Annotated in this window: 98 protein-coding genes, 2 tRNA genes, 3 rRNA genes and 3 pseudogenes (1 of these 106 running past the window's edge); 51 read left to right on the forward strand and 55 right to left on the reverse strand. The window is 66.6% G+C overall.

Going from position 1 to position 115343, the window contains the following annotated elements:
• Window positions 1-680, forward strand: partial view of an RNA-guided endonuclease InsQ/TnpB family protein gene (locus ACQP1O_RS31615; protein WP_433562043.1) — the 3' portion only. The gene continues 463 nt to the left of window position 1, outside the view; the window shows 680 of its 1143 coding nt (coding positions 464-1143); its start codon lies beyond the left edge, outside the window; it ends in the stop codon at window positions 678-680.
• 139 nt (window positions 681-819) lie between these two features.
• On the forward strand, window positions 820-1239 hold the full coding sequence (locus tag ACQP1O_RS31620; RefSeq protein WP_433562044.1) for an SRPBCC family protein: 420 nt from the start codon (window positions 820-822) through the stop codon (window positions 1237-1239).
• Here the strand turns inward: ACQP1O_RS31620 and ACQP1O_RS31625 are convergent.
• The 3 genes from ACQP1O_RS31625 to ACQP1O_RS31635 all read right to left on the reverse strand — a co-directional run bounded on the left by ACQP1O_RS31625 (window position 1236) and on the right by ACQP1O_RS31635 (window position 3628).
• Window positions 1236-1772 (reverse strand): NUDIX domain-containing protein, encoded by a 537-nt coding sequence (locus tag ACQP1O_RS31625; protein WP_433562045.1) that lies wholly within the window; start codon window positions 1770-1772, stop codon window positions 1236-1238. The two genes, ACQP1O_RS31620 and ACQP1O_RS31625, sit on opposite strands and share 4 nt — an antisense overlap.
• 29 nt (window positions 1773-1801) lie before the next feature.
• The gene (locus ACQP1O_RS31630; RefSeq protein WP_433562046.1) at window positions 1802-2356 is read right to left on the reverse strand and encodes an NADAR family protein; all 555 of its coding nucleotides are present in this window, start codon (window positions 2354-2356) and stop codon (window positions 1802-1804) included.
• Window positions 2357-2425: 69 nt separating this feature from the next.
• Window positions 2426-3628: a hypothetical protein gene (locus tag ACQP1O_RS31635; RefSeq protein ID WP_433562047.1), complete on the reverse strand. Its 1203-nt coding sequence runs from the start codon at window positions 3626-3628 to the stop codon at window positions 2426-2428.
• A gap of 167 nt (window positions 3629-3795) precedes the next feature.
• On the opposite strand from ACQP1O_RS31635, the gene ACQP1O_RS31640 reads away from it, so the two are divergent.
• Both ACQP1O_RS31640 and ACQP1O_RS31645 read left to right on the forward strand, forming a co-directional pair.
• Window positions 3796-5055 carry an FAD-binding oxidoreductase gene (locus ACQP1O_RS31640; RefSeq protein ID WP_433562048.1) on the forward strand — a complete coding sequence of 420 codons (1260 nt, stop codon included), beginning with the start codon at window positions 3796-3798 and terminating at the stop codon, window positions 5053-5055.
• A gap of 122 nt (window positions 5056-5177) precedes the next feature.
• Window positions 5178-5996 carry an SDR family NAD(P)-dependent oxidoreductase gene (locus ACQP1O_RS31645; RefSeq protein ID WP_433562049.1) on the forward strand — a complete coding sequence of 273 codons (819 nt, stop codon included), beginning with the start codon at window positions 5178-5180 and terminating at the stop codon, window positions 5994-5996.
• 60 nt (window positions 5997-6056) lie between these two features.
• Here the strand turns inward: ACQP1O_RS31645 and ACQP1O_RS31650 are convergent, their stop codons facing one another.
• Window positions 6057-6473 (reverse strand): cytochrome c oxidase subunit 4, encoded by a 417-nt coding sequence (locus tag ACQP1O_RS31650; RefSeq protein ID WP_433562050.1) that lies wholly within the window; start codon window positions 6471-6473, stop codon window positions 6057-6059.
• 12 nt (window positions 6474-6485) lie between these two features.
• Window positions 6486-7616, reverse strand: coding sequence for an aa3-type cytochrome oxidase subunit II (gene ctaC, locus ACQP1O_RS31655; RefSeq protein ID WP_379430669.1), 1131 nt, complete (start codon window positions 7614-7616; stop codon window positions 6486-6488).
• A gap of 469 nt (window positions 7617-8085) precedes the next feature.
• Between ctaC and asnB the strand changes: the two genes are divergently transcribed.
• On the forward strand, window positions 8086-10053 hold the full coding sequence (asnB, locus tag ACQP1O_RS31660) for an asparagine synthase (glutamine-hydrolyzing) (protein ID WP_433562051.1): 1968 nt from the start codon (window positions 8086-8088) through the stop codon (window positions 10051-10053).
• An 88-nt stretch (window positions 10054-10141) separates the two neighbouring features.
• Here the strand turns inward: asnB and ACQP1O_RS31665 are convergent, their stop codons facing one another.
• Both ACQP1O_RS31665 and ACQP1O_RS31670 read right to left on the reverse strand, forming a co-directional pair.
• Entirely contained in the window at window positions 10142-11575 is a 1434-nt protein-coding gene (locus ACQP1O_RS31665; protein WP_433562052.1) for an ATP-binding protein, read from the reverse strand.
• A gap of 250 nt (window positions 11576-11825) precedes the next feature.
• On the reverse strand, window positions 11826-12164 hold the full coding sequence (locus ACQP1O_RS31670) for an amidohydrolase family protein (protein ID WP_433562053.1): 339 nt from the start codon (window positions 12162-12164) through the stop codon (window positions 11826-11828).
• A 138-nt stretch (window positions 12165-12302) separates the two neighbouring features.
• Between ACQP1O_RS31670 and ACQP1O_RS31675 the strand changes: the two genes are divergently transcribed.
• Complete coding sequence (locus tag ACQP1O_RS31675; protein ID WP_433562054.1) at window positions 12303-13721, forward strand: DUF1254 domain-containing protein; 1419 nt, start codon at window positions 12303-12305, stop codon at window positions 13719-13721.
• A gap of 28 nt (window positions 13722-13749) precedes the next feature.
• Here the strand turns inward: ACQP1O_RS31675 and ACQP1O_RS31680 are convergent, their stop codons facing one another.
• The 3 genes and pseudogenes from ACQP1O_RS31680 to ACQP1O_RS31690 form a co-directional block, all read right to left on the reverse strand.
• The gene (locus ACQP1O_RS31680; protein ID WP_433567862.1) at window positions 13750-14412 is read right to left on the reverse strand and encodes a methionine ABC transporter permease; all 663 of its coding nucleotides are present in this window, start codon (window positions 14410-14412) and stop codon (window positions 13750-13752) included.
• Window positions 14413-14765: 353 nt separating this feature from the next.
• Window positions 14766-15818 (reverse strand): annotated as a pseudogene (locus ACQP1O_RS31685) (methionine ABC transporter ATP-binding protein); the annotation flags it as partial.
• Window positions 15815-16690, reverse strand: coding sequence for a MetQ/NlpA family ABC transporter substrate-binding protein (locus ACQP1O_RS31690; RefSeq protein ID WP_433562055.1), 876 nt, complete (start codon window positions 16688-16690; stop codon window positions 15815-15817). The gene ACQP1O_RS31690 and the pseudogene ACQP1O_RS31685, both read right to left, overlap by 4 nt.
• A 147-nt stretch (window positions 16691-16837) precedes the next feature.
• Between ACQP1O_RS31690 and ACQP1O_RS31695 the strand changes: the two genes are divergently transcribed.
• Window positions 16838-17701: a MetQ/NlpA family ABC transporter substrate-binding protein gene (locus tag ACQP1O_RS31695; RefSeq protein ID WP_433562056.1), complete on the forward strand. Its 864-nt coding sequence runs from the start codon at window positions 16838-16840 to the stop codon at window positions 17699-17701.
• A 25-nt stretch (window positions 17702-17726) separates the two neighbouring features.
• On the opposite strand, the gene ACQP1O_RS31700 is transcribed toward ACQP1O_RS31695, so the two are convergent.
• The 6 genes from ACQP1O_RS31700 to ACQP1O_RS31725 form a co-directional block, all read right to left on the reverse strand.
• Window positions 17727-18692: a hypothetical protein gene (locus ACQP1O_RS31700; RefSeq protein ID WP_433562057.1), complete on the reverse strand. Its 966-nt coding sequence runs from the start codon at window positions 18690-18692 to the stop codon at window positions 17727-17729.
• 42 nt (window positions 18693-18734) lie between these two features.
• Window positions 18735-19541 (reverse strand): DUF4239 domain-containing protein, encoded by an 807-nt coding sequence (locus ACQP1O_RS31705; protein WP_433562058.1) that lies wholly within the window; start codon window positions 19539-19541, stop codon window positions 18735-18737.
• Window positions 19542-19699: 158 nt separating this feature from the next.
• Window positions 19700-20446 carry an adenosylcobinamide-GDP ribazoletransferase gene (locus ACQP1O_RS31710; protein WP_433562059.1) on the reverse strand — a complete coding sequence of 249 codons (747 nt, stop codon included), beginning with the start codon at window positions 20444-20446 and terminating at the stop codon, window positions 19700-19702.
• Between the two features lie 186 nt (window positions 20447-20632).
• Window positions 20633-22576 carry a nicotinate-nucleotide--dimethylbenzimidazole phosphoribosyltransferase gene (gene cobT / locus ACQP1O_RS31715; RefSeq protein WP_433562060.1) on the reverse strand — a complete coding sequence of 648 codons (1944 nt, stop codon included), beginning with the start codon at window positions 22574-22576 and terminating at the stop codon, window positions 20633-20635.
• A gap of 97 nt (window positions 22577-22673) precedes the next feature.
• The gene (locus ACQP1O_RS31720; protein WP_433562061.1) at window positions 22674-22946 is read right to left on the reverse strand and encodes an LppU/SCO3897 family protein; all 273 of its coding nucleotides are present in this window, start codon (window positions 22944-22946) and stop codon (window positions 22674-22676) included.
• Window positions 22947-23026: 80 nt separating this feature from the next.
• Window positions 23027-23992: a helix-turn-helix domain-containing protein gene (locus tag ACQP1O_RS31725; RefSeq protein WP_433562062.1), complete on the reverse strand. Its 966-nt coding sequence runs from the start codon at window positions 23990-23992 to the stop codon at window positions 23027-23029.
• Window positions 23993-24078: 86 nt separating this feature from the next.
• Here ACQP1O_RS31725 and ACQP1O_RS31730 point away from each other — a divergent pair, with 86 nt between their 5' ends.
• Both ACQP1O_RS31730 and ACQP1O_RS31735 read left to right on the forward strand, forming a co-directional pair.
• On the forward strand, window positions 24079-24201 hold the full coding sequence (locus ACQP1O_RS31730; protein WP_433562063.1) for a hypothetical protein: 123 nt from the start codon (window positions 24079-24081) through the stop codon (window positions 24199-24201).
• Window positions 24198-24422: a hypothetical protein gene (locus ACQP1O_RS31735; RefSeq protein ID WP_433562064.1), complete on the forward strand. Its 225-nt coding sequence runs from the start codon at window positions 24198-24200 to the stop codon at window positions 24420-24422. The genes ACQP1O_RS31730 and ACQP1O_RS31735 overlap by 4 nt, the downstream gene beginning before the upstream one ends.
• 62 nt (window positions 24423-24484) lie before the next feature.
• On the opposite strand, the gene ACQP1O_RS31740 is transcribed toward ACQP1O_RS31735, so the two are convergent.
• Complete coding sequence (locus tag ACQP1O_RS31740) at window positions 24485-25132, reverse strand: DUF3043 domain-containing protein (RefSeq protein WP_364616577.1); 648 nt, start codon at window positions 25130-25132, stop codon at window positions 24485-24487.
• A gap of 218 nt (window positions 25133-25350) precedes the next feature.
• On the opposite strand from ACQP1O_RS31740, the gene ACQP1O_RS31745 reads away from it, so the two are divergent.
• Complete coding sequence (locus tag ACQP1O_RS31745; RefSeq protein ID WP_433562065.1) at window positions 25351-25701, forward strand: HesB/IscA family protein; 351 nt, start codon at window positions 25351-25353, stop codon at window positions 25699-25701.
• Between the two features lie 205 nt (window positions 25702-25906).
• Window positions 25907-26872 carry a carbohydrate kinase family protein gene (locus ACQP1O_RS31750; protein ID WP_433562066.1) on the forward strand — a complete coding sequence of 322 codons (966 nt, stop codon included), beginning with the start codon at window positions 25907-25909 and terminating at the stop codon, window positions 26870-26872.
• Between the two features lie 138 nt (window positions 26873-27010).
• On the opposite strand, the gene ACQP1O_RS31755 is transcribed toward ACQP1O_RS31750, so the two are convergent.
• Window positions 27011-27886 carry a hypothetical protein gene (locus ACQP1O_RS31755; RefSeq protein WP_433562067.1) on the reverse strand — a complete coding sequence of 292 codons (876 nt, stop codon included), beginning with the start codon at window positions 27884-27886 and terminating at the stop codon, window positions 27011-27013.
• 115 nt (window positions 27887-28001) lie between these two features.
• Here ACQP1O_RS31755 and ACQP1O_RS31760 point away from each other — a divergent pair, with 115 nt between their 5' ends.
• Complete coding sequence (locus tag ACQP1O_RS31760) at window positions 28002-28715, forward strand: MBL fold metallo-hydrolase (RefSeq protein ID WP_433562068.1); 714 nt, start codon at window positions 28002-28004, stop codon at window positions 28713-28715.
• A gap of 92 nt (window positions 28716-28807) precedes the next feature.
• Here the strand turns inward: ACQP1O_RS31760 and ACQP1O_RS31765 are convergent, their stop codons facing one another.
• The gene (locus ACQP1O_RS31765) at window positions 28808-29908 is read right to left on the reverse strand and encodes a branched-chain amino acid aminotransferase (RefSeq protein ID WP_379389608.1); all 1101 of its coding nucleotides are present in this window, start codon (window positions 29906-29908) and stop codon (window positions 28808-28810) included.
• 113 nt (window positions 29909-30021) lie between these two features.
• Between ACQP1O_RS31765 and ACQP1O_RS31770 the strand changes: the two genes are divergently transcribed.
• Complete coding sequence (locus ACQP1O_RS31770) at window positions 30022-30858, forward strand: hypothetical protein (protein WP_433562069.1); 837 nt, start codon at window positions 30022-30024, stop codon at window positions 30856-30858.
• A gap of 209 nt (window positions 30859-31067) precedes the next feature.
• On the opposite strand, the gene gcvT is transcribed toward ACQP1O_RS31770, so the two are convergent.
• The 6 genes from gcvT to ACQP1O_RS31800 form a co-directional block, all read right to left on the reverse strand.
• Complete coding sequence (gcvT, locus tag ACQP1O_RS31775; protein ID WP_433562070.1) at window positions 31068-32168, reverse strand: glycine cleavage system aminomethyltransferase GcvT; 1101 nt, start codon at window positions 32166-32168, stop codon at window positions 31068-31070.
• Window positions 32169-32246: 78 nt separating this feature from the next.
• A complete protein-coding gene (locus ACQP1O_RS31780) occupies window positions 32247-33263 on the reverse strand; it encodes an alpha/beta hydrolase (RefSeq protein ID WP_433562071.1) in 1017 nt (338 codons plus the stop codon).
• A 52-nt stretch (window positions 33264-33315) separates the two neighbouring features.
• Window positions 33316-34344: an exonuclease domain-containing protein gene (locus ACQP1O_RS31785; RefSeq protein ID WP_433562072.1), complete on the reverse strand. Its 1029-nt coding sequence runs from the start codon at window positions 34342-34344 to the stop codon at window positions 33316-33318.
• 2 nt (window positions 34345-34346) lie between these two features.
• Window positions 34347-35030 (reverse strand): hypothetical protein, encoded by a 684-nt coding sequence (locus ACQP1O_RS31790; protein ID WP_433562073.1) that lies wholly within the window; start codon window positions 35028-35030, stop codon window positions 34347-34349.
• Between the two features lie 347 nt (window positions 35031-35377).
• Window positions 35378-36001, reverse strand: a complete 624-nt coding sequence (locus ACQP1O_RS31795; protein ID WP_433567863.1) for an antibiotic biosynthesis monooxygenase family protein — start codon at window positions 35999-36001, stop codon at window positions 35378-35380.
• Window positions 36002-36146: 145 nt separating this feature from the next.
• Window positions 36147-37139 (reverse strand): alpha/beta hydrolase family esterase, encoded by a 993-nt coding sequence (locus ACQP1O_RS31800; protein WP_433562074.1) that lies wholly within the window; start codon window positions 37137-37139, stop codon window positions 36147-36149.
• Window positions 37140-37302: 163 nt separating this feature from the next.
• Between ACQP1O_RS31800 and ACQP1O_RS31805 the strand changes: the two are divergent.
• A pseudogene (locus ACQP1O_RS31805) lies at window positions 37303-37482 on the forward strand (IS1380 family transposase); the annotation flags it as partial.
• 181 nt (window positions 37483-37663) lie between these two features.
• On the opposite strand, the gene ACQP1O_RS31810 reads toward ACQP1O_RS31805, so the two are convergent.
• Window positions 37664-39331 carry a DUF262 domain-containing protein gene (locus ACQP1O_RS31810; RefSeq protein WP_433562075.1) on the reverse strand — a complete coding sequence of 556 codons (1668 nt, stop codon included), beginning with the start codon at window positions 39329-39331 and terminating at the stop codon, window positions 37664-37666.
• Window positions 39332-39522: 191 nt separating this feature from the next.
• Between ACQP1O_RS31810 and ACQP1O_RS31815 the strand changes: the two genes are divergently transcribed.
• On the forward strand, window positions 39523-39819 hold the full coding sequence (locus ACQP1O_RS31815; protein ID WP_433562076.1) for a hypothetical protein: 297 nt from the start codon (window positions 39523-39525) through the stop codon (window positions 39817-39819).
• Between the two features lie 83 nt (window positions 39820-39902).
• On the opposite strand, the gene ACQP1O_RS31820 is transcribed toward ACQP1O_RS31815, so the two are convergent.
• Entirely contained in the window at window positions 39903-40109 is a 207-nt protein-coding gene (locus ACQP1O_RS31820; protein WP_433562077.1) for a DUF397 domain-containing protein, read from the reverse strand.
• On the reverse strand, window positions 40106-41005 hold the full coding sequence (locus tag ACQP1O_RS31825; RefSeq protein ID WP_433562078.1) for a helix-turn-helix domain-containing protein: 900 nt from the start codon (window positions 41003-41005) through the stop codon (window positions 40106-40108). Before ACQP1O_RS31825 ends, ACQP1O_RS31820 begins: the two co-directional genes overlap by 4 nt.
• A gap of 903 nt (window positions 41006-41908) precedes the next feature.
• Between ACQP1O_RS31825 and ACQP1O_RS31830 the strand changes: the two genes are divergently transcribed.
• Window positions 41909-42205 carry a hypothetical protein gene (locus tag ACQP1O_RS31830; RefSeq protein ID WP_433562079.1) on the forward strand — a complete coding sequence of 99 codons (297 nt, stop codon included), beginning with the start codon at window positions 41909-41911 and terminating at the stop codon, window positions 42203-42205.
• A gap of 94 nt (window positions 42206-42299) precedes the next feature.
• On the opposite strand, the gene ACQP1O_RS31835 is transcribed toward ACQP1O_RS31830, so the two are convergent.
• The 3 genes from ACQP1O_RS31835 to ACQP1O_RS31845 are packed head-to-tail and all read right to left on the reverse strand — an operon-like array spanning window position 42300 to window position 44829.
• Window positions 42300-42689, reverse strand: coding sequence for a hypothetical protein (locus tag ACQP1O_RS31835; RefSeq protein WP_433562080.1), 390 nt, complete (start codon window positions 42687-42689; stop codon window positions 42300-42302).
• A gap of 48 nt (window positions 42690-42737) precedes the next feature.
• Window positions 42738-43211: a hypothetical protein gene (locus ACQP1O_RS31840; protein ID WP_433562081.1), complete on the reverse strand. Its 474-nt coding sequence runs from the start codon at window positions 43209-43211 to the stop codon at window positions 42738-42740.
• On the reverse strand, window positions 43204-44829 hold the full coding sequence (locus ACQP1O_RS31845; protein ID WP_433562082.1) for a hypothetical protein: 1626 nt from the start codon (window positions 44827-44829) through the stop codon (window positions 43204-43206). The genes ACQP1O_RS31840 and ACQP1O_RS31845 overlap by 8 nt, the downstream gene beginning before the upstream one ends.
• A gap of 516 nt (window positions 44830-45345) precedes the next feature.
• Here ACQP1O_RS31845 and ACQP1O_RS31850 point away from each other — a divergent pair.
• From ACQP1O_RS31850 to ACQP1O_RS31860, 3 genes are all read left to right on the forward strand, one after another.
• A complete protein-coding gene (locus ACQP1O_RS31850; protein WP_433562083.1) occupies window positions 45346-45633 on the forward strand; it encodes a hypothetical protein in 288 nt (95 codons plus the stop codon).
• A complete protein-coding gene (locus tag ACQP1O_RS31855; protein ID WP_433562084.1) occupies window positions 45630-45956 on the forward strand; it encodes a hypothetical protein in 327 nt (108 codons plus the stop codon). Before ACQP1O_RS31850 ends, ACQP1O_RS31855 begins: the two co-directional genes overlap by 4 nt.
• Before the next feature lie 456 nt (window positions 45957-46412).
• Complete coding sequence (locus tag ACQP1O_RS31860) at window positions 46413-47831, forward strand: DUF3375 domain-containing protein (protein ID WP_433562085.1); 1419 nt, start codon at window positions 46413-46415, stop codon at window positions 47829-47831.
• Between the two features lies 1 nt (window position 47832).
• On the opposite strand, the gene ACQP1O_RS31865 is transcribed toward ACQP1O_RS31860, so the two are convergent.
• The 3 genes from ACQP1O_RS31865 to ACQP1O_RS31875 form a co-directional block, all read right to left on the reverse strand.
• Window positions 47833-48138, reverse strand: coding sequence for a hypothetical protein (locus ACQP1O_RS31865; protein WP_433562086.1), 306 nt, complete (start codon window positions 48136-48138; stop codon window positions 47833-47835).
• 92 nt (window positions 48139-48230) lie between these two features.
• Window positions 48231-48839 carry a hypothetical protein gene (locus ACQP1O_RS31870; protein ID WP_433562087.1) on the reverse strand — a complete coding sequence of 203 codons (609 nt, stop codon included), beginning with the start codon at window positions 48837-48839 and terminating at the stop codon, window positions 48231-48233.
• 22 nt (window positions 48840-48861) lie between these two features.
• Window positions 48862-49713: a hypothetical protein gene (locus ACQP1O_RS31875; protein ID WP_433562088.1), complete on the reverse strand. Its 852-nt coding sequence runs from the start codon at window positions 49711-49713 to the stop codon at window positions 48862-48864.
• On the opposite strand from ACQP1O_RS31875, the gene ACQP1O_RS31880 reads away from it, so the two are divergent.
• The 4 genes and pseudogenes from ACQP1O_RS31880 (at window position 49712) to ACQP1O_RS31895 (ending at window position 55588) form a co-directional block, all read left to right on the forward strand.
• Window positions 49712-50074, forward strand: coding sequence for a hypothetical protein (locus ACQP1O_RS31880; RefSeq protein WP_433562089.1), 363 nt, complete (start codon window positions 49712-49714; stop codon window positions 50072-50074). The two genes, ACQP1O_RS31875 and ACQP1O_RS31880, sit on opposite strands and share 2 nt — an antisense overlap.
• A gap of 647 nt (window positions 50075-50721) precedes the next feature.
• Window positions 50722-51479 (forward strand): annotated as a pseudogene (locus ACQP1O_RS31885) (transposase); the annotation flags it as partial.
• A 477-nt stretch (window positions 51480-51956) separates the two neighbouring features.
• A complete protein-coding gene (locus tag ACQP1O_RS31890; RefSeq protein ID WP_433562090.1) occupies window positions 51957-53291 on the forward strand; it encodes a plasmid pRiA4b ORF-3 family protein in 1335 nt (444 codons plus the stop codon).
• 23 nt (window positions 53292-53314) lie between these two features.
• Window positions 53315-55588: a 2OG-Fe(II) oxygenase gene (locus ACQP1O_RS31895; protein ID WP_433562091.1), complete on the forward strand. Its 2274-nt coding sequence runs from the start codon at window positions 53315-53317 to the stop codon at window positions 55586-55588.
• A 184-nt stretch (window positions 55589-55772) separates the two neighbouring features.
• On the opposite strand, the gene ACQP1O_RS31900 is transcribed toward ACQP1O_RS31895, so the two are convergent.
• From ACQP1O_RS31900 to ACQP1O_RS31915, 4 genes are read right to left on the reverse strand one after another with little or no spacing between them, the layout of a single operon-like run.
• Window positions 55773-56936, reverse strand: a complete 1164-nt coding sequence (locus ACQP1O_RS31900; RefSeq protein WP_433562092.1) for a Wadjet anti-phage system protein JetD domain-containing protein — start codon at window positions 56934-56936, stop codon at window positions 55773-55775.
• Window positions 56933-60283: an ATP-binding protein gene (locus tag ACQP1O_RS31905; RefSeq protein WP_433562093.1), complete on the reverse strand. Its 3351-nt coding sequence runs from the start codon at window positions 60281-60283 to the stop codon at window positions 56933-56935. Before ACQP1O_RS31905 ends, ACQP1O_RS31900 begins: the two co-directional genes overlap by 4 nt.
• A complete protein-coding gene (locus ACQP1O_RS31910; protein WP_433562094.1) occupies window positions 60280-60885 on the reverse strand; it encodes a DUF4194 domain-containing protein in 606 nt (201 codons plus the stop codon). Before ACQP1O_RS31910 ends, ACQP1O_RS31905 begins: the two co-directional genes overlap by 4 nt.
• Entirely contained in the window at window positions 60882-62357 is a 1476-nt protein-coding gene (locus ACQP1O_RS31915) for a DUF3375 domain-containing protein (RefSeq protein ID WP_433562095.1), read from the reverse strand. The genes ACQP1O_RS31910 and ACQP1O_RS31915 overlap by 4 nt, the downstream gene beginning before the upstream one ends.
• A gap of 454 nt (window positions 62358-62811) precedes the next feature.
• Between ACQP1O_RS31915 and ACQP1O_RS31920 the strand changes: the two genes are divergently transcribed.
• Window positions 62812-63807: an SEC-C metal-binding domain-containing protein gene (locus ACQP1O_RS31920; protein WP_433562096.1), complete on the forward strand. Its 996-nt coding sequence runs from the start codon at window positions 62812-62814 to the stop codon at window positions 63805-63807.
• Window positions 63808-63913: 106 nt separating this feature from the next.
• Here the strand turns inward: ACQP1O_RS31920 and ACQP1O_RS31925 are convergent, their stop codons facing one another.
• The 4 genes from ACQP1O_RS31925 to ACQP1O_RS31940 all read right to left on the reverse strand — a co-directional run bounded on the left by ACQP1O_RS31925 (window position 63914) and on the right by ACQP1O_RS31940 (window position 69703).
• The gene (locus ACQP1O_RS31925) at window positions 63914-64414 is read right to left on the reverse strand and encodes an SUKH-3 domain-containing protein (RefSeq protein WP_433562097.1); all 501 of its coding nucleotides are present in this window, start codon (window positions 64412-64414) and stop codon (window positions 63914-63916) included.
• Window positions 64415-64521: 107 nt separating this feature from the next.
• Window positions 64522-64638, reverse strand: a 5S ribosomal RNA gene (rrf, locus tag ACQP1O_RS31930).
• Between the two features lie 121 nt (window positions 64639-64759).
• Window positions 64760-67865: ribosomal RNA gene (locus ACQP1O_RS31935) — 23S ribosomal RNA — on the reverse strand.
• Window positions 67866-68186: 321 nt separating this feature from the next.
• Window positions 68187-69703: ribosomal RNA gene (locus tag ACQP1O_RS31940) — 16S ribosomal RNA — on the reverse strand.
• Together the 16S, 23S and 5S rRNA genes form the textbook arrangement of a ribosomal RNA operon.
• Window positions 69704-70559: 856 nt before the next feature.
• Between ACQP1O_RS31940 and ACQP1O_RS31945 the strand changes: the two genes are divergently transcribed.
• On the forward strand, window positions 70560-71987 hold the full coding sequence (locus ACQP1O_RS31945) for a sugar porter family MFS transporter (protein ID WP_433562098.1): 1428 nt from the start codon (window positions 70560-70562) through the stop codon (window positions 71985-71987).
• 69 nt (window positions 71988-72056) lie between these two features.
• Here ACQP1O_RS31945 and tuf read toward each other — a convergent pair whose 3' ends face one another.
• Window positions 72057-73253: an elongation factor Tu gene (gene tuf, locus ACQP1O_RS31950; RefSeq protein WP_433562099.1), complete on the reverse strand. Its 1197-nt coding sequence runs from the start codon at window positions 73251-73253 to the stop codon at window positions 72057-72059.
• 234 nt (window positions 73254-73487) lie between these two features.
• Here tuf and ACQP1O_RS31955 point away from each other — a divergent pair, with 234 nt between their 5' ends.
• Window positions 73488-74993 carry a leucyl aminopeptidase gene (locus tag ACQP1O_RS31955; RefSeq protein ID WP_433562100.1) on the forward strand — a complete coding sequence of 502 codons (1506 nt, stop codon included), beginning with the start codon at window positions 73488-73490 and terminating at the stop codon, window positions 74991-74993.
• A 102-nt stretch (window positions 74994-75095) separates the two neighbouring features.
• On the opposite strand, the gene ACQP1O_RS31960 is transcribed toward ACQP1O_RS31955, so the two are convergent.
• Window positions 75096-75431 (reverse strand): oxidoreductase, encoded by a 336-nt coding sequence (locus ACQP1O_RS31960; RefSeq protein WP_433562101.1) that lies wholly within the window; start codon window positions 75429-75431, stop codon window positions 75096-75098.
• 791 nt (window positions 75432-76222) lie between these two features.
• On the opposite strand from ACQP1O_RS31960, the gene sucB reads away from it, so the two are divergent.
• From sucB to ACQP1O_RS31995, 7 genes are all read left to right on the forward strand, one after another.
• A complete protein-coding gene (gene sucB / locus ACQP1O_RS31965) occupies window positions 76223-77968 on the forward strand; it encodes a 2-oxoglutarate dehydrogenase, E2 component, dihydrolipoamide succinyltransferase (RefSeq protein ID WP_433562102.1) in 1746 nt (581 codons plus the stop codon).
• Window positions 77969-77997: 29 nt separating this feature from the next.
• Window positions 77998-78897, forward strand: coding sequence for a TIGR01777 family oxidoreductase (locus tag ACQP1O_RS31970; RefSeq protein ID WP_433562103.1), 900 nt, complete (start codon window positions 77998-78000; stop codon window positions 78895-78897).
• 82 nt (window positions 78898-78979) lie between these two features.
• Window positions 78980-79492 carry an N-acetyltransferase family protein gene (locus ACQP1O_RS31975; RefSeq protein ID WP_433567864.1) on the forward strand — a complete coding sequence of 171 codons (513 nt, stop codon included), beginning with the start codon at window positions 78980-78982 and terminating at the stop codon, window positions 79490-79492.
• Entirely contained in the window at window positions 79489-80304 is an 816-nt protein-coding gene (gene lipB / locus ACQP1O_RS31980; protein ID WP_433562104.1) for a lipoyl(octanoyl) transferase LipB, read from the forward strand. The genes ACQP1O_RS31975 and lipB overlap by 4 nt, the downstream gene beginning before the upstream one ends.
• A 22-nt stretch (window positions 80305-80326) precedes the next feature.
• On the forward strand, window positions 80327-81376 hold the full coding sequence (gene lipA / locus ACQP1O_RS31985; protein ID WP_433562105.1) for a lipoyl synthase: 1050 nt from the start codon (window positions 80327-80329) through the stop codon (window positions 81374-81376).
• 351 nt (window positions 81377-81727) lie between these two features.
• Window positions 81728-83923, forward strand: coding sequence for an elongation factor G-like protein EF-G2 (locus ACQP1O_RS31990; RefSeq protein ID WP_433562106.1), 2196 nt, complete (start codon window positions 81728-81730; stop codon window positions 83921-83923).
• A 126-nt stretch (window positions 83924-84049) separates the two neighbouring features.
• Window positions 84050-84793 carry a DUF4191 domain-containing protein gene (locus ACQP1O_RS31995; protein WP_433562107.1) on the forward strand — a complete coding sequence of 248 codons (744 nt, stop codon included), beginning with the start codon at window positions 84050-84052 and terminating at the stop codon, window positions 84791-84793.
• A 112-nt stretch (window positions 84794-84905) separates the two neighbouring features.
• Here ACQP1O_RS31995 and ACQP1O_RS32000 read toward each other — a convergent pair whose 3' ends face one another.
• Together ACQP1O_RS32000 and ACQP1O_RS32005 are read right to left on the reverse strand one after the other, a co-directional pair.
• Window positions 84906-85793, reverse strand: coding sequence for an alpha/beta hydrolase (locus ACQP1O_RS32000; RefSeq protein ID WP_433562108.1), 888 nt, complete (start codon window positions 85791-85793; stop codon window positions 84906-84908).
• Window positions 85794-86013: 220 nt separating this feature from the next.
• Window positions 86014-86544 (reverse strand): RDD family protein, encoded by a 531-nt coding sequence (locus ACQP1O_RS32005; RefSeq protein WP_433562109.1) that lies wholly within the window; start codon window positions 86542-86544, stop codon window positions 86014-86016.
• A 450-nt stretch (window positions 86545-86994) separates the two neighbouring features.
• Between ACQP1O_RS32005 and glnA the strand changes: the two genes are divergently transcribed.
• The 3 genes from glnA to ACQP1O_RS32020 all read left to right on the forward strand — a co-directional run bounded on the left by glnA (window position 86995) and on the right by ACQP1O_RS32020 (window position 90751).
• Complete coding sequence (glnA, locus tag ACQP1O_RS32010; RefSeq protein ID WP_433562110.1) at window positions 86995-88431, forward strand: type I glutamate--ammonia ligase; 1437 nt, start codon at window positions 86995-86997, stop codon at window positions 88429-88431.
• A 282-nt stretch (window positions 88432-88713) separates the two neighbouring features.
• Entirely contained in the window at window positions 88714-89574 is an 861-nt protein-coding gene (locus ACQP1O_RS32015; RefSeq protein WP_433562111.1) for a tyrosine-protein phosphatase, read from the forward strand.
• A 205-nt stretch (window positions 89575-89779) separates the two neighbouring features.
• On the forward strand, window positions 89780-90751 hold the full coding sequence (locus ACQP1O_RS32020; protein WP_433562112.1) for a hypothetical protein: 972 nt from the start codon (window positions 89780-89782) through the stop codon (window positions 90749-90751).
• Between the two features lie 36 nt (window positions 90752-90787).
• On the opposite strand, the gene ACQP1O_RS32025 is transcribed toward ACQP1O_RS32020, so the two are convergent.
• The 3 genes from ACQP1O_RS32025 to ACQP1O_RS32035 all read right to left on the reverse strand — a co-directional run bounded on the left by ACQP1O_RS32025 (window position 90788) and on the right by ACQP1O_RS32035 (window position 92536).
• Window positions 90788-91243, reverse strand: coding sequence for a TY-Chap domain-containing protein (locus ACQP1O_RS32025; RefSeq protein ID WP_433562113.1), 456 nt, complete (start codon window positions 91241-91243; stop codon window positions 90788-90790).
• A gap of 120 nt (window positions 91244-91363) precedes the next feature.
• The gene (locus ACQP1O_RS32030; protein ID WP_433562114.1) at window positions 91364-91543 is read right to left on the reverse strand and encodes a hypothetical protein; all 180 of its coding nucleotides are present in this window, start codon (window positions 91541-91543) and stop codon (window positions 91364-91366) included.
• Window positions 91544-91669: 126 nt separating this feature from the next.
• A complete protein-coding gene (locus ACQP1O_RS32035) occupies window positions 91670-92536 on the reverse strand; it encodes a sigma-70 family RNA polymerase sigma factor (RefSeq protein WP_433562115.1) in 867 nt (288 codons plus the stop codon).
• 177 nt (window positions 92537-92713) lie between these two features.
• Here ACQP1O_RS32035 and tsaA point away from each other — a divergent pair, with 177 nt between their 5' ends.
• From tsaA to ACQP1O_RS32070, 7 genes are all read left to right on the forward strand, one after another.
• Window positions 92714-93253 (forward strand): tRNA (N6-threonylcarbamoyladenosine(37)-N6)-methyltransferase TrmO, encoded by a 540-nt coding sequence (gene tsaA, locus ACQP1O_RS32040; RefSeq protein ID WP_433562116.1) that lies wholly within the window; start codon window positions 92714-92716, stop codon window positions 93251-93253.
• A 49-nt stretch (window positions 93254-93302) separates the two neighbouring features.
• Window positions 93303-94505, forward strand: coding sequence for a PucR family transcriptional regulator (locus ACQP1O_RS32045; RefSeq protein ID WP_433562117.1), 1203 nt, complete (start codon window positions 93303-93305; stop codon window positions 94503-94505).
• 175 nt (window positions 94506-94680) lie between these two features.
• Window positions 94681-96138 carry a dihydrolipoyl dehydrogenase gene (gene lpdA / locus ACQP1O_RS32050; RefSeq protein WP_433562118.1) on the forward strand — a complete coding sequence of 486 codons (1458 nt, stop codon included), beginning with the start codon at window positions 94681-94683 and terminating at the stop codon, window positions 96136-96138.
• 11 nt (window positions 96139-96149) lie between these two features.
• A complete protein-coding gene (pdhA, locus tag ACQP1O_RS32055; RefSeq protein ID WP_433562119.1) occupies window positions 96150-97373 on the forward strand; it encodes a pyruvate dehydrogenase (acetyl-transferring) E1 component subunit alpha in 1224 nt (407 codons plus the stop codon).
• A gap of 22 nt (window positions 97374-97395) precedes the next feature.
• Window positions 97396-98379 (forward strand): alpha-ketoacid dehydrogenase subunit beta, encoded by a 984-nt coding sequence (locus tag ACQP1O_RS32060; RefSeq protein WP_433562120.1) that lies wholly within the window; start codon window positions 97396-97398, stop codon window positions 98377-98379.
• Window positions 98380-98394: 15 nt separating this feature from the next.
• Window positions 98395-99699, forward strand: coding sequence for a dihydrolipoamide acetyltransferase family protein (locus ACQP1O_RS32065; protein ID WP_433562121.1), 1305 nt, complete (start codon window positions 98395-98397; stop codon window positions 99697-99699).
• 328 nt (window positions 99700-100027) lie between these two features.
• Window positions 100028-100684, forward strand: a complete 657-nt coding sequence (locus ACQP1O_RS32070; RefSeq protein WP_433562122.1) for a TetR/AcrR family transcriptional regulator — start codon at window positions 100028-100030, stop codon at window positions 100682-100684.
• A 139-nt stretch (window positions 100685-100823) separates the two neighbouring features.
• Here the strand turns inward: ACQP1O_RS32070 and ACQP1O_RS32075 are convergent, their stop codons facing one another.
• From ACQP1O_RS32075 to ACQP1O_RS32085, 3 genes are all read right to left on the reverse strand, one after another.
• Entirely contained in the window at window positions 100824-101051 is a 228-nt protein-coding gene (locus tag ACQP1O_RS32075; RefSeq protein ID WP_379399828.1) for a hypothetical protein, read from the reverse strand.
• A 5-nt stretch (window positions 101052-101056) separates the two neighbouring features.
• On the reverse strand, window positions 101057-102889 hold the full coding sequence (locus ACQP1O_RS32080) for an acyl-CoA dehydrogenase (RefSeq protein WP_433562123.1): 1833 nt from the start codon (window positions 102887-102889) through the stop codon (window positions 101057-101059).
• A gap of 146 nt (window positions 102890-103035) precedes the next feature.
• Window positions 103036-104208, reverse strand: coding sequence for a TetR/AcrR family transcriptional regulator (locus ACQP1O_RS32085; RefSeq protein WP_433562124.1), 1173 nt, complete (start codon window positions 104206-104208; stop codon window positions 103036-103038).
• A gap of 447 nt (window positions 104209-104655) precedes the next feature.
• On the opposite strand from ACQP1O_RS32085, the gene ACQP1O_RS32090 reads away from it, so the two are divergent.
• On the forward strand, window positions 104656-105564 hold the full coding sequence (locus ACQP1O_RS32090; RefSeq protein ID WP_433562125.1) for an oxygenase MpaB family protein: 909 nt from the start codon (window positions 104656-104658) through the stop codon (window positions 105562-105564).
• 64 nt (window positions 105565-105628) lie between these two features.
• Here the strand turns inward: ACQP1O_RS32090 and ACQP1O_RS32095 are convergent, their stop codons facing one another.
• A complete protein-coding gene (locus ACQP1O_RS32095; protein WP_433562126.1) occupies window positions 105629-106186 on the reverse strand; it encodes a GyrI-like domain-containing protein in 558 nt (185 codons plus the stop codon).
• 70 nt (window positions 106187-106256) lie between these two features.
• Here ACQP1O_RS32095 and ACQP1O_RS32100 point away from each other — a divergent pair, with 70 nt between their 5' ends.
• From ACQP1O_RS32100 to ACQP1O_RS32110, 3 genes are all read left to right on the forward strand, one after another.
• Complete coding sequence (locus ACQP1O_RS32100) at window positions 106257-107993, forward strand: CocE/NonD family hydrolase (RefSeq protein WP_433562127.1); 1737 nt, start codon at window positions 106257-106259, stop codon at window positions 107991-107993.
• Window positions 107994-107997: 4 nt separating this feature from the next.
• Complete coding sequence (locus ACQP1O_RS32105; protein ID WP_433562128.1) at window positions 107998-109362, forward strand: M20/M25/M40 family metallo-hydrolase; 1365 nt, start codon at window positions 107998-108000, stop codon at window positions 109360-109362.
• 164 nt (window positions 109363-109526) lie between these two features.
• Entirely contained in the window at window positions 109527-110366 is an 840-nt protein-coding gene (locus ACQP1O_RS32110; protein WP_433562129.1) for an alpha/beta hydrolase, read from the forward strand.
• Between the two features lie 60 nt (window positions 110367-110426).
• On the opposite strand, the gene ACQP1O_RS32115 is transcribed toward ACQP1O_RS32110, so the two are convergent.
• Window positions 110427-110876, reverse strand: coding sequence for a hypothetical protein (locus tag ACQP1O_RS32115; RefSeq protein WP_433562130.1), 450 nt, complete (start codon window positions 110874-110876; stop codon window positions 110427-110429).
• A 171-nt stretch (window positions 110877-111047) separates the two neighbouring features.
• Here ACQP1O_RS32115 and ACQP1O_RS32120 point away from each other — a divergent pair, with 171 nt between their 5' ends.
• From ACQP1O_RS32120 to ACQP1O_RS32135, 4 genes are all read left to right on the forward strand, one after another.
• Complete coding sequence (locus ACQP1O_RS32120; RefSeq protein WP_433567865.1) at window positions 111048-111872, forward strand: class I SAM-dependent methyltransferase; 825 nt, start codon at window positions 111048-111050, stop codon at window positions 111870-111872.
• Window positions 111873-111927: 55 nt separating this feature from the next.
• Window positions 111928-112002, forward strand: a tRNA-Glu gene (locus tag ACQP1O_RS32125).
• A gap of 1 nt (window position 112003) precedes the next feature.
• Window positions 112004-112075: transfer RNA gene (locus tag ACQP1O_RS32130), tRNA-Arg, on the forward strand.
• 27 nt (window positions 112076-112102) lie between these two features.
• Entirely contained in the window at window positions 112103-114559 is a 2457-nt protein-coding gene (locus tag ACQP1O_RS32135) for a hypothetical protein (RefSeq protein ID WP_433562131.1), read from the forward strand.
• 138 nt (window positions 114560-114697) lie between these two features.
• Here ACQP1O_RS32135 and ACQP1O_RS32140 read toward each other — a convergent pair whose 3' ends face one another.
• Window positions 114698-115186 (reverse strand): MarR family winged helix-turn-helix transcriptional regulator, encoded by a 489-nt coding sequence (locus ACQP1O_RS32140; protein WP_433562132.1) that lies wholly within the window; start codon window positions 115184-115186, stop codon window positions 114698-114700.
• Between the last annotated feature and the right edge of the window lie 157 nt (window positions 115187-115343).

Below are 115343 nucleotides of genomic sequence, written 5' to 3' on the forward strand. Positions count from 1 at the left end.
AGGTCACGGTGTCACGCGACAGTGCGGGCCGCTACCACATCTCGATCCTGGTCGAGGAGACGATCAGCGGGCACGCCCCGACCGACGCCACGATCGGTGTCGATGCGGGCATCACGTCGCTGTATGCGTTCTCGACCGGGGAGAAGGTGTCCAATCCCCGGCACGAGCGCAAGGACCGCGCCCGGCTGGCGAAAGCGCAGCGGGTGTTGGCGAAGAAACAGAACGGCTCGGCCAACCGGGCGAAGGCCCGGCGCAAGGTCGCTCATATTCACGCCCGTATCGCCGATCGGCGGCGGGACCATCTGCACAAACTGGCGTCTCGAGTGGTGCGCGAAAACCAAGTGATCGCCATCGAGGATCTGAGTGTGCGGAACATGGTCCGCAATCGCCGCCTGGCGCGGGCGATCTCGGATGCGTCATGGTCGCAGTTCCGGTCGATGCTGGAGTACAAGGCGGACTGGTACGGGCGCACAGTAGTGGCGATCGACCGGTTCTATCCCTCGAGCAAGACCTGCTCGACGTGCGGACGGATCAACGACGCGATGCCGCTCGACATTCGGGAGTGGACCTGTCCGTGCGGGGCTGTCCACGACCGGGACGTCAACGCTGCGAAGAACATACAGGCCGCCGGGCTGGCGGTCTTGGCCTGCGGAGATGGTGTGAGACCGCCCCGCAGCTGATGCGGGAAGGCAACCGTCGATGAAACAGGAAACCCCTGTCGTGAGGCAGGGAATCCCGATCCTTCAGGGCCGGGAGGAAGTCAAAAACCGTCTATCCGACTGAAACAAACTGAACTGAACTTCGATCGAGGACGAGATCATGTGGGAGTACGAACACAGCGCCGAGACCACCGTGCCCCGGGAGGCGCTGTGGCGCAGCTGGTCCGACCCGAGCCGCTGGCCCGAATGGAATACCGGCATCGAAACCTTCGAGCTGGACGGGCCTTTCGCGCCCGGCACCACCTTCCGCATGACCTCGCCCGACGGTGACACCGTGGAGCTGCGCTTCGTGGAGATCGTCGACGGCGAACTCTGGAGCGACGTCTTCCTCGGCGAGGGCTTCGAGGTGCTGACCCAGCACCGCCTCGACGCCCTGCCCTCCGGCGCCACCCGCGTCGTCTACCGCACCGAGATCACCGGCCCCGCCGCCGCCACCCTCGGCCCCGAGATCGGCCCCCAGATCACGTCCGATTTCCCCGAGGTCGTCGCGGGCCTCATCGAGCACGCCGACCGGGGCTAGCCCAGCCCGCCGTGCCTTTCGTGCAGCAACAGCAGGGAATACGCGGCCACACTCTGGGCATCCACGATGGCGCCCGCCAGGATCATGGCCTCCACCTCGTCCCGGGTGAACCAGGCGGACTCCATGTCCATCTCGGAGGGCTCCCGCTCGTGCGGCCCCACCGTCAGCTCGGTGGCCAGCACCACGGTCCCGTAATGCGTGCTGGTGGCCGGGGCGGGCGCCACCTTCCCCAGCGCCGTCAGCCGGCCTGCCCGCAGCCCCGTCTCCTCCCGCAGCTCCTGCCGAGCCACCGCGATCGGATCGCTCTCCCCCGCCACCGCCCCGCCCGGGAACTCCCAGCACCTGCGCCCCAGCGGATACCGATACTGCTCGACCAGGTGGAATCGCTCCCCATCCCACGGAATCACGATCGCGAAGTCCGCCTTCCGGATGTAGGCGTACACCGCCTCCATCCCGTCGGCCTGCCGAACCACGTCCTCCCGCAGCGTGATCCACCGATTCGCGTACACCTCACGACTCCGCAGCGTGTCCATCCCCCGATCCTCCCCCACCGCGGGGCGAGTCAGTACGGGCGGGCCGGGGTCAGGGCGTCCCGGGCGTCCATGAGGGCGAAGCCGAGGAGATTCTCACCGCGCCAGCGCACCGGGTCGGCGGCGGAGGGGTTGTCGGCGCCCAGGCCGATGCCCCAGATGGTGTCGCGGGGAGCGGCTTCGACGAGCACCTTGCCGGTGGTGGCGAGCAGGAAGTCGCGGAGCTGGTCGTGCTGGCCGAATTTGGCGATGCTGGCGCGGAGCACGATGTCGAAGCGGTGGGCTTCCCAGGTGTCCTGGTCGAAGCCCGAGATCGCGCGGCCCATACGCTTGGCGTCGGCGGGCGTGTCGCTGGACAGGATGCGGGTGCGCATGTCCTCGTCGCCGAACAGGCGGGCCTTCTCGGCCATCATGAAATGCTCTGCGCTGCCGTAGTTCTGGCCGTCGACGCTGAATTCGACCGGCCACCACTGGCTGAGCACCCACTTGCCGACCTCGTGGCCCGGGGTGCGGGTGTGCCCCCAGAAGAAGAGGAACTCCGGTCTCGCCCCGTCGGCCATGTCCGCTGTCAGCTGCGCCCTGTCCACGCCGCGACCCTAGCCGACCGAGGTGACAGAGTCGTGGGGATATCGCGCCACACCGACGGCGCGCCGCAATCAGCTGGCGAGTGTGCGCAGGCGGGTCATGATCTCGGCGGGCGGATGGTCGTGCACGCGATAGCGCGGCGGATCGTACTCGGCGGCGAGTTCCAGTGCCACCAGCCCGGACACGTCCTCCCAGGCGACGCGGAAGACATCGCCGTCGCCGGTGACGAAGCAGATGAAATCGGCGGCGGGCAGCAGATTCGTGACCCCGTCGGTCCAGGAGGTCATGGTGTACTCGCTGCCGTCGGGCGCCCGCACGTGCAGCAGTTCCATGATCGCGCCCTCGCGCTCCGCCTCGGCGCGCAACCGCTCGGTCTGCGCGTGATACGCCCCCACCGCGAGCTGCGCCTGCGCGCGGCGGATGAGCCCGTGGGCCGGATGGTCCGGCGCCACCTCGAAGGGGATCACGTCGCCGTTGTCGTCGACGGTGTACGGGACGGCCGACAGCGGGCGCAGCGACCCCTCGAGCCGCTCCGCCGCCAGCGCCAGCAGTTGCGGCAGGGCTGCGGGCGTCGCGTCCAGCACGACCAGCATGCCCAGGTGCCCGGGTAGGAAAAGCAGTGGGCGCGTGGCGGTTCGGGCCCGCACGCCCTCGAGCCACCCGGCCACCAGCGGCAGCGAACCGACATAGCTCTCGCCGTCGTCGTCGACGAAGTCCATCACCCGCATCCCCTGCGGCGGTTCGAGGGCCTCCAGCGTGTTCATGGCCAGCTCGGTGAGATTGGCGTGCGCTACGGTGTAAACCTGCTCCGCGTCCACGCCCCAGCTCGACAGTTCCTTCTTCGTCACGAATTGCACGGTGCTGGGCAGATCGATGACCACCATCTCGGTCAGGAACGGCAGCGCCGGACGCGAGAGCACCAGGTCCCGCCCCTCCAGCTCGCCGACCCGAATCGCCCCGGACCCGTACCCGGCCCGCCGCAGCACCGGTCGCAGCCTGGGCGCCACCTGCTCCCAGCCCTGCGGCGCCTCCGGCGGCAGGATGAGGTTGTCGACGGCCTTGAACAGCCCGGCGGAGATCTTCCCGTCGAACCGGCGGTACAGCGTGCCCAGGTTCATCTTGGCCACGTACCCGTTCTTCAGCCGGTATCCGATCTCGAACGCCTCGGTGTCGAAGTGCGCGGCCTCCACGGCCTCGTAGCCGAGCACCTGTTCCAAGACCTTCTTGCCGAACCGATTTCGTGGCGAACCGAACATCCCGCCCAGGAAACTCATGGCCCGGACTCTACGCGCGAGGGGCGACAAACGCTGCCCGCAAACCCACAGGGAACCTGTGTGCCACAACCGGAAACGCGCTGTTCACGGTGTGTCCGCGCAGTGCTCGATAGGACGCCCGTCCAAGGACGAGCACAATGCGCGTGACTATGGTTAGCTGTAGCGCCATGAGCACGCCCGTCTCCACCCACCCCGACGAATTTCTGCCCCGCGATACCGCGGATGTGGTTCGGACCGTTCGGGATTCACGTCGTTCGACGAAACCGCTGATCATCCGGGGTGGGGAACGGCCGGAGGACGAGCTCGCGCTGCCCGATCAGGGCAGCGTGCTGAGCATGCGGAAGATGAACCGGGTCCAGGTGGTGGACGCCGATGCCAGGACTGTTCGGGTACAGGCGGGGGCGCGTCTCTACGACATCGACCGGACGCTGGGCGCGCACGGGCTCGGGCTGCCGGTGGTCGGCGACCATCGAGACATCACGGCGGGCGGATTCGCGGCGGTGGGCGGGCTGTCGGCGGCGTCGCATCGCTTCGGCATGTTCAGCGACAATGTGGCCGAGCTCGAATACGTCGATCAGGACGGGCGTTTCGGCACCTGCGGGCGCACCCATCACGCGGAGCGGTTCCGCCGGATCCTGGGCGGCGGCGGGCGCACCGGGATCATCACCGCGCTGACCCTCGAGGTCACCGGTGTGGACAAGGACCGCACCTGGCTCACCACCGACGCGCACCGGTTCCTGGACTTCGACACCTGGGTGGAGCACTCCTACCGCGAGATCCAGTCGCCGGGTGACGCCATGCTGCAGGTGGGCCGCTGGGTGGACACCGCGCCCCTGAAGGTTGCCCGACCGGTCGGTACCGGCACCGTGCAGCTGGGCACCGTGCGCTTCGGCCAGTGGTCGAGCCTGCACCCCACCACCCCCAACCTCTCGCTGCGCGCCCGCCGCGAGGTCGGCGCGCGCGCCCGAAAGTCGCTGGGCGCCATCGCCGCATCCGCGGGCGGCCGCGCCGGTATGCCGGTCCGGAATGCCGCCGCCGGCGCGCTCATGTTCGCTCCGAAGGTGCTGACCCTGCGCGACGCCGAGTACCTGGCCGACACCGTCATCAGTTCCTCCGAGCGCGGACCGGCTTACCGCGTCTCGGTTTTCGCGCCCCTGTCCTCCTACGCCCGGGTCTTCCACGGCCTGCACGACCTGTTCGCCGGGCACCGCGAACGCACCGGCTGCTTCACCGTCATCTCGGCCATGACGTATGGCGTAAGGTCGCGCTACCTGCGCGAACTCGACAACGAGGACCACGGCTTCATCACCTTCACCTGCCGGTTGCGGCCGGCGGCGCTGCCCTCGGAACTGTTGCGGGACATCGTGTCCGCAATCGACGAGATCTGTCTCGCCGAACGCGCCCGGCGTTATGACCCGACCGAATAGAATGTGTTCCGCCGCACCGCCAGCTACCGGTTAGCAGCCGGGCGGGGCGGCGGTATCGGCACTGTCGGCGGGGTGCCGGTGCATGGTTCATGCTCAATCCTCAGATGAAGGTTGCCTGTCCCATGATCGAATTCCGTGCTGCCCGCCGTCCCCGCACCGCCGGATCCCTTGCGGAGGAACGCCCCATCGAGGGCAAACGAATCGTCGTCACCGACGCCTGTTCGGAGATCGGCCGAGAGACCGCGCGACTACTGGGTTTTCACGGTGCCGAGGTGATCCTGGTGGCGCGCAACGGCTCCCGGCTGGTCGAGGAGTGCGCCACGATCATCGAGGCCGGCGGCCGTGCCCACTGGTTCCGCTGCGACATCTCCGCCATCGGGGATGTGGATCAGCTGGTCGAGTGGCTGCTCACCGAGTTCGACACCGTCGACGTCCTGGTCAACAACACCGGCCGCCCCACCCGCCGCCCGGTGCTGCAATCCCTGGATCGCTTCCGCGACTACCAGCGCATGATGGCCGCCTACTACTTCGGTCCCCTGCGCCTGACCCTCGGCCTGCTGCCCGCCATGCTGGCCGGCGGCTCCGGCCACGTGGTGAATGTCGGCCCCTGGAGCGCCGACACCGGCGCCGCCCCCAATTTCGCCTCCTACGCCAGCGCCCAGGCCGCCTGGACCACCTTCGGTCAATGCGCCGACGCCGAGCTCTCCCCCCGGGGCATCCACGTCACCACGGTCCGGTACCCCGCCTTCGAACTCGACTCCGGCTCCCCGACCTATACCCGAGAGAACCCCTCCCCGGACCCCGCCGAGGCCGCTCGCTGGATCGAAACCGCCATCCGCACCCGCCCGCCGCAAATCCAGCCCCGTTTCCCCCGAGCCCTCCTGGGCCTGACCTCCATGTCCCCGCGGACCACGCGGCTCAAGCACGCCCTGGGTATCTGAGCTCGACCGGACAGCAAAGCGCCCCACCCGGATTCCGGGTGGGGCGCTTCGTGACTTACGTCAGTGCTTTTCCGGGCCGAGGTGGTACTCGAACACCAGGCCGCCGGCGGCGACCAGGATGCAGACCACACCGAGGCCGATCAGCCAGAACTGGAAGAACGCGAAGCCGAGGGCGGCGATGGAGCCCGCACCGGCCAGCAGGATGGGCCAGAACGAGCCGGGCGAGAAGAAGCCCAGGTCGCCGGCGCCGTCGACGATCTCCGCCTCTTCGTAGTCCTCGGGACGCAGGTCCAGACGACGGGCGACGAAACGGAAGTAGGTGGCCACGATCAGGGCCAGGCCCGCCGACAGCACGATGGCGGTGGTACCCGCCCACTCGACGCCGGTGCGCGAGCGGCCGGTGAAGTAGCCGTACACGACGGCCACGATCACGAAGAAGACCGTGATCAGTTCGAAGATGCGAGCTTCGACCTTCATGTCAGTTCATCCTCACTTGGCGTCGGCGAGTTCGTTACCGCGCGCCTTGCGGTCGGTGTTGAACGGCTTGGTGGAGGTCGCCACCGGCGACTGACCAATGCTGGCCAGCGCCTCGGCGTTGGTCTTGTGGTCCTTGGTCCGCGCGTCCATGTACTTCTGGAAGTCCGCCGGGGACACCACGCGGATCTCGAAGTTCATCATCGAGTGGAAGGTGCCGCACATCTCGGCGCACCGGCCGACGAACGCGCCTTCCTTCTCGATCTTGGTGATCTGGAAGACGTTGTCCGAGTTGTTCTGCTTCGGGTTCGGCATCACGTCGCGCTTGAACAGGAACTCCGGCACCCAGAACGAGTGGATGACGTCCGCGGCGGCCAGCTGGAACTCGATGTTCTTGCCGGACGGCAGGACCAGCACCGGAACCTCGTTGGAGGTGCCGACGGTCTCGACCTTGTCGTAGTGCAGGTACGAGATGTCGTTCGCGGGCAGGCCGTTGTTCGGGCCCGGCTGCGGGTGGCCATCCTTGGTCGCTTCCTTGTAGCGCTCCTGGATGTCCGTGTTCATGTCCTGGCGCTCGTGGTCGACGCCGTCGAAGGTGTACCGAGCGGGCTGGCCGTCGATCTGCATGTCGACCTTCTGGTAACCGAACTTCCAGTTCCACTGGAAGGCGGTCACGTCGACGGTGACGTCCGGGTTGCCGACCTTCTCGTGGACGTAGTTCTGCACCACCACGGTGAAGTAGAACAGCACGGCGATGATCACGAACGGGATCGCCGTGTAGCTCAGCTCCAGCGGCACGTTGTAACCGGTCTGCCGCGGGAACTCCGGGGAGTTCGGCTTCTTGCGGTGGAACGCGATGGTCCAGAAGGTCAGGCCCCAGACCAGCACGCCCATCGCGAGGGCGGCGAGCACGGACCAGGTCCACAGCTCGCGCATGCGGGTGGCCTGCGGCGTGATGCCCGAAGGCCAGCCGAATCGAAGCCAAACGTTGTCGATCGAGCAGCCGGAGACGAGCATCGCGGTCATCCCCAAGGACACCGCCAGCCCGGCCCGCCGAAGGATGCGGCCCCGCCGACCCTGGGCGGGTCGTGCCCCTATCGCCTCGCTCGCCTTGTGCGCCACGCTCAACGCCTTCCTGGTCGTCATTCCGACACCGCGTCGCCCGGACTCCCTTCCGCCGGGCGACACATTTTCAGCACAGTTCTGGACCTCGGGGAGGATACGCGCGAACGCGCAACCGACCCTGAGAGTTTCCCAAGTACTACGCAGCGTAGACCAAAGAACCGCCCCCGTTGTGACTGGGTCCCGTTCGACACGCTCTGTCCAACATGCCTCCGCTTCCCTCCGGCTGTTCGCGGCCCTGTGACCTCGATGCTTCCGTCCTCCGCCCCTCCAAGGCGCAGGTCTATGGAGCCGTTCGCTCCGGCTTCCGCTACAAGCGCGGGGAGGGGGAGCAACAGTCCGGAATCGAGTGCGGGCCGCGAACCTTCGGGTGTGGGAAGGGGTTCAGCGCGATCCGGCCCGGTGCGGCATACTCGGGCAGTAGGTTTCGCGTCCAGCGTGCCCGTGCGGGTACGTCCCAATCCTTAGACCCCGGAAAGAGGTTCTCGGCGCAGTGTGTGGTCTGCTCGGTTTTCTGACAGCTACAACGGCTACTACTCCGGATGGGCGGACGGTCGAAACCACCGCGGCACAGGTGTACGAGGCCCTGCACTGCCAGCGCCATCGTGGCCCCGACGAGCGCGGCACCTGGAACGACGAGCGCATGATCTTCGGCTTCAACCGCCTGTCGATCATCGATATCGAGCACTCGCACCAGCCGCTGCGCTGGGGTCCGCCGGAGAACCCCGAGCGGTACGCCATGACCTTCAACGGCGAGATCTACAACTATCTCGAGCTGCGCGCCGAGCTGAAGGAGGCGCACGAGGCGGAGTTCGGCGATGAGCCGATGTTCCGCACCGAGGGTGACGGCGAGGCCATCATGGCCGCCTTCCACTACTGGGGTGCCAAGGCCCCGAGCCGGCTGCGCGGCATGTTCGCCTTCGCCATCTGGGACACCCAGCTGAACAAGCTGTTCCTGGCGCGCGACCCGTTCGGCATCAAGCCGCTGTTCATCGCCACCGGCGCCGGCGGCACCGCCTTCTCCAGCGAGAAGAAGAGCCTGCTGGGTCTGCTTCCGGCGCTGGAGCTTTCCGACGACCTGGACCCGCGCGCGCTCGAGCACTACACGGTGCTGCAGTACGTGCCCGAGGCCGAGACCCTGCACAAGGACGTCCGCCGCCTCGAATCCGGTTGCTACGCCTGGGTCGAGCCGGGCGAGACCCCGCGGGTGACCCGCTACTTCAACCCGCAGTTCCGGGTGCAGAAGTTCGCGGCGGGCTCGGAGGCCGAGCGATACCGGGAGATCGCGGAGGCGCTCGAGGACTCGGTCGCCAAGCACATGCGCGCGGACGTCACCGTCGGCGCGTTCCTGTCCGGCGGCATCGACTCCACCGCCATTGCGGCGCTGGCCATCCGGCACAACCCGAACCTGCTGACCTTCACCTCGGCGTTCGAGCGGCAGGGCTACTCCGAGGCCGACGTGGCGGCCGAGACCGCCGAGGCCATCGGCGCCAAGCACTACATCCGCATGGTCTCCCCCGAGGAGTACGCGGCCGCCATTCCCGAGATCGTCTGGTACCTGGACGAGCCCGTGGCCGACCCGGCGCTGGTGCCGCTGTACTTCGTGGCCAAGGAGGCCCGCAAGCACGTCAAGGTCGTGCTGTCGGGCGAGGGCTCCGACGAGCTTTTCGGCGGCTACACCATCTACCGGGAACCGCTGTCGCTCAAGCCCTTCGAATTCCTGCCCAAGCCGCTGCGCAAGCTGGCGGGCAAGCTGTCGGACCGGATTCCGGAGGGCACCCGCGGCAAGAGCCTGCTGCACCGCGGCTCGCTCACCCTGGAGGAGCGCTACTACGGCAACGCACGCAGCTTCAACGACGCCCAATTGCGTTCGGTGCTGCGGGAATTCCGCCCCGAGTGGACCCACCAGGACGTGACCGCCCCCATCTACGCCATGCAGGGCTACCACTGGGATCCGGTGGCACGCATGCAGCACCTGGACCTGTTCACCTGGCTGCGCGGCGACATCCTGGTCAAGGCCGACAAGATGACCATGGCCAACTCCCTGGAACTGCGCGTCCCCTTCCTGGACCCCGAGGTCTTCAAGGTCGCCGAGAAGATCCCGGTCGACCAGAAGATCACCAAGGAAACCACCAAATACGCCCTGCGCCAGTCGCTCACGGACATCGTGCCCCCGCACGTCCTCAACCGCGCCAAGCTCGGCTTCCCGGTCCCCCTGCGCCACTGGCTGCGCGGCCCCGAACTCCACGACTGGGCCCGCGCCCAGATCACCGAGTCCGGCACCGACCACCTGCTCAACAAGCAGGCCATCCTGGCCATGCTGGACGCCCACCGCACCGGCCCGGTCGACCACAGCCGCCGCCTCTGGACCCTGATCGTCTTCATGATCTGGCACGGCATCTTCGTCGAGAACCGCATCAAGCCCGAGATCCAGGAGCCGACCTACCCGGTCAACCTGTAGTCAGGCTTCACGTGATGGCCGCACGCCCATCCCGGGGTGTGGCCATCACGTTTTCGGCGCGACTCCTGTCAGACGATTCCTCTGCTGTTCACTGCCAGGCATGCAGCAGATCCTCCGGCCCCCAGTGAGCCGCAACCGGCAAGTCGCCGTGCACTCCGGAGCGCGAGACCGCTACCAAAGGAGTGTCGAACTGCGCGCCGGGCACAGCGAGCACACCGCGTGCGAGGGCATCGTAGTCGTGGCGATCGAATGGTCGATCCTCCAGCCATTTGATCGATCCGATGAAATGCACTGCACCCGCGACGGGTTCGCGATCGGCGCCGATCAAGTCGAGCTCGGGATTGTTCTGCCGATTCCACCACCCTCCCACCGCTTCGGTTTCCGGCCATCGGGCATTGGGCAGCAAGCGCAGCAGTGATTCCCGGATCACCGGCTCTACCGCACGGCCACGCCACGTCGTCCACGAACGCTCGATCCGGTCCAACGCCAGATCACCCCGGCCACGCTCGATGAGCGGAATTCCCCGTTCCAGAAAAGCCAGCCAGAAACGCAGATAGGAATCGGCGATTCGATAGCGCTTGTTCTTCCTGTCCGGCTTCGTGGACAGCGGCAGATCGGCGGCCACTATTCGCTTGGCCTGCAAGGTATTCAGCAATGGCGTCAACGTCCCGGCCGGCAGCACGCCCGAACTACCTGCCGCGGAAGCGATGGAACTGAAGGTGCGTTCACCGCTGCCGATCGCCTCCAGCACAGCACGCGAACGCGACGCCTCGGGAAACTCACCCAGCAGCGACAACTCGCCGGCCACCAGCAGCGGCGACAATGGATTCGCCGCTACCTCACGCAGGAAATCCGTGCGGCTCATGCCCGACTGCCAGGACCGAACGATTTCCGGGAATCCACCGGTGATCAACAACGCATCCAATGCCTCGGCTGCCGGGAGTTCGGTCATGGCCTGCACATCCGCCAAATGCAGTGGCGCAACGGTCATTTTCGCTGCCCGCCCGAAAAATGGGCGGCCGTGCGTCTGCAGCGCTTCCATCACCGCGATGTCGCTGCCAACCAGTACCAGCAGCACCGGCTTGGCCGAAAGGTGCCGATCCCATACCGCCTGCAGCGCTCCCTCGAACTCGGAGTCCTGCTCCACCAACCAGGGCACTTCGTCGAGCACGACAATGCTCGCGGCGTCATCCGGCAATGCGATGGACAGGGTCCGCAACGCCTGGTTCCAATCGCCTGCCGATAACCCCGTGACCAGTTCCGCCCCCGGCAGGGGCGACTGTGCCGCGGTAGCCACGAAGTCGTCTCGTTCAGCGGCCGGGTTTCGCCCCCGCGTCGCCTGGAAGACGAGATATGGCAGACCGGAACGGTCGCAGAACTCCTGCACCAGGCGTGACTTCCCAACCCGACGCCGGCCGGTCACAACCACAGCGCGTCCTCGAGTCGCACCGGCCCCACCGGTCACAAGTTCCAGCTGCCGCCCCAGCAGATCGAGGTCTGCCGCCCGTCCTTTGAACTCCACCCGCGGCTCCTATCAACAGGAGACCTCATCTTACATAGATTCAATCTAAGTTAGCGTCGTTCTATGTAACCTGCATCACCAGAATGCTGGCTGATCGATGACTCGCGGGGCGAATGGATCAGGAAGCTGTGCCCGTTCCGACGCTCGCCCGATGAGTGGGCAGGCTTCGTCGAACGCAGTTCGTCGGCACCTGCGAATTCCGGTAGGCCACGCGCCCAGCGGCCTATCCAGCGCGGTATCGCTGCACGGGTCACGCTTGATTGGTGGGGTTACCCGCCAGGTGGGTGACATGGACGCCGATAGCGGGCCAGCCGTCGGGGGCCGTGGCACGGGGATCGCGTTCCAGGACAACGAGATCGGCACACTTGCCCGGGGTGATGGATCCGGCGATGTTCTCGGCGAAGAGGTGCCGGGCGGGGTTGACGGTCTGGGCGGCGAGGGCGTCCTCGACGCTGATCCGCTCCTCCGGGGCGAGGACTCGGCCGGTGCGGGATTTGCGGGTCACGGCGGCTGCCACATTGGGATTCGGGTGGTTCGCGTCGACGGTGACGATCGGTCCACCGGTACAGATCCGATCGGCCGAGCTCATTTTGCGCGCTCCTTCGCTGCCACAGCAGTACGGTAACCACTGGTTAGCCACAATATTTGCAGCGTTACTGCAATAGGGTGTTCGTTTCACCGGAAGTCCTCCTCGCCACCACACCTTCTCGGAAAGGACTCGGTATCAATGGATCTCCCGTCCACTGGCGACGCCCCGCGCGTCAACCGCCGCACGGCCATCGGACTCGGCGCCGCCGCGCTGGCCACCCTGGGCCTGACCGCCTGCGGCAAGTCGGGCAACAGCTCGACCGCGACCAGCACCACCCCGGCCTCCAACGACCTCAAAGCCGTCGCCACCGATGCCTACATCTTCGGATTTCCGCTGGTCCTCATGGATGTCACCCGTGAAACCGGTGGCCCGGCCAATGAATTCGTGCACCAGGATCCGCCCACGCCGGAGGAGAAGCAGGTGGTCCGGCTCAACCTGGACACCCTCTACTCGCAGGCCTGGCTGGACCTGAGCGCCGAGCCCATGGTGGTGCAGGTGCCCGCCATCGGACCCGACCGGTACTGGCTCATGCAGCTCCTGGACGCCTGGACCAATACGGTGCACGATCCGGCCAGTACGAACCCGCGGCTCGAGGACGGGGTTCGCAACCCGCCCTACACCTACCTGGTCACCGGGCCGGGCTGGAAGGGCACGGTGCCCGACGGCATGACCCAGCTGGCCATGCCCACCGACACCAGCTGGCTGCTCGGCCGCATCGAGTACAAGGGCGACAACGACATCAAGCGCGTGCGGGCGCTGCAGCAGAAGCTGAAGCTGGCCCCGCTCAGCGTCTGGAGCGCCGATCCGACCGCGGTTCAGGGCGGCCCGGGCGCCCAGCTCGCGGGCGGCGGCATCCCGGCCCAGATGGTGATGCAGATGGACGGCCCCACCTTCTTCACCCGCATGTGCGCGGTGATGGCCCGCAACCCGCCCGCGCCCGAAGACGCCGACGCCATGAAGCGGTTCGCCACCATCGGCATCACCACCGGCGCCACCGCGAGCACCGCGCCCGCGGACGTCCTCTCCGCGGCCATCGGCGATGCCCGCAAACAGCTCGCCGCCTACCGGGACCCCAAGGCCCAGCACCAGAACGGCTGGACCTTCGACCTGAATATCGGCACGTACGGCACGAACTACCCGCTGCGCGCGCTGGTCGCGGCGGTCGGTCTGGGCGCGAATCTGCCCCGGGACGCGGTGTACCCGAGCCTCGACGCGAATGCCGAGGGCGGCAGCCGATTCCGGGTGACCTTCGCCGAGGATCAGCTGCCGCCGGTCGGCGCGTTCTGGTCGCTCACGGCCTATGACGAGCAGAACTACCTGATCCAGAATCCGGCGGGCATCTACTCGGTGGGCCACCTGGTGCCGCTCACCCCCGCCGCCGACGGCACGGTCGAGATCGCCGTGCAGAGCGCCGATCCCGGCGCGGACGTACCCGTCGGACACTGGCTACCCATTCCGGAGACCGGCCCGTTCTCCCTCACCTTGCGGCTCTACGCGCCGAAAGACGAGGTGCTGAACGGGACGTGGCAGGTCCCGAAGCTGGAGAAGCTGAGCTGACCGAGGTCCCGCCGGGTCGCACGCCTTCTCACCGGCGTAGCACCCGGCGGGCCAGCCAGTTGCCGAGGAACTGAATCCCCTGAACCCCGGCGATAATGATCAGGGTCGCCACCAAGGTGACCTGCCAGTCGAACCGCTGATAGCCGTACACCAGCGCGAAATCGCCCAACCCGCCACCACCGACCGTCCCCGCCATCGCGGACATATCGACAATGGCGATCACAATGAAGGTGTACCCGAGCACCAAGGGGCCCAACGCTTCCGGAATCAGCAGAGTGAGGATGATCCGCAACGGCCCCGCTCCCATCGAGCGCGCCGCCTCGATCACCCCCGGATCCACTGTCACCAGATTCTGCTCGACAATCCGCGCGATCCCGAACGAGGCCGCCACGATCATCACGAACGCCGCCGCATCCGTCCCGATCGTCGTCCCGATCACCTTCAGCGTCACCGGCCCCAGCGCGGCCAGCAAGATGATGAACGGAATCGGCCGCACCACATTCACCACAACGTTCAACACCAGATTGATCGGCGCATTCGCCAACAACCCGCCCTTCCGGGTGGTGTACAGCGCAGTCCCCAGCGCCAGCCCTATCGTGCCACCAACCACGAAGGTGAGCAGCACCAAGTAGATGGTCGTGCCGACGGCCTCGCTCAAAACCGGCCGCAATCGACCCCAATCCGTAGGCACCGCAGCCAGATTCACAATTCCGGCATTCACGCTCTCCTCCGCTCACCCTGGTCGCCTGCCACCGCTGCGCCCTCGGCCACCGACTCAGCGCGATCCGCCGCAGTCCCGCGATCAACAACCGCCGCCGATCCGACTCTGCCCGCCTGCTGTGCCGCGCCATCTGCCACCTGTACCGCGCCGACCGCCGCTGAGTTCACGTCGTCCGCAGCCACTTCCGCCCCTCCGACGGCGGGCGCGGCGCGGTCCGCCGGACGCGCCGGGTCTGCTGCCGGCTCCGCACGCGCCGCGTGAACGACCGCCGATTCGATGCGGGCCGCCAGGGCCGGCTGATCATCGCGGGCGGTCGCCGTCGCGGTGTGCGCGGCGAGCCGCTCGGCGACCTGGCTCACGGCGGCCTCGGGTCCGTCGAGCGCGAGGGTGAGACTGCCGAAGGTCTTGTCCTGCAATGCGCTCACGCCGCCGAAGACCACCTCGAAGCTCACGCCCGTTGCGACAGCGGCCGCTAGTTCCACGCCCACTCCGTGCTGGTCGTCGATGTCCACGGTGATCAATAGTCCGGTGTGCCGCTCCCCCAGCCGTTGCAGTTCCACCGTGGTCGGCCGGTTGTGCAGGACGGTTTCGACGAAGGACCGGGTGGGGGCCGCAGTCGGTGCGGCGAACACGTCGAAGGTGCTGGCGAGCTCCACGATTCGTCCTTCGGCGAGGACCGCGACCCGATCGGCCACCGCGCGGATCACGTCCATTTCGTGGGTGATGACCACGATGGTGACGCCGAGCTCGCGGTTGATCTTCTTCAGCAGCCGCAGCACCTCACCGGTGGTCTGCGGGTCGAGCGCCGAGGTCGCCTCGTCGGCGAGCAGCAGTGACGGCGAGGTGGCCAGTGCCCGGGCGATACCGACGCGCTGCTTCTGGCCGCCGGACAGCTGGTCCGGGTAGCTGCGCGCCTTGTCCGAAAGTCCCACGAAGTCCAGCAGTTCGGCCACGCGCGCTTTGCGCCGCGCGCGTGGCCAGCCCGCCACCTTCAAGGGGTATTCGATATTGCCGGCGGCGGTGCGCGAGCGGAACAGGTTGAACTGCTGGAACACCATGCCGATATCGCGGCGCAACTGCCGCACCCGCGATTCCGGGACGCCGGTGATGGGGTCCCCGGAGACGAGCACGGTGCCGTCGGTGGGTTGCTCCAGGGCATTGATCAACCGGACCAGCGTGGACTTGCCCGCGCCGGAATAGCCGATCACACCGAAGATCTCGCCCTGCTCGATGCGCAGGTCGATGCCGTCGAGCGCCGTGTGGCGTTGCTTACCGGTCCGGAAAACCTTGGTGACCGACCGGAATTCGACGGCCGCGACGGAACTCCCTCCGGTCGCGGATGAATTCCCGCCGGTTACGGCACTGTCGTCGCTCACTTGGTATCGCGGATGGTCTGCTGCACCCGCGCCAGGATCAGCTCCAGCTCGGGCCCGCTCTTCGTCACTTCGAGCGCGGTGCCCTTGGAGTCCTCCTGCACAGACTTCTGCACCTCGGGGCTGTGGAAGATGTCCACCAGCTTCAGGTAGGTGGCATTGCCCTTGTCCGCGGCCCGGGTGACGAACGCATTGATGTACGGCTCGGCGCCGGGATTGCCAGGATCATCCTTGTACAGCGCTGATTTCGGATCGATGCCGGACTTGAGCAGATAGGTGTTGTTGACGACGGACCCGTCCACCGACGCCAGCGACAGCGCGGTCTGCGCCGCGTCGACCGGGGTCACCTTCACCTTGGAGGCGCCCTTGTCCACGTCGGCGGGCGTCGGCTGGCGAACTGACCTGTTGATCTTCAGCAGTCCGGCCGCCTGCAGGACGAACAGCGCCCGCGCCTGATTGGTCGGATCGTTCGGAATGGCGATCTCACCGCCCTGCGGGATCTCGGCCACCGACTTGTGCTTCTTGGAGTACAGCCCCAGCGGCACGATCTGCGTGGCGCCGATCGGCGTCAGATCCTGATTGTTGGCCACGTTGTACTGCCCCAGGAACTGGAGGTGCTGGAACAGATTCACATCGATCTGCTTCTGCGCCAGCGCCGTATTCGGCTGCGAGTAGTCGGAGTAGTGGACGATATTCAGGTTGATGCCCTGTTCCTTGGCCTTGTCCTTGAAGACGTCCCAGTGCGGATCGGACTCGGTGGTGCCGATGCGCACCGTGGTGCCGCCGGAGTCGCCGCTGCTGCCGCAGGCCGTGAGGGTGAGGCTCGCGACGGCTGCTACCAGGACCGGGATCGCCAGTACCCGATGGAATTTCACTCGTGCTCCCGCATGCTTGTACTGCTTCGTGACCGGTGGAAATCGAACCCGGCCATGCAACCGTGCGGGCAATCGCCGGGCAATGATTGCGATCCCGGGGAGCCAAACGCTTCCGGCCGCGACGACCGCTCGCCTACGGTGCCTGAAATGCGAAAATTCCGCCGCTTCCTGGTGATTCCGGTCCTGTTCGCGCTGGCCCTGACGGCCGCCTGTGGCACGGAACACCACGGCGACGTGGTCCGCATCGGCGTGAACGATCTCTCACAACCGCACTGGGACGTGGTCAAGAGGAAGGCCGCCGCCGCGGGCATCACGGTCGAGTTCACCAATTTCACCGACTACAACCAGCCGAATCCGGCGCTGTCCCAGGGCCGCATCGATCTCAACAAATTCCAGCACATCCGGTATCTGGCCAACTACAACGCCCGCAACAACGACACGCTGGTACCGATCGGGGCCACGGAGATCTATCCGCTGGGCCTGTATTCGAAGAAGCACAGGTCGGTGTCGGAGATCCCCCAGGGCGGGGAGATCACCCTGAGCAACAATCCCGCCAATCAGGTGCGGCCGCTGCTCAATCTGGCCGCCGCCGGGCTGATCGTGCTGAAGAACGGCGGCTCGTGGGATTCGAAGCTCGAGGATGTCGACAAGTCCGCCTCCAAGGTCCGGCTCACCACCATCGACCCGACGCTGACCGCCGCGTCACTGGACAGCGTGGATGCCGCCTACGTCGACGACACCTGGGCACGGCAGGCGGGGCTGACCAATGATCAGATCATCTACACCGATGATCCGAACCGTCCGGACCTGAAGCAGTACATCAATATCTTCGCCGCGCGGGCCGCCGACAAGGACAACCCGAAGTACGTGCAGCTGACGCAGATCTATCACGACCCGGAGGTGGAGGCCGCGATCAAGGCCGAGGTGGGATTCCAGGGCATTTTCAAGACCAACACCGCGGCTGATCTCCAGTCCACCGCCACCGATCTGGAAGCCAAATTCCGGCAATGACTTTCGGCGCGATCGACGGCTTCCCCTAGTCGACCGCTCCGCGGTGGGCGCGGGCGAGGCGGGCGCGAGCCCCGGCGATGATGGTGATGATCATGACGGTCATGACCTGGAGAGCGGTCAGGGGCAGCCGTTGCTCGGATGGGATGGGGGCGGCGTATTCGACGGGCGGCGGTGGGGGCGGCAGCGGCGGAACCGGCACCGGGGCAGGAGGAATCGCCGCAGGCGCTGGTACGGGTATCGGTGCGGCCGCGGGCACAATGGCAGGCGCGGGCGGGATCTGCAGCGGGATACCGGGTCCCGGCGCCATTGGCACCGGCAGCATGAGCATGCAGGTCAGCAGCGCGCTTCCGGTGGCCGCGCTGCCCACCGCCACGCTGCCCGCTCCGGCCGAGCCCGGCCCGACCAGCCCGCTGGAGCCGGGCACGAAGCCGGGGCCGATCAACCCCGAACCCATGCCGCTGCCGGTCAGAATGCCCAAACCCAGTGCGGCACTGCCCACCACAGCGCTGCCCGCACAGGCGGTGAGCACGCTGCCCGAGTTCAGATCGAGCAGGCCGCCGAGGCTGTTCGGGGCGGCGGCCGGACTCTCCGCGGCCGGTCCGGGTATTGCGAGATCCGCTGTGCGCGGCGCGGTTCCGCCCGCCGGCTCGGCGCTCCCGGACGCGCCGGTTTCGAGCGGGACTCCGGCCACCGGACTCTGCGCCACTCCCGCCGAGCTGCCGGAGGCAGCCCCGCCCTTGCCCGCGCCGCCCGGGCTACCGGTGTAGCTCCTTCCCGTACCGAGCCCGAGCGCGCTCCCGGTGGAAGCGCCGATCGGTGCGGCCCCGGTATCCGGAGCCGCGCTGCCGCTGATGATCTCACCGATCGGCGGCAGCTCCGGTAGTCCGAAATCGGCGGCCGCGACCTTCGGATGAATGGCGAGCAGCGCTGCGGTCAGTGGCACCGCCGTCGCCGCCGCGAATCCTCGTGCTGTTCTCCGGGTTCCGTTCACGTTGCCTCCGAAAGCCAAGTGCGGGTTCCTCGATCGAGCAGATCAGCGCGGATTGCCGCCGCTCGCCACCGGCGCGTCCGCGGCGATGTGCTGGAATCGGGCCAGGGCCAGCTCGTAGGCGTCCTTGGAGACGTGGTTGCCGCCCGAGAACGGCTGGTCCAGCTGGTAGATGGCCACGATGACCGCGCCGATCACCACGCCGAAGAGTCCGGTCATGAGAATGCTGCGCCTGGTGACCACCACACCGGAGAAGACCGTGCCGAACAGCAGCATGACGGTCGCGAACCACAGTGCCACATAAAGGAACCCGGGCAGTCGGTATCCGGCATCGAGGCCGCGGTCGTAGCGAGCCTCCGCGATCGCGTCCACCGCGGTGAGCGCCTTGTCCTGCGTGGACTTGGCATCGGCGTCGGCGGCGGGCGCGGAGGCCACCGCCTGGCGCAGATCGTCCAGCGTCGCCTGCGCGGCCGGGCTCAGCCGCCGCTGCTCGTCCATGACCTTCCACTCGTCGCCGACCACCTGCTTGGTGTAGTCGACCACCAGCGACTGGATCTGCTTACGATCCTGCGCCGGCATGTCATTGGCGGTCTCGTACACGCTGACCAGCGCCTTGCCCTCGCTCACCGTGTGCGCATGGGAGGTGTCGTACTGCTCCCACAGGATCACCACCACGAACGCCACGATGGCCGCGAAGAACATATTGACCATGTCCAGCATCATGTGCCCCGCCCCCGCATCGTCGCTGTGCCGCCACGACTTCGGCCGCACCCGATCACCAACGACGAAGACCCCCACCGCCACCACCGCGAACAACCCCAGCACACCCACCTGCATCAGGACTCCGAGCATTGCACGACTCCATTCCCACCCATGGCAGTTGCGATCACGAAGTATTCGCGGCCACCGGGCGGCCGGATCGCGAAGGGCAAACGAACTGGCACCGGGATACGACGTTTGCGGCAAATCCACTGCGCGCCTCGGTATTTCGGAGCCTCGGGCGTGTCGCGCTACCGGGCGAACGACAGCACTGCGGCAGCGACCGTGACGCTCACTTCCAGTGCAGCGCCGAGCACGTCACCGTTGAGGCCGCCGAACCGCCGCACACAGTGGCGCACCAGCAACATCGACCCCGCCAGGGCCACGACCACGGCCAGCGGACCCTGCCACGGATTCCGGGTAGCGAACACCGCCGCGAGACAAGCGATCCCACCGCAGGCCCAACCCAGGACCGGATGCTGCGTCCCCGCCACCAGCGCTCCGAATCCTGCACCCGGAGCCGCCTCGATCCCCCTCCGACAGGCCAACATCACCGCGACCCGCCCGACAGCAACCGCGACCACCACCGCGAGCCACCGCCCACCCCCGGCCAGCGCCCCCAGCGAAACCGCCTGAATCCCAATGACGAACACCAGCGCGGCCACCCCGAACGGCCCGGCCCCACCGCTCTTCATGACCTCCCGGGCCCGCTCCGGCGACCCATAACTCCCGAGCCCATCCATGGTGTCGGCCAGCCCGTCGATATGCATCCCCCGCGTGATCAACGCCAGCCCCGCCACCGCCACGAACCCGGCGAGCGGCCACGCGGACCCCAATTCACCCATCCCCCACAGCAATCCGGCGGCCAGTCCCCCGAGCAGCACTCCGACCAGAGGCGCCCACGCAATCGCCCGCCCCGCCACCACCCGATCCACCTCGTCCGGGCCCCGCACCGACAACACGGTCAACCACGACACCGCCAGCCTGACCGCGTTCATGCGATCACCCTGAACCGTTCCCACGCTGCCCATCGCGCAGCTCCGACCACCCCGGCGGAGCCGCCCTGCGTGCGCTGGTCGCGGGCCGCGGCGCTCGGCAGGGATGCTACGACCGCACGGCACCGGGCCCGGTTGCGCGGCATCGCGTCTCGCGAGGCGGGACTCGGTGCCGCGAGGGGTGGGGAGCTAGGCACCGGCGGCTTCGGCGCCCGTGTCGGCGGTGCTGACTCCGGCGGAGTCGAAGGTCGCCATTTCGCCGAGGGTGGCGACGGCGGCGCGGAGGAGCGGGAGGGCCGCGACCGCGCCGGAGCCTTCGCCCAGGCGCATGCTCATGTCGACCAGGGGCTCGAGGTCCAGGCGCTGGAGGGCGATGGTGTGTGAGGGCTCGCTGGAGCGGTGGCCCGCCACCCACCAGGCGCGGGCGCCCGGGGCCAGTTGGTCGGCGACCACGGCGGCGGCGGTGACCACGACGCCGTCCAGGATGACCGGGGTGCGGCGGGCCGCGGCGCGGGCCAGGAAGCCGGCCATGGCGGCGAAGTCCGCGCCGGATGCGGTGCGCAGCAGGGCAACCGGGTCCTTGACCACCGGGCGGGCGCGCCACATGGCGTCGCGGACGGCGGCGGTCTTGCGGATCCATCCGGCATCGTCGACGCCGGTGCCGCGGCCGACCGCGATCACCGGCTCGGTGTCGGTGACGGCCGCGATCAGCACGGTGGCGGGCGTGGTGTTGCCGATGCCCATGTCACCGGCGATGAGAAGGTCGGCGCCGGAATCGATTTCCTCGTCGGCGATGGTCGCGCCCGCTGTCAGCGCCGCCTGCACCTCGGCCTCGGTCAGCGCGTCCTCACGATCGATGGAGCCGCTGGACCGCCGCACCTTGTGCCGCGAGATCTCCGGCGCGGTATCGGAATCCACCGCGATGTCCTCGACCCGGACGGTGGCATCGGCCAGACGTGCCAGCACATTCACCGCCGCCCCACCGTTGAGGAAGTTGGCGACCATCTGCCCGGTCACCTCGCTCGGGTAGGCCGACACCCCGTGCTGCGCCACCCCGTGATCGCCCGCGAAGACCACCACCCGAGCCCGCTCGAACTGCTTGGGCGGGCACACACCCTGGCATGCGGCGACCCAGTTGGCCAGCTTCTCCAGCCGCCCCAGCGCCCTGGCGGGCTTGGTCAGCTGCAACTGCCGCTCCTCGGCGGCCTTCCGCACCCCGGCGTCGGGACCCTGCACCGGGCCGAACGAAATCCGCACGGGCTTGGTCAGAACCGGGCCGTCAGCGGCCACGCCGGTCGCGGTCGCGGAGCCAACCTCATCCGAATCAGCTTCGGTCGTCGCTGCTGCGGCGGTCATCCCGAGATCCGCACTGTCAGGCACGGTTCCGGCCACGCTGCTCGCGGAGCCGGCTCCCTGAGCCGCGGCGGACGCACCGCTGTCGGCCGGCCCGGTCCCGGCTTCCGCAGCTGCGACCGCTGAAACCGGCCGCACCGCAGCCCCATCCGCGTCGGCTCCGTAAGTCTGAGCCGAAGCCGCCACTGCGGCGGCAGAGGTCGCTGCGGCCGCATCCGCGAGCGCGGCGGCAACGTCCGGCTTGATCCGCATCGGCTGCCCGGCCACCACCAGGAAGACCTCGTCGCAAACTTCCGCGAGCCGCTGGTTCAGCGTGCCGATCTCATCGCGGAACAGACGGCCGGAGGCGGTCGCCGGGATGACACCGAGTCCCACCTCGGGGCTGACGATGATGAGCCGCTGGCCGTATCCGGCCACGGCGGTGACGAGCGCATCGATATCCGGCGCGACGATGCCGCGCGGCGACTCCCAGGCGGCGCGCGCGTCGAGCCGCGCGGTCAGCCAGGTGCCCAGGTCGTCGACCAGGGTGACGGGGGTGGCCTCGGCCAGTGCGGCGACGGCGTCGCCCTCCACGATCGTCCAGTTCGCGGGCCGCCGAGCCCGGTGCGCCGCAATGCGTTCGGCGAAGTCGGCGTCGGCCGGATCGGCCACCGCGGTGGCTACGTACCGCACCGCCTCCGACGCGACCAACTGTTCCGCGTAAGCCGACTTCCCGGACCGGGCGCCACCGAGCACCAGGGTCCGCAACGGCCGATCGGTTGTTTGAGCAGTGTGCGACACGTCAGCACGGTATCAACTGTGGCTGTGCTCCGGCCGAGTAGGCACGGCGATCACGCGCCTGTGGGCCGCCGTCTCACCGCCCGCGTCCGGGTGCGGCTCAGGAGCTCTGCTCGTTGTGCACGCACATGACCTTCAGATCCTTGGCGGTATACGACCAGTCCGTGCCCGGCGGGCAGTCCGATCGATGGTTCACACTCGCGATGATCTTGCCGTCGTGCCGCCCCGAGCAGGGCGCCGTCTTCACATGCGAATCGGACGAGGTCCCCACCACACAGTCCCCCGCCGCATTCCGCGGATCCTTGCACCCGGCGGCCCCACCGGCCACCAGCACCGCCAACGGCACGGCCGCGATCATCACTCCCCAGCGCACGGTTGCGCATCGTAGCCGGAGGCACCGCTTCGGACAGCGCCTGTTTCAGACAGCTCCCATTCAAGACACGCAGCGCCCATTCAAGACACGCGAGCGCCGAACCGCCGCCTGTACTCGACGGGCGCGATCCCCACCACCCGCTGGAAGTGATGCCGCAGCAGCGCCCCGGACCCGAATCCGCAACGGTGAGCGAGGGATTCGAGATCCAGGTCGGTGTCCTCCAGCAACTGCTTGGCCAGCAGCACCCGCTGCCCGGTCAGCCATTTCACCGGCGTCGTCCCGGTCTCGGCGGCGAAGCGGCGCGCGAACGTGCGCGTCGACATGGCGCTGCGGGCGGCCAGCGCTTCGACCGTGTGCGGCAGTTCCAGATGCTCACCCATCCAGTGCAGGGTCTCGCTGAGGCTGTCGGAATCGCAGTCCACCACCGGCCGCTCGATGAACTGCCGCTGCCCGCCGTCGCGTTGCGGCGGCACCACCATGCGGCGGGCGATGGCATTGGCGACGCTGCTGCCCAGTTCGCGCCGCACCAGATGCAGGCAGGCGTCGATGCCGGCCGCGGTCCCCGCGCTGGTGATGAGATTGCCCTCGTCCACGTAGAGGACGTCGGGATCGACGGTGGCCTGCGGAAACTGTTCCGCCAGCAGATCGACATACCGCCAGTGCGTGGTGCACTTGCGCCCGTCGAGCAGTCCGGCCGCGCCGGCGAGGAAGGCCCCCGAGCACACCGTGAGCACCGTGGCCCCGGCCTGCGCGGCGTCCCGCACGGCATCCACTACACGCTGATCGAAGGGGTTGTCCGCGAAGATCGGAAAGGCCGGAATGGCAACCAGATCCGCGTCGCGCAGCTCCTCGAGCCCGTACTCCGGGGTCACGTGAATGCCCGGTGAGCTGGACTTCAGCGGTTTCCCGGGCTCCGCACCGCAGACCCGATAGTCGAAGGCGGGCAGTCCGTCGGCGGTCCGGTCGAGGCCGAAAACCTCACAGACGACACCGAATTCGAACATGGCGAGGTGGTCGTTGAGTACGACGGCGACCTTCGAGAGCATGGTCAGATCCCCTCTGGCCGGATATTTGCGAACAATGTCAGAACAGCCACTGTTGGCAGGAACTTCCCTAGAGAAAACTTACTGCCATGCAAGCACTGTCCGCAATCGTCGCAGCCGGAACCGCCATGGCAGCGCTCGGCACCCTGACCCTCGGCTTCATGGCCGGAGACACCACCGAACCCCTCGATGAGAGCGAGATCCGCGCATGACCACCATCACCTCCGGTCAGTTCCGCACCGCGACCGGTTCCCCCGAGGCAGTCACCATGTTCCGCCGCATCGTCGCCCTGCTGGCCGCGGCCGGCCGGGCCGTCCCCTTCCACCGCGAAAACGCCTGGGGGATGGCCGGTTCCAGCCAGGTCGTCGACCGCGACCGCGACCGCATGGCACTCGAGATCCGCGCCCTGTCGACCTACCGCGAACACTGCTGACGGGCAGTTCGACACCGCCCGTCAGGGAATCCATCCAGCGACGTCAGCGCCGACGGCAGCGGCTAGACCGCGTCGCCCGGGCTCACCTGCGGCTTCGGGGCACGCATGCGGCGCACCTGCGAGGCGCGCACGAAGGCGTACCAACCCAGCGAGAACGAGGAATCCGCAGTGTCGGGGTAGCGCTCCCGGACCCGCTTGTTCACGATCCGGCCGAGGACGACGCCCTCGATGATCATGAACAGCATCATCACCAGCATGGCCAGCGTGACGATCGCCTGCAGCGCCGGCGACAGGATCATGCTGAGGATCAGCACCAGCGCCAGCGGCATGAACAGGCCGAGCAGATTGCGGCGCGCGTCCACGATGTCGCGGACGTACTTCTTGACCGGACCCTTGTCGCGTGGGAGCAGGAACTGCTCCTCACCGGCGAGCATGCGCGAGCGCCGATCGTTCATATCGGCCTTACGCTCGGCCGAGGACGCCTTGCGCTCCTCCTTGGTCCCGCGCAGCGCCTTGCGGCGGGCGCGGGCCTCCTTGGCGGTCTTGGGCGCGGGCGCCACCGGACCGCGCCGGCGGCCCTCGGCTTCCCGCCGCGACGGGGTCGGCCGCCCTTTACCCAGGGTGACGGTCTTGTCCTCCACCGCGGCGACGGCATCGGTGCTGGAGCTGTCGGAGGTGGGGGTGGACTCGCCACGACGCAGGAACTTCACGCCGACCAGGCTATTCGATAACATCTCCGCCGGAAAATCCTGGTCTGCCGGATTGTTGTGTCGAACACCTCACCAGCTATCTGTCAGCGACTGCACAACCTGGGCCGTCCGGGGAATACGCGCCGCGTAGGATGGGGAATAGTCGCCTGCCAGCAGGTGTTGGTAGCCATCGAGCCGTGCGCCTTCACGGGTTGAAAACAGGTCCCTTAGGAGAGTTCATGACTGTGCAGAACGAGACCACCACTCACGGTGTGACTCTGACCGACGCCGCCGCCTCGAAGGCCAAGGCGCTGCTTGATCAGGAAGGCCGCGACGATCTCGCCCTTCGCATCGCAGTCCAGCCCGGTGGTTGTGCGGGCCTCCGCTACCAGCTCTTCTTCGACGACCGCAGCCTCGACGGCGACCTGGTCGTGGAGTTCAGCGGCGTCAAGCTCGCGGTCGACCGCATGAGCGCCCCCTACGTGCAGGGTGCCTCGATCGACTTCGTCGACACCATCGAGAAGCAGGGTTTCACCATCGACAACCCGAACGCCACCGGCTCCTGCGCCTGCGGCGACAGCTTCAACTGACATAGCGCCCGCCAGCGCGGAACGTCCGACACCGGATGTTCCGCGCTGTTGTGTGCGCTGACTCATACGAGATCTGGAATACCCCGTCTCGGACAGAGTAGTTTCGAACTGCGGCCCTGTCGGCCGCGTAAATCCACCGCCGGCCCCCGCGTCTGTCATCGCCATATCCCGGTGCGCAGCCGCACGTCACCGAAGGATCTACCCCGTGACCATCGCCGTGTCCGCTTCCATCGCGACCGATCACCTCATGCGTTTCCCGGGCAAGTTCTCCGATGTGCTGCTGGCCGACCAGCTGCAGCACGTGTCGCTCAGCTTCCTCGTCGATGATCTGGTCATCCGCAAGGGCGGCGTGGCCGGCAACATCAGCTACGCCATGGGCGTGCTGGGCCGCACCCCGCTGCTGGTCGGCGCCGTCGGCCAGGACTGGGGCGAGTACCGGAAGTGGTTGGAGGACAACGGCGTCGACTGCTCGGCCGTGCGCGTCTCCACCGAGGCCCACACCGCGCGCTTCGTCTGCACCACCGACGAATCCATGGCGCAGATCGCCTCCTTCTACCCGGGCGCCATGACCGAGGCCCGCGAGATCGACATCACCCAGCTGGGCCGCGATCTCGAGCTGGTGCTCATCGGCGCCAACGACCCGGAAGCCATGCTGCGCCACACCGATCAGTGCCGCACCGCCGGAATCCGCTTCGCCGCCGACCCTTCGCAGCAGCTGGCGCTGGTGGACGGCGAGACCATCCTGCGCCTCATCGACGGCGCGGACTACCTGTTCACCAATGAGTACGAGTGGGGCATCATGCTCCAGAAGACCGGCCTGAGCGAGGCGGAAATCGGTGAGCGCGTGGGCATTCGCGTCACCACCCTGGGCTCGAAGGGCGCCAAGGTCGTCGACCGCGACGGCACCGAACTGCACGTCGACGTCGTCCCCGACATCGCCAAGGTCGACCCGACCGGCGTCGGCGACGGCTTCCGCGCGGGCTTCCTCACCGGCCAGACCGCGGGGCTGTCCCTGGAGCGTTCGGCCCAGCTCGGCTCGCTGGTGGCGGTCCTGGTCCTGGAAACCGTTGGCCCCCAGGACTGGAGCCTGAACCACGACGTGGCGATGAAGCGCCTGCGCGAGGCCTACGGCCCCGACGTCGCGGACGAGATCGAAGCCATTCTGCGCTGACCGACTACGACAACCTCCGAATCTGCACGCCGATCATGTGATCGGCGTTCAGATTTGTGTCTCGGCAAGGACGTCCGCCCTCTTCACCGACCTCGGAGGACGAGGGTCGACACCGGGGTCTCGAGTGCGCCCGGTCCGTCAGTCCCCGAACACCTCGTTGGCAAAGCACGCTGTTGCTGCCTTGTCGAGCCACACGTCGAGCTGCTCGATATCGGTGCACGCCCCGACGCGAGCAGCAGTCGGCTCATCCACGGCGATCCCCCTGCTCCGCAGGACCGCCAGCAGCGCCTTGGCCTCCCCCTTGACCTCCCCCTTGACCTCCCCCTCAGCTTCGCCCTGACTGAAGTAACGCCGAGCGAACTCGCTCTTGTACTTGTATGTTCCGGCGGTCATAAGGCTCTCCAAGAAGTGCCGGGCCGCCCGTGGCAGGACAGCCATTACCAGGTCAATGTACATTTCACCGTTCGGCGCGTCGACAACGTTGGCGGCCAGCGTGGCCAAAATGGCGTCCCGCTCCGGCGCGTTCCGATGGGCGACGGCCGACAGCACCGCGAGCTCCGGATTCTCGGTGACAACGCGCGCGTCGGTCACGATCGGCACATCCGACGGGCTCATCACAATCGGCGTCAATACGAATCCGGGTGCCACGGGAATCGGTCTTCGACACCGGGCAGCCGTGTGCTCGTTCGGGCAGAGGACGAGTAGCACCGTGTCGCAACGCAATCGGGCTCGCAGCGTGGTCAGATAGACTGGCCAGCTCCAGCCTTTGTCTGGGTCCGGCCGCAGTTGGACCTCCACCACGGCAGCCAATTGCGGTGTGGTTCCGGTGGCCAGCACGATCACGGCATCGGCGCGGTACTCGGTGGGGTCGATATCCGGGCAGTCACCGGATTCCAGTCGCGCGTGGTCGAATTCGGGTAGGGGGATATCGGTCACCAGGGGCAGCAGTTCGGCGACGAGTTGCGGGCGGTGCCGGAACAGGTCGATGACGACTTCGTGCAGGACCGAGGGCATGGCGGCAGGTTAGCAACACCGACCGACAACAAATCCCCTGGTCAAACGGTAATTTCGGACATATGGCCCGGATCCGGATGACTGGTTTCGACGGGCGGGCAATACGCTGTCAGGCATGGCCTCCGACCGTTTGTATTTCCGCCAGTTGCTGTCCGGCCGCGACTGGGCCGTTGGCGACCCGATCGCCACACAGATGCGCAACTTCGCCTACCTGATCGGGGATCGGGACAGCGGTGAATGTGTGGTCGTCGACCCCGCGTACGAGGCGGGGCAGCTGGCCGACATCGCCGAGGCCGACGGCATGCGGCTGACCGGAGTCCTCGCGACGCACCACCACCCCGACCATGTCGGCGGCAGCATGATGGGCTTCACCCTGCGCGGGGTGAAGGAGTTGCTGGAGAAGACCGATGTGGCCGTCCACGTCAATGCCGAGGAACTACCCTGGGTCGCCAATGTCACCGGCATCGCGCCCAGCGAGCTGACCGGCCACGCGCACGGCGACAAGGTCGCGGTCGGCGCCTTCGAGATCGAACTCCTGCACACCCCCGGCCACACGCCGGGCAGCCAGTGCTTCCTGTTCGAGGACCGGCTGATCGCGGGCGACACCCTGTTCGTCGACGGCTGCGGCCGCACCGACTTCCCCGGCGGCGACTCCGACGCCATGTTCCGCAGCCTGCGCTACCTGGCCGACCTGAAGTCGAACCCGACGGTCTACCCGGGCCACTGGTACTCGGACGAGCCCAGCGCATCCCTGACCCACATCAAGGAACACAACTACGTCATGCGCCCCCAGACGCTGGAGCAGTGGCACATGTTCATGCCCAGCTGACCGGCTGCGGCGGGCCATGTCCCGCAGCTCTGAAATGCCCAGCGCCCGCCCCGAATTCGTTCGGGGCGGGCGCTTTTCGTTTCGCGGGCCGATCAGGCCATGGTGCGCAGCCAGCCGTGGCTGTCGGCGAAGGTGCCGCGCTGGATGCCGGTGAGGCTCTCGCGCAGCGCCATGGTCACCTCGCCGGGTTCGCCGCTGCCGATGGTGAATTCGCCCTCGGCGGAGCGGACCGAGCCGACCGGAATGACCACGGCGGCGGTGCCGCAACCGAAAACCTCCGTGATCTCACCGGATTCGACGCCGCTCTTCCATTCCTCGACGGAGATCTTCCGCTCCTCGACCTTGTAGCCGGAGTCGGCGGCCAAAGTGATGAGCGAGTCGCGGGTGATGCCGGGCAGCAGGGAGCCGGACAGTTCCGGGGTCACCAGGCGGGCGTCGGAGCCACTGCCGAAGACGAAGAAGAGGTTGTTGGTGCCCATCTCCTCCACGTAGCGGTGCTCGCAGGCGTCCAGCCACACCACCTGGTCGCAGCCCTTCTCGGCGGCCTGCTGCTGGGCCAGCAGCGAAGCGGCGTAGTTGCCCGCCACCTTGGCCTCGCCGGTGCCGCCGGGAGCCGCGCGCACGTACTCGGTGGACAGCCACACCTTGACCGGCTTCAGGCCACGCGGGAAGTATGCGCCGGCCGGACCGCCGAGCAGCAGGTACTTGTAGGAGGAGGCGGGCTTCACGCCCAGCCCGACCTCGGTGGAGAACATGAACGGCCGCAGGTACAGCGACTCCTCGCCGCCGGCGGCGGGCACCCAGTCCGCGTCCACCTCGAGCAGCTGGCGGATCGATTCGATGAACAGCTCTTCGGGCAGCTGCGCCATCGCCATGCGCGCGGCGGAGCGGCGGAAACGCGCGGCATTGGCGTCCACCCGGAAGGTGGCGATGCTGCCGTCGGCCTGACGGTAGGCCTTCAGACCCTCGAAGATGGCCTGGCCGTAGTGGAACACCATGGTGGCCGGGTCCATGGCCAGCGAACCGTAGGGCTCGACGCGGCCGTTGGTCCACTGCCCGTCCACGTAATCCATCGACACCATGTGATCGGTGAAGTAGCGCCCGAACCCCGGCTCCGCGAGAATCTCCTGCCGCCGCTCCGCCGGTAGTGGCGCGGGATGCGGTACACGGGTGAACTGTGCGGCAAGAGTCATGACCGGGAGTCTAATTCGCCGCCCTCGACCGGCTGGTTCGGGCTACCCCCTGTCGACCGGCCGGACGGTTCGGTGACCGGCCGTCGTCCCTGCCCCTGGATAGGGTGGACGTCGTGTATCCGGAGCATCCGCTGTCGAAGCCGCCCAGTTCGCATCGGCCCCTGGTGATCGCGCTGATCGCGGTGAGCGTGCTGGGCCTGGTCGCGATCCTCGTCGTAGCAACGATGACGCCCGCACACACCGTGACCGGAACCGCGCTGCCCGCAGACCAATACGGGCCGCAGGACACCGCGACCCGCACCAAACCGCTGCCCACCACGACGACGAGCGCACCGAGATCCACCATCGCGTCACTCACGCCGGGATGGCAGACGTCCTACTCCATCTCGCGCAATGCCGTATACGACGTGCCGCAGGACTGGACGGTCCCGACACCGACCACCATCGTCGGCTTCGAGGGCGGCGGCGGGCGCGTGGTGATGAGCGGTGCGGCGGAACTCTCCCCGAAGGCCTGCGACGGCCACCACTCGAAAGCCATCGCGGGCGTGACGGGCTCGAAACTGGGCGACGTGTCCGCCGCGGCCAAGGACGTGGCGGGCAGCTGGGCCACCGTCGCCGGAACCAACGACGACCGCCCCAACTCCACCCACACCCTGAGCAACGTCGAAACCCTCACGGTGCAGGGCAAACCCGCCGCACACGTGACAGCGACCCTCGCCAACCCGGGCCCGAACGACTGCTCGCACCCGGCCACCTCGATCGTCCACGCCGTCGCGGTGCCCGGCAACAACGGCCAGTCCGTGGTCATGGTCCTCTACGCCGACCAGGGGACGGACGGCACGGCCACCGACGACACCATCCGCACGATGTTCAACTCCCTCCGCCCCGCCGGACTCGACGCCGCAGCCTGCAAACAGGACAACGACGTCGTCGGCACCTGGTGCGGCTGAGACCCGGAGCGGCAGGGCCCTGATGCGGCCGGGAAATGGTGTGGCCGAGACCAAGTACGGCTGCGGAAAAGCGTGGGGATCGCCGCCACGACCGACCGGCCCCACCAGTCGTCCACGACGCGCGCGACGGCGTCGTAGTCGCCAGGGGCGGCCGGTCGGATCAGCGGCTCAGCGTCCACTGCGGATATCTCGACGGGCAGGAAACCTGATCAGGCGGTGCGGGTTTCGACGAACGGGGGGCGGATGACCTCGCAGCGCAGACGGCGTCCGCGGACGTCGACCTCGACCTCGTCGCCGGGCTCGAGGCCCGCGGCGGTGTCGAGGAGGGCCAGGGCGATGCCGACCTTGAGAGAGGGCGAGAAGGTGCCGGAGGTGGTTTCGCCGACCTGGGCGTCACCGCGCATCACGGTCTGGCCCTGCCGGAGCACACCCCGGTCGATCGCCTTGAGCCCCATCAGGATTCGACGGGGACCGGACGCCTTCTCGGCCTCCAGCGCCGACTTGCCCCAGAACTCCGGCTTCTTCCAGCCGACGGCCCAGCCGGTGCGGGCCTGCAGCGGCGAAATGTCCAGCGACAGTTCGTGTCCGTGCAGCGGGTAGCCCATCTCGGTGCGCAGGGTGTCGCGCGCGCCGAGTCCGGCGGGCTGGCCGCCGGCGGCCTGCACCTCGCTCACGAGCGCGCGGAACACGGCCTCGGCGTCCGCCCAGCGGGGCAGCAGCTCGTAGCCGTGCTCACCGGTGTAGCCGGTGCGGCACACCCGGATCGGGCGGCCGTCCCACTCGGCGTCGGCGTAGGCCATGTACTCCATGTCGGTCGGCAGGCCGAGCTTGGCGAGGACTTCCGCCGACCGCGGACCCTGCACGGCGAAGACCGCGTACCCGCGATGCTCGTCGGTGACGGTGATGCCCTCCGGCGCGACCTTCTGCAGCTCCGCCACCACGGTCGCGGTATTCGCCGCATTGGGCACCAGGAAGATCTCGTCATCGCTCACGTAGTAGGCGATCAGGTCGTCGATGACCCCGCCCTCCGGCGTGCAGCACAGCGTGTACTGCGCCTTTCCCGGGCGAATCCGATTCAGGTCATTGGTGAGTGCCGAGTTCACGAAGGCAGCGGCACCCGCACCCTTGACCGTCGCCTTGCCGAGATGGCTGACGTCGAAAAGCCCGACAGTGGTGCGCACCGCCGTGTGCTCACCGACGGTCCCCGCGTACGAGACCGGCATCTCCCACCCCCCGAACGGAGCGAAGGTAGCGCCCAGCTCGACATGGACGGCGTGGATGGGTCCCTGCAGCAGCTTCTCGTCGGTCACCCGGAGCAGCTTATCGGCCCGCCGTCACCCGGGTGACAGCGGAACCGAATGGGTGGCCGTCCGGCGTGGTGCCTCGATTCACAGGCCGAGGCTGCGAGCGATTCCGGGCCAGGCATTGTGAAAGTCGACCTGCCACGAGGGCCAGTTGTGGCCGCCGCCGGGGAGATAGTCGAACGTCGCCGGAATGTTCAGGTCTTCGATGCTGGATTGCAGCGCGCGGGTGCAGGTTTCGACGGTGGATTCCAGTGCCGTGCTGGACGCGCCGACTTGGCCTCCGCCCGCCGCGGCCGGGTTCGCACCGGTTCCGGCGGCCAAAAAGAGGTCGGTGCCACGGAGTTTTTCGAGGTTGGCGGGGGTGGACGGGTCATTCACGATCCAGGCCGGGGAGCCGTCGACACCCCAGATGTTCCAAGGGTTGCCGCCGCCGGAGAGAACGGTGGCCTGCAGGTAGCGGCGGCCGGGGTCGCTGCCGGTCTGGGCGCAGCCGCTGAAGGAGCCGACGCTCTGGTAGAGACCAGGGGCGGATTCGGCGAGGGCGAGGGCGGAGGTCGCCGACATCGATACTCCCGCAAGGGCATTGCGGCCGGAAGCACCGAGGGCCGAGTCCATGACGGGCGGGAGTTCCTGGGTGAGGAAGATGGTCCACTTGTTGCGGCCGAGCATCGGGTCGTCGGACTGCCAGTCGGTGTAATAGGTGTAGCGGCCATCGAGGACATTCACCACATTGACGTTCTGGTCGGCCAGGAAATCGACGACATCGGTGCGGGTTTCCCAGGAGACCTCGTTGCCGTTCCCATCGATGCCATCCTCCGCGCCATTGAGCAGATACAACGTCGGACGTGGCGCGGAATTGTCGGCGGCGCGAATGACCGAGAGTTCGATGACACGGTTCATCGCGGCCGAGTACACGAATACGGTGGATTTGCGATCGTCCCGCTGCACCACATGGTCGATATGCGAGCCGTCGGCCGAGAATGCCGCGCCAGAATTCAGCGGTTCCGCAGCGGACGCGGGCCCCGGCCTCACAGCGAAGCCCGCCGCCACCAGGGCGATTCCCGCAGCCACCCACCGACGCCGGCCACCTGCACTCGTCATTTCCGCCTCTGACTCATTCGACCGATTCCCCTCACCCTCTTTACCGAGCCCGTCAAAACCATGCAACAACGCACTTCTCACACCCCGCCCCGGCCTCCGGACAACCCGGTCCCGGCACCCACACAGGCCACGAACGCGGCCTCGTCCATGACCTCGATCCGCTGCCCCGCGTCCGCAACTCGGCAACCCGGCGCGCCTTCGTCGTGGTGAACGCGTCGGGGTCGACACCACGAAAGCCGCCCCCGATGACCAGCCGGGTCGTACGCCGAGTGACGTTCCGAGCGGGAGTCGCACCACATGCCGCGATGGCGTCCCACGCTGCCTGGCGAGTCATGGCGACGAGATCACCTGTGAAGACGACGATTTCGCCATACAGCGGGTGGGATGGATCAGAGCCGGTGACCGCTGGCAGCACCAATTCCTCACGGCCGAACCAGGATCGGCGCGGAGGGCGTTCGGCGACAGTCAGCACGGCGGGTATCAGCGTGTTAGCCGCAGACTTTCGCGATGTCCGATCGGTCCGCAGGGGCCGGTCGACCACCATGCGCTCGAGCGCCGACAGCGAATCGACTCCGGCCCGGGCGGCCAGGGCAATCACGATGTCGGCTGCTGCGGCGGCATCCGCGGCCGCGTCGTGGTGGTTGGTGAAGTCGATGCCCAGAGAGGACGCGACGTGGGGCAGCCGGTAGCTGTCGAGGCTCAGGTGGCGGCGGGCCAGGGCGAGGCTGCAGCTGTAGGACCAGGAGGGTATCCGAATTCCGCTGTGGCCGCAGGCTTCCCGTATCGCGCTGCTGTCGAATCCGACATTGTGGGCGATGACGGGCAGCTCGCCGACCAGGCTCTCCACCTCCGGCCAGCGCTGCGCGAACTCCGGCTTGTCGGCGACCATGGCCGCCGAGATCCCGTGCACGCGAATGTTGTGCCAGTTGAAGAAGTCCAGCCCCGCAGGTGGACGGCACAGCCACGACGCGGTCTCCCCGCGCCGCCCGTCCCGCACCACGGTGACGCCGACGGCGCAGATACTGCCCCGCGCGGAATTAGCGGTCTCGACATCGATGGCGGCGAACGACAGTCCCGCCATACTCACCGCACCGCGAGCGGCAACGGCCGTGCGACCGCGCCGCCGAGGTCCTCCAGAAAGGGCCGGGCAAGCCGTAGCGACTCGAACGCCGCCCACGCATCCGCCAGATCCGCGAGCCCCCGCGCCAGCGTGAGCACCGGCCGAACGTGATCATCGGCCACATCCACCTGAAACTGCGGCAGCGAAACCTCATCCGGCGCCACGATCACCGGCCACTGCGGCCTGGTGAGCTTCCCACCGCTCGCGTCTTGATGCTCAACGAACCGCTCGTCGGCCGATTCGATTGCGGCACGGACGGTTTCGACAGTCGCATCGACATCGACAGCCTCGGCAGCCCCGACAATCCGACCGTCCGCGACCGCCGCAGCGGCCCCAACGCCCACCACGTCCGCCAGCTGGTCACCGTCGCCCACCGCCTCAGCCTGCTGAGCGCGAATACCCACCGCAGCGGCCGCCTGGACGTCGTTGCCGAGGGCTTCGGCAGCAGAGGCGTCATTGCCGACTGCAACGATCGGGTATCCGACCGTGAGGCTCTCGATCTCCGCCTTGCGCGATCGATCCAGCACCCAAGCGCCCGATAGCCGCGACTCCCCCAGCGCCGCACCCACATTCACATGCCAGATGACCAGCCGCTCCCCAGCCGCACCGAGCACCGCAAGGGTATGAAGGTCGAACGAGGCAGCCATAACGCTCCACGGTCGTGACGGACAGATACCGCGTTACGTTAGAGCATCCCCCCGACAAACTTTCGCGAACCCTACGCGAATCATCAACGCAGCCAAACAGTTCCGACTGACCAGTGTTCCACCCCACACAACCCACCCGCGCGCCCACCCCCCTACTTCCCACGGTGAATCAGCTTGCGAAGACCTCGACCCCACGATCGCCCGAACGGTCCATGTCCGACTCGCCGCCGACCGACCGAGCACGGCCGCGCGCTGCGGCCGTGCTGCGGTGACCACCTACTCGGGGACGGACCCGACACGTCGAACTTCCGGTTTCGACCTGCCGTTTCGCCGATCCCCGCTCGAGGTCAGACCAGCTCGGGGACGCGCAAATGCGCCAAGACCAACTCGAATTCGCGGACGTCGACGGCCTCGACCCGCGCCTGCCGCGCGGCGTCCACGCGCAACGCGGCCGACGCGATCCGGTTGCGTTCCATCGCCTCGGCACTGTCGTAGACGCTGGACGAGACGGCACGACCCGACGACCTGTTCACCATCAGACTCGCACTGCAGAATCCATCGAGCTGCTGCTCCATACCGGGCAAAGTATGTTCCCGGTAGACGTCGATGGCGCTATCGATCCTGCTGGGATCGGTCTTCACCCAGGTGACGCGCGCACACGCGCCTTGCGGCGTCTGATGCGCGCGATGCATGGCCACGATCTCCCATTCCTCGACCACCGGACTGCCACCGAATTTCTCTGCCGTGCGATTGCGAATCGGGATCGCCTGCTCGTCGCTCGCCCTCATCGCTTCCTCGGATTCCCACGAGGTCGTCACGATGCACCGGCCGGTGCGCCGATCGACGAGCAACGAAAGCCCGATACAGCCGGGAAAGCCGTCCAGCCCCGGCATAACCTCGTCCCGCACATGTGCGATCCCGGATTCGAGAGCGGAAAGTTGCGCCTGAAGCGTGGTAGACCGTGCGAACACGATCCACCTCCTTTCTGCACAGAGGCAGCGCCCGGTGGCGCCACCGGTGTCTCTCACAGTGCCCCCTCCCGATCACCACGGCAATAGCGCGCCGGAAGTGACCGCCGAATCACCCGCAAGGGCGGTACGAGTGCAGTCGACGTGGTCATGGGAGGGTCCGGGAGTCGAGGAAGTTCCAGAGTTGATCGCGTAGATCCTGGCCGATGGCGCCGGTCGGCCACTGGTGTGTCGTGTTGTATTCGACCCGCCACGCCACGTTCGTTCCGGCCGCGCAGGGCTGATAGTTCGTATGGGTGCCGTAGCGGTCGGAGGTCGGGTCCGCTGTCGCTGGGCAGCGGTCACGGCGGATCCATTCACGGACGTTTGCGAGGCCGACCCCGAGGCTGGAGATGGGGTCGAACGCCCCTTGGAAGATTCCGACCGCAATAGGGCGGCTCGGTGTGCACGGGGTGCCGACGGCACTGGGTTCGAGGGGGTTGGGGTCCGTCGGGTCGGTGCCCTCCCACGAGGTGACGGCGGCGAACAGGTCCGCGGCGTCGCAGGCCATCCGCTGAGACATGATCGCCCCATCGGACCAGCCGTCGGCGTAGACGCGGTGGGTGTCGACACACCAGGTCGATTCGATGTCGGTGACGACCTGTTTCAGGAAGGTGACGTCGACAGACCCCTGCTCGAAGTGCCAGGTTTTATCGAACTCCGTGCCTTGCGGGTAGGCGACGATGAAATCGTGGGCCGCTGCGTAGGAACTCCATCCGGTTTCGCGCTCGATGCCCGCCGAGGTGTCGCCGGCGCCGTGCAGACTGATCAGCAACCCAACCGCCGACCCCGTCAATCCCTGCGGCACGTTGAGCGTGTAACTGCGAGTGCCGATCATTCGTGTGACAGTGCCGCCGGTCGGCGTGAGCGTGCAGCCCGCCGCCGAAGCCACCCCAGCGATCGGCCCGGTCGACACGAGGACGGCAACACTCACCACAACGGCTGTCAAGAAAGTGCCCAAAATACTGCCGACGCGCAGGAAACTCATCGCCGAACTCCTCCTCGTCAGGGCTGGCCGCCCAGCATTGACCCAATAGGCAATCGCGCGGGTGGTGATGATGACGAAAACGTGGGTACGGGCGCGAACATCCCCGCCGATCACATGTCGTAGTGGCCGACGATGAGCACCATGCTCTGAGGGTTCCCCCTCGAGCTGGGATGATCGCTGTGTCCAGGTAGTGATCCGGGGCAGTTCCAGAAGGGCACTGCGGGGGCAAGTTTCGCATATGTTCACCGCGAAGTCAGCGGTGCTCGATGATCAGAATCTCGTGTCGCCGGTCGGTCTGATGCCGGGTGCCGGTGTGCGCGGGTTCGTCGATATCGACTCGTTGTTGCGGCCGGTGTACGGGTATGCCGAGAAGGGCGCGTCCAACGGGTTCACCAAGCTTGCGGGCAAACAGGTCTTGCGCAAAGGGCTTTCGCCTCGGGCCCTTGCAATGGCCACGAATCGCTGATTCGTCACTGGATCAGACCGCCATGGGCAGCATCGCTGAGCGGTTCCGCGGGAGAGCTTTCGAGAAGAAGGGGTGCACTACCGCACGGAAGTTCCACTGCCTACCTTGGTCAAGATCCAGCATCAGCTCGAGCAGCAGAGCCGTGGCCGACGGCCGTGAACGAGCATCGCGCCTACGACAGAGCGACCGCGTCCTCGATGATCCGGCGCGGGACCTCGAAGCGGACCCGCACGCGTTTGGGGTCGGCGGTGGAGGCGCTGATCGCGGCGATGTATTCGTTGTTCTTCGCCATGGCCGCGCGAGCCTCCGCGACGATTCGGGGCCGAGCGCGCTCGAGCTGTTCGGGGTGGTAGCCGGCCAGGACGACGCCCCAGCTTTCCAGCAGCGCCCGGTTGATCGGGGAACGCCGATCGTTGCCGGCCGGCCAGCGCCGGAAGGAATAGTCGCCGAAGATGATTCGCGCATTGATCATGCCGCGTTCGAAAGCGGCGAACCAGGATTCGAGGTGTGCGTCGGAGATCTGGCCGACGTCGTCGATGAGTTCGGTGGTGGCGTCGAGCAGGTTCTCCAATGACCCGTAGGAGTCGTACTCCTGCAGATCCGGAAGGGTGTAGAAGGCGAGGAAACGCAGGACGGCCTCGCGGTCGTTCATTCGGACGTGATTGCGTAGCACGCCGCCGGTCGCCGCGTGGAAGACCTCGGCGGAGGCACACCGCTTGAGCAGGTTCCGGCTGCGCGCGCTGCTCATGCAATGCCGGATCTCCATGGCATTCAACGGCTCTCCACCGGTGTTGATGCGTTTGAAGATGTCGTACTTGACGCGGTTGGGCGTTGACGGCTCGATCACGTGCACCACGATCTGGGCGTTGTGAAGGCGCCGGCGCAGGGGCGGATCCAGTTCCGCGAAGGTCTTCTCGCGCTCGCCCTCCAAGTATTCGAGCTCGTCGAGAGCGAAACCGCCCTTCACGAACTCGTGCACGGTGGACAGCCGTTGCAAGCCGTCCACCACGCGGAACATCCCTCCGCGGTCCTCGGCGAAATAGAAGGCGGGCAGGGGAATCTGCAGCAGCAGGCTCTCGATGAGCCGAGACTTCTGGCGGCCCTTCCACACTCGGTTGCGTTGAAAATCGGGAGCCAATTCGAGATCGCTGTCATCGATCATGTCGAGGACATTGCGCAGGGAGAACGTGCGCGTGGATATCCGGATCTGCTCGGGATCCCACGGCGCCGCCGGACGGCTCTCGAACGGGTCATCGTTCCGCTCGATCTCGACACCGGTCAGCTCACCGTAGAAGACTTCCTCCACCACGGCTGCGGGCTGATCACGCAAGGTCACAGTGGTGTCGGCCGGTGATGTCGCGATTGCCGGTGCGCTGGAACGGAAGTAGTGGTCGAAGACAGCGGCGGTGCGGGCGTCCAGTTCGGCCGCACCGAGCACGGCGAATGCGGCGACGTCGCTCATCGCCGGCAGCCACCGGTTCTCCATCACCGCCCCGAGACGGTGCGCGAATTGCTGGTGCCGCTCGACGTCGTCGAGGAACGGCGGAAAGAAGCAGCCGAAGATCAGCCGTAGTGAGGGGCCACCCAGACCGAGGAAATACAACCAGTAGGGAAACTCACCGTCGAGCTGTCGCACGAACTGGCGAACCGGTTCCATCTCGAACAGTTCGGTCGGGATGTGCTCGTAGCCTTCGATGACCAACTCGACCGCGCCCATGCAGGTTCGGGCACGCTCCGGCGACACGACGCACGAGTTGAGCACCTCGAGGGCGGGCCCCAGGTCCCCGCTTTCGATATCCTCGCGCGGTATCACGACAACCAGCGGATCGGGAGAGAACACCAAGCTTCCTTATAGTTCGAGTAGTCCGCCGAACACCGTACCGAGGCGGCCGCGCGTGCGGACGCTTCCGACTACCGCTGACCGGAAAACACCAGCTCGAGCGTCTTCCCGCTGAATCGGTCACTGTATCGGTCGATTTCACCAACGCTAGGACGCGCTGAGCATGGCCACGCCAGCAAATCTCTACGGTGATGGGCTGGATCGTCGACCTCGGGAATCTGGTTTTGTGCATCGGCGAGGCGGTATCCACGTGGCCACACCTGCACAAGATGGGGTACCCGCCGGACGAGCACACGGCCTTCCTACGGCTGTGGGAGGCCGCCGGGCCGGAATCATCTGTCGGCAGTTGCGAAGCCGACCTTCGGCCGTGCCTGAATCACGAACGGATCAAGTCGGTCATTGTCGACTCGGTCCGATACGCCAAGGTGCTGGCAGACGGCAACCGATCCTCTGATCAAGCAGGTGCCGTGGTCACGAACTTGGTCTAGAAACTCCGCTTGGCTCACGAGGTTTGGGGGCAGGATCGCCGCTTCGAACCGGCCTTCGTTGATTCGGCGCTGCTGGCCAGCACCTAAGGTCGGTCGAAGTTCCCAGCCTTCACTGCGCCAGCAAAGCGATCCCACGCATGGCCGTCGAAAACCAAGACCGGGCTGGACTCCCCCAGCTTTGAGTCGCGTACGGCCACCCGGCCGGAATGTAGGTGAGCGGCTTCCACGCAAGCTTCCCCGCCCTGGCTCTTACTGCTCTTGAACCAACGCGCGTCGGACAGATCATTCACGCTTCGTACTCCTTCGCAACCGACCTCAACAGGTGCTTGCTATCCGCTTCGCTCAACGCTACGCGGCCGATCTTCACGTAGGCATCCCGGCAGCGGGAGACGTCGGTGTCGCTGTCGAAGTACAGCCGAGTCCCATACGACTCGGCGTAGATCGTGGTGGGCTCAACAGGCTCACCGGTACTGGGGTCGTCCGGAAATTCCAGCATCACAAAGGGTCCGACGTGGCCACCCATGGGGAACCCGACTCTGAACGGGACCACACGAACTCTCACGTTCGCCGACGCGTCAGCCAAGCGACGGAGCTGTGCCGCCATGACTCGGCGTGAACCCGCCACCCGCCTCAGCACAGCCTCGTCGAGCAGAAGGTCGACCTCGACCGGAGACAACCGACGGGTGATCGCCGCCTGCCGCTGCATCCGAACCTGCACCCGCTGTTCGAGTTCCATGACCGTGTCCGAACTGAAGAACACCCTGTCGAGAGCCCGTGCGTAGTCGGCGATCTGAACGATGCCCGGCACCGTGTCGGGCTGATACATCGTGATCCGTTCAGCCGCCGACTCCAGCGACATGTAGGTCTCGAAGTCGGCCGGGATCAGATCTTCGTACCTCGTCCACCAATAGGAGTCATCTGCCGGCCGTGTTCGCCGATCTGCCTGCAACGCTAGGTCCTTCATCTGCTGCGTGTGCTCATCCGAAACACCGTAGAGCTTGCACAGCGCCTCGATATCCAACTGCCGGATCCGCGGGTTCTCCCCCTTCTCCAATCGTTGTAGCGTCCCAGCTCCCCGCTCGATCAGCCTGGCCGCATCGGCGAGTGACAGCCCAACCCCCTGCCGCAACTCCCGGAGTTGCCGCCCCAGCTGCCGTCGAGGAATCGTCGTCGGGTTCTTGCTCATCAGCGCTACTCCCGAATTTGGATGGCGCGCACGCCTCATCGTGGGTGACTGCTTGACGAACTGCGGATCCCATTGTCCCCGTCGCATGGAACCCGCACAGGGCAAACGGATGGATTCCTTTGGCTCGTCCAATTCCACCCCGCATCTGAGCGCTCAGGCCCTCTACTGAGCCGACATCAGGCGACACCAACTACCACTGCTCGACACGAGCCAAGGAGGTCGTAATGCCCTGGGACGCATGGGCGCTCCTGTCGATCACCGCCCTCTGCACCGCCGTCATCCTCTGGTCCTGCTGGGGCTTCTATTCGGACAACCGCGCCGAAAGCCGCAACTCCCTTCGACTTCCACTCATCGGAGGAGGGCATCTCGACGTCCCCAATCGAACTGGCCACCCCGCCGGAAGACACCGATCTCGAAAGTCGAAGGTGATCGAACAATGACCCCCGCCGAGGTGGCCGTCCTGGCGGTCCTCCACCCTGACAACACACTGACCGCAGCCCAGATCCAACGGTCATCAACCCCAACCAGCTGGCGAACCCGAAACGCCCTCGCCCACCTCGAATCCCGCGGCCTGATCATCCCCAGCCGCCCGCGCGGCCGCTGGCGAATCAGCGCTCGCGGCCGATCCACATTGATGACAAAGGGCAAGCGGTTCGTCTAACGATCGCCTGCACGCTGGCGCGACCACGACTTGGTAGACATTGCCCATGACCGCCTCGTGCCGATCACAGATCTCGGCGAACATCCGAACGGCCCGCTGACGCAACTCGACCGGGTACTTCTTCCTCGACGACACGACTCATGCTTCGCAGAAGATCAAAGTCCTCGGACTCACTGTGGGACTCAGCGAGCCATAAGTTCCGGTCGGTTGGTTTGTTAGCTACAAATCGTCGGCACAAAGGCATGAGTGTGCTTGTGGCAAGCCAAGATCCGCCGTCCGTACCGATATCGCTGATCGAGCTGTCCGACCACATCTTCCTGCACAAGTTCACGTCGCCGACCTGGCTGAAACACATCCAGAAGGCCAACGCGGCCCTCGCCGACCTTTCATCGACGAAGATGTCGAACCTCACGCAAGGCGAGGCATGGGTATGGGCCAGCAAAGCCACCAACCAGGAGTTCACCAGAAAGGCCGTGAAGGTGCGCCTCCGCCCTCGGGTCACCCAGCACGGCGGCGGGGCGAAGACAGCTGTCGGGTAACGAGAAGGCCGCAGGTCAACGGTTTGGTGGTGGCCATCATCGATGTGGCTATCACTCCGATTATGCCTTGCCGGAATTGCTTGGTCAGTTCTCGTCAGAAGTATTTGAGCATCTCGGATTCGAATTCTGGCGTGAAGTCCATCGCGTTCGGCGGCTCATAGTTCCGCGCGCGGACGTGCTGCAGAAATTCGTCCGGTATGTCGAGATCGTATCGACTGAGGTAATGGATCGAGTCGACGCGCCAAATCCACTCGCCGTCAGAGATGAGGGAGGACGCGCTCTGTATCTTGTCGGTGTTATTGATCATGTCCGTCAGCACATCGAGGACATCGAGCACTCCTGGCGCGGCACACATGTATTCCAGTACCCGTGCGCGGTCACCGATGACGCGGTCGGTTGATGCGTCGAACAAAGATGGAAGTTCATCATGACGGCCGACTTTATACATTTCTTGATATAGTCCGACCGGTTTCAGCCTTGCCATAGGGAATCCTCGGGTTGTCGCTGGATGTGGCAGTTCTTTGCGCAGAGCTCAGGGGTGGTCGACGATGGAAGTGACCGAAAACGCGGGAGGTTCCCCTGTGGCCCGGCGGGCTATTTCTTCCTCCCACATATCGAATGTCTTGTTGGTCAAAGAGTGAACAAGGGCGCGTTCTTCGGGCGTCATTCTTCCGCGTCCCCGCGCTTGATCGCGGGTCGCTTCTATCACTTCGTACAGGGCGAAGATGGTTCCTTCGCCGCGCAGGTATTGCATGCGTTCGTGCTCGACAGCGTCGACGTACCAGTTTCTGTCGCGCTGGAACGAGTCGTGCTCGCGCCAGAAGCCGTCCGTGGTGGGATCGGGCCAGAGGATGTTATCGATGGGGGTGTTGTCCTCGATGTACTCTCCTGTGCGGCGGTCGATGAAAAAGCCGACTCGCCCACTGACTGCGCCGGGTTGGTCCGATTTTTCCAGTCGATACGGCCGCTGCATGTATTCCCAATACTCGGTCGTTTCGCTATTCATTCAGTCCCCTCCGAAGAGCCTCGGCGTACAGTTGGCGGGCACGGTGCTCCAATTCGACCTGCAACGCGCGTTCTTCGAGTGTAAGCGGTCGGCCTTGTTCCTCTGCGAGCGGCCGAAAGATTCTGCGTGTCTCGTACAAGGCGTGTTCGTATTCCGCGACCTCGTCCATGGCCCGGAGGTGCATACGGAACTCCGCGATATGGCCGCTCGGCAACTGCACCAACATCTGCACGTCTCCGTAGCCGCTTCCCTGGGGTATCGCGAACCGGTCTTTGAGTTCGACAATGCGAGCAGTCGAACCCTCGGCGTCGAGTTGGGTCTGCAAGGTCTCCAGGCCTCGATAGAGGTCAGATATCGAATCATAGCGGATATAGACACCCACCAGGTCGGTGAGCCTGGATGGGTTTCCGCCATATTTTCCGTTGATCTTCTCTGCGACCCTGACTTCATCCTTGGGTCCAGGTCGGGAATGTACTTCACCGCCGGACTCGTTAGCCACGCGCTCGGCGAGAGTATTCAAATCGTTCTGATTCGAGGTCCAATCGTCGTACATTCCTTTGAGGAAGTTGTTTCGGTATTCGTCCAGGGTTGCCGGGTATTCGTACCGTGTCGAATCGGGTGCGCCTACGCGTGGTGGTGTCGGCTCGTTATAGCCCGGTTGGTTCGTGGATATTTTGAGATCGGTTATCTGCTGTTGAATTTCAGCGACCAGATGCTGTTGACTCTCGGAGATCTGGAACGGCGCGGATGCGGGCGCGCTGTGGTGTTCGGAGATGATAGCTTCTGCTCCGTGGTCGCGAATGTCGTTCACGGTTTCCGTGGCGATACGCATCGCATCCGGATGCTGGAGCACGCTCAGCAATGCCCGAGGACGTTGCAGGAGTGCCGACTCGAGGTAGGGCGTCGACTCCAACGTCCGCACGAACTCCGGATTCCGGCCCATGAGTGTCGAGATCGCGTCGCCCAGGGGTGTCGGCACTCCATCGATCTTGAGCAGATTGTTGGGATTGTCCCGGCTTGCTTCGTTCGCCGTGTCGATGGCGTGTTGGACACCGTCGCGGTTGAGATACCGGTCGACGTCCGCAGCTGTTGGATCGCCACCCGTGGGGTGATTCGGGTCTTCACCCATGAAATCCCAGCCCGGCGGATTGTCGTACGCCGACCTGCGATTTTCCGGCCTTTCAGCCCCCTGCTCAAGAACCTGGCCCGGTTCGTACAGCGGGCCGGCCTTTCCGACAGGCGTGTGCGGGGTGAACGAGACCCATTCGCCGTCGCCTCGGATGACGGCGGTCGAGTTCGGGATGCGTGGAGTACCGACGGCATCGGAGGGTGCTCGGACGGGAACTCCCAGCCGGTCGGCAATGTATTGCGCCCAGCCGAACTCGTTGCCACTGAAGCACGCCAACAGCCTGACCGGCGTTCCGGGGACGTAGTGCGGGTTGCCGAGGATGGCCTGAACGATCTGTTCGGGGTGTACCTCGTCGCCGAGGCCCGGTATCGGTGCACCGTCCGGGCTGCCGTGCACGATGACGTCGTGTTCGCCCTCGTTGCGGACATTGTGGCGCACTTGGTGGGTGCGCATGTCATCGCCGATGGAGGTTCGGTCGGGCCGATACACGACCCCCTCGCCGTTCGGCAGATGGCTATCGAACTCGATTCCCGGCCGCGCAAACCATCGCCGTCGCCCGGCATTTCGACTGGGAGATCATCACCCACGACCGCAAACGCTGGGAGCCCATCGAACAGGTTCTGCCCTGGCCCATCGAACTCGTCGAACTCAGCAACGACGAACCCTGACCTGCGGTCGTGCCGAGCTACCATGACCTCAGATCCCGGCCTGTCCAACGAAGACTGGTGGATCCGATCGACCTCGTACCAGGCGCATGTCCAGTCTTAGAATCTGACGTTCAGCCAGCTCGAGCATCACATCCCGCACTGTCGGACGGCCACCGAATCGACACCTTTGCCCGCACCAACCCTCGCTGCCGAATGCCCGGCAGGCCGCCAAAGCCGCAGGGTACGAACATGTTTCGGTGGACGCAACCCTGATCGGCGTGGAGCGAAAGCGATACCAGGGCAACTGTTCGGCAGCAAAACTGCCCGCCAGGTAATACGGAGGTATTATGGTCGTGTCGTGGAGTACGAGTGGTCGCCGACTGCCAAGCAGTTCCTCCAGCGGTTCCAGGTCAAGACCTGGGAGGTGATGGAAGTCCTGTACTCGGCACGCCGGTGGCCACGGCCAGCCCGGACCGACCAAGGTCTACCAGTGCTGACCGTGTGGGGTCGCAGCGACGATGGCCGTGGACTGGTCGTCATGCTCCGGCAACTACCCTCGCCCTCCACGTGCTGGGAAATCCTGATGGCCGTGCCGATGGGAGAACACCAGCTCACCGAGTACAACGCATGGGAGGCCAACCAATGAGCGACCCGACAGACCAGGGCTACCCGCGCACACCCGAGGAGGCCACCGCGTTCCTCGGCAACCTGACCTTCGACGACACCGCCGCCGCGCCGCCGCTGCCCCCGACCGCCGACGAGATCGAAACCGGCATGGTCACCACCTCCCTGAAGATTCCCGCCGAACTGCGGGACCGCATCCGGGAGACCGCCGCCGAACACTGCATCACCGCGAGCATGCTGATCCGCCAGTACATCGAAATGGGTCTGGCAGCCGAGCAGCCCGAGCGCATGGTCCGACTCGCTGATGCGATCCGGGTCTTGTCCAGCCTGCGCGAAACCGCCTGACGACGAGGGAGGACGCACGCCTCGAACTTGCCCGCACCTGGCTCGATAGGAATCAGCCCAGCAGCTCGAGCTCGACACGGTCTCCTGCCCGAAGGTCAGCTCGTCATTGCCCGGTGGAATCAGCTCTGCGACATAGCGGTTGGGATCAGAGCGCACCTCGAGCCGGATTCCATCGGTGTACCGCAGCCGACGCACTAGTGCCGACGCCCCGCCGTTCAGGCCCACGAAGAGTCCGAGTTCACTGTCGACGATTCGCTCGAACCTCTCGAAACCGTGCACCGGGTTGCTCCTGCCGGCGCCATTGGCCGCCGACCAGCACATTGAACCGACCCAGCCGAATCGTCGACGATCGGATCGAGCTGAATCCCTCCACCTTGATCGGATCGAGCTGCCGTTCGGTCATGCCCACACTGAACGGCCACGGATCGGCCTGAACACCCATCCAGCCGACTTGGAGTGCGGCCGGGACGGCATCCCACCCGTGCCGGCCCGCTGACGTTGCCCTCGCCTGGGCCCCGGCAAACTCGGGTTGCGGCAATCACGCGCCGACTCCTGTCGGAGCCGACGCCTACCATGCTTCACGTCAGTCCCCCGTCGAAAGCCCCATCATGCAGTTCGCTGCGCAAACAGCATCCAGCCTGGCGGTTGCTGCGGGCCGACAACGCGCCGCTGGTCTTGTCATTCCTGGGCGCGGTGTTCGTCGAGGAAAATGCGCGGTCGATGGCGTCGGCGGAGTTGGCGGATCGACTCGACGATGTGTTGTATGCGTTGAACGAGCGTCTGGGGGCTGGCACGTTTCCCAAGACCGTGGCGGCGTATCTGAACGATTGGGCCGCGCCGGAGGCGGGGTGGTTACGCAAGTTCTATCCGCCGGGTGCGGATGAGGCGCATTTCGATGCCACGCCCGCGGTGGAGAAGGCGCTGGCATGGGTGAAGGGGCTGGCCGAGCGGTCGTTCGTCGGGACCGAGTCGCGGCTGAACACAGTGTTCGAGTTGTTGCGGCAGATGGCTTTCGGGGCCGAGACCGATCCGGAGGTGCGGCTGGCGGAGTTGCGGCGCCGCCGCGAGGAGATCGACGCGGAGATCGAAAGCGTTGCCGCGGGGCGGTTCTCGCCGCTCGACCAGGTGGCGTTGCGCGACCGGTATCAGCAGTTCACCACCACGGCGCGGGAGCTGCTCGCGGATTTCCGTGAGGTGGAGGCGAATTTCCGGGTACTCGACCGGGAATTGCGGGAGCGGATCGCCACCTGGGACGGGTCCAAGGCCGGGCTGCTCGACGATATGCTCGGCACGCGCGACGCCATCGCCGAATCCGATCAGGGCCGCATTTTTCAAGCGTTCTACGACTTCCGGCTCTCGTATCAGAAGCAGTTGGAGTTCACCGAACTGCTGGCCAAGGTGCAGGAGCTGGCGGCCATCGGCGAACCGGATCCGCGGATGCGGCGCATCCATCACGATTGGCTCGACGCCGGCGGCCGCACCCAGGCCACCGTCCGGCTGCTGTCGGAACAGCTGCGCCGCTTCCTCGACGATCAGGTGTGGCTGGAAAACCGTCGGGTCATGGACATTCTGCGCAATATCGAGTCGAATGCGCTGCGCGTCAGGCAGATTCGTGAACCGCGGGTCAGCGTCGAACTCGACGCCACCGCCGCCGATCCGGGCCTGCCGATGGAACGGCCGCTCTACCGGGTCGCGGACAAGGCCGCGCTGGTGGGCGCGGTCCTGGCGGGAACTCGAGGGCCCGGGCCTGCGCCTGGATCAGCACACCGTCGGCGGCTACCTTGCATCCTAAACCCGCTGGTCAGCACGCCTACGGCGCGCCGAGCAGCACGAAAAGAGCATCCGTGGATTCAGGCTGAAGCTACGCGGCCTTGAGTCATACAGAGTCTGCCGCGAAAACCGGACTCGGATTGGGGCGCATCCGAACACTGGGGTCGGTGGCGACCGCTACCGAAGGCAGGGAGCCCAGCTGACCCGACTCCTTGTAGACCACGGGGATACCACCCGCGATGGCGAACGATAAATCGCCGTCCACCAGCCACTCGCGTGCGCCCACCTTGAACACGTATACCTCGTCGGTCTCGACGATTTCTTTATCGTCGACATAGAAGGTTCCATGAACCCACTTCGGCCTAAAATGGCCGATAATGGTCTCGAATGCCTGCTCGTATGTTGTGGTCATAATTTCCTATCTCAGTCATCAAACCGAAGTAGTTGTCGACGCCAGTCTCTCCCTCAATACCACAGCGAGGCTGTAGTACCAACGGCGAATTATCACTTGTTCTGGTCCCACGATCTAAATGGTGAATAGTTCTCCTCAAACCGGGACCAAACATCGGAGGGACTGCCGTCCGGCTCGAAGAAGTTATCGATCCCCGACTCCGTCGGTGTGCCGAAGTAGGTTGGGTCTTCAGGATCGGTTTCTGAATCCAGTAACTCCGACAGGTCCCGAAGCACAGCAGCTAGACGCGGTTGATTTGCAGCATGTGCGTGTGGCTGCGGGCATCCCCTCAAATCATAAGCCATCCAGGCGTCAGAGAACGTCACCAGATAGGTAGTGACGTAATCCTCATACGCGCTGGTTCCCAGCCGGAACGACTCTTGTTGGAGTATTTCTCCCCCGTCCCCGGAGACTTCGCCTACACAGTCGACGGTTGCATGGACCGAACCGATTTCGCCCGGACTACGACGCATACGAATTTCGTAGGATAGCCTTGATGCTGCCGTCTCCGCGGGAGAGTTCTCAAAGTCTAGTGGCAGCCAGCCATCGAAGAGCAAGTTCCTCGGATGTCCAGCCTCTGCGATCTCCACATGAACGGCGGGCTCGCCAAGTGCGAGACGGTGAGCAGCCAGTGCGGTGTACGCGAGCAACTGATCACCCAAACACAGTTTGATGGTATCGGTTTCACTGTGGTCCCGCCCCCAGGTCCAGCGGGCGACAGGTGTACTCGCGATCACAGTGCCCCCTTCGGCATGAATTGCCTCCCGAGGGTACGAATATGATCCCGTCCGGTGTGCGGATGACAACCTGGGTACGGTTCTTCACGTAGTTCCTCTCGAGTCGGTCCAGGTGCGGCGCAAGGTCTGCGGTCGAGACCACCGTATCGAGGACAAAGGTCTGAACGTCCGCATGGGAGTCGGCCAACTGCAGCATTTCCTTGAAAACCTTGCCGACCACATTCTTCGGGTTGGTCGACGCGACATCCTTGAACTGCCAGCCGTGGACGTCGCCCGCATGGTCCCTGGCCATGACGTCCAGGTCGGTTTCCTTGCCAGTGAAGATGCCCGGCCTGATCTCGTGGCCATCTTGCTTCACCTTGAAGTGAATGTCGGTAAACCCGCTGTCCAGCAGCCGACCGGCAAGACGTATCTGTTCCAATGAGCCCGGAATCATGTCGGGTCGCGCCGTGGCCGATACCACCATCGAAAAGTTGGGGACATCCTTGAACCGACCGGAGGCGATGGCCTCCGCGATCTCCTGGCCAGCCGGGTGGTTGGCCAAGTTGTCCAGGATGCTACCTACATCCCCAGGCTTGACTTGTGTGCCCTTCAATGCATCCCTGACCTGCTGCTCCAACTCTCCACCCCGTTCGAGCGGCTGCGGATCGCCGTGCGGGCGCTCCCAAGCGTCGAGATCGGCCGATAGCGTGTCTGGACGCGTAGGGCTCTGCAGCGGGAGCCGGTGCGGAGCTGTCGCGAGCAGCTGTTGAGCCGTCGGATTCCAACCCACTGCCATTTGGACGAACTCCGTCACCATGCTCCTGGTCATCGCGTGGGTTGCCCAGATCATCGTTTCGATCGACGCCAGCTTCCAGCGGATCGCGTTCAGAAGCGCCGCCCGCGATGAGCTCGGCTTCGGTGTCCGGGGAGCGCTGTTGCGGCCCCGACCCGGCAGGCGCGGGACGGTCGGGGAGGAAGTACTTTTCGTTGTCGCCCAGGTACTTGGCGAGTTGAGGTTGGTGCTCGTCGAGCAGTCTCCACGGCGTGGAGGCCCTATCTGCGTCCGACAGGCCGAGCTTGTCGAATCGGTCGGCAAATTCGGCACGGTAAGCGGGAAGCTCATGTTGGCGAGCCGGATCGCTGTCGGCCAGCACGATTTCTTTGGAGAGGGCGCGTAGGTCCTCGAAGCGGTCCTTCAGGTATGGGGTCAGGGAGTCTGGACGATCGGGATTGGGCGGATGCTCGGTTTTGTGTGCGGGGGCGGGCTGTTCCTCGCCGGGGTGAGAGGGCGCATGGTTGTTCTCAGGGAGCTCCGCGGGGTGCGGGGAGGCGTGGTTGGGGTTGGAGTCCAGGATGCCGTCGGACCCGGATGTGCTGGCGCGGATGGATTTTCGGACGTCGGCTCCGGATGCGTCTGGTGGGGAGCGGTTTCCCCGGGCACGTGCGGCGCTTGTTCGACGAACTTTTCGACCGCGGCGAACGGTGGAGTGGGTTTGTCGTCGAGCCTGATGTACTGCGTATTTCCGCCGTGGTCGAAGTAGCCGGCCGCATCGAGCACGGGCGGTCTGGGCTGGCTGTCGAGGAATCGGACTGTACCGCCGACATTTTCGACGGTGAAGACGTGACCGCCACCGGCGTTCCAGCTGATGAAGACGGCACCGCGAGATCCGGGCTCGCTGAAGGCCGCCTCGATCTCGGCTCTGGTACCGGCCTGCCATTGCCCGCCCCAGGCTTGCGTTACCTCGGAAATGGGTCGACCGCCCGGTCCGCCTTCCTCGGTTCGGAGGGGCTTCTCCAGAGGGCCGGCGGTCATCTCGGCACCCGAGCGATCAACACCGCCCGCGCCCTCGGGGCCACCGGGAAGATCCTGGTGCGCGGCGATTCGGCCTTCGGCAACCGGAAAGTGGTGCGGGCCGCGCTGCGCGCCAGCGCGCAGTTCTCGGTGGTGATGACCAGAAACGCTGCCGTCGGGCGCGCGATCGACGCGATCGCCCCCGACGCCTGGACTCCGGTGAAATATCCCGGCGCGGTCCGTGATCCCGACACCGGGGACTGGATCTCCGACGCCGAGGTCGCCGAAATCGCTTACACTGCTTTCGCTTCCACCACAGACAGGGTCACGGCCCGGCTGATCGTGCGGCGTGTGAAAGATGCTCGCTTTCCGGATGCGTTGTTCCCGGTCTGGCGGTATCACCCGTTTTTCACCAACTCCGACGAGTCCACCGCAGGCGCTGATATCACCCACCGCAAACACGCTGTCATCGAGACCGTGTTCGCCGACTTGATCGACGGACCCCTGGCCCACATCCCGTCCGGGAAATTCGGTGCGAATTCCGCCTGGGTGCTCTGCGCGGCGATCGCCCACAACCTGCTGCGCGCCACCGGCATCCTCGCGGCGGAAACCACGGCCGCGCTCGCGCGGCCACCCTGCGCCGCAAGATCGTCAACATCCCCGCCCGACTGGCCCGACCGCAACGCCGCCCCATCCTGCACCTGCCCAGCCACTGGCCCTGGACCGACGCATGGCTCACGTTGTGGCACAACACCATCGGCTACACCCCACCACAACTCGTCATCCTCTGACCACCCCCGCCCGCAACGGCCCGACCCGACATCGAAGTGGAAAAGCTGGGTAGACCAGCGGCTACCCCACACCCCAAACACACTGGTCAGCGCGCCTCCGGCGCGCTGACCAACCCGAAACCCGAGTCAGTGGATCGAGGATAAGCGAGTACGCCCGCACCGTGACCTGAGCCGGCATAGAAACCGGCGAGATCAGACCATCATGACGACGGCCGGGCTCCGCCGCGCCGGTCCACACCGAGGCTTTACCATCGTCGGGTGAATGCGGACCCCTCGTCCTTGATGCGTAGTTCAGCGGTTTTCACGGACGCGGTGGCCGTCGCCGATTGGGTGGGGGCCGGTCGCCCGACTACACCCGGCGGCGCGCTGAAGCCCGCATTCGTACCGGAGTTGGCGGGAAGCCTCCGGCTGCGGTGTCCTGCAAAAGTCCGCCGGGCCAGCGATGTTCCGCCGGTCCATCGCCGGTGGCTCGTCGCCATGGCGGCGGGGATGATCACCTGCTCCGGGACGCGGGCGGTCCGTGTCGATCCGGCACCCGAACCGGGTCCGCGCGAATGGCTGGCCGCGTTGGAAGATGTTGTGCGCGAACAGGTCAACGATCCATGTGGGGCCGACGCCCGTATCGTCTGCCAGGTGACGCTGGCTACGGTGGCCGCACACGACGACTCGATCGAGGAGCTGCCCGATCTCGTCGGCGACGCGATGCGCTCGCGCGGCGACTGGGACTATCGCTCCTATGGACTGGAACCCTCGCAGCGGCATCCCGTGAACACGGTGGTCGAGATCCTGTGCGAATTCGGCGCGCTCGACGATCGGCTGTCGGTGACACCACTGGCCGAGTACGCGCGCGACGAGCTCGGCAGGCGAGTCCCGCCGCCGATGAACGCCGATCTGCCCGCGGCCGATCTGCTGGCCGTCCTGGCCGGGCTTCCCGAGGAACAATCCTGGAAGTACGCACACCGATGGCTGGCGATGCGGGGGTATCCGCATGCCGGGCCGCTGCGGGAACTGCTGGAAGCTGCCGAAACCGCGTCACCTGCGGGCCGAATCGATGCTCTGGAGATCGTATCCGCCTATGGTGCGCCGATGCTGTGGAACGAGGTGCGTGAATACCGGATGCTCGGCCCGCACGCACGATTCGCGCTGGCCGAAGGATCCCCCGCCCTCGCCGATCGGATCCGGCACTGGGTCGCCGTCGACACCGCACTGGCCGACCTCGATCGATACGGCGCGGTCGACGCCAGGTATACGCTGCTTGCCACGGGCGAGGACGATATCGTCGCGGCGGCGCGCGAGTGTGGCCATCCCGAGGGCGATCGACTGTTGGCGGCCATCGGCACCGACTGGCCTGCGATTCCGACCTACCAGTTGAAAATCGCTCTGTCCGGGCGTGTTTGGCGTCGGGTGCAGGTTCCCGCGAACATGTCCCTCGGCGACCTGCACGATGTGATCCAGGTGCTGTTCGACTGGAGCGGCGATCATCTGCATGTCTTCGACGTCGCCGGTCGACAGTACGCCGACCCGTACTTCGATCTGGACGGCGGCGACGAATACGCCTATCGGGTGAACCGCGCGCTGCCCGCGCCCAAGGCGACGATCACCTACACCTATGATCTCGGCGACTGTCACCGCCACGAAATCACGCTCGAGAGCATCGATTCCGCCGAGATCGCTCATCCCGTGTGCGTGGGCGCCCGCGGCGACCACCCACTCGAGGACTACAGTCCCGATTGCCCGGAGGACCCCGTGCCGTTCGACCAGGACGCCGTGAACGACGGACTCCGTACGTATGCCGAGGCGGAAGCACGTTGACACCGAAAGAATCTCGCCTCCGAATGCCGCCGCGTGCGCGGATCGCCGAGGCACTGGCGGAGATCCGCGGCGCCGGGTCGTTCTCCACCAGGCACACCACGTCGGCAGACGATTTGCAGATCGACGTCAAAGATGTCGGACAACTGCGGATGCCGATATCCGCCGAGCAGGCGCGCGAACTGCTGCGGGTTACCCGGCCCGCACGCTACGGGTTGCGGGAACAGACTTTGCTCGACCCGGCGGTCCGTGATACATGGGAGATTCCCCGCAGCCGGGTGAAGATCGACAAACGCCGCTGGAATCGGACCCTACGCCCCATTCTCACCCAGGTCGCCACCGACCTCGGTCTGCCAGAGGGAGTTCGGCTGACCGCCGAACTGCATTCCATGCTGGTGTACACGCCGGGCCAGTTCTTCCGACCCCACCAGGACTCAGAGAAGTCCGACACGATGATCGCTTCGCTGGTGGTCACCCTGCCCAGCACATTCACCGGCGGTTCGCTGGCCGTCGAACACGGCTCCGAACAAGTGGAACACCGCTGGGCGAAAGACAGATTGACCTTCGTCGCGTTCTATGCCGATTGCGTGCACGAGGTTCGGCCGATCCGTTCCGGGCACCGGATCGTACTGACCTACAACCTGCTGGTCGCTGGTGGGCACCCCGTTTCGCCGCGGCCTGCGATCGCGGCCGATTCCGAGATGACCGAACGACTGCGCGAACACTTCCAGATGCCGAGCACCGCGCGCTGGGTTCGCAGGGCCGGTCGGCGACCGAACCGGTTGGTGTATCTGCTGGATCACCAATACACGGCCCGCGGGCTCGATTGGTCCAGGCTCAAGGGCACCGATGCGGCACGGGCCACGATGCTGCGAGCAGCGGCTGATCGCTCGAACTGCGACACAGCGTTGGCGCTGGCAGACATCCGAGAGACCTGGGATTGCGTTGACGACCAGTGGGACAGCTGGGGCTATCACCACGCCGACACGCGGTCCCCGCAAGCAGGCGAACTGATCGAATCGGTGATCACTCTCGAATCGGCCATCGATGTATCCGGCAATCCGGCCGCCCCGCTGGTCGCCGCAGTCGATGACGACGAAGTGTGTGCGACGACGCCCAACGCGCAGCTCGAGCCGTATGAGTCGGAATACGAAGGCTACATGGGCAATTACGGCAATACGATGGACCGCTGGTACCGGCGTGCCGCCATCGTCGTCTGGCCCCGATCGCGCGCCTTCACGGTACACGCCGAAGCCTCCGCGCAATGGGCACTGGCGAGACTCACGGAACAGATCGCCGACCACGACCTCGCAGGCGCCCGCAGCTCGGCGCGAACACTGGAGCCGTTCTGGGACACCACCGTTGGCGGCGACACCCAGACGCCGGGGCTCGTGGTGACCGCAGTGCGAGTGGCGACCGGTCTCGACGACGCGGACTCGGCGGCAAGGCTGCTGCGGCCCCTACATCTCGAGTCGTTGACCGCCATGCACGCACCTGATCTCGTCACGCTCACCACGCACTACGGCGACGAATGGGCCGATCGCCTGCTCGATATCTGGTGTATGCCGAAGTCCCGCTACGACTATCGGGGCGATGAGCGCCGCCTTCGCTGGACTGTCGATGCGCTCGTTGCGCTGAGTGAGGGCTTGCGGACGGCGGATGACTCCGACGGCATGCGGCTCGCAGACCGTATCTTGAGTCGGGTCGGAGCTTGGTACGCCACCGAAATCACCCATACTCTCCACGATCCCCGACCCAGCGCCCGCGAGTCGCGACAGGCCGCACTGGTCGACCCGGTGGCGGCGTTCCTCGCGGCCACCGAGATCGTCGCGGCCGACGATCCGCGTCACGCCGTCGTTTCGGCGCTTCGCGCCGATGACAAGCTGCTCGGCTGCGCAGTTCAGATCCTCCGCCGGACATCGGGCGATATGCCGCTCCCGGCGGCGCTGGACCAGCTCGGGCAGCACTGCGCCGATCGACTCTCCACCCGAGTCGCGTTGCCGCCGCGCGCCCACGACAACTGGTCGATCCCCACACGCCCTCTCCGATGCTGCGACCTGTGCGCGACGCTGTCGGCCTTCCTCACCGATCCCGCTGAGCGCGAGCTCGCCTGGCCGCTGAAAAAGGACAGCCGCCGCCACATCCACAGCCGGATCGACACCCAAGAGCTTCCGGTCACTCACCGCACCGTCCGCACCGGAAGGCCGTTCACTCTCCTACTCACCAAAACCGAGGCGCTCTTCGAGGCCGAGAAGCAATCCCGCCAACGCGACGAGGCGGACCTCGCCTGGCTGCAATGAACATCCGAAGCCCTGAAAACCGGTGTGGTACAGACATTCTCGAACCAGGTACCGGAGTATCGCACCGATATCGCAATTCGAATGCCGTTACGTGCGGCCTCTCACAGAACCCCGCACGGCGAGAGCCGGCACAGAACGCCTGCCTCGCGGCTCGGCCTGCGACACCGGCGCGGCGAGCTGCCGCTCATTCGTCGCACAGTGCCGATTCGATGGACGCGTAGCGGATCCGCTCCTGCTCCAACCTGACCGACGGGCCGAAGGTGTGCTCCACCAGGTCCCGGTACAGCTCCGATTCCGCGGGCCGCAGGTGGTCGAGGATCGCGATCGTGGGCGAGTTCTCCTGTACCCATTGGGTTTCGTGGGCCAGAAGTGTCGACCTATCCATGAGAACCGATTCGGTGTGCGGGAAGGTGCGGCGCAGTCGGTCGAGAATGGCGAAGCCGTGGGTGTCGATATCGCCCCAGTAGCGGACGCGGCGCTCGGTCAGCCAGGTAAGGGCGTCCAGGCGGGTCAGGGCGTAGCCACCGCCGAAGATGGCGACGGTGTTCGGGGTCGGAGGCAGGGCGAGGTAGGTGGTTTCGTTCTCGACGATGAGGATCGACTCCGCTTCCGGTGGGGTGGAGGCGAATTCGTCGGTGCGGACGGTGAGTTCGGTGAAGCCGCCGGTGCGGTGGCGGGGATCGAGCCAGCGGTAGCGCACGTACTGCGGTTTGCGGCGGAAACGGTAGCGGCCGATGAAATCAGCGGGCGCGCAATCGGTTTCGATGCGGTGGGCGGGCAGTTGGCGGTCCAGCAGGCGGGACAACACGGCGCGATGGCGTTCGATGAATTTGGTGTCCACGCCGGGGACATCGACCTGGCGCAAGAAGGTGCCGGGCGCGGCAGACGAGTCGATCCAGAGCACGGTCGCGACGACGCGGTCCCATTCGCCGGCCAGCGCCAGCACCTCGTGGGGCTTGGCGAGCATCCATGCGGTCAGCGCCGGAGCGGCGGCGCGGGTGCGATCGAGCAGACCGGAGTAGTCGTCCACGGCCGCGGCGACACCCAGGAGCGACCACAGTTGCGGCCACTCGTCGATCCACACCCGTCGCGGCAGGTCGTTGGCACCGATGAGCCGTCCGCCGACTCGCTGATATTCCAGGCGCACCCCATTCGCCTTGCGCCACTGCGCCGCCCACTCCTGCGCGGCGGACAGGTCGGTGGCGAGCTCGCGCGGGCCGGGGCCACGCAATGGCACCTCGAGCGGGAACAGCGAAGCGTCCGAGGCGTACGCCGTGAGGAACTCACCGGAATCCCAGCGCCGCCGCAGTTTCGCGACCACGTCGGCGCGCGTGGTCCAGGCGGTCACACCGGTCCCCCGGTCTCGAGTGCGTGGCTCAATTGCCGCTGCCGGTACTCCTCGATCGTGAGCGTCTGTATCCGCGAGTACGCGCCGGACTTGTTGTCCACGAAGCCGACCGAGGAGACGAACGGCTCGATCACATGGATCTTCTGCAGCGGCGTGACGATCAGCAGTTGCAGTCCGAGCCTGCCGAACAGGCCCAGAGCGAAACGGGTCGATTCGTCGGAGCCGCGGCCGAACGCCTCATCGATCACCACGAAACGGAAGGTCTTGGACCGCACCGCCTCCCAGTCGAGTTTGAACTGGTAGGCCAGAGACGCGGCGAGGATGGTGTAGGCCAGCTTCTCCTTCTGACCGCCGGACTTGCCGCCGGAATCGGTGTAGTTCTCGTGCTCGGTATCGTCCTCGAGCCAGCGTTCGGAGGCGGCGAAAACGAACCAGTTGCGCACATCGGTGACGCGGCGCGTCCACGACCGGTCGGCCTCGGTCTGGCCCTCCCGTCCGCGGAAGCGTTCGATGATCGCCTTCACCTGCAGGAACTTCTGTTCCGAGTACTGATCGTCACCGTCGCCGACCGCACCGGAGGTGCATTCCCGCAGCTCGGCACGGAAGTCACGGATTTCGACATTCGAGGTCGGCTGCAACTCCAGGCGGATGTAGCGGCCCGGGTTGTAGGGAATCCCCGCCAGCGACTTGTTGATGATCTCGACCCGTTCTCTGATCAGCTCCACCTGATTGCCGAGCTGGGCGTAGAACCCGGCGATATCCCGAATCGTGTTGGTGTTCAGGTAGGTCTTGAAATCGGCTTCGAAGCGGGGCAGGTCGTCCTCGGCCAGACGGCGGTGCAGCTGGCGGTAGCCGTCCGTGGATTCCACGCTGTCATCCAATTCCTCGGTTTCCAGCGGATATCGGACACGGAATCCGGTCATCTTGGTGACGGCGCGATTGCCCGCACCTCGTTGCTCGCGGGTGAAACCCTCCGCACGGCCGGTCAATTCGGCGGTGATCCGGGACTGTGCCTGATCACAGGCGGTGACGGTATCGGCACGGTGCCGCCGCACCGCCTGCTCGATCGCGGGGAACAGCGTGACCGACGAGTCGTAGTCCGGTTGCGTCAGCAGCTCCGCCAGATCCGACAGGGTGGCCTCCGCGGTACCGATCTCACGCTCGATCGCGCCGAGCTCGCCGCTGAGCCGCTCGACAGCGGCATCCGCGTCGCCCAGCCCGATGTTCACCTGCTCCAACTGTGTCGCGATCTCGCGCAAGGCATTCGAGGATCGCTCGATCTGCTGCCGTTCCGCCTCCAGGTCGGCGATGCGTCCCACCATTGCCGGCCAGTCGATGTCGGAGAAGGCGCGAAACTCGACCAGCTTGTCCGCCGCGGACGAGAAGGCGTTCAGTTCGGCCAGTTTCGCCTTCGCGTCCCGCTGCGTGCCCTGCAGTGTGTCGAGCAGCCGCGCGATCCGGCCGGCCTCGCTCAGCAGCGCCTCGATCTTGCTCTCATTGCTCCAGCCCAGCACGTAGTGGCGGCGGTCGTCGATGCGGAACCGATCGTCCTTCTCGTGCCGTCCGCGACCGCCTTTGATCTGGCCGGCCTTGGTGATCGCGGTGCGGGCGCGACGGAACTCGGCCATGGATTCGACGCACTCGTAGTCGGCGCGGTGGCGCAGCTCGCGATCCAGCCAGTCCGCGAAGGGCGAATCCTTGATCTCCAGCTTCGAATACAGCGAGCGGGCCCCCACCTCGGCGGGGCGTTCGACGACGGCGGCGGGAACCTTGAAGTAGACCAGGCGGCCGTCGAGATGGTGGCCGTCGATCCAATCCGACACCGCCGCATAATGATCGCCCGACACCAGCATCGCCAGACCGAAGCCGTGCAGCAGGCGCTCGGCGGCGCCTTCCCAGGCGGACTGCTCGGCACGAACCTGGATGAGCTCACCGGCATAGGGCAGGTCGGCCTCGTCGATGCCCAGTTCGGCGCACAGGCGGCGACGCAGATCCAGTTGGCGGGCCGGAATATTGCTGGGGCGCTCCCGCAGACTGCGCAGTTCGGCGTTGATGTCGCGGGCCTCGTCCTCGGCGCCCCTGAGCTGCACCGCAACCTCGGTCAGGGTGTTCTGGCGTTCGGTCCGCTCATCCTCCACCCCGGCCGCGCGGTCGCTCACCTCGCGCAGGCGCGCGGTGAACTGCTCGGAATTCTCCACCGCCCGCAGCCCGACCTCGCCCAGCAGTTCAGCGAAACGCTTTGCGCGATATTGCCGTTCATCGCGGATGCGGGCGCAGTCTTCGATCTCGCGATCGATCTCGCTGATCCGGTTGCCGCCGTGGCCGGCCCGCTCCAACTCGAGCCGGCTGCTCTCGGCGCGCAAGCGTTTGACCTCTGTCTTGGTCAGTCGCAGCAGCTCGCCGACCTCATCCGCGTCGGCGCGACGGCGTTCGACCTCCGCGGTCAGCAGGGTGCGCTTGCGGTCGGCGAAGTAGTAGGGCAGCGCGTCTCGGTGGGCGCGCACGGCATCGATCTCGTCGGCGAGTCTGCGGTACTCGTCGCAGTCGGCGAGCAATGGATCCAGCAGCGACAGTTGGTCACGTGCGCGCACCACGGCGTCATGAGCTTTGGTCAGGTCCTCGAAATGGTCGACCAGACCCTTGATGGCGGTGTCGGCATCGAACGGTTCGAGCATGTGATTGCGCACGAAATCGTTCAGATTGCCCACCGATTTCATCGATACCGTCTGGTGGAACAGCTCCATCGCCTGCTCGGACTCGATGCCCAGCAAACGCCGGAAGTCCTTGCCGTACTCCGGGAATGCGTCGCGAACCGTCGCACCGGACTTGCGCAGCCGGCGCTTCAACGCCGCGATGTCCCCGCCGAAATCGGCGAAGTCGGCCGCGATGCTCAATGCGGTATCGGCGGTGACGAAGAAGCGGTCCGGCTGACCCGCGCCACCCTGGTCCTTGAACCAGAACACCTGCGCCAGCGTGACCGTGGTGTCGAAACCGCGGTTGGCGAACACACCCAGAATCACCGAGAACGACGTGCGATCGCGTAATCCGACCGGGCGGCTGGTGCCCAGGGATTCGTTGCGCTCCGATTTATAGTGACCCAGTACATACGAACGCAGATCGCGCTCACGGGTTTCCGCGCCCGCGGCCTTGTTGTAGGAGATCCGGTGGGCGGGCAGCAGCAGCGTCGTAATGGCGTCTACGACAGTTGACTTGCCGGAACCGATGTCACCGGTCAGCAGTCCGTTGCGACCACCCAGTTCGAAACGCCATACGCGCTGATCGAAGGTACCCCAGTTGTAGACCTCGAGCCGGTCCAACCGGTAACCCGGTGCTGGTTCGCCGGTCATCGCCCCTCCCCACCGGACAGTGTGCCCGCGTACTCGGCCAGCCGCTGATCGAACTCCGAAAGCCACTGCGCGTCGACGAACGCCTTGAGCACCCGCCGAACCTCGAAGGTGTCCACCGACCCGGAAGCCTTGAGCCGGCGCAGAAATCCGAGCTCGACAACCTTGTTGATCTGCGTGTCGATCTGCTCGACCAGGCGAGCCTCATTGCTGGACTCGGGCTGGAACACCCTTACGGTCTCCACGATCTGCTCCCGGGTGAGCATCAGCCTGGCATCGCCGTCCTTGGCATCGTGCTCGGCCAGCTTCTTGCGCAGCAATGCCAGCAGCAGACTCACCGGAAACGACAGGGCGCGACGGGGAATCAGGCGCGGGATGGCCGGGCCCTCCTCGTCCTCGAGGTCGGGGCGCGACTGCAGGAAGGCATAACCCTCCGATTCATCGATGAACACCGTCAGGCCGATGACCCGGACATAGTCGCGGACCTGAGCCTGCAGGGCCAGCAACTGCCGCCACTGGCGGTCGTGCGTGTCCTGGTACAGCACGCCTTTCAGCAGCTGGGTGACGACGACCGACAGGTCGGGCTCGGCCGCGGGCGCGGTCACCGCAGATCCTCGGTGGGCGCGATCATCGTCGTCTCCTCCGTCGAATCGGATCGGGTGAAAGTCACCCGCGGTATCTCGGCCTGCCGCGAATTTCCGTCCGCATCGCGCCACTGCACCCGCTCACGGGTGTGCTCATCGAAGACCACGGCGAATCCCGGGTCCGCCAGCGACAGGTAGGTGACGAGTTCGGCCAGGCCCTGTTCGAGTGGGTTGCGCTCGAGCAGTTCGGTCAGCCCGATCTGCCCTCGGCCCCGCAAAGCCCCGCACACGCCCTCCACCAACCGCGCCGGATCCACGAACACCTGCTCGAACAGCAGATCCGCGTCCACGTCCTCTGCTGCCTCGACGATTCCGGTACTCACCAGCGGCGCCTTGTCCACCGGCCGATACAGCGGCCGTTCCATCGGCAGCACCACTTCCGGGGCCGTGGCGTCGATTTCGACCTCCAGCTGCGGATCGCGGATGTCCTTGACCCGCAACGCATTCGACTCGATACTGCGCAGAATGACCATGACGCGCCGGTTCTCCAGCCACTCCTGATCGTCAAGGAACCGGCGCAATTGCTCCGACAGCAGCCGAACCGTCGCCTGAGTACGGCTGCCCGCGGCCAGCCAGTCGTGATGGATTCGCCGCATCCGCGGGTCCGCGTCGACAGCGTCGAGCACCTGCACCTTGGCGAGCAGTTCGGCAAATTCGACCTGCCGGTCATGCGATAACAAGAAGTCGTAGAACGCCTGGAAACTGCGGCCCTGATCGGAATCCGCGATCGAATTCCGGTTGCCCAGCAGCTCATCCAGCAACTGCCCCTTCGCACCCGACCAGGTGGCGATCTGCGCACGCAGATCCCGATCGAGCTGCCGGAAATTCGCCTCCACCTCGCGGAAGTCGGCGAGCAGCTCTCGTGCCGTCGCGACGAACTGCTGATAGCGGTCACGCTGAGCCGCCGGCTCCAGCACCTCGAAACGCCCCCGGCGCACCGCCTCGATCTCCACATCGATCGCGTCCCGCCGCCGCTGCAGCTCCGCCAAACGCACCTGCGGATCGTTCTCCGTGCCGAACGCCATCTGCCGCAACAGCTCGAAGGCAGTGTTCAAACGGGACTCGGTACCGATGAAGGAGCGGTCCTGGATGGACTTCACCCAGGCCAGCGCCTTCTCCACCGCCGGAGTCGCGTCGTAATGCACCTCGTCGGAGTCCGGCGGATAGTACTTGCGCAACCACCCGGATTCCGGTGCGGCCCAATCATTCAAATATGCCGCAGGTGACTTGGGAAACGTGCCCTCCCCCAGACGCTCATTGAGCGCGTACAGCTCATCATCGAGTCGGCTCTCGAGTTCGGCCGCCGAGATGGCCCGCACGTTCTCGTCCACGAACACCTGGCCGAGGAACGACAGCACCAACGGCGCATGGTCAGCACGCAGCAGCCGCCAGGCCGGCTGCCGGCGCAAGGCATCCAGTTGTTCGAACCGCACGATGACGCATCCTCCGATGAAGCCAGTGGGGCGCTGGAATACTAGGCGACCCCACCGACAAACGTCCCAGCGCCGATCGGTCCAGGAGACCAGACCGGCCGGCTCCACCGCAACACCCGCACGCCGAGCCCTTCCGAGTAGCGGCTCGACTGCGATCGGCACCTGCATCCGCTGGCTCGACCAGCACGCAGGACTGATCCGAGACTTCGCCGTCGGCTCCAAGATCCGGCACCCGGATTACCTGCCGAACGTTGCCGGACAAGGCAGGCTCGGAACACAGGTCACGTCCGCTCATGAACCATGGCGAGGACGGCACGGAATGCGTAGATATCGGTATGCCGGAGACACGGCGTGGCATCGGACCAGCACGTCGTGATGGAATGATCGGCCGACGAGCAGCACGGAAAGGAGCCCTATGTCGGGCGACGCGAACGAGGACGAGCAGCGGCGCCGATTGCGGCGGGAGATCGAGCGGTTGGAGGCCGAGAATGCCCGGCTGCGTGACGAACTCGGGCTTCTTGTCGACGACTTCGGCGGTGACGAAGCACCGCCTGAGGAGATCGCGCGCGACTATGAGCAGGAAGCCACAGAGGGAGAGCTCTCGGAGCGCGCGCAGAACCTCAGTGAGGCGGCGTCGTATTGGGCGCTCGCCGGGGAGTTCGATCGGGCGCGGCGGCGTTATCTGGATGCGATCGCCGATGGCGGTCATGTCGCCGGGGATGCGCGGGTCTGGTATGCGTCGCTTCTACTCGGGCATGGGGAGGAGCAGGAAGCGCGGAAACTGCTGGATGTGGTGTTCGCCGAAGGGCCCGACGATTACCTCGTGTACGAGATCGCCGGGGAAGCGTTCGAGGAGCACGAGGACTGGGACGACGCGCTGCGCTGGTTCGAGGCGGGGCTGAGCCGATCACGAATATCGCCGTCCGACAATGATGCTCACGAGACACTGGGCCGATTTCGGCTCGGTTCCGGTCGCACTCGAGTCCGTCATCGCCTCGGGTTGCCCGAGGATCACGTCGACCTGGATGTGGACCGAGATCGTCATCAGTGGATCGAGAAACTCGAACGCCTCGGCCGACCGGAGCGACCGCATCCGATTCCGGTGGCGATGCTGTACTTCCCGGAAACCGAGTTCGCACAGGCAATTCGACGGTGGCCCGCGTTGCAGGATTCCTACGGCACATTCGATGAACACCGCCGGGCCGTGGAGCGCGCCCTGCGCAGCTCCGAATCGGGGCTGTCCCCCTCCATCGTTGCGGCCACCGCGGACGGCCTCGCCGAATACGCCACCAAAACCGATAACGACCCCGAAGAAGCTACGACCCGAGCGACATTCGCGACACAGCTGATCAGGACGAACCCGGGGACGCCCTGGCCACCGGGCCGAAACGAACCCTGCTGGTGCGGGTCCGGACGCAAGTACAAGAAGTGCTGCGGCAGGCCGGACTGACAACGGGTTTACGCCAACAGCCGCATGTCTGGTATTCGGAAGGAAGTGTGTAGTGCAGGTCCGGGTAACACGGACCCGCCGTGTTGAAGTACCTCACCTGACAACCCTATTGATGAGATGCCGCGATCGGCGAGCGAAACCGAGCCGGTCCAACCAACGGATATGGGGTGCGGTGGCGGCGGAGCAGGAGGTCGAGGGCCTGGGGGAAGGTATTTCCGAGCAAGCAGAGGGCCTGGAGGCTATCCGATACGACTCGACCGTCATCGAGGATCAGGAGGAAGGCAGTGCCGCTGGAGTTGGCGGCGAGGGGAGTCATGCGATGACCCAGTGCGGATTCGAAGTCGGCATAACGGTCGAACATGCCATTCGCCACGTCAATGGGGTCGAAGAACAGCGGGTCCGCGGGCCAGAGGGCGCTCGCGATTTCAGGGGGATGGATGGCGAGGCCGCCGAAGCTCTCGAGAATGGCCGCGGCGGGTGGAGAGACGTGGAAGCCTTCGCCTTCCAGACGTTCGATCCACTCGGTGATGTCGACCCGCCGGCTCGGCGTCCAGCCCGCAGCGGTCAGTGCCTGTGCCGTAATTGGATTCGGCCAATAGAAGCGCATGGTGGCTATTCGGAGCTGAATAGCTTTCGGCACGTATCGATTTGGTTGAGTTGCCCGGATACGCAGAAGGCCCCGACCAGAATTGGTCGGGGCCTTCGCGAAGGATGTTCCGGCGGTGTCCTACTCTCCCACACCCTGTCGAGTGCAGTACCATCGGCGCAGGTGGCCTTAGCTTCCGGGTTCGGAATGGGACCGGGCGTTTCCCCACCGCTATAGCCGCCGTAACTCTATGAAACTGTCACACAGAGAGCCAGGGCGCGAATCCCGTTGCCGGGCCTCGGTTCCTGTCTTCTCAGTGATCTGTGTGTTGTTTCAGATACTGCACAGTGGACGCGTAGCTTCTTTGTTGGTAAGTCCTCGGCCTATTAGTACCAGTCACCTACATCTGTTACCAGACTTCCAGTTCTGGCCTATCAACCCAATGGTCTGTTGGGGGCCTTACCCCCTCGAGGGGGTGAGAAACCTCATCTTGGAACAGGCTTCCCGCTTAGATGCTTTCAGCGGTTATCCCTTCCGAACGTGGCCAACCAGCCGTGCTCCTGGCGGAACAACTGGCACACCAGAGGTTCGTCCGTCCCGGTCCTCTCGTACTAGGGACAGCCTTCCTCAAGTTTCTAACGCGCGCGGCGGATAGAGACCGAACTGTCTCACGACGTTCTAAACCCAGCTCGCGTGCCGCTTTAATGGGCGAACAGCCCAACCCTTGGGACCTACTCCAGCCCCAGGATGCGACGAGCCGACATCGAGGTGCCAAACCATCCCGTCGATATGGACTCTTGGGGAAGATCAGCCTGTTATCCCCGGGGTACCTTTTATCCGTTGAGCGACACCGCTTCCACTTGCCGGTGCCGGATCACTAGTCCCGACTTTCGTCCCTGCTCGACCTGTCGGTCTCACAGTCAAGCTCCCTTGTGCACTTGCACTCAACACCTGATTGCCAACCAGGCTGAGGGAACCTTTGGGCGCCTCCGTTACATTTTGGGAGGCAACCGCCCCAGTTAAACTACCCACCAGGCACTGTCCCTGAACCCGATCAGGGTCCGAGGTTAGAGGTCCAATACGATCAGAGTGGTATTTCAACGATGACTCCACGAATACTGGCGTACCCGCTTCACAGTCTCCCACCTATCCTACACAAACCGTACCGAACACCAATACCAAGCTATAGTGAAGGTCCCGGGGTCTTTTCGTCCTGCCGCGCGTAACGAGCATCTTTACTCGTACTGCAATTTCGCCGAGTCTGTGGTTGAGACAGCTGAGAAGTCGTTACGCCATTCGTGCAGGTCGGAACTTACCCGACAAGGAATTTCGCTACCTTAGGATGGTTATAGTTACCACCGCCGTTTACCGGGGCTTAAATTCTCAGCTTCGCTCCGAAGAGCTAACCGGTCCTCTTAACCTTCCGGCACCGGGCAGGCGTCAGTCCGTATACATCGTCTTACGACTTCGCACGGACCTGTGTTTTTAGTAAACAGTCGCTTCTCACTGGTCTCTGCGACCCAACCCAGCTCCCACCGCAAGGGTGTTCACCAGACCGGGCCCTCCTTCTCCCGAAGTTACGGAGGTATTTTGCCGAGTTCCTTAACCACAGTTATCTCGATCGCCTTAGTATTCTCTACCTGACCACCTGTGTCGGTTTGGGGTACGGGCCGTGTACCAACTCACTAGAGGCTTTTCTCGGCAGCATAGGATCACTGAATTCGCCTCAATCGGCTACGCATCACCTCTCAGGCTCATGTCCGGCGGATTTGCCTACCAGACGCCCTACAGGCTTACACCAGGTATTCCATCACCTGGCCCAGCTACCTTCCTGCGTCACCCCATCGCTTGACTACTACACCCAGGGTCCCGTGCAGCAATTCTCCCTCTCGCCCGAAGGCTTGATAAGAGAACATTTGGACGGTTAGCACAGATGATTCGCCATTGGGCGCGGATACACGGGTACGGGAATATCAACCCGTTGTCCATCGACTACGCCTGTCGGCCTCGCCTTAGGTCCCGACTCACCCTGGGCGGATTAACCTGGCCCAGGAACCCTTGGTCATTCGGCGGACGAGTTTCTCACTCGTCTTTCGCTACTCATGCCTGCATTCTCACTCGCGCAGCCTCCACGACTAGGTCACCCTGCCGCTTCCCTGGCTACACGACGCTCCCCTACCCATCCAGACTCCTGGCTCGAAAGCGGGATAATGTCTGAATGCCGCGGCTTCGGCGGTGTACTTGAGCCCCGCTACATTGTCGGCGCAGAATCACTTGACCAGTGAGCTATTACGCACTCTTTCAAGGGTGGCTGCTTCTAAGCCAACCTCCTGGTTGTCTTCGCGACTCCACATCCTTTTCCACTTAGTACACGCTTAGGGGCCTTAGCCGGCGATCTGGGCTGTTTCCCTCTCGACTATGAAGCTTATCCCCCACAGTCTCACTGCCGCGCTCTCACTCACCGGCATTCGGAGTTTGGCTGACTTCGGTAAGCTTGTGGGCCCCCTAGGCCATCCAGTAGCTCTACCTCCGGCGAGAAACACGCGACGCTGCACCTAAATGCATTTCGGGGAGAACCAGCTATCACGGAGTTTGATTGGCCTTTCACCCCTACCCACAGCTCATCCCCTCAGTTTTCAACCTAAGTGGGTTCGGGCCTCCACGACGTCTTACCGTCGCTTCACCCTGGCCATGGGTAGATCACTCCGCTTCGGGTCCATAGTGTGCGACTACAACGCCCTATTCGGACTCGCTTTCGCTACGGCTCCCCCACACGGGTTAACCTTGCCACACACCGATGACTCGCAGGCTCATTCTTCAAAAGGCACGCCATCACCTTTAACAGCTCTGACGGATTGTAAGCGCACGGTTTCAGGTACTATTTCACTCCCCTCCCGGGGTACTTTTCACCTTTCCCTCACGGTACTAGTCCGCTATCGGTCACCAGGTAGTATTCAGGCTTATCGGGTGGTCCCGACAGATTCACAGCAGATTTCACGGGCCCGCTGCTACTCGGGAGCACTACACGACAGAGAACACGTTTTCGTCTACCGGACTCTCACCGTCTACGGTTGGCCGTCCCAGACCAATTCGACTAACGCGATCTTTTCTGACTGTCGCCTGCTTCGGCAGAAACAGGAAGTAATGTCCCACGACCCCGCATGGACAACGCCTGCCGGCTATCACATCCACACGGTTTAGCCTCTTCCGCTTTCGCTCGCCACTACTCACGGAATCACATGTTGTTTTCTCTTCCTGTGGGTACTGAGATGTTTCACTTCCCCACGTTCCCTCCACACACCCTATATATTCAGGTGCGGGTGACACGACATCACTCGTGCCGGGTTTCCCCATTCGGAAATCCTCGGATCTCAGCTCGTTTGACAGCTCCCCGAGGCTTATCGCAGCCTACTACGTCCTTCATCGGCTCCTGGTGCCAAGGCATCCACCGTACGCTCTTACACACTTACTAACAAAGATGCTCGCGTCCACTGTGCAGTTCTCAAACAACACACAAAACCTTCTCGCTACTGCGGCACCAGCCAGAGAATCTCTGCGGTATGACCGCGAAGAAGATTTCGTCGTTTTTTGCCTGGAAAGAACGTCTGTTCTTTCAGGACCCAACAGTGTGTCGATATATCTTCTCGGCCGGCCACATGGGACCGACACCGATGAGAAGAGGTTGTCAGCGTTCCACCCATGAGCTTCCGCGGTCCCACGATTGGGGACTCAAACGGTCTCTGACACAACCCGATTCGACTCTTCGAATGGTTTGTGTAGAAGTGCTCCTTAGAAAGGAGGTGATCCAGCCGCACCTTCCGGTACGGCTACCTTGTTACGACTTCGTCCCAATCGCCAATCCCACCTTCGACGGCTCCCTCCACAAGGGTTAGGCCACCGGCTTCGGGTGTTACCGACTTTCATGACGTGACGGGCGGTGTGTACAAGGCCCGGGAACGTATTCACCGCAGCGTTGCTGATCTGCGATTACTAGCGACTCCAACTTCACGGGGTCGAGTTGCAGACCCCGATCCGAACTGAGACCGGCTTTAAGGGATTCGCTCCACCTCGCGGTATCGCAGCCCTCTGTACCGGCCATTGTAGCATGTGTGAAGCCCTGGACATAAGGGGCATGATGACTTGACGTCGTCCCCACCTTCCTCCGAGTTGACCCCGGCAGTCTCTCACGAGTCCCCGCCATTACGCGCTGGCAACATAAGATAAGGGTTGCGCTCGTTGCGGGACTTAACCCAACATCTCACGACACGAGCTGACGACAGCCATGCACCACCTGTACACCGACCACAAGGGGGGCCATATCTCTATGGCTTTCCGGTGTATGTCAAACCCAGGTAAGGTTCTTCGCGTTGCATCGAATTAATCCACATGCTCCGCCGCTTGTGCGGGCCCCCGTCAATTCCTTTGAGTTTTAGCCTTGCGGCCGTACTCCCCAGGCGGGGTACTTAATGCGTTAGCTACGGCACGGATCCCGTGGAAGGAAACCCACACCTAGTACCCACCGTTTACGGCGTGGACTACCAGGGTATCTAATCCTGTTCGCTACCCACGCTTTCGCTTCTCAGCGTCAGTTACTGCCCAGAGACCCGCCTTCGCCACCGGTGTTCCTCCTGATATCTGCGCATTTCACCGCTACACCAGGAATTCCAGTCTCCCCTGCAGTACTCTAGTCTGCCCGTATCGACTGCAAGCTTGCAGTTGAGCTGCAAGTTTTCACAATCGACGCGACAGACCGCCTACAAGCTCTTTACGCCCAGTAATTCCGGACAACGCTCGCACCCTACGTATTACCGCGGCTGCTGGCACGTAGTTGGCCGGTGCTTCTTCTACAGGTACCGTCACTTGCGCTTCGTCCCTGTCAAAAGAGGTTTACAACCCGAAGGCCGTCATCCCTCACGCGGCGTCGCTGCATCAGGCTTGCGCCCATTGTGCAATATTCCCCACTGCTGCCTCCCGTAGGAGTCTGGGCCGTGTCTCAGTCCCAGTGTGGCCGGTCGCCCTCTCAGGCCGGCTACCCGTCGTCGCCTTGGTGAGCCGTTACCTCACCAACAAGCTGATAGGCCGCGGGCCCATCTCGCACCAGTAAACCTTTCCAACCCGGACCATGCAGTCCAGGCTCATATCCGGTATTAGACCCAGTTTCCCAGGCTTATCCCAGAGTGCAAGGCAGATCACCCACGTGTTACTCACCCGTTCGCCGCTCGTGTACCCCGAAGGGCCTTACCGCTCGACTTGCATGTGTTAAGCACGCCGCTAGCGTTCGTCCTGAGCCAGGATCAAACTCTCCGTTGAAGACTCTAGAAACACCCGAAGGTGAATCAGAAGTATCTCGAACCAGAGTCCGAAAACCTAGCAAAAATAGCCGGCTGGAAATTAGCCGACTTAAATGTCCGACCCTCACACGGGGGGTGAGAATCGGAACCAAATTTCAAAATTTGGCACTGACATTCATCGACACACTATTGAGTTCTCAAAGAACACACGCACAAGCAATCTCCCGGGCAGTAGGCCCGTTCGATCAGCTAGGCAACTTATCAAGCTTAGCTCGCACCACACAGCAGAACCAAATCCGCTGGTCAGGTCGAACTAGTGTGATCATCAGGCGCTCCTCGTCCAACCTCGTTTCCCAGGCCCTTGGGGCTCCGGGTCGGTGTCCGTGTCGCTCTGACCTGGAATCGACGAACCAAAGTCAAATCGGCTGTCTACCTGCGCTTTTCCGGCACATCGGAGGAGCAGCCCGGACGAGTCGAAGAGCGTGTGGCTCCGAATACCTCCCCAGAACGGTGCCTATAGGTAAGGGGGTCTCGTGGCCGGAGCTGTTCGGGCGCGGACAGAGAGTCGCGAGGATCGGTCCGGAGTTCTGCATGCGGTGTCGCAAGCGACGGACGCCGCGCGAGCCGGCGACATCGAGAGCGCGGCGCAACTACTGCGAGAGGCCGAACGGCTGGCGGGCAGAGACCACCACATCGCGGCCGATCCGGCTGTCCATATCGGCGGAAAGCCAGCCCTGCGGGCCGCGTTGACAAGCATCACGGCAGCAACGATCGTCGGAATGCGCCGTCTGACGGGGTTCTGTGCGTCATCTCGGTCTTACCCAAGGTGGTTGGCCCGGGCTCACCAGGCTCCGGGTCGGGACGAAGGAGTCTGCGTGAATTCAACGGTGGGCGAGCGAACGCCCGGCGATCAGGTGGGTGGGGCGGACGGCCTCGTCTATGTCGTGTTCATTACCGCTGCGGCGGCCATGGGTGGGTTTCTGTTCGGGTATGACAGCTCGGTCATCAACGGTGCGGTCGAGGCGATCCGGGATCGGTACGACATCGGGTCGGCGACATTGGCGCAGGTGGTGGCCATTGCATTGATCGGGTGCGCGGTGGGGGCGGCGATCGCGGGGCGGATCGCGGACCGCATCGGGCGCATCTGGTGCATGCGGATCGCGGCGACGCTGTTCACCTGTAGTGCTATCGGGTCGGCGTTGCCGTTCGCACTGTGGGATCTGGCGATGTGGCGTGTGATCGGCGGCATCGGGATCGGGATGGCGTCGGTGATCGGGCCCGCGTACATCGCCGAGGTGTCGCCGCCGGCGTATCGCGGGCGGCTGGCGTCGTTCCAGCAGGCGGCCATCGTGATCGGCATCGCCACTTCACAGCTGGTGAACTTCGCGATTCTGAAGATGGCGGGCAGTGAGCAGCGCGGTCACATCGCAGGGCTGGAGGCCTGGCAGTGGATGCTCGGGGTGATGGTGGTGCCGGCGGCGCTGTACGGGCTGTTCTCGTTCACCATTCCGGAGTCGCCGCGGTACCTGATCTCCATCGGTAGGACCGACAAGGCCAAGGAGGTGCTGGCCGAGGTCGAGGGCGACCGAGGGAATCTGGACGAGCGGGTGGCCGAGATCGAGCAGGCCATGCACAGCGAGCACCGGTCGATGTTCAGGGATCTGCTGGGCGGGGGGTTCGGGTTCCTGCCGGTGGTGTGGATCGGTATAGGGCTGTCGGTGTTCCAACAACTGGTCGGCATCAACGTCGTCTTCTACTACTCGGCGACACTGTGGCAGTCGGTGGGCATCGACCCGTCCAGCTCCTTCTTGTACTCGTTCACCACCTCGATCATCAATATCGTCGGCACCGTGATCGCCATGATGCTGGTCGACCGGATCGGACGGAAACCATTGGCGCTCATCGGATCCACGGGCATGGCGATCTCGCTCGCACTGGAGGGGTGGGCGTTCTCCTACAAGTCCGGGTCCGGGGACAGCGTGAGCCTGCCGCACACCCAGGGCATCGTGGCGCTCATCTCCGCGCACTGCTTCGTGCTGTTCTTCGCCATGTCATGGGGCGTCGTGGTCTGGGTGCTGCTCGGCGAGATGTTCCCCAACAGGCTGCGCGCCGCCGCCCTCGGCGTGGCCGCGTCGGCGCAATGGATCGCCAACTGGGTCATCACCGCCAGCTTCCCCAGCCTCGCCGACTGGAACCTGTCGGGGACCTACGTCATCTACACCGCCTTCGCCGTCCTCTCGATTCCCTTCGTACTCAGGTGGGTTCCGGAGACGAAGGGCAAGGCACTGGAAGAAATGGGATAGACCTCGGATTTCGCGGCCGGGCCTCGGTGAACGGGGCTCGGCCGCAGCGCTGTTCGCAGGTGTCCCGAACTACTTGATGATCTTGGTGATCTGACCGGCGCCGACCGTGCGGCCGCCCTCACGGATGGCGAACTTGAGGCCGAGCTCCATGGCGATGGGTTGGATGAGGACCACCTCCATGGAGACGTTGTCACCCGGGAGGACCATCTCCACTTCCTTCGGAAGCGTCACCACACCGGTGACATCCGTCGTTCGGAAGTAGAACTGGGGGCGGTAATTGTTGAAGAAGGGCGTGTGACGGCCACCCTCCTCCTTGGAGAGGATGTACGCCTGACCCTCGAACTGGGTGTGGGGTGTGACGGAACCCGGTTTGATGACGCATTGGCCACGTTCCACATCTTCGCGCCGGACACCACGCAGGAGAAGGCCGACGTTCTCGCCGGCCTGGCCCTCGTCCAGCAGTTTCCGGAACATCTCGATGCCGGTGACGGTGGTCTTGGTGGTCTTCGGGCGGATGCCGACGATCTCCACCTCGGCGTTGACCTTCAGGACGCCGCGTTCGATGCGGCCGGTGACGACGGTGCCGCGGCCGGTGATGGTGAAGACGTCCTCGATGGGCATGAGGAAGGGCTTCTCGACCTCGCGGGTGGGGGTGTCGATCCAATCGTCCACGGCGGCCAGGAGTTCGGTGATGGTGTCGCCCCACTCGCCGGTGGGGTTCTCGAGCGCCTGGTAGGCGGAGACGCGGACGATGGGGGTGTTGTCGCCGTCGAATTCGTATTCGCTGAGCAGGTCGCTCACCTCGAGTTCGACCAGTTCCAGGATCTCCTCGTCCTCGACCATGTCGCACTTGTTCAGTGCCACCACCATTTTCGGGACGCCGACCTGGCGCGCCAGGATGACGTGCTCCTTGGTCTGCGGCATCGGGCCGTCGGTGGCGGCGACCACCAGGATGGCGCCGTCCATCTGGGCGGCACCGGTGATCATGTTCTTGATGTAGTCGGCGTGGCCGGGGCAGTCGACGTGCGCGTAGTGGCGATTCTCCGTCTGGTACTCCACGTGGGCGATGGAGATGGTGATGCCGCGCTGCCGCTCCTCGGGGGCCTTGTCGATGGCATCGAAGGGTGTGAAGGGATTCAGGTCCGGATATTTGTTGTGCAGGACCCTGGTGATCGCCGCGGTGAGAGTGGTCTTGCCGTGGTCGATGTGGCCGATGGTGCCGACATTGACGTGCGGCTTCGTCCGCTGGAACTTCGCCTTCGCCACTGGGAACCTCCTGTGCGCCCGCGCGATTCGAGAGGGCACCGGAGGGTGGGGACACCGCGAAGTCATGCCCGACGGCGGTGTCGTTTCCAGGGTATTCAGCCGTCGGCCCGCACAGGTCGAGAACAGGTCGAACCGGACGTACAGGACTGTTGACGGGTGGTGTTCCGCTCGGCGAGTCCCCGGGAGACGCGCCGAACCCGCCCCGGGTGAGCAGGGGAAGTAACGTGAGCGGTTATGACAGCTGTTGCAGATCGTTCGCTCGGACCGGAACTCGTACGCACCGTGGGCATCGGGCAGGCCGACGTCCTCGTCATCGGCCTCACCTCGACGGATGACGGGCCGGTGATCGCGCCCGCCGACGCCTTCGAGGATGTGCTGGACGGCGAGACCCGGGCGGCGCTGCTGACTGCGCTGCAGGCGGTCGGGGCCAAGGGGAAGGGCGAGGAGGTCACGCGGGTGCCGGCTCCGGCCGGGCTGGGCGTGGATTATGTGCTGGCGGTCGGGCTCGGGGCCGAGGACAAGCTCGACGCCGAGCAGGTGCGCAAGTCGGCCGGTGCGGCCGGTCGGGCGCTGACCGGGGTCGCGACCGCGGTCACCACACTGTCGGGGCTGGACCTCGGCGCGGCGGCCGAGGGCTTCTACCTGGGCGCGTACCAGTTCACCACGTTCAAGTCCGCCAAGACCGCACCCAAGGACGACGATCAGCCGGTCAAGCGTGTCGAATTCCTGGTTCCCGAACCGGGATTCGGGGAAGAGGCGCTGTTCCGGGCGCAGGCCGTGGCCGAAGCCGTCGCCACCGCGCGGGATTTCGTGAACACCCCGCCCAATGACCTGTTCCCGGCCGAATTCGCCAACCGCGCAGCGGAATTGGCCAAGGCCGCGGGCCTGCAGGTGGAGATCCTGGACGAGAAGGAACTCGAATCCCAGGGCTACGGCGGCATTCTCGGCGTCGGCAAGGGCTCCTCGCGGCCGCCGCGACTGATCCGCATCACCTACGCGGGCGGCGACCCCAAGGTGGCGCTCATCGGCAAGGGCATCACCTTCGACACCGGCGGCATCTCCATCAAGCCCGCAGCGAACATGGAGAACATGACCTCCGACATGGGCGGCGCGGCGGCGGTCATCGCCACCACGCTGCTGGCTGCGCGACTGAGCCTGCCGCTCACGGTCATCGCCACCGTGCCCATGGCCGAGAACATGCCGTCGGCCACCGCGCAGCGGCCCGGTGACGTGCTCACCCAGTTCGGCGGGACCACCGTCGAGGTCATCAACACCGATGCCGAGGGCCGGCTCATCCTGGCCGACGCGCTCGTGCGCGCGGGCCAGGACGAGCCCGACTACGTCATCGACGTCGCCACCCTCACCGGTGCGCAGATGGTCGCGCTCGGCACCCGCACCCCGGGCGTCATGGGTACCGACCTCTTCCGCGACCGGGTGGCCCGCATCTCGCAGGCCGTCGGCGAGAACGCCTGGGCCATGCCGCTTCCCGCGGAACTGCGCGCCGACCTGAACTCCAAGATCGCCGACCTGCAGAACGTCGCGCCGCACCGCTGGGGCGGCATGCTGTCGGCCGGCCTGTTCCTCAAGGAGTTCGTCTCCGAGAGTGTGCAGTGGGCGCACCTGGATGTGGCCGGCCCCGCCTACAACACCGGCAGCCCGTTCGGCTACGTCGGCAAGGGCGGCACCGGCGTCCCGGTCCGCACGCTCATCGCGACCCTCGAGGACATCGCCGCCGAATAGCGAACAGCGGCAGTCGCACACGGACGCCCGCCCCGCTCGATGCGGGGCGGGCGTCGTCGTTCGGCGCGGCCGGACTCGCGCCGGACGTTCCGGGGCCTGGCGTCAGAAGTCCTGGACCGCGCGGCGTTCCAGGATGCGGCGGCGGGCCTCGTAGTCGCGCATGCGCTGGGGGTATCCGACTCGGCGGGCGTCGTAGACGGGGATGCTCAAGGTGGCGGACAGGCGTTGCGCGCCGCGCTCACCGACCGCGCGGCGGGTCCACGACCCGTCGTGGGCGACCAGGACAACCGAGACATCGGACACCGTCGTACGCGGCTCGACGAAAGCCTCCACGCCGTAATGGCTTCGGGTCCAGGCGGCGAGATGCGCCATCGCCTCGGGGTCGGCATCACCCCGGCGCGTGGTACCGCTGCGCCCGAACAGTTCCAGGAAACCCATCCCGGCTACCTCCTCTCCGGCCACGGAAACACCGCCGGATATTTCGATAGTGCCAGCTCCCGGACCGTTCGCCAGTCCCCCGGCCAACTCCTAAGCAGCCCCACAGAATCCGTTCAGGCCCAGCTCAGCCCAGTACCGCCCCCGCGCCCGGGGACGACCGCAGAAGCGCGATTCGGCGAGCCCGGTGGCGCACTCGGCAATTCAGGGCCGGTGCGGCGATGCCGCGGGCGGCCAGATCCATGCGCCGACACGAGAGGCGCGCGAACGGGTGCTCGCGCGCGCCGACGGCGCCCATCGACATTGCGGCGAGGCTGTCGGCATCCTGCACGCCCTCAACCGATTCACCACTCCCCGCGAATTCATCACTCCCGCGACGCAACCGCCGCTCCCCACGGATGCCCAGCCATCCGGTCGGCGGGCGGCGGTGGGTTCAGCTAGCTGTCGGCTATCCCGCTCAGTGCTGCCGCGACTCCCGGCCAGCGGCACCCCGGACAGAAGTGTCGCGCGCAAACGTGATACGTCTCATGCCATTCCCGCCAATTCACGCTCACGCCAGGGAGATCTCTTGCTCACGCGGGGGATCGCGACACTGAGAGGTCGGCGCAACGGCCGCCCTGTGACACGCCGCACCCGGGCGAGTGCAAGGATGGGTGATCGGAACAAGAACCAACACGGATCTCCGGTGCCACTGAGTGTTCGGTGGCCGTCGGGACGACACCGCGACCCGCGGTGCCAGGCTCGCGGAGAGACGAACTGTTTAACCCGACGAGCAGTCAGAGGAGTCAACGGACATGACCTTCTCCGTCCAGATGCCGGCTCTTGGTGAGAGCGTCACCGAGGGCACTGTAACCAGGTGGCTGAAGCAGGAAGGAGACACGGTCGAGGTCGACGAGCCGCTGCTCGAGGTCTCCACCGACAAGGTCGACACCGAGATCCCGTCCCCGGTCGCAGGCGTTCTCACGAAGATCGTCGCCCAGGAGGACGACGTGGTCGAGGTCGGCGGCGAGCTCGGCGTGATCGGTGAGGCCGGTTCCGCTCCGGCCCCGGCCGCCGCCCCGGCACCCGCCGCCCCTGCCCCGGCGCCCGCGCCGGCCCCCGCACCCACCCCGGCCCCGCAGCCGGTCGCCGCCGCTCCGGCGCCGGCCGCCGCCGCGCCCGCCCCGGCCGCTGCCGGGTCCGGCACCCCGGTCAAGATGCCCGAGCTCGGTGAGTCCGTCACCGAGGGAACCGTCACCCGCTGGCTGAAGCAGGTCGGCGACCAGGTCGCCGTGGACGAGCCGCTGCTCGAGGTCTCCACCGACAAGGTCGACACCGAGATCCCGTCCCCGGTTGCCGGCACCCTGCTGGAGATCTCCGCGCAGGAGGACGACGTGATCGCCGTCGGCGGTCAGCTGGGCGTCATCGGCAGCGGTGCCGTCGCCGCCGCACCGGCTCCGGCCCCCGCGCCTGCCCCGGCTCCCGCACCCGCCCCCGCTCCGGCTCCGGCCGCTGCGGCCCCCGCGCCCGCCCCGGCCCCCGCACCGGCTCCGGCTCCCAAGCCCGCTCCGGTTCCCGCCGCGGCCACCCCGGCCGAGGAGCCCTCCACCAACGGCGGCCCCTACGTGACCCCGTTGGTGCGAAAGCTGGCCGCGGAGAACGACGTTGACCTCGCGACCCTCACCGGTTCCGGTGTCGGTGGCCGCATCCGCAAGCAGGATGTGCTCGCCGCCGCGGAGGCCAAGAAGGCTCCGGCCCCCGCCGCTGCCGCCGCGCCCGCCGCCGCTGCTCCGGTCGCCCCGGCCGCTGCCGCGCCCGCGCCGCGTCCGTCGCTGTCGCACCTGACCGGCACGGTCCAGAAGGCCAGCCGTATCCGGCAGATCACCGCGACCAGGACCGTGGAGGCGCTGCAGACCACCGCGCAGCTCACCCAGGTGCACGAGGTCGACATGACCAAGATCGCCGCCCTGCGCAGCCGCGCCAAGGCCGCGTTCAAGCAGCGTGAGGGCGTGAACATCACGTTCCTGCCGTTCTACGCCAAGGCCGTCATCGAGGCGCTGGCCGTGCACCCGAACGTGAACGCGTCGTACAACTCCGACACCAAGGAGATCACCTACCACTCGGTGGTCAACCTGGGTATCGCGGTCGACACCGAGCAGGGCCTGCTCTCGCCGGTCATCCACAACGCCAACGACCTGTCGCTGGCCGGACTGGCGCGTGCCATCGCCGATATCGCCAACCGTGCGCGCACCGGTGGCCTGAAGCCGGACGAGCTGGCCAACGGCACCTTCACCATCACCAACATCGGTTCGCAGGGCGCCCTGTTCGACACCCCGATCCTGGTGCCGCCGCAGGCCGCCATGCTGGGCACCGGCGCGATCGTCAAGCGCCCCATGGTGATCAGCGACGACGGCAGCGAGTTCATCGGCATCCGCTCGATGGCCTACCTGCCGCTCACCTACGATCACCGTCTCATCGACGGCGCCGACGCGGGTCGCTTCCTGACCACCGTCAAGCACCGGCTGGAAGAGGCCGCGTTCGAGGGTGACCTCGGGATCTGATGCCGGATACGGGCGGCAGGATTGATCGGATGAAGGTCGTGATCGCCGGTTCGTCCGGACTGATCGGGACGGCACTCGTCGCGGCGCTGCGCCGCGACGGGCACGAGGTCACCCGCCTCGTGCGCCGTCCCGTGCACGCCCGCGACGAATTCACCTGGGACCCCGTCCGTTCCAATCTGGACGAACGTGCGCTGCGCGGCGCCGACGCCGTGGTGAACCTCTGCGGCGCGGGCATCGGGCAGCGGCGCTGGACCGGCAGCTACAAACAGGAGCTGCGCGACAGCCGCATCGTCCCCACCGACGTGCTGGCCGCCGCGGTCGCCGCCGCGGGAGTGCCGACGCTGGTCAACGCCAGCGGCGTGCACTACTACGGCGGCGATCTCGGCGACCGCGTCGTCACCGAGAGTTCCCCCGCCGGAACGGGTTTCCTGGCCGGCCTGTGCGCCGACTGGGAGGCCGCCACCGAACACGCCGCCGACGCCGGCGTGCGCACGGTACTGCTGCGCTCGGCGGTGGTGCTGGCCCGGCACGGCGGCATGCTCGGAATGCTGTATCCCCTCTACTTCCTCGGCCTCGGCGGGCGGCTGGGCAGCGGCCGCCAGTACGTGCCGTGGATCTCCCTGGACGACGAGGTCGGCGCGATCATCTACGCGCTCACCCACGAAACCCTTTCCGGCCCGGTCAATATGGTCGGTCCCGCACCGGTCACCAATGCGGAGTTCACGCGCGCGCTGGGCCGCGTCATGCACCGGCCGACGCCCCTGATGGTGCCCGCGTTCGCGCTGCGGCTGGCCGTGGGCGAGTTCGCCGAAGAGGCAATCCTGCACGGCCCCAGGGCGATTCCCACCGCCCTCGAGGACGCCGGATATCCCTTCCAGCACCCCTCCATCGGCGCGGCGCTGTCCGCGACGCTCGGCCAGTCCGGCTGATCCGGCCCGTTGCGGTGGGCGCGGCGCACGTCACAGCGGGCCCGTCGATACCGTGTGGAATGTGACCAATCATCTGTCCGAGCTGCTGGTGCGGGATGCGCGCGAGAGCGATCTCCCCGAGATCCTGGTGATCCACAACAACGCCATCGCCGAGACCACCGCCATCTGGGATACCGAACTCGCCGACCTGGACGAGCGCAAGGCCTGGTTCGCGGCGCGGACCGGAGCCGGACATCCGGTGCTGGTGGCCGAGATCGACGGCAAGGTCGCGGGGTACGCCAGCTACGGGCAGTTCCGGCCGAAGTCCGGCTACCGGTTCTCCGTCGAGAACTCGGTGTACGTGTCAGATATATTCCAGCGGCGCGGAGTGGCCACGACGCTCATGCGCGAGCTGCTGGTCCGGGCGAGCCGGGGCGGCGTGCACACCATGATCGCGGCGATCGAATCGAGTAACCGCACGTCGATCGCGCTGCACGAGAAATTCGGCTTCACCATCGTCGGTCAGATGCCGCAAGTCGGGCACAAATTCGGGCGCTGGATGGACTTGACGCTGATGCAGCGCATCGTCGACGAAGGGGTAACGTCGCAATCGTGAGTGAGAGTACCGCCACCGCACCGTTACCCAGTGCGGTCTCGGCCCGCTTCGACGGCACACCCCTCGTCGTCGAGAATCTGGGCCTCATCGATTACCAGCAAGCCTGGGAGCTGCAGCGGTCGATCGCCGCCGAACGCGCCGATGGCATCGGGCAGGATCGGCTGCTCCTGCTGGAACACCCCTTCGTCTACACCGCCGGCCGCCGCACCGAGCCGCAGGACCTGCCCATGGACGGCAGCCCGGTCATCGAGGTCGACCGCGGCGGGAAGATCACCTGGCACGGCCCCGGGCAACTGGTTGGCTATCCCATTGTGCGACTGGCAGAACCGGTCGATGTGGTCGCCTATGTGCGCCGGCTCGAGGAAGCCCTCATCACCGTCTGCGCGCAGCTCGGGCTGGAAACCGGCCGGGTGGAAGGCCGTTCGGGTGTGTGGGCGCCCGCGAGCGAGTTCCTGCCCGAGCGCAAGGTCGCGGCCATCGGCGTGCGCGTCCAGCGCGGGGTCACCCTGCACGGCATTTCGCTGAACTGCGATTCCAGCCTCGACGCCTTCGATGCCATCGTGCCGTGCGGAATTCGCGATGCCGGCGTCACCACGCTGAGCCGCGAACTCGGCCGCGAGGTGACGGTCGACGAGGTGCGGCCGCTGGTCGCCGACGCCATCGCTCGCGCCCTCGACGGCACGCTGAAGGTGACCGACCACAACATTTCCCGCTGCGCGAAGGCCGCGGCCGAGTGCCCCGAACCACTGCCGGCAGCGACGACCGATCAGCTCCCGGTGGTGGCCGGAACCGTGCCCGCCAAGGCCGAATGATCATGAGCGTAGGGTGGACAAAGTGACTTCCGTCGATACCACGACACCGAACGACCCGGCCGCACCCAATGGCCGCAAGCTGCTTCGCATCGAGGCGCGCAACGCCGAGACCCCGATCGAGCGCAAGCCCTCGTGGATCCGCACCCGCGCCACCATGGGCCCCGAGTACACCGAACTCAAGGGTCTGGTGAAACGCGAAGGGCTGCACACGGTTTGCGAGGAAGCCGGGTGTCCCAACATCTTCGAGTGCTGGGAGGACCGCGAGGCCACCTTCCTCATCGGCGGTGAGCAGTGCACCCGTCGCTGCGACTTCTGCCAGATCGACACCGGCAAGCCCGCCGCCCTGGACCGCGACGAGCCGCGGCGCGTGGCCGAGTCGGTGCAGGCCATGGGGCTGCGCTACTCGACCGTCACCGGTGTCGCGCGCGACGACCTCTCCGACGGCGGCTCCTGGCTGTACGCCGAGACCGTGCGCGCCATCAAGCGGCTCAACCCGCACACCGGCGTCGAACTGCTGATCCCGGACTTCAATGCCGTGCCCGACCAGCTGGCCGAGGTCTTCGAGTCCCGTCCGGAGGTGCTCGCGCACAACCTGGAGACGGTGCCGCGCATCTTCAAGCGCATCCGGCCGGCCTTCCGCTACGAGCGGTCGCTGGCGGTCATCACCGCCGCGCGCGAGGCCGGTCTGGTCACCAAGTCCAACCTCATCCTGGGCATGGGCGAGACCCCCGAGGAAGTCACCCAGGGCCTGCGCGACCTGCACGAGGCGGGCTGCGACATCATCACCATCACCCAGTACCTGCGGCCCTCCCCGCGCCACCACCCCGTCGACCGCTGGGTCAAGCCGGAAGAGTTCGTGGAGCACTCCAAGGCCGCCGAGGCCATGGGCTTCGCCGGAGTGATGGCGGGACCGCTGGTCCGCTCTTCCTACCGAGCTGGTCGCCTCTACGCCCAGGCGATGCGCCACCACGGCCGCGAGATCTCCCCGGAGATGCGGCACCTGGCGGAGGAAGGTTCGGCCGCCCAGGAAGCGACCAGCGTGCTGGCTCGATTCGGTTCCGCAGGGGCATAAGCGGATCCGCCCGCCGACTGGGGCGAATCAGGCAAATTCGACGTAGGCCCGGATAAAATATCCGAGCCTACGTCGTATTTGATGCCGCCGAAATGTCGGCTACCGAAGTTCCTGGGCTGAGATGACTCCATTCGGGTGGGGCGTCGCTACCACGGCGCTCCATCCTCCCCGTCACCACTTTCGTGACAGGTCGAAAGTAGGACACCCTGCTGATCAGCGCGGCGGCGTGTCGACTCAGGTGAACGCCGGGTATCGGCGCGCCATACAAACCGGATCGGTCGATTCGTGGACGCGCACCCGGCGCTGGTGGGAAGCTCGAAGGACCGCATTGATCGACCCCGGGAGCGAGCCATGGTCGAGCGAACGACGACGTCGCAAGGTGTCAACGGCAGGGTGGTCGTGGCCGAGAGGCCGGCCGATATACGGAATGTGGTGCTGGTAGGGCACAGCGGGTCCGGGAAGACCACGCTGGTGGAGGCGCTCGCCGTGGCGGCGGGGGCGGTGCCCCGGGCCGGGCGGGTCGAGGACGGCACCTCCGTCTCGGACTACGACGATATCGAGCAGCGACAACACCGGTCCGTGCAACTGTCGGTGGTGCCGATGGGCTGGGACCACGTCAAGGTCAACCTCTTGGACACCCCCGGCTACGCGGACTTCGTCGGGGAACTCAGGGCCGGTCTGCGAGCGGCGGACGCGGCCCTTTTCGTACTCTCCGCAGCCGTGGGCGTGGAGGGCGTGAGCGGGGCGACGCTGGCACTGTGGGAGGAGTGCGCGCGCGTCGGCATGCCCCGCGCCATCGTGCTCACCCATCTGGACACCGCGCGCGCGGACTTCGAGGACATGACCGAGACCTGCCGCGAGATTCTGGGCGGCGGGCGGGCGGAAAGCATTCTGCCGCTGCATCTTCCGGTGTACGGGCCCAAGGGCGCCGACGGGCACCGGCCGGTGACCGGGCTGATCGAACTGCTCACCCAGCACGTCTACGACTACGCCACCGGCGAACGCCTCGAAACGCCCGCCTCCGAGGAGCAGCGGGAGCAGTTGGAGGAGGCGCGCAACCGGCTCATCGAGGGCATCATCGCCGAGAGCGAGGACGAGACCCTCATGGACCGCTACATCGGCGGCGAGGAGATCGACCTGGCCACGCTGGTCGCGGACCTCGAAAAGGCGGTGGCGCGCGGCAGTTTCCATCCGGTGCTGATCGCCGCACCGCCGCCGGAGGGCGCGCGGCAGGGGCTCGGAACGGTGGAGATCCTGGATCTGATCACGCGCGGATTCCCCACGCCCGCCGAACATCCCGTGTCGGCGACCGGATCCGGTGGCAAGGCCGCCGCGCTGGCCTGCGATCCCGCCGCACCGCTGGCCGCCGAGGTGATCCGTACCGCCTCCGATCCCTATGTGGGCCGGTTGTCGCTGGTGCGGGTGTTCTCGGGCACACTGCACGCCGACGACACCGTGCACGTGTGCGGGCACGGACAGGGCGACAACGGTGATCACGATGCCGACGAACGCGTCGGCGGGGTGTCCGCGCCGTTCGGGAAGCAGCAGCGGCCGCTGCCGCAGGCCATCGCCGGCGACATCGTGTGCGTGAGCAAGCTGTCGCACGCCGAGACCGGGGATACGTTGTCCGCCAAGGATTACCCGCTCATCATCGAGCCGTGGTCCATGCCCGATCCGCTGCTGCCGGTGGCAGTGAAGGCGCACAGCAAGGCCGACGAGGACAAGCTCTCGCAGGGCCTGTCCCGGCTGGTCGCCGAGGATCCGACGGTGCGGCTGGAACAGAACCCCGACACCCATCAGCTGGTGCTGTGGGTTCTGGGCGAGGCGCATCGCGATGTGGCGCTGGAACGGCTGCGGTCCCGGTTCGGGGTGCATGTGGATGTCATCGACCACCGGGTGGCGCTGCGCGAGACCTTCGCCACCCAGGCGTCCGGGCGCGGGCGACATGTGAAGCAGTCCGGCGGGCACGGGCAGTACGCCATCTGCGAGATCGAGGTGGCGCCGCTCCCTGAGGGGTCCGGGATCGAGTTCGTGGACAAGGTGGTGGGCGGAGTCGTTCCGCGCCAGTTCATCCAGTCGGTCGAGAAGGGCGTGCGCGCCCAGGCCGCGCGCGGTGTGGCGGCCGGATATCCACTCGTGGATGTGCGAGTGACGCTGTTCGACGGGAAGGCGCACTCGGTCGACTCCTCGGACGCGGCCTTCCAGATGGCCGGGGCGCTGGCCCTGCGGGAGGCGGCCGGAGCGGCGCGCATCAACCTGCTGGAGCCGATATCCGAAGTGCACGTGGTCGTTTCGGACGACTACGTGGGACCGGTGCTGGTCGATCTGTCCAGCCGTCGCGGCCGGGTGCTGGGCACCGAGCCGGTCGGGCTGGGGCGCACCGCGATTCGCGCCGAGGTGCCGGAACTCGAGCTCAGCCGCTACGCCGTGGACCTGCGTTCACTGGCGCACGGCGGGGCCACCTTCACCCGTGCCTACGCGCGGCATGAGGCCATGCCCACCCAGCTGGCGGAGTCGATGCGGGACAAGGCCGGGAGCAACGGCTGAGTCCGGCCGATCCGGCCGCCACCGATCCCACTGGGTGAGATGACGGCCGTCGCCGCGGTACCGAGCGCTCACCATCCCGATGATCCCGTCGCGAACCGGGCGCACCCGGCCATTAAGCTGGACGCCATGGCAGCAGGCAAGGGCGGTAATCCGTCGAAGGAAGCGAAGGCCGCGGCGAAGGCGGCGCGCAAACAGGCGTCGAAGGAGCGCCGCCAGCAACTCTGGCAGGCATTCCAGATGCAGCGCAAGGAAGACAAGCTGCTGCTGCCGCTGATGATCGGCGCCTTCGTCGGCGTGACCGTGCTGTTCCTGGTGATCGGCCTGATCTTCGGCCTGCAGTGGTTCCTGCTGCCGATCGGTCTGCTGCTGGGCGCGCTGGCCGCGTTCATCCTCTTCGGCCGCCGGGTCCAGAAGAACGTGTACGCCAAGGCCGAGGGCCAGGCCGGCGCGGCCGCCTGGGTGCTGGACAACCTGCAGGGCAAGTGGCGGGTCTCCCCCGGCGTCGCCGCCACCACCCAGCTCGACGCCGTGCACCGCGTGGTCGGCCTGCCCGGTGTCATCCTGGTCGCCGAGGGTTCGCCGCAGCGCGTGAAATCGCTGCTCGCGCAGGAGAAGAAGAAGGTCTCCCGCCTGGTCGGCGACACCCCGATCTACGACGTGGTGATCGGCAACGAGCAGGACCAGGTGCCGCTGAAGGAACTGCAGCGCTACCTGACCAAGCTCCCCCGCAATATCGACACCAAGCGCATGGACCTCATCGAGGGCCGGCTGTCCGCGCTGGCCACCCGCGGCGGCCCGGCCCTCCCCAAGGGCCCGCTGCCGAGCGGCGCCAAGATGCGCGGCGTACAGCGCAGCATCCGCCGCCGCTGACCCACCGAAACCTCCGAGGCCCGCGTCCCCAGGACGCGGGCCTCGTCTTTTCGCGAAATGCCTTCGGCCACAAGGCCTGACGCTCTCGCGCAGGCCGGGTCGCACCGGAGGGTCAGCCGACGTAGCGGGAGAGGAAGCGGACCACGTCCGGGGTGACGGTTCGCCAGTACTCGTCGGTGTGCGTGCCCGGGGTGATCAGGCCGACCTCGGGGCGGGCGGTGGCTATGTAGCGGCGGCAGCCGTCGATGAAGCGGTCGCGGTCGCCACACCACACGCCGACCGGGGCCGGGCCCGCCTTGTCGAGGTTGCGCAGCGGGTCGAGTGCCGCCCACTGATCGGCATCGATGAACGCGTTCCGCTTGGCCATTTCGGTCCACGAGGTGAGCAGCCCCGGCGACATGGCGGCAACCGCGTTCAGCGGCCGGCCCTGTTCGAAGCGGCGGCGCGAGTACACCAGCGCGCCGAAGCCGCCCATGGAGGTGCCGGTGCAGGCGAACGGCAGGCCGCCCGGTGCGCCCAGGCGGCGCTGCGCCAGCCAGCCCGGAACCTCGTTGAGCAGCATGGACATTGGATCGTCGCCGGTGCCGTGGTCGTGCCAGTAGTTGTCGCCACCGTCGAGGGCCACGAAACCGAAGGCCGGGGACAGCCGGGTGGCGACGCCGGCGGCCAGCACGTCGGCGATATTGCCGACGGCCGCGGTGCGGGCGGTGCCGTGCAGACCGTGCAGCAGCAGCGACACGGGCAGGTTCTCGGTGGGGACGCCGGGCGGCAGGATGGTAACCAGGTCCACGTCGCGGCGGCGGGCGGCCGAGTAGACCCGTTCCACCCGGACGACGGGGGTGATGCCGGCCGCGGTCTGCCCGATCTCCGCCGGGTCGACCGTCGCATTGCCGCCCGCGCTGACGGCCGCGCAGGCGCCGGCCAGACCGAGCAGGCCGGTGGTCGCGAACAGGGACCGCCGGCTGATTCTCCACGCGGCAGCCCGGCAGCCCTCGACCATCGATCCTCCATCAGCACAACATCAGCTATCTGCCCGATGCCAACCTGGCGGCTGCATCGCGGCAAATCGCCGCAACCATACCGATCGAAAGCAAACTGCGGTGAACATTTGGCAACGTCCTGCCACACACTGCACCAACAACATCGCAGGTCACAGGCCCGGCGCAGGCCGACGCGCGCGCCGGGCCGGGTTTCCGATCAACCCGCGCGGAAGTCCGCGGTCAGCGGCTGTAGACGAGGGCGGTGCCGGTGGCGCGGTCGTGCATGCCGCGGCCGTCGCTGTCGGTGAACAGGGCGGGAATGACGAACAGCAGGATGAGCTGCCGGACCAGTGCGCGAATGAAACCGACCGGCGCCTCGGCGTCAACCCGGCTGACCCGCAGCTTCAGGAAGTACTGGCCGGGCGTGAAGCCGAACAGCGTGACCGCGGCGATTCCCAGCACGAACCACACCAGCAGCGTCGGCGTCGACAGCGCCTGGGTGATGACCTCGAAGTGCGAGGGCGGTTGCTGGCCCTTCGGAATGGTCATCTTCGAGATGATGTGCTCGGCATCGGGCCGCACGATGATCGCGGCCAGGCCCATCGAGATGAACCAGTCGACGAGCAGCGCCAGGACCCGGCGGGTGAAGGGGGCGAGCGCGCCGGGTCCGGACGGCGGCAGGCCGAGTTCCTTGCCCTGGTAGTCACCGGGCGGGTTGTCTCCGGGTTCGGCGTTCGGTCCGGATAGCCAGGAGCCGGTGATGCGAGCCATGGGCCCAGCTTATGCGGCGTCGGCGGGCCGGTTTCGCACCCCTGCCGGTCGGGATGCGAGGACGGAACCATATATGGGTGCGTCCTAGCTGTTCACCCGATTCCGGATGGGCGCGCAATCGCCCGGCATCCGGGATTGCCAGGTGGATGCCCGGCGGTGAGGATTGTCACGATGGCCGGGCCGGAGTTGGCAAGTCCCCTGATTTTTCAGAGTCTTAACAGCCGCTTCGGGCAGGTCGATGGCAGGATGTTCCTGCTGGTCGAGCATTGCTCGGCGACCGCTGCGGCGTCTTCGCGAACCCGGGGGCACCGCCGAACCCCCGGCCAGCAGTGCGTGTAACACTGGCGAAACACAGCCTTGATTACAGGGAAACACCGCGTCCATACCGTGTGGTCGCGACGAACCCATGCAGTCACCACTGGCTGGGAACCGATCCGTAAGGAGTACTAAGTGGCGTTCAGCACGGCCGACGAGGTCATCAAGTACATCAAGGAGGAGGAGCTCGAATACGTCGACGTTCGGTTCACCGACCTCCCCGGTGTGCAGCAGCACTTCTCGATCCCGGCGAAGGCGTTCACCGCTGATCTCGCCGAAGAGGGCCTCGCCTTCGACGGTTCGTCGGTGCGCGGCTTCCAGTCGATCGACGAGTCGGACATGCTGCTGCTGCCCGATTACAGCACTGCTCGGATCGATCCCTTCCGTGCCGCGAAGACGCTCAACATGAACTTCTTCGTGCACGACCCGTTCACCCGCGAGGCCTACTCCCGCGACCCGCGCAACATCGCGCGTAAGGCCGAGGAGTACCTGCGTTCGACCGGCATCGCCGACACCTGCTACTTCGGTGCCGAGGCCGAGTTCTACATCTTCGACTCGATCCGCTACGACTCGGCCATGAACGGCGCCTTCTACGAGATCGACTCGATCTCGGGCTCCTGGAACACCGGCGCCGAGTACAACGCCGACGGCACCCCGAACCGTGGCTACAAGGTCCGCAACAAGGGTGGTTACTTCCCGGTTGCCCCGTACGACCACTACGTCGACCTGCGCGACAAGATCTCGACCAACCTGCAGAACGCGGGCTTCGACCTGGAGCGCGGCCACCACGAGGTCGGCACCGCCGGTCAGGCCGAGATCAACTACCGCTTCAACACCCTGTTGGGCGCCGCTGACGACCTGCAGCTGTTCAAGTACATCGTGAAGAACACCGCGTGGCAGGAGGGTAAGACCGTTACCTTCATGCCGAAGCCGCTCTTCGGCGACAACGGCTCGGGCATGCACGCCCACCAGTCGCTGTGGAAGGACGGCAAGCCGCTGTTCCACGACGAGTCCGGCTACGCGGGCCTGTCGGATCTGGCACGTCACTACATCGGCGGCATCCTGCACCACGCCCCGTCGCTGCTGGCGTTCACCAACCCGACCGTGAACTCCTACCACCGTCTGGTGCCGGGCTACGAGGCCCCCATCAACCTGGTGTACTCGCAGCGCAACCGCTCGGCCGCGATCCGCATCCCGATCACCGGCTCGAACCCGAAGGCCAAGCGCATCGAGTTCCGCGCGCCGGACTCCTCGGGTAACCCGTACCTGGCCTTCGCCGCCATGATGATGGCCGGCCTGGACGGCATCAAGCGCAAGCTGGAGCCGCTCGCCCCGGTCGACAAGGACCTCTACGAGCTCCCGCCGGAGGAGGCCAAGAACATCCCGCAGGCCCCCACCTCGCTGGCGTCGGTCATCGACCGCCTCGAGGAAGACCACGACTACCTCACCGAGGGTGGCGTGTTCACCGAGGACCTGATCGAGACCTGGATCGACATCAAGCGCACCCAGGAAATCGCGCCCGTCAACCTGCGGCCGCACCCGTACGAGTTCGAGCTGTACTTCGACGTGTAAATCGTCGGGTCGCAAGCGATCTCAGGAGCCCCAGCCGCATTGCGGTTGGGGCTCCGCCCTTTTCCGGATGCGCAAGGCAGGGAGACTCGCTTCGTGTTGCGCGAAATTCACTGGTGCGCAAGGGCATTGATGGCGGTCCAGGCGTGATCCCGGTGGGTGGGGCGGGAGGTTCGGTGGGTGGGAGGAACCGTGGGTAGGACTGCGGGGGACGCGTAAGCACCCCTAGCGTCCCGGGCTGTGAAAACCAAACATTTTGCACGACTTCGTGTTTCAGTATTCGCCTTGACTGCTATTGCCACTGCGGTGCTCGGTGTGGGAGGGCTGCCGACGGCCGTGGCCGCGCCGATCATGCGGGCGGATGCCACTCAGATCACGCTGCAGGGGGCGGTGAATGTCCGGGATGTGGGCGGGTATGTCACCTACACCGGGGATCCGACCAGGTCCGGCAAGGTGATTCGGTCCGATGCGCTGAACAAGCTGACCGATGCCGATGTCCAGAAGCTGGGCACGCTGGGCATTCAGAAGGTGATCGACTTCCGCACGCAGGCCGAGGTGCAGGCGCAGGGCGCGGACCGGCTGCCGGCCGGGCTGACCGCGGTGACCCGGCCCATCGACGACGGCGGCATGTACCTGAAGATGGCGCAGGCCATCGGATCCAAGGACCCGGTACAGCAGCAGGCCGCACTCGGGGACGGCAAGGCCGAGCAGATGATGAAGGACGCCTATGTCAGCTTCCTGAGCGCGGATTCGGTGGCCAAGTTCGGTCAGACCATCAAGGACATCGCGGCCGCCAACGGGGCGACGCTCTACCACTGCACGGCGGGCAAGGACCGGACCGGCTGGATGACGTATGTGCTGCTGCGCGCGGTAGGTGTACCGGAGACCATCGCGCGCAAGGACTACCTGCTGTCGAACCAGTACCGTGCCGCGGCCGACGCCGCCCAGCGGGCGCAGCTGAAGGCGGCCGGGATCATGCAGAACCCCGACCTGCTGATCCCGCTGCAGGTGGTGAGTGACGACTACCTGGACACCGCCGTCAACCAGATGAACCAGCAGTACGGCGATTTCGACCACTTCCTCACCAAGGGCCTGGGCCTGGACGCCGGCACCATCCTCCGCCTCCACCACAACCTGGTGGGCTGAGCCCACGACAACCGGGCCCCGTCGCAGCTGCGGCGGGGCTCTGGTCATCCGGAAAGCGGCTCACGGCGAGGTTGCGGCCCGATCCGCGCGAGTAGCAAAAGCCGTCCGATTCGGGTATCGCGCTACCCGTGTCGGTGCGCCCGGTTCGGCGCAGGATCGTAGAGGTCACAACCCTGTACGTCACTCATTTCGGGGGGGATGCACCATGAAGCGTCTCTCGGAACGCCGACGGCTCACTGCCGCGGAGTTCGAGACCTGCGCGGGCGAGTTCGAGCGGAGCGGTCGGTCCAGAGCCGCGACGACGCCACAGCGGACCGGTCGCGGCGTTGTCGCACTGCCGCGCCGGGGACGCGGCGAGCACACACCGGGGCAACTGGCCGGATTCCTGCCGAAGGATATGCCGGTTCATACCCGCCCGCAGACGGAAATCGTTGCACTGCATGCGCATTCGCGCGGACTCACGGGTGAATGCCGACCGCCGTTCGCGTCTTCCGGCGACGGGCGGCACCTGCTGACCGACCACACCTGGCCGTGGATTCTGACCGGGCGGGTCACCAACAGTGACGGCATGGCGGGACCCGGCGTGCTGGTCGGCGCCCGGCTCATGCTGACCGCGCGCCGGCTGCGGCCGAGCCGGAGCATCGCCCGGGGCAGCTGGTGGATGACCTTCTCGCCGCACTTCGACAATGGCGCCGATCCGAACGCGCCGTTCGGTTCGAGCAATGTCAGCGATCTGGCGCACTACAACGCCGAGCGCGACACCGAATACGTTGCCCGGCACGACTTCATGCTGTGCCGGCTGTTCGAGCCCATGGGCCATCAGCTCGGGTTCCTGGGCGCCACCACGTTCGCGGACAACTGGCGCGGGCTCCAGGTCTGGCACAGCATCGGCTACCCGGCCGACGTGGATGACGGGATGCGTCCGGCGGTACAGATCAACCAGAGCGTGGAACACGATCACGAGGACGACAACAGCCGGCACATCGAGACCGAGGCGAGTCTCGATCACGGCGATGCGGGCGGGCTCTTCTTCTCCTGGTTCGACGACGGCCATGTCCGGCTGTGCGGTGTCGTATCGGATGCGGGGATCGCCGACGGCTGTCTCGACCATGCCCTCGCGAGCGGCGACGACATGGTGTCCCTGATCAATTGGGGTCGCGCCACCTGGCCCGAGTGAACCGGAAGAGCCGGGTACGCCCCGACCGCGGGCAGATCACGGGCGGGGCGGCGCGGCGAACGCGGAGAGGTCCAGGGCGGTGGTCTCGGTCCAGCCGGTGGCGCGCAGGTCGTCGGGGGTGGGGACGCCGAGGGCCTCGTGCAGGCCGCGGGCGGCCGAGCGGGCCAGGTCCTCGAACCCGGTGCGGGTGATGGGCCAGTGCATGGTGCGGCGCCAGTTCTCGATTTCGCGCTGGAGGGCGGGCGCGGTCCAGCCCAGCTCGCGCAGGAGGCGTTCGGCCGTCTCGGAAATCGGTTCGGCGAGATAGTAATTGCCGGTGAGTTCGGCGGAGAGTTTGATGTCGAACTGCTGGAATTGCACGTAGCGATTGCCGGTGGCGGCGAGGATGACGGTGGCGCGGGAGGGTAATTTCGCAAGGCAGCCGGCCAGGCCGTGCACAAACACGTCCCAGTCGGTTGTGACAACTTGCAGGGGCTGGCTCCGGGTGCCCATCGCGGCCGATCATACGCCGTCAAAACACGGCGTCGGCGAAAAACCGTGGCGCCCAGTCCGATCAGCGGAAACCGCGGCGGGCGTCGACTGGAGGACCGCCGCGGTTTCCGGGTGATCGGCTTACCGCTGGTGGGGCAGCGGGGCGGGGCCGAGTATGGCGAGGGGTGTGCGGGCCAGCATTCGCTGGTCGCTTTCCCGCGACGGGAGCAGCTGGCGGGCAACGAATTCCCGCACCCGCCGCGACACCGAGTCGAAACCCGGAATCGACGCGGCCGTCGCCGGAGCGGCCATTGCCTTCATTGCACTCCCTCGACGTGTCAGGATGTTCGACAATTCATTCTGCCCATCGAACATCGGTGTGGCCGTTAATCTCTCGTGAATATTTGCTCGCCGATGCGCGGATTTACGATTCCTTGACGGCGGCTCTCAGCCGAGCATTTCGAGATTCAGGTCGCCCAGCAGGTCAGGGTCGGCCAGCATTTCGATGGCCGTGATGCGGCCGTCGACGACGGTGAAATCGAAGACGACGCGCGGGGTGCCGCCGGTCGACCACACCAGGCCGGCGAGGCCGTCGACGAGGGCCGGGCGGGCGCCCTTCGCGCGGCCCGCGAAGGTGGTCGCGACCGCCTGTGCGCCACGGACTTCGGGGTCGGCGCCCATGGTGACGCCGATGGCGTCGGCGCGCACCACCACGTCGGGGTCGAGCAGTTCCAGCAGGGCGGCGAAGTCGCCGCCGCGGGAGGCGGTCAGGAAGGCACTGACCACTTCCTGCTGGCGTTCGCGGTCGACGGCGATCTCGTCGACGCCGCGCACGCGGCGGCGGCCGCGGCTGGCGAGTTGCCGGGCGGCGGCGGGGGTCTTGCCGAGAATGGGGGCGATGTCCTCGAACGGGACGGCGAACATGTCGTGCAGGACGAAGGCCAGCCGCTCGGTGGGGGTCAGGGTGTCGAGCACCACCAGCAGGGCGGCGCCGATCGAATCGCCCAGCAGCGCTTCCTGTTCCGGGCCGAAGGTGGCTTCCGGCGCGTCGTAGTCCGCGAGCGCGTCCTCGCGCCGGGTGCCACGCGACTGGAGCATGTTCAGGCAGACGCGGGAGACGACGGTGGTGAGCCAGCCGGCCAGATTGTCGATCCCGTCGGCCTCGGAGCGGCTCAGCCGCAGCCAGGCTTCCTGGACAGCATCCTCGGCTTCGGCGGAGGAGCCCAGCATGCGCTGTGCGAGCGCCTGCAGCCGGCCGCGCTGCAGTTCGAATTCCCGTGCCACCAGGTCCAGTTCGTCACGCTCGTTGCCCATTGCCGAAGTCTCCTCGATCACGACCGGTCGGTCCATCCGAACCGTGCGGGCGCGTCCGGGAAATCGGGGCCCGCACCTCCATGACCGAGCAACCGGGCCGAATGTGACAGCGTCGATGAAACACCAGTTCAGAGGGGCAAGACCCGGTTCGTCATCCCCCTCGGCCACGATCCGATCATGGACGCCACCCACCACGTCGGCTATAACGGCAATGGCCGGAACGTCGGCCTCGACCCGCACGGCATGGCCGCCGAATCGCCACGGTGGAAGGAGCAGACGATCGTGTCCTCGGAACTCCCCGACAGCCCCGATCATTTCGAGGTGCGACCGGTGGGCCGGGTCCGCTCCCCGCTCACCGACCGCGCCGGCGCACCGCGCCAAGCCGACGAGGACGCCCCACCCGCCGATATCGTCCTCGCCCCCGAATTCGCCGCGGCCGCAGCCGATCTGCGCCCGGGTATGCGTGTCATCCTGCTCACCTGGCTGCACGCCGGCAGCCGCGATGTCCTCACCGTCCATCCCCGTGGCGACCGCACCCGCCCGCCCACCGGCGTCTTCGCCACCCGCTCCCCCGACCGCCCCAACCCGATCGGCCTGCACGAGGTCACCATCACCACTGTGTCCCCCGAGGTCCTCGGCGTCGCCGGCCTGGAAGCGATCGACGGCACCCCGATCCTCGACATCAAGCCGGTCCTGGGCGGCGTCGAAACCCGCTGACCGGCCCGGCTCGGGCGGGCGGCCGCGGGCCCGGCGTAGGTTGAGGGTCATGGCGGCACCCAGGCATCCGATCCCGGCGGTCGGCACGCAACGGCTGGCCGCGGCGTGTAAGGCCGAGGTGCCCGCGTTGACCAAGCAGCTGATCGCGGCCATATTCACCGACAATCCGGGGTGGACGGACTATACGGCGGTGCCGCGGGCGGACCTGCGGGACGGGTGCCGGCGATATCTGACGCGGATCCTGGATCTGCTGGGCGGGCAGCCACCGGATCCGGACGGGGACGATGTGGCCGCGGCCATCGGGCGGCGGCGGGCCGAGCAGGGCGTGCCGCTGGAGGCCATGCTGCGGACCTTCCGGCTGGGCGGCCAGATCGTTTGGGAAGCGTTGCTGGACAAGGCCGATGACATCGGTTCGGCGGAGACCCGGCAGGTCGGTTCGGCGATGTGGGCGGTGGTCGACGGCATGTCGTCGGCGCTGGTCACCTCGTACCGGAACACCGAACTCGACCGAGTACGCAGCGACGAGCGGCGCAGGCATTCGCTGATCGAGGATCTGCTGGCGGGGCGGGCGCACGACGCCACCTTCGCCGCGCGGGCGGGGCGTGAGCTGAATCTGCCCGCGAACGGGGCGTATCTGGTGGTGGTGGCGCGCGGTGAGGGCGGGCCGCGGCTGCACATGGGGGCGGAGGCGGCGCTGGGGGTGTCGGGGGTGCGGTCGGTGTGGCACGAGCGGGTGGATTCGACGGTCGGGCTGGTGTCGCTGGAGCATCGGGACAGTTCGGTTGTGCTGCAACAGCTTCGGCCGTTGATCCGGAGCCGGGCGGGCGTCTCCCCCGCGGTCGCCGGGCTGGCGGGCATCGATACCGCGCACGGGTTGGCGGTGCTGGCGCTGGACACCGTGCCCGGCGACTCGGCCGGGCTGCTGGTCTCGCTGGACGAGCGTTATCCGGAGGCGCTGCTGCTGCGCTCCCCCGATCTGACCGATCTCCTGGTCGCCCGGACCCTCGGTCCGGTGCTGGAATTGCCGCCGAAAGAACGCGACATCCTGCTGCGGACTTTGGCCGTCTGGCTGGCCGAGAACTGCTCGGCGGCCAATGCCGCACCCAAATTGCACTGCCATCGGAACACGGTCATCAACCGGCTGCAGCGCATCACCACGCTGCTCGGCCGACCCCTGGAAGGCCAGCGCGCCTACCTGGAACTTTCCCTCGCGCTGGCCGCTCTGGAACTGCCCGGTACCGCCCGCGGCTGAGCCGCCGAAAGCACGCTACTCACGGGTACAAATTGTGCTCTGCGCCCAGTCACGCACTGACATATATGGGCTTCGAGTGCATTGATTGTGCAAATGAGGACCGACAGACTCGTTCGCAATGACTCGCATCACAACCGATGGCGGGTCGAGTTATCGAGAACGAGGAGCACCACGAGTGCCGGAATTCGATCTTCTGGTGATCGGTGGCGGTCCCGGCGGGTACGTCGCCGCCATCCGCGCCGCTCAGCGAGGCCTCACCGTCGGCCTGGTCGAGAAGGAACGCCCGGGCGGCGTCTGCCTGAACTGGGGCTGCATCCCGACCAAGGCGATGCTGCGCTCGGCGGAGGTCTTCCACACCATCGCGCACGCCGCCGAATTCGGCATCTACGCCGATAACCTGCGTTTCGACTACGCCGCGGTGCGGCAGCGCAAGGACGGGATCGTCAAGGAACTGACCGACGGCGTCGCGGGCCTGCTCAACGCCAACGGCGTGACCGTCATCGAGGGCCACGCCCGCTTCACGAGCACGACCACGGTCGAGGTCGTCGAGGCCGGTCCGTCGCCGATCTTCGAGGGCGGCCCGCGCTACGCCGCCGCCCCGACCGCCAACGCCGTGCGCACCGTCAGCGCCGAGGACGTCATCGTCGCGACCGGTTCGGTCCCGGCCGTACTGCCGATCCCGGGCGCTGACCTGCCCGGTGTGATCACCTCCGACGGCGCGTTCGGTCTCACCGAGGTGCCGAAGCGGCTGGTCGTCATCGGCGGCAGCGCGGTGGGCGCGGAGTGGGCCAACCTGTTCCACGAGTTCGGCACCGATGTCACCGTGGTGGAGATGCAGGATCGCCTGGTTCCGTTGGAGGACAAGGAGATCGGCGTCGCGCTGGTCCGCTCGTTCACCAAGCGCGGCATCAAGGTCCTGACCGGCGCGACCGTCACCGCCATCGCCGAGGGCGGCACGGGCCTGACCGTCACGGTCGGCGGCGCGAAGCCGCAGGAGCTGCCCGCGGACGTGGTGCTGGTCGGCGTCGGCCGCCGCCCCAATACCGCAGGGCTGGGCCTGGAGATCGCCGGAATCGCCACCGACGCACGGGGTTTCATCCCGGTCGACGAGCACCTGCGCACCGGTGTCGAGCACGTCTACGCCATCGGCGATGTCACCGGTAAGGCGCTGCTCGCGCACGTGGCCTCGCATCAGGGCCTGGTCGCCGCCGACACCATCGCCGGTCACGCCGCCCACATCGACTACAACGTGATCCCGGCCGCCACCTTCACGCATCCGGAGATCGCGAGCGTCGGCCTCACCGAGGACGCCGCCAAGGCCGCGGGCCACGACATCGTGACCGCCAAGTTCCCGTTCGCGGCGCTGGGCCGGGCCAAGTCCTTCGGCGATCAGGAGGGTTTCCTGAAGATCGTCGCGGGCAAGCAGCACGGCGAAGTGCTGGGTGTGCACATCATCGGCCCGTCGGCCAGTGACCTGATCACCGAAGGGGCCCTGGCGATCTCGCTGGAGGCGACCCTCGACGAGCTGGCCGAGACCATTCACGCCCACCCCACCCTCGGCGAGATCGGTATGGAGGCCGCCCTGGTCGGGCTGGGCCTGCCGATTCACGTCGCGCCGCCCCGGAAGCGTTGAGGAGTTCCGTCATGACCACGACCACTTCAGCGGAGCTGATCAAGACCACCGCCGCGCCGCGCAAGCCGGCGCGCAAGGCCACCCGCCCGGCCGACCAGACTGCGGACGTAGCCGTATCCGGCACCGAAACCCTGCTCGGCGGAGCCGATTTCGGGGGCACCGACGCCGCGACCCTGCGCGAGCTGTACACCGACATGCTGTTCATCCGCCGCTTCGAGGAGCGGACCGCACAGGCGTACCAGCAGGCCAAGATCGGCGGCTACTGCCACCTCAACCTCGGTGAGGAAGCCACCGTCGTCGGCGTCGGAAAGGCCATGCGCCCCACCGACTATCTGTTCACCAACTACCGCGAGCACGGCTATGCGCTGGCCAAGGGCATCGAGCCCGGCCGCGTCATGGCCGAGCTGTACGGCCGCTCCACCGGCACCTCCAAGGGCTGGGGCGGGTCGATGCACATGTACGACACCGAGACCCGCCTGCTCGGCGGTTACGCCATTGTCGGCGGCCAGGTTCCGCTCGCCATAGGCGCGGCGCTGGCCATCGACTACCGCGGCGGCGACGACGTCGTGGTGTGCCAGATGGGTGAGGGCACCACCAATATCGGCGCCTTCCACGAGTCGCTGAACATCGCGGCGCTGTGGAACCTGCCCGTCGTGTTCCTGGTCATCAACAACCAGACCGGCATGGGCACCACCGTCGAGAAGTCCTCCGCCGAACCGGATCTGTGGAAGCGGGCATCGTCCTACCGCATGCGCGGTGAGCGCGTGGACGGCACCGATGTGCTGGCCGTGCGCGAGGTCGCGAGCGATCTCATCGAGACCGCCCGCCGCGAGGGCAAGCCCGCACTGCTCGAGGCCGTCTCCTACCGGCTCAAGGGCCACTCGGTCGTCGACCCGGCCAAGTACCGCACCGAGGACGCCGTCTCCACCGCCGTCGAGCACGACCCGATCGTGCTGTGGCACAACCGTCTTCTCGAAGCGGGCGTGCTGAGTGAGGACTCCGCCGCCGCCATCGAGGCCGACGTCAAGGAACGCGTGCGCGCCGCGGTCGATTTCGCCGATCAGTCCCCGCACCCGGACCCGGCCACCCTGTTCGATTACAACTACGCGACCCCGGTCGCGGGCGATTCCCGTCGCCTGCCCGGCGATCCGCTCTTCGCTGTGCCCGATGCGGCGTCCGCGGGGCCCTCCGTGGTTACGCAAGCTGCCGCCTCCGGGCCCGTCGCTACCGCCTGAAAAGGACATCACCGTGGCTGTCATGACCTACCGTGAAGCGCTGCGCGAGACCCTCCGCGAGGAGATGCGGCGCGACGACGACGTCTTCCTCATCGGGGAGGAGATCGGCGTCTTCGAGGGCTCCTACAAGATCACCGCCGGCCTGCTGGCCGAGTTCGGCGAGAAGCGGGTACGCGACACCCCGATCGCCGAAGAGGGTTTCGTCGGCGCGGCCATCGGCGCCGCCATGCTGGGCCTGCGCCCGGTCGTCGAGATCATGACGATCAACTTCTCGCTGCTGGCGCTGGACCAGATCGTCAATCACGCCGCCAAGATCTACGGCATGTTCGGCGGGCAGACGTCGGTGCCGATGGTCATCCGCACCCCCGGTGGCGGCGGCCAGCAGCTCGGCGCGACGCACTCGCAGAACATCGAGCTGTACTACGCGTTCGTGCCGGGCCTGAAGGTGGTCGCTCCGAGCACGCCCGCCGATGCGAAGGCGCTGCTCAAGGCCGCCATCGACGACGACGATCCGGTGCTGTTCCTGGAGAACCTCTCGCTCTACAACACCAAGGGCGAGGTGCCGGACGATCTGCCGCCCGCCCAGATCGGCAAGGCCGCGGTCACCCGCGAGGGCACCGACATCACGCTCATCGGCTACTCGCGCATGGCCAACGTCTGCACCCAGGTCGCCGAAAAACTTGCCGCCGAGGGCATCTCGGCGGAGGTCGTCGACCTGCGCAGCCTGCGGCCGCTGGACCGCGACACCATCGTCGCCTCGGTCAAGAAGACCGGTTGCGCCGTCATCGGCGAGGACGACTGGCTGACCTACGGCATCGGCGCGGAGGTCGCGGCCACCATCTCCGACGGCGCGTTCGACTACCTCGACGCCCCCGTGCGCCGGGTGGCCATGGCCGAGGTGCCGCTGCCCTACGCCAAGCCCCTGGAGAAGCTGGCGCTCCCGTCGCCGGACTCCCTGTACAGGGCCGCCCTCGAAACCCTTGCCGCCGTGGGCAAGCGACGCTGAGAACCGGAAGGAATCATGCCTGAAGTAACCATGCCCCGGCTCTCCGACACCATGGAGGAGGGCATCGTCTCGGCCTGGCTCAAGCAGGTCGGCGACCAGGTCAAGGCCGGCGAGGTCCTCGCCGAGATCGAGACCGACAAGGCGCTGATGGAGCTCGAGGCCTACGAGGACGGCGTGCTCGAGCAGATCATCGCCGAGCCCGGCACCACCGTCGCCATCGGCGAGCCGATCGCGATTCTCGGTGACGGCAGCGGGGCGTCCGCTCCGGCCGCTGCACCCGCCCCTGCGGCTCCGGCCGCTGCACCCGCCCCTGCGGCTCCGGCCGCTGCGGCCCCGGCTCCGGCCGCCGCACCCGATACCGCGCAGGCGAATTCGGCTCCCGCCGCCGGAAACGGCAGTGCCCCTGCGGTTCCGGCCGAGTCCGGGGAGCGTAAGAAGTCGTCGCCGCTGGCCCGCAAGGTTGCCAAGGAACTCGGTGTCGATATCGCGGCCGTGACCGGCACCGGCCCCGGCGGCCGCGTTACCAGGCAGGATGTCGAAAACGCGGGCAGCGCAGTCGCTCCGGCCACGCCCGCCGCTGCCGCCCCGGCTCCCGCCGCCCCGGCTCCCGTGATCGCTCCGGCCACCGGCAACTACGAAGAGATCCCGCTGACCACCATCCAGCGCGTCTCGGCCCAGCGTCTCACCGAGTCCAAGCAGCAGGCCCCGCACATCTATCTCACCAGTGCGATCGATGTGACCGAGCTGCTCGCCTTCCGCGCGCAGATCAACAAGACCCTGGAGGAGACCGGCTCCGGCAAGGTCAGTGTGAACGACCTGCTGGTGAAGGCGGTCGCCACCACGCTGCGCCTGGATCCGGCGGTGAACGTCTCCTTCGCGGGCGACAAGCTGTTGCGGCACAACGCGATCAATATCGGTATCGCGGTCGCCACTGAAGCGGGCCTGCTGGTCCCGGTCATCCACGACGCCGACCGCAAGAGCGTGTCCGCCATCGCCGCCGAGGGCCGCGACAAGGCCGCCCGGGCCCGCGACCGCAAACTGCGCGGCGAGGACATGTCCGGTGGCACCTTCACCATCTCGAACCTGGGCATGTTCGGCATCGAGCAGTTCACCGCGGTCATCAACCCGCCGGAGTCCGCGATCCTCGCGGTCGGTGCGGCCCAGGACGAACTGAAGCTGGACGGCGAGAAGGTGGTGGCGCGCAAGATCCTTCGCGCCACGCTGTCGGCCGATCACCGTTCCATCGACGGCGCCGTCGCGGCCCGCTTCCTGCAGCAATTGAAGGAGCTCATCGAGCATCCGCTGCGCATCGTGACCTAGTCACGCCCCGATCGCCGTCCGGTTTTCGATCCAGGATCGGACGACGTCGCCCGCCACCCGGCGCGCGCGGTTACCCATGCCACGCCCCGCGACCGGCAGCCGAACTCACCCGGCGGCGGGTAGTGAACGCCGGATGGCGTGGACCGGTTTTACCCGGCCGGTCCCGCCATCCGGCTTTTCGCGTTCTTGCGCCCGCGTTGGATGGAGAAGCGGGCTGTAGCCGGGCCTGCCGAGCCGCGGGCGGCCGTTCGAGCCCTGCTAACATCGCTGGTCGAGACGCGAATTCGCGCTGAACATGTTGCATCTCAGACGGTCGGAGAGGTGGATTGTGGGCGACGCCCGGACCGAACGATGGGCCGAACATCGGGTCGAGATGCGGCGCACCCTGATCGACGCGGCCATCCGCGTGATCGAGGCCGAGGGAGCGCAGGCCAGCATGCGCGCCATCGCCGCCGAGGCGAAGGTCTCCAAGCCCACCCTCTACCGGTTCTTCGCCGACAAGGCGGATCTGGCGCTCGCCATCGCGGATCGGGCCAAGCAGGACATCGTGCGCGGCCTGGCCGAGGTCCGCCGGCAGCCGGCGGGCAGCGCCGGGGCAATGCTGCACGCCGCGCTCGCCGGATACGCCGCGCTGATCGTGGATCATCCGCAGATCGCGCGGTTCCTGTTCCTCGATGCGGAGAGCCCGGGGGCCAAGTCGCTCGAGAATTGGCAGGCGATCCGGTCCGAGGTCGCCGATCTGGTCATCCTGATCATCGAATCGTCCGGCGCCACAACGACGGTCGACGCATCCCTCTACGCCTCGATGATCGTCGGGGCGGTGGAGGGCGCGGCGAACTGGTGGTCCGCGTCCGCCGAAATGCCCGGCTCAGCCGAGGAATTCGTGGCGGCGGCGGAACCCGTGGTGCGGGCGATCATCGAGCGGGCCGCGACCGCCGCCGGCGTGACGATCGATTTCGACCGGCCACTCACCGCCGCCTCCTGACCTGCGCCGGCAGCGGCCCCGCGGCGCGGTGCGACAATGTCGCCGATTCGATACATCATCGCCTTCGACAGCACGCTCGCCGACGCCCCGCCGACGCAAAGGGCATGGCCCCGCGCGCCTTCCGCCGGCGGCAACCGGCCTAGCGCGCGACACCGGTCGCCCGCAGATACGGCCAGAGTGCCGAGCGCGCATGCCGGAGGAATGGTTCCTCGGCCGTCGTGCCCCGAGTCGAGAGGACGGCACGGATCCTCGCGCGGAAGACGGGTTCGGTCATGCCGAACTCGACCAGGATGTCCTCGGGGGTGGGGCCACCGTACGGCTGCCAGATCAGGGCGAACTCGACGATGGCCCACTCATGACTCCGCACCGGGGTCAGAAAGCCGATTCGTCGAGGGTCATGATCTCGCTGTCGAGCGCGGCGAGGATCTCGAGGTCGGCGTCCAATCCGGGCAGCACCTGCTGGGCGAAGAATGTCGCGGTGGCGACCTTGCCCTCGTAGTAACGGCGATCGGTCTCGGCCGGGTCCGAATCGAGTGCGGTGAGGGCGGTTTCGGCTCCGGTGAGCAGGCGCCACCCGATGAGGAGGTCGCCGACGGCCAGCAGGAAGCGGACCGAGCCGAGACCGACCTTGTACAGCTCGTCGGGCTGTTCGCCGGCGGCCAGCAGATAGCCGGTCAGGATTCCCGCCATGTCCTGGACCCGGGCCAGCGCCACCGAGAGATGATCCTTGGCCACCTTCAGCTGCTTCGGACCGTCGGATTCCGCGGTCCGGCGCACCTGGGCGAGCACGTGCCCCAGCGCGACGCCGCGATTGCGGGCGATCTTGCGGAAGAAGAAGTCCTGCGCCTGGATCGCCGTGGTGCCCTCGTACAGCGAGTCGATCTTCGCGTCGCGAATGTACTGCTCGATCGGATAGTCCTGCAGGAAGCCGGAACCGCCCAGGGTCTGCAGCGACTCCGCGAGGTACTGGTAGGCGCGCTCGGAGCCCACTCCCTTCACGATCGGCAGCAGCAGATCGTTGACGGCCGCGGCCAGCTCCGGGTCCGCGCCCGAAATATGTTGCGCCACCACGTCGTTCTGGTGCCCGGCCGTGTAGAGGTAGACCGACCGCAGCCCTTCGGCGTAGGCCTTCTGCAGCAGCAGGGATCGGCGCACGTCAGGGTGGTTGATGATCGTCACCTTCGGGGCCGTCTTGTCGGCCTGCCGGGTCAGATCCGCGCCCTGCACACGCTGCTTCGCGTAGTCGAGAGCGTTCAGGTAGCCGGTGGACAGCGTGGAGATCGCCTTGGTGCCCACCATCATCCGGGCTTCCTCGATCACCTTGAACATCTGCGCGATACCGTCGTGCACCTCGCCCACGAGCCAGCCGACCGCGGGAACTCCGTGCCCGCCGAGGGTCAGCTCACAGGTGGCCGAAGCCTTGAGACCCATCTTGTGCTCGACATTGGTGACGAACACGCCGTTACGGTCACCGAGCTCACCGGTCTCCGGATCGAAGTGGAACTTCGGCACGAAGAACAGGGACAGGCCCTTGGTGCCCGGACCGGCGCCCTCCGGGCGCGCCAGCACGAGGTGCGCGATGTTCTCGAACAGATCGTCCGAATCCGCGCCGGTGATGAAGCGTTTGACGCCCTCGAGCCGCCAGGAACCGTCCTCCTGCCGAACGGCTTTCGTCCGGCCCGCACCGACGTCGGAGCCCGCGTCGGGCTCGGTGAGCACCATGGTGCCGCCCCAGTTCCGCTCCGTCATCAACTTCGCCCAGTGGCGCTGCTGCTCGGTACCGACGGCGTGGACGACATCGGCCATCATCGGGCCGGTCAGGTACATGTAGGCGGCCGGTTGCGCACCGAGCACGAATTCCGAGATAGCCCAGGACACCATCGCGGGCGCCGGCATCCCACCGATCTCCTCGGCCTTGCCCACTCGCCACCAGTCCGCGTCGTACCAGGCCCGAACGGCCTGCTTGAAGTCTTCCGGCAGCCGCACCGCGTGTGCCGCCGCATCGAAAACCGGTGGCGTGCGATCGGTTTCGGCGTAGGGCGCCGCCACGGGGCCCTCCGCGAGGCGGGCCGCTTCGGCCAGCATGGTGCGCACGGTGTCGGCGTCGAGGTCACCGAAGGCGCCCGCGTCCAGGACTGTCCCGAGCCCGAACACCTCGAACAGGTTGAATTCGAGGTCGCGGACGTTGCTCTTGTAATGGCTCACGAGTCACCACCTTTCGAGAAACAGCACAGGCTGACAATGGCTTGTTAATGACCGATAAGTAGGGAACCGGTATCAATTCCCACCATTCATGCACTGGTAGCAGGCAATTCGAATCGAATAAGTGAATGACCGCTAAGTGGTGTAATTCACCGGGCCGTCGCACGGACGCCGACCGGGGCCGCCGCGATCCGCTCGTCGACCGCCACCAGGACGTCGACGAGATCGTCGCGCCACCGCAACCGCGGATTGCGGACGGCCTCGATGACAACCGTGGTGGACGCGCGGATCAGCAGGCGCGCCACCGCCGCCGGGAGCTCGGGCCGGACGGCCTCCAACATGCGCCCCCACTGGGCAATGCCGTCCAACCGGACGCGCCGGTAGCGCTGCACCGCGTCGGTGGGCAGGTGGCGGGTCTCGCTGACAGTAATAGCCAGCAGATCCGGTTCGTCGACGCCGAATCGTGCGAAGCTGCGCATCAGAGAGCGCATCGACGCCTCGACGCTGCGGGTCTCTGCGACCGCCCGTAGCAGCGTCAACTGCAGCCACTCGTCCTGGCGTCGCACAATCCGATCGAGCAGCTCGGCCTTGTTCGAGAAGTGGTAGTACAGCGCGGGTCCCGAGACCCCCACCGCCGCGCCGATATCCTCGATGCCGACGGCGGCGAAACCGCGGCTGCTGAACAATTGGGCCGCCTCGGCGAGTATCCGCTCGGACCGGAGCGCTCGATCCAGTGCCGCATTCGCACCGTCGAGCCGCGCCGATCGCGCCGGCGAGCGCCCCGCCGGACGGTCCGGTAGCTCCGTCCGGATCACCTCGGCGACAACGGAATCGAGCACCTGCGCCGCGATCGGTAGGGGCAGCTCGGTCCGGTGATAGGACGGGCTGACCGCGACCGACAGCACGCACCAGCTCAACAACTCGACATCGGCGACATTCAGTTCCGGACGGCAACCGCGAATCCAGTGCCGGAGATATCCGGTGAGGCGGGCAGCGCGGACGAGCGCCGCGGTCCGGTCACCGGGCGCGAGATTGCGGAACTCCAACTGCCACAACCTGGGCAGCTCACGCAGCTCGAGAGCGACGCGGACCAGGGCGGCCGGCACTGCCGCCCCCGACGGGTCGGCCCGGTGGGCGGCGTCGACGCGCGCCAGGGTCTCGTCGAGGCCGACCAGCAGGCACTGCCCGAGCAGTTCCTGTTTACCGCGGAAGTGCCGGTACAGCGCCGGCGCCGAAATGCCCACGGCCGCCGCGATATCGGACATGGAGGTGTGGTGATAGCCATCGTGCGCGAAGGCATCCAGTGCGGCGTTCAGGATCATGGAACGCCGGGTCGAAGGGCGCTTCCTGGTCGCGGCGGTTCGCGTGCGCCGGTGCGCCGGCGCGGACACCCGGTCAGGTCGCGAGCTCACCGGCGACAGCCGCTTCCGCCGCTGCGCGATCCGATCGGATCGGCGTGCGTCGTCGCAGCACCACCCGGCCGCCCTCGGCCGGGGCGAACGCTACCCCGCCGTGCCTGGAGAGCGGCGGGCAGACGCGGCCCTACCGGCAGCACCGCGCCCGTGGTTGCCATGACATTCATGATGGGAAGGCTCCATACCGGTACCGTCGGTACCGATACCGAGGGTACCACGGCATCCCCGGCGCGCCGGGCCGGCGACGATCGGATGACGGTTGCCACACCCGCGACATGATGAGACGATTTGTTGGTAACCCTCTCATCCTGTCGGAGTGTGGCGCTCCGGCGGGAGTGATCAAAGGAGATCAGCATGACCGCCGCCGCCGCGCTCGACCACGAGGCCAAGGGCCGTCCCGAACGCCGCCCGTTCGAACCCGGCAGCCGGATGTGGGATGACGTCGGCCTGCTCACCTTCTCCCTCACCGCCGGGTCCGCCTTCCTGCTGCAGACCATGGAACCGACCATCGCCGCGGTGGTCGACGAGCACTCGACCTTCCGCAGCGACCCGATGGGCCGGGCCACGCGCAGTATCGCCTCGGTCATGATGTGGGTCTACGGCGGCGACGAGGCCCTCGCCGAGGCCGACCGGCTGCGGCGGATGCACGCCACCCTGAACTCCACCGACGCCCAGGGCGTCAAGCACCGGGCCCTCGCGTCCGCGCCCTGGGCCTGGGTCCTGCACACCGGCGTGTTCGCCTTCACCGAGGGCAACAAGTACTTCTCCAGCCGAAAGCTCACCGACACCGACAAGGAGTCCTACTACCAGGAAACCGTGCAGCTCATGCGCAATTTCTCGGTGGCCCCCAAGGAGATTCCCGCGACCTACGCGGAATGGGAGCCCTGGTTCCAGGATCAGGTCGAAAACCACCTCGTCGCAACGAATGTCGCCTACGACTATCTGAAGGTGATCCGGAAGATCGCCCCGCCCGAGCAGATCCCCGCTCCACTGCATCCCGTCTGGCGTGCGGTCACCGGTCCGGTCGGCCGCCTCCAGTACTTCTTCACCGTCGGCACCACCCCCGAGCTCGTCCGCGCCCGGCTGGGCCTGGAGTGGACCGCGAAAGACGAACGCGCCCTGCGCCTGCTGGGCCGCCTCATCGGCCGCACCGTCCCCCTGCTCCCCGAGCGCGTCCGCTACTTCCCCATCGCCTTCGAGGCCCGCCGCCTCGAACGCGACCGCGCCCGCCTGCGCAAGATGATCAACCTCCGTCCCGTGTGATCACCGGGATCGGGGAGCTCTCAGCGTGGGGAATCGGCGAAATACCACGGTGGGAGCTCCCTCGTCAGGACAGCGGCCGGACCGGATGGCGAAGCAGGGTGCGCATGGCGGCGTCCTGGGTCCGGCGGGGGTCCGAGAGGTAGATCTCGTGGTGGCGGCCGCTCATGGTCAGGTGGTGTTCGGCCATGAAGGCTTCCATGCGGGCGAGGGTCTCGGGCTCGGTGGCGTACGGGCCGCGGTGCATGACCTGGATCGCGTCGCCCTCGGTGAGCTGTTCGAAAGTCGCTCCGGAGACCATGTCCGGAGTCACCGGGTCGGGCATGCGGATCATCATGGTCCAGTGCCATTCGTCACGCGGCACCTCCAGCGCGGGGCGGTCCGATTCGACCCACCACAGGCCCTCCAGCTTGGGGACCACGAAGTCGTTGCCCTCGGCCTTGGCGATCTTCTTGGCGCCGTAGGCGGCTCGGTACAGGGTCGAGACGGCCTCGGTGTAGGCGTCGCCCAGGGGTGCGCCGACACCGCTGACCGTGGCGTAGTTGCAGGTCCGGAAGGTGCGCAGGACGGGGTCGGTGGGGGCGTCGTAGTAGTGCCTGTCGGTCTTGGCCAGGTCCAGTTTCATGGGTGCTCCTCCCTCGGGGTCGATTCGAGGATGCGGTCTCCCGTGACGGGAGGGTCAAACCCGGCGGGGCGTGCCGACCGGGAAGCGGACCGCGCACCCCGGTTCCTGGGGCTGGATCGTGGCCGCCGCAAGCACCAAGGTCACTATGGTGAGCATGCGGATGGTGTTGTGGCGCGCGTTGATCGGCGTGCTGCTACTGGTGATGGGGGCTGTGGCGGTGCCGGGGAGGGCGGGGGCCGAGGCGCAGTATCAATGGCGCGAGGAGTTCATCACCGCACCGGACGGGACGCGATTGCACGCGGACGTGCTGCGGCCCGTCGGAATCGCCGACGACGTGCGCACACCGGTGATCATGACCGTCAGCCCGTACCGGGCACACCTCATGCGATTGAGCGAACCGCGGATCAAGGGCGGGCCGTCCACCACCGATCTGCCGGCGTCGATGTTCCTGCAGGCCGGATACACCTACGTGATCGTGGATCTGCGCGGGTTCGGCGGCTCCAACGGCTGCCCCGATTTCGGCGGGCCGGGCGAGCGGTCGGACGTGAAGACCGCGGTGGAATGGGCTGCGGCACAGCCGTGGTCGACCGGCCGGGTCGGATTGGCCGGCACCTCCTACGAAGGCTGGACCGGGCTCATGGGTCTGGCCGAGCAGCCCGCCGGACTGGCGGCGGTGGCCTCCTTCGAACCGGTCGTGGATCCCAACGCGTACCTCTACATGCAGGGCATCGCCTGGAAGTTCTCGCTCAAGCCGATCAGTGAGAACGGCTTCCGGCCAGGCGATCTCGCCGGCTTCGAGCATCTGATGATCGCCTCCACGCCCGCGTATCCGACCGATTCGGCCGAGTACAAAGCGAATGCTTCGAGCATCGATCCGGCCTGCTATCAGCACTACCTCGCCGAAACCACCAACCACGACGCGAATTCCGCATTCTGGCGGGACCGCGATCTGGTGGAGAAGGTGCGGGGCAACACCATTCCGCTGTTCCTGAGCCAGGGCTTCGTCGACTACAACACCCGCGCCGACCGGGTCTTCCCGCTGTGGAACGCGCTCGGCCCCGGCGATCACAAGGCCTGGTTCGGGCAGTGGGGTCACCGCGACTGCACCGAGAAATGCGGTTCGCCCGACTTCGCCACCGAGCTGCTGGCGTTCTTCGACCGGCACGTGGCGGGCAAGGATGTGGGGGTACCCGGACCCCGGATCACCGTCGGCCAGTTCGACGGCCGGTGGCGTTCGGAGACCGCGTGGCCGCCCGCCGACAGCCGCGCCCTGGACATCGATCTGCGCACCGGACGCTACAACGACCGCGGCCTGCTCCCGGGCGCGGACCGCGAGATCTGGACCGTGACCCAACCGCTCGACCAGGACCAGCACCTGTCCGGTCAAGCGACGGCCACCCTCGGCCTGGACGGGCCCGCCGCGGCGGCCGTGACCGTCGAGGTCTACGACATCGACCCGGGCAACCGGGCGACCGTCATCACCCGCGGCATCGCCCCGGTCACCCCGACCGCCCAGGTCCGGCTGCTCGCGCAGGACTGGCCCATAGCCGCAGGCCACCGGATCGGCATCCGCGTCACCGACGTGGTCGACGACGTGTGGGCGCACCCGCCGGCCTTCGCACCGGTCACCGTCACCACGGCCCAGATCCACCTGCCGCTGCTCACCGCGATCCGCACCCCCGACCTGCCCGGCGACACGAGCGAGGCCATTCCGAAGTGGCGGAACGAGAAGTCGGTCTCGCTGGCCCCCGATGTGGTGAACAATGCCAGTGTGACCGTGAACTTCCCGCCCAGGGCCGGCGGATAGGCCGATGACCAGCACCGCGCCGACCGACGCCCGCACCGTCGACGATGCCACCGCCGAGCGGCTGGCCGCGGCGCTACGCTGCCGAACCGTCTCCTACGAGGACCGCGATCGCATCGACCCCGCCGAATTCGACCGCCTCACCGCCCACCTCGAACAGGCCTTCCCACTGGTCCACACGCACCTCACCTGGGAAGCCTTCGGACACAGCCGCCTGTACCGCTGGGCGGCCGCCGACGGGCCGGATGAGACTGCGGCGGCGATTCTGCTGGCGCATATGGATGTCGTGCCGGTGGACGATCTGGAGGCGTGGACGCATCCGCCGTTCGACGGCGTGGTGGATGCCGAATTTGTCTGGGGGCGTGGGGCTATCGATGACAAGAGCCGGGTGCTGGCGATTCTGGAGGCGGTCGAGCGGGCGCTGAGTGCGGGTGTACGGCCCAGGGAGACCGTCTATCTCGCGTTCGGGCACGACGAGGAGATCTTCGGCGCCGAGGGCGCGGGACGGATGGCACAGCGATTGCGTGACGCCGGTGTCCGAGCCCGGTTGCTGGTCGACGAGGGTGGCGTGATCACCACGGGCGTGGCCGACGGGATCGATGTGCCGGTGGCCACGATCATGGTGGGCGAGAAGGGGTTCGCGACGGTGCGGCTGTCGGTGACCGATGTGGGCGGGCATTCGTCCATGCCGGGACGGCAGACCGCGGTGGGGCGGCTGGCGCGGGCGGTGGCGCGGATTCAGGATCACCCGTTCCCCCTGCGGTTGACGCCGGTCGCGGTCGACATGCTCATGCGGGTACGGGAATTCATGTCCGAACCGCGCCGGACGCTGCTCGGGCTGGTGCACGTGGCCGGCGCCATCGCGGCGCGGGTGCTGGCAGCCCGGCCGCAGACCGAAGCGCTGGTGCGGACCACCACCGCGCCTACCATGATCAGCGGCGGGGTGAAGCCCAATGTGCTGCCGCAGCGGGCCGAGGCGTTCGTGAACTTCCGCATCCTGCCGGGCGATTCGGTGGCCGATGTACTGGCCCACTGCCGGAAGGTGGTGCGGGACAAGGGCGTGTCCATCGAACTCGACGGCACCACCTCCGAACCCTCGGCCGACCCGTCGGCGGGCCCGGACTTCGATCTCGTCGCCGCCGTCGCGCGCGAAGTGGCGCCGGGCATCGCCGTCACGGTCGGCGTCGTCCCCGGCGCCACCGACTCCCGCTATTACGACGATCTCGCCGCCACCCGCTGTAATTTCGCGCCGATCATCCTGACCGCCACCGATCTCGAGCGCATCCACGGCACCGACGAACGCATCTCCCGCGCCGATTACGCCCGATTGATCCGATTCAACCGGCTTCTGCTCGACCGCCTGGTCGGCTGACCCGGGCAACCGCCTCTCCCACCGCGCGGATTCGGCCGTCCGGCCCCGCCACGCGCCGGATGCGCGAGAATGACTCCGCCGGTACTCGACATTTCGGGCGCACTCCGTGTTGGGCGGGCGCGCCCGCCGGCAGCGTGACGACCTCGAACCGAAGGGAGCGGCGAATGACCCGCACGGAAACCGGTGAATTCCAAGGAGCGGAGGGTCGCGTGTTCTGGCAGGCGTGGCTGCCCGACGGCGAACCCCGCGCCGTCGCCGTGATCGTGCACGGGTACGCCGAGCACTCCGGCCGGTACGCGCATGTCGCGCAGCGGCTCACCGAGTCCGGGTTCGCGGTCTATGCGCTCGACCACACCGGGCACGGCAAGTCGGAGGGGCCGCGGGCGAATGTCGTCTCGCTGGATACCGCGGCCGACAATGTGCGCACCATGCTCGCCACCGCCACCGGACGCCATCCCGGACTGCCGAGCTTCCTCATCGGCCACAGCATGGGCGGGCTCACCACCGCCTACCTGGCCACTCGCGACCAGCCGGAGGTGAGCGGCATCGTGCTGTCGGCCCCGGCCATCGAAATCGAGGCGGGCAATGCGGTGCAGCGCCTGGCCGCGCCGCTGGTGTCGAAGTACCTGCCGAATCTGCCGGTGGTGAAGCTGGATTCGAAACTGGTGAGCCGCGACCCCGACGTGGTGCGCGCCTATGACGAGGATCCGCTGGTGCACCACGGCGGCGTCCCGGCCCGCACCGCCGGTGAGATGCTGCGGGCGGGCGAGTTCGTCAAGTCCCACCTGGACCGCCTGACCGCCCCGCTGCTGGTCCAGCACGGCACCTCCGACGGCCTCGCCTCGCCCACCGGCAGCGACCTGCTGGAGCGGAGCGCGGCGTCGGAGGACAAGACGGTCATCCGCTACGACGGGCTCTACCACGAGATCTACAACGAGCCCGAACAGGACAAGGTGCTCACCGACCTGGTGAACTGGCTCGAAGCGCACCTGCCGCAGAGCTGAGCCCGGGGGCGTTACCGGCCGGAATCCACTGCGCCACTCCGGATTCCGGTCGGCCGGTGACTACCGGTATGCCTTCAGGCAGGCGTCCTCGCCGTCCAGCACCCCGGTCCTGAAGGCCTCGAGCCGCACGAAGCCGCTGGGGACCACGGCGCCGTTCACGTCGGCGGCGGCCAGTCCGTCGAGCAGCAGTCCGGAGATGGCCGCGTCCAGATCGGTTGCGGAGAGCTGCAAGTCGCTGCCGGGCCGGCTGAGCTGGGTGCTGTACGCGCCCGAGAAGCAGGCCGCGCGCAGACCCGCGGTGTCGGCCCCGGTGATGCTCAGCTTCCGCGCCTGCTGCACGGCGAGCATGTAGCGGGAGACGAAGACGACGAAGGCGTTGTAGTCGCCGCCCACCATGGCGGAGAGCAGATCACCGTTGTCACCGGCGACCGCCCGTTTCGCCAGGGTGGGCACGTCGGTGCCGATGACATTGGTGCTCGGGCAGTACGAAACCGGTTGGGTCGCGGTCACGTTCGGACAGGTGCGGGTGACTCCCGCTCCGAGTATCCACCGGCATATCGCGCGAAGTCCCCGGTCTCGCAACGGCCGGTGGGAATCACCGGCCCGGTCACGGCGCGCCGCCCGCGACACGCATCCGGAAAATCAGCTGAGACCGCCGCCGCATCCATGGCACAGTCGAGCATCATGAGCGACTATCGCCGCCTGAACCGGGCCAACTGGGACGATCGCGCCCCGCTGCATGCCGGTTCCGGCGACTACGCCCTCGACAAGTTCCGGGCCGATCCGTCTTTCCTGAGCCACGTGGTCCGCTTCGACCTGCCGCGCCTCGGCGACATCCGCGGTCTGGACGCGGTGCACCTGCAATGCCACATCGGCACCGACACACTCTCCCTCGCGCGGCTGGGCGCCACCATGACCGGCCTCGACTTCTCCCCCGCCTCTCTCGCCGAGGCTCGCAGGCTCGCCGAATCCACCTCCACACCAATCGATTTCGTCGAGGCGGACGTCTACGATGCCGTAACCGTGCTCGGCGCGGCACGATTCGATCTCGTGTACACCGGCATCGGAGCGCTGTGCTGGCTGCCCGACATCCGCCGCTGGGCCGAGACGGTGGCCGGGCTGCTGCGGCCGGGCGGGCGGCTGTTCATCCGCGACGACCATCCGGTCCGGATGGCCGTGGACGAGGCCCGCACCGACGCGCTCACCCTCGGCTACCCGTACTTCGAGACGCCGGAGCCCATGGTGTTCGACGACGGAACCACCTATGTGGACACCGATCTGGCGGTCGCCCACAGCACCACCCACGAGTGGAATCACGGCCTCGGCGAGATCGTCGAGGCCGTCCTGCAGGCCGACCTGACCCTCACCCAGCTCGTCGAACACCACAGTGTGCCGTGGGAGGCACTGCCCGGTCGCATGGTGTGCGGCGAGGACTCCGAATGGCGGCTCGCCGAACACCCCGAACGGCTGCCCCTCAGCTTCACCCTCCAGGCGCGCAAACCCTGACATCGAAAAGTGTTCGTGCGCATCCGGTTCCGTCCCGGATACGATCCGGACGCCACATGGAGTAGATCAGCGGTAGATCACCCGGCTCTCAACCGGGAGGGCGCAGGTTCGAATCCTGCCTCCATGCCCACCCTGGCCTAGCTCAGCGGCAGAGCACCCGGCTTCGGACCGGGAGGGCGCGAGTTCGAATCTCGCGGCCAGGTCTACTCGTCACCGATTCAGGAGTTCCCTTGTCCGATCAGGTCTTTCGCTTCGGTCCCGAGCGGTACGCGACGGGGCAGCTGTCCCGCGCGCTGACCGCCATCGCGCGGGCCGGGGCGAACAAGGCCGAACGGACACGGGCCGAGGCCAAGACACAACGCTGGCGCGAGGTACTGGACGGGCTGACGAGCGGCCGCGTCACGGTCGGCAGCCGCACTCCTGTCGCCGACCTGCCCGCCTGGGTGACCCTGCAGGTGACGCACGGCGGATTCACCACCGGGCGCGGCCTCGCCGAGGCCCCGCTCACCCGGGACGAGGCGGAACGAGTCGCCGACCTGCCCGCCGAGGTGCCCGGCAACAATCCTCGCGAACGCCTCAACCTCTGGTACCTCGGCGACGCCGGCCAGGCCGAACTCCTGGAAGCCCTGCGCAGCGGCCACTATCGCCTCCAGCTCCCCGAGCACGCTGCGCTGCCCGTCGTTGCGCTGTTGCTGGACAAGGGTTTTCCCGAACAGGCGCTCGACCTGGTCGCCGAACTCCGCCCGCACATGTCGCGCCTGCGCTTCACCCCCGCCTTCGATCCCGTGGCCCGCCCCTCCGGCGCGGCGGTGCGGGTGGCGACGGTCGGCGAGGCCGCCGACGCCCTGCGCGCGGTGCGCACCCCGCGACAACTGACCCTCATGCACGCCACCATCGAGGTCTGGACCCCGCTCTACGACCGCCTGGTCGCACTCTGGTGCGCCACCGTCGACGGCGACCTCCCGAGCCTCGACCGCACCGGCGCCGTCACCGGCGGCCTTCCGGGTAGCACCCTCCCGCCCCACTGGATGCACGAACGTGCCCGCTGGCTGGCCGATTTCGAGGCCGCCCGCAGCACCCACGAGTTCCGCGGCCGCCACGCCCACCGCAAGAGCAACTTCACCCATCTGCACGAGGCGCTCCTGAGCATCGGGCCCGGAACAGCCACCGCGGGCTCCCAATCCGCGGACGCGCGGCTGGAGGCTGCGGGGCCCGCCGGTGTGAGCGTGTTGGATGCGCGGCAGGTCGACCGGGTTCGGCGGGCACTCGCCAACACCCTCGCCCGGCACGGGGAACCAGGCAGCGCCGCACGGGAATCCGCGCGATCCGAACAGGCCGCCGCTATTGCCGCACCGCTGTATACGGATTTCGCACGCGTCCTCGTGACGCGCATCGAACGCTTCCCCGCGGACGGTGGCCTGCCCTCGCTCGACCCGGTCACCACGCCGGTCGGAGCGGACGACAAGGTGACGATCGCCGATGACACCGCCATCCCGCAGCATTTGCAGGACAAGGCGATTCGCGCGCTCGAAGCGCCCGCCGACGAGCTGGTCCGGCGCGGCATCATCAGTTCCGGCGAGGTGCTGGCGGCGGTGCTGCCCCAGCTCACCTCCCGGCTACTGGCCGCCGATATCGCGGACCCGATGGCGGCCAGCCTGTACGAACAGCTGTACACGGCCTTCCGGCAGCGACGCAGCCTGCTGCTGCTCGACCTCCAGCATCAGGTGCGGTTCGACGAATTGCCCTGGGTCACAGCCCTGCACGCGCTCACCGCAACCGGCACCGGGAGGCTGGACGGCGCAACCCGCGCTGGGGTGTCCGATGGCCTCCGCTCCGGGAAGTCCCGGGAATCCCGCGACGGGAACTCCGGTGGGGGCTCGGCGGCGGCACGGCGGCTGCTGCGGCAGACGACGCTGCTGGCGATCGAGTCGTTTCCGGAGGCGGTGCTGCCGAATCCGCTGGTGCGGGAATTCCATACCCTCGCACAGCAGGCCGGGCTGCGAGTGCCGCTGGTCGAGGAGGTGGCCGCGGACATCTTCATGGGCACGTTCACCGAGAAGTGGCGGGCAGCGGCGATCATCGCGAGCCGGACGCTGGCAGGCACGCTGTACCAGCGGTATTACGACCTGCCGTCGGCGGACGAATGGCGGGCCGGTGCGCGGAGCGAAATCCGCTGGGGCAAGGCCACTGCCACCGATTTCACGGAGCTGTGCGCGCGGCGCGCCGTCGAGGCGGGCACCTGGCACGACTATGTCGCCCGCAATGGCGCGGTGCTGGAGCAGAGCCAGATTCTGACCACCCACAATCTGGCGGTCCTCGTCGACGCGCTGGATCTGGGCGAACAGCTGCGCGAGTCCGCGCCCGGTCTGGCGAACCGCACCTTCGACTGGATCATCCAGCGCCTGAGTCAGCCCGCCCACGGTCATGCCGCCCTCATCCAGGTGAAGAACGCCGCCTACGCGTGGCGGCAGGCCGTATTCCTGCTCAGCTATTGCGATCTCGCCACACAGGCCGGTCAGATCGACCGGCTGATAGACCAGCGCGCTGTCCCGCGCCTGGAGCCGGCCGTCGCGGGATTGGCCCACATCGTGACGGGCGGCCGGTTCGGGCGGAACGGGCTCGAGCCGAACGGCACCGGCCGCCGCCTGCTCGGCTGGGCGGTGGGACGCCACTGGTATTTCGGCTGACCGCAACCGTTTCGGTGGACGGCACCGAATGGCGGCTCGCCGAACACCGCGAACGGCTGCCCTCAGCTTCACCCTCCAGGCGCAAACCCTGACATCGAAAATTGTTCGTGCGCAACCGGTTCCGCCCGGATACGACCCTCAGCGGCGCGGGTAGGGGTCCATGTTGCGTAGCCGTTGCCGGTGGGTTCGTTGCAGTTCTCCCGCCCGGATGAGAAAGGCCGCGATCGTCTCGAGTTCCGCGGGATCGAACCAGCTCAGCATCATCTTGTAGCCCTCGTCGACCAATGGTGAGATGAGTTCCTGTATGCGACGGGCGGCGAGATCCGTGGCCACCACGATCACCCGGCGACGATCGGTGGGGTCCAGCGAGCGAGCGATATAGCCCTGCTTCTCCAGCCTGTTGAGCATGACCGTGGCGCCTGCGGCGGTGAGGCCCAGCCGCTCGGCGAGCATTCCGGGTGTCGTGGACTTCCCGTCCCCGAGAAGGACAATTTCCAGCGCACGTCGATCGGTCTCGTTCACGCCCAGCAATCTGATCGATTCGCGGGCCAGATCCTCGACAGTTCCGTGATAGAACTCCAGGGCCTTTCTGAGCTCTACTGCGATCCGAGCGGGTTCGGTTGACATCGGACGCACAGGCTCCCACCCTCGAACACTTGAAACATGAAACCTCTCAACGAAATTCACCGGCCGAGAGCGGGCACCGCCCAGGCCGCCGAAGCGACAGCAGGCCGTGCCGGACATGCACTGCACGACGACACCGAAGCCGATACGATAGCCGGTA

Source organism: Nocardia sp. CA-151230, from assembly GCF_050942175.1.
In the GTDB taxonomy this organism is placed as follows: domain Bacteria; phylum Actinomycetota; class Actinomycetes; order Mycobacteriales; family Mycobacteriaceae; genus Nocardia.

Excerpts from the sequence above, each read along its gene's own strand:
- sucB (WP_433562102.1), top strand. The coding sequence starts at position 76,223 with ATGACCTTCTCCGTCCAGATGCCGGCTCTTGGTGAGAGCGTCACCGAG.
- ACQP1O_RS31835 (WP_433562080.1), bottom strand. The coding sequence starts at position 42,689 with ATGGCAAGGCTGAAACCGGTCGGACTATATCAAGAAATGTATAAAGTC.
- ACQP1O_RS31670 (WP_433562053.1), bottom strand. The coding sequence starts at position 12,164 with ATGAGCTCGGCCGATCGGATCTGTACCGGTGGACCGATCGTCACCGTC.
- ACQP1O_RS31745 (WP_433562065.1), top strand. The coding sequence starts at position 25,351 with ATGACTGTGCAGAACGAGACCACCACTCACGGTGTGACTCTGACCGAC.
- ACQP1O_RS31625 (WP_433562045.1), bottom strand. The coding sequence starts at position 1,772 with ATGGACACGCTGCGGAGTCGTGAGGTGTACGCGAATCGGTGGATCACG.
- ACQP1O_RS32000 (WP_433562108.1), bottom strand. The coding sequence starts at position 85,793 with ATGGTCGAGGGCTGCCGGGCTGCCGCGTGGAGAATCAGCCGGCGGTCC.
- ACQP1O_RS31865 (WP_433562086.1), bottom strand. The coding sequence starts at position 48,138 with ATGACCACAACATACGAGCAGGCATTCGAGACCATTATCGGCCATTTT.
- ACQP1O_RS32105 (WP_433562128.1), top strand. The coding sequence starts at position 107,998 with ATGACCAGCACCGCGCCGACCGACGCCCGCACCGTCGACGATGCCACC.
- ACQP1O_RS32110 (WP_433562129.1), top strand. The coding sequence starts at position 109,527 with ATGACCCGCACGGAAACCGGTGAATTCCAAGGAGCGGAGGGTCGCGTG.
- ACQP1O_RS31830 (WP_433562079.1), top strand. The coding sequence starts at position 41,909 with ATGAGTGTGCTTGTGGCAAGCCAAGATCCGCCGTCCGTACCGATATCG.
- ACQP1O_RS32025 (WP_433562113.1), bottom strand. The coding sequence starts at position 91,243 with ATGGGCACCCGGAGCCAGCCCCTGCAAGTTGTCACAACCGACTGGGAC.
- ACQP1O_RS31840 (WP_433562081.1), bottom strand. The coding sequence starts at position 43,211 with ATGAATAGCGAAACGACCGAGTATTGGGAATACATGCAGCGGCCGTAT.
- ACQP1O_RS31955 (WP_433562100.1), top strand. The coding sequence starts at position 73,488 with ATGACAGCTGTTGCAGATCGTTCGCTCGGACCGGAACTCGTACGCACC.
- ACQP1O_RS31645 (WP_433562049.1), top strand. The coding sequence starts at position 5,178 with ATGATCGAATTCCGTGCTGCCCGCCGTCCCCGCACCGCCGGATCCCTT.
- ACQP1O_RS32090 (WP_433562125.1), top strand. The coding sequence starts at position 104,656 with ATGACCGCCGCCGCCGCGCTCGACCACGAGGCCAAGGGCCGTCCCGAA.
- ACQP1O_RS31855 (WP_433562084.1), top strand. The coding sequence starts at position 45,630 with ATGAGCGACCCGACAGACCAGGGCTACCCGCGCACACCCGAGGAGGCC.
- ACQP1O_RS31760 (WP_433562068.1), top strand. The coding sequence starts at position 28,002 with ATGGCCTCCGACCGTTTGTATTTCCGCCAGTTGCTGTCCGGCCGCGAC.
- ACQP1O_RS31960 (WP_433562101.1), bottom strand. The coding sequence starts at position 75,431 with ATGGGTTTCCTGGAACTGTTCGGGCGCAGCGGTACCACGCGCCGGGGT.
- ACQP1O_RS31620 (WP_433562044.1), top strand. The coding sequence starts at position 820 with ATGTGGGAGTACGAACACAGCGCCGAGACCACCGTGCCCCGGGAGGCG.
- ACQP1O_RS31735 (WP_433562064.1), top strand. The coding sequence starts at position 24,198 with ATGACCACCATCACCTCCGGTCAGTTCCGCACCGCGACCGGTTCCCCC.
- ACQP1O_RS31825 (WP_433562078.1), bottom strand. The coding sequence starts at position 41,005 with ATGAGCAAGAACCCGACGACGATTCCTCGACGGCAGCTGGGGCGGCAA.
- ACQP1O_RS31675 (WP_433562054.1), top strand. The coding sequence starts at position 12,303 with ATGGATCTCCCGTCCACTGGCGACGCCCCGCGCGTCAACCGCCGCACG.
- ACQP1O_RS32030 (WP_433562114.1), bottom strand. The coding sequence starts at position 91,543 with ATGAAGGCAATGGCCGCTCCGGCGACGGCCGCGTCGATTCCGGGTTTC.
- ACQP1O_RS32045 (WP_433562117.1), top strand. The coding sequence starts at position 93,303 with ATGGCGGCACCCAGGCATCCGATCCCGGCGGTCGGCACGCAACGGCTG.
- ACQP1O_RS31990 (WP_433562106.1), top strand. The coding sequence starts at position 81,728 with ATGGTCGAGCGAACGACGACGTCGCAAGGTGTCAACGGCAGGGTGGTC.
- ACQP1O_RS32095 (WP_433562126.1), bottom strand. The coding sequence starts at position 106,186 with ATGAAACTGGACCTGGCCAAGACCGACAGGCACTACTACGACGCCCCC.
- ACQP1O_RS31755 (WP_433562067.1), bottom strand. The coding sequence starts at position 27,886 with ATGCCCTCGGTCCTGCACGAAGTCGTCATCGACCTGTTCCGGCACCGC.
- ACQP1O_RS31705 (WP_433562058.1), bottom strand. The coding sequence starts at position 19,541 with ATGCTCGGAGTCCTGATGCAGGTGGGTGTGCTGGGGTTGTTCGCGGTG.
- ACQP1O_RS31725 (WP_433562062.1), bottom strand. The coding sequence starts at position 23,992 with ATGCTCTCGAAGGTCGCCGTCGTACTCAACGACCACCTCGCCATGTTC.
- ACQP1O_RS31710 (WP_433562059.1), bottom strand. The coding sequence starts at position 20,446 with ATGAACGCGGTCAGGCTGGCGGTGTCGTGGTTGACCGTGTTGTCGGTG.
- ACQP1O_RS31815 (WP_433562076.1), top strand. The coding sequence starts at position 39,523 with ATGGGCTGGATCGTCGACCTCGGGAATCTGGTTTTGTGCATCGGCGAG.
- ACQP1O_RS31785 (WP_433562072.1), bottom strand. The coding sequence starts at position 34,344 with ATGGCGGGACTGTCGTTCGCCGCCATCGATGTCGAGACCGCTAATTCC.
- ACQP1O_RS31970 (WP_433562103.1), top strand. The coding sequence starts at position 77,998 with ATGAAGGTCGTGATCGCCGGTTCGTCCGGACTGATCGGGACGGCACTC.
- ACQP1O_RS31695 (WP_433562056.1), top strand. The coding sequence starts at position 16,838 with ATGCGAAAATTCCGCCGCTTCCTGGTGATTCCGGTCCTGTTCGCGCTG.
- ACQP1O_RS32085 (WP_433562124.1), bottom strand. The coding sequence starts at position 104,208 with ATGATCCTGAACGCCGCACTGGATGCCTTCGCGCACGATGGCTATCAC.
- ACQP1O_RS31765 (WP_379389608.1), bottom strand. The coding sequence starts at position 29,908 with ATGACTCTTGCCGCACAGTTCACCCGTGTACCGCATCCCGCGCCACTA.
- ACQP1O_RS31995 (WP_433562107.1), top strand. The coding sequence starts at position 84,050 with ATGGCAGCAGGCAAGGGCGGTAATCCGTCGAAGGAAGCGAAGGCCGCG.
- ACQP1O_RS31925 (WP_433562097.1), bottom strand. The coding sequence starts at position 64,414 with ATGCGCTTCTATTGGCCGAATCCAATTACGGCACAGGCACTGACCGCT.
- ctaC (WP_379430669.1), bottom strand. The coding sequence starts at position 7,616 with ATGACGACCAGGAAGGCGTTGAGCGTGGCGCACAAGGCGAGCGAGGCG.
- ACQP1O_RS31905 (WP_433562093.1), bottom strand. The coding sequence starts at position 60,283 with ATGACCGGCGAACCAGCACCGGGTTACCGGTTGGACCGGCTCGAGGTC.
- ACQP1O_RS31895 (WP_433562091.1), top strand. The coding sequence starts at position 53,315 with ATGCCGCCGCGTGCGCGGATCGCCGAGGCACTGGCGGAGATCCGCGGC.
- ACQP1O_RS31790 (WP_433562073.1), bottom strand. The coding sequence starts at position 35,030 with ATGGCTGCCTCGTTCGACCTTCATACCCTTGCGGTGCTCGGTGCGGCT.
- ACQP1O_RS32020 (WP_433562112.1), top strand. The coding sequence starts at position 89,780 with ATGAAGCGTCTCTCGGAACGCCGACGGCTCACTGCCGCGGAGTTCGAG.
- ACQP1O_RS32035 (WP_433562115.1), bottom strand. The coding sequence starts at position 92,536 with ATGGGCAACGAGCGTGACGAACTGGACCTGGTGGCACGGGAATTCGAA.
- tsaA (WP_433562116.1), top strand. The coding sequence starts at position 92,714 with ATGGACGCCACCCACCACGTCGGCTATAACGGCAATGGCCGGAACGTC.
- ACQP1O_RS31890 (WP_433562090.1), top strand. The coding sequence starts at position 51,957 with ATGGCGGCGGGGATGATCACCTGCTCCGGGACGCGGGCGGTCCGTGTC.
- ACQP1O_RS31880 (WP_433562089.1), top strand. The coding sequence starts at position 49,712 with ATGCTCCTGGTCATCGCGTGGGTTGCCCAGATCATCGTTTCGATCGAC.
- ACQP1O_RS32005 (WP_433562109.1), bottom strand. The coding sequence starts at position 86,544 with ATGGCTCGCATCACCGGCTCCTGGCTATCCGGACCGAACGCCGAACCC.
- ACQP1O_RS31650 (WP_433562050.1), bottom strand. The coding sequence starts at position 6,473 with ATGAAGGTCGAAGCTCGCATCTTCGAACTGATCACGGTCTTCTTCGTG.
- ACQP1O_RS31635 (WP_433562047.1), bottom strand. The coding sequence starts at position 3,628 with ATGAGTTTCCTGGGCGGGATGTTCGGTTCGCCACGAAATCGGTTCGGC.
- ACQP1O_RS32065 (WP_433562121.1), top strand. The coding sequence starts at position 98,395 with ATGCCTGAAGTAACCATGCCCCGGCTCTCCGACACCATGGAGGAGGGC.
- ACQP1O_RS31780 (WP_433562071.1), bottom strand. The coding sequence starts at position 33,263 with ATGACGAGTGCAGGTGGCCGGCGTCGGTGGGTGGCTGCGGGAATCGCC.
- pdhA (WP_433562119.1), top strand. The coding sequence starts at position 96,150 with ATGACCACGACCACTTCAGCGGAGCTGATCAAGACCACCGCCGCGCCG.
- ACQP1O_RS32060 (WP_433562120.1), top strand. The coding sequence starts at position 97,396 with ATGACCTACCGTGAAGCGCTGCGCGAGACCCTCCGCGAGGAGATGCGG.
- ACQP1O_RS32140 (WP_433562132.1), bottom strand. The coding sequence starts at position 115,186 with ATGTCAACCGAACCCGCTCGGATCGCAGTAGAGCTCAGAAAGGCCCTG.
- ACQP1O_RS31640 (WP_433562048.1), top strand. The coding sequence starts at position 3,796 with ATGAGCACGCCCGTCTCCACCCACCCCGACGAATTTCTGCCCCGCGAT.
- ACQP1O_RS31730 (WP_433562063.1), top strand. The coding sequence starts at position 24,079 with ATGCAAGCACTGTCCGCAATCGTCGCAGCCGGAACCGCCATGGCAGCG.
- ACQP1O_RS31875 (WP_433562088.1), bottom strand. The coding sequence starts at position 49,713 with ATGGTGACGGAGTTCGTCCAAATGGCAGTGGGTTGGAATCCGACGGCT.